The sequence below is a fragment of the Rhodococcus daqingensis genome (assembly GCF_042665615.1).
GTDB lineage: Bacteria > Actinomycetota > Actinomycetes > Mycobacteriales > Mycobacteriaceae > Rhodococcus_G > Rhodococcus_G daqingensis.
On the sequence record NZ_JBHTCS010000002.1, the window covers coordinates 394,076 to 480,378 of the forward strand.

Here is an 86,303-nt window from a genome sequence, read left to right on the forward strand (position 1 = left end):
CGCAAAAGCGGCCTGCCGTCGTGGGCAGCGCTGCCGCTGGCCCTGTTCGTCGCCACCATCCTCACCGCGTTCCTCGGGTTCATCTGGGACGTGAGTCTGCACATCGGGCGCGGGCGCGACGACGGTCCGCTCGCGAACCCCGCGCACTACCTGATCCTGATCGGGCTGTTCATGCTGTTCATCACCGGCATGCTCGCGATGATCCTGCCCCGCGACGAGAAGCCCGGCAGGGCGGCCATCAAGGTCACCCGCACCTGGTACGTCCCCGTGAGCGGCCTGCTCGTCGCGGGTACCGGCCTGTACGCGCTGATCGGGTTCCCCCTCGACGACGCCTGGCACCGCATGTTCGGGCAGGACGTCACGCTGTGGGGCCCGACGCACCTGATGCTCATCGGCGGCGCCGGGTTCTCCCTCGTCGGCATCCTGCTGCTCGAGTTCGAGGGCCGGATGAGCATGCCCCCGGCCGAGCGCCGCGACGGACGCTTCACGTGGTTCCTGCGCTGCGCCACGTTCGGTGGCCTGATCATCGGCATGTCGGTGTTCCAGATCGAGTACGACTTCGGCGTCGAGCAGTTCCGGCTGGTCCTGCAGCCGATGCTGATCTGCGCGGCCGGCGCGTTCGCCCTGGTCGCCGCCCGCATCGTGCTCGGCCCGTTCGCCGCGATCGTCGCGGCACTCTTCGCCGCCGGCGTCCGGCTGATCACCGCGCTGCTGGTCGGGCCCGTTTTCGGCGCGCCGACCAACGTCTTCGCGCTCTACCTCGGAGCCGCGGTGGTCATCGAGTTGCTGGCGCTGACCCCACTGCTGAAGAACCGCGTGCTGTTCGGCGCGGTCGGCGGTCTCCTCGTCGCGACCGTCGGCCTCTGGCTCGAGTCGCTGTGGATCGACGCCGTCTACATCTTCCCGTGGCCCGCCGGAATCTGGGGCGAAGCGCTGGCGATGTCGATCCCGGTGGGCATCACGGTCGGCATCTGCGGCGGCATCTTCGGCCGCGTGCTGCGGGGCGAGGGCCTGCCGCGTCCCGGTGTCGGATCCGTGGCCGTGGCCGCTGCCATCCTCGCGGTCGGGGCCGCGACGGCCAACGGACTCATCGCGACGGTCCCCGAGAACGCCCGGGCGACAATCGTGCTCACCGAGGCCCCGGACGACGGCGGCGCGATGGCACACGCAGCGGTGACGCTCGACCCGAGGGATCTGGCGGGGGAGGACCCCGCCTGGGTCGCCATCCTGTCCTGGCAGGGCGGCGAGGGGCTGGGCAACGGCTTCACCGTCGGCACGATGGAGCGCACCGGCGAGGGCACCTACCGCACCAACGAGCCCATCCCGATCGACGGGACTTGGAAGACGCTGCTGCGCTTGCAATCCGGACGGATGATGACGGCGGTACCGATCTACCTGCCGGCCGACGCCGGTATCGGCGCGGAGGAACTGGCCGCGGAGCCGGCCTCCACCCGTCCGTTCGTCCCGGAGATCACCATCCTGCAGCGGGAACGCACCTTCGACCACCCCGGATGGTTGTTCGGCGCCGCCTCACTGGTCGTGCTGGCCTGCAGCCTCGCGATGATCATCTCGCTCGCCTGGGGTACGGGCCGGATCAGTCGCTACAGCAGCGCAGAGCCCGCGACCCGACGTCGCGACGACGTTCCGGTGACATGAGCGCGACCCCCGATCCGGACGTCACGTAGTCAGCTCACCGCGTCCAGCAGGACGCGGGCGGCATCCCTGGCCTGCCGGGCGGGGAGGGGCGAGCCGACGATCGCGGCGGTCGCCATCGCCCCGTTCGCGAGGATCGCGAGCTGGTCCGCCAGCGGCGCCGGTAGGCCCGCGGCGGAGACCAGCTCGCGCAGGCTCCCGAGCAACGCCGCCTTGTTCGCCTTGGCGATGTCGGCGACAGCCTGGTTCCCGCCACCCAGCTCGCCGAAGGTGTTGATGAACGTGCAGCCCCGGAAGTCCTCCCTCCGAAACCAGGCGTCGAGGTAGTCGAACACCCCGAGGACGCGGTCGCGGGGGTCCTCGATCGGCTCGAGGAACCGCGCGAGTTCCTCCCGCACGGCCAGGTCGCGCCTGCGCAGCACCGCCTCGACCAGCCGGTCCTTGGCCGGATACAGCCGGTAGAGGCGCTTGAGGGAGATCCCGGACCGGGACCGGATCTCGTCCATCCCGACTGCCTGCACGCCGCGCTCGTTGAACAGCGCCTCGGCGGCGTCGAGCAGCTGGGCGTCTGCGGTATCCGGATCCATCTCTCACCTCGACACTTGCGCGGAGAACCATCGTTCTCTACTCTACACGCCAGAAGGGAGAACGCTCGTTCTCCCCTGAGAGTCAGGAGCCACCATGTCCAGCTTCGACACCCGCCACCGCACCGCGACCATCGACGGCCTGGAGGTCTTCTACCGGGAGTCCGGCCACCCGAACAGCCCGACCATCGTTCTGCTGCACGGGTTTCCGAGCAGCTCGCACATGTTCCGGAATCTGGCCGCCGAACTCGCCGACGAGTTCCACGTGATCGCGCCGGATCACATCGGCTTCGGCCACTCCTCGATGCCCGCGGTCGACGAATTCGAGTACAGCTTCGATCACCTCACCGAGATCACCGAGAAGCTCCTCGACCGCCTGGGCGTCGAGCGCTTCGCGCTCTACATCCAGGACTACGGCGCACCGATCGGGCTTCGGATCGCCGCCAAGCACCCGGACCGCATCACCGCGCTGATCACCCAGAGCGGCAATGCCTACCGGGAGGGGTTCACCCCGTTCTGGGACGTGCTGTTCGCGCACGCACAGAACCGTTCGGCGCACGAGCCTGCGGTCCGCGAGCTCCTCGAGCTCGAGGCCACGCGATGGCAGTACACCCACGGCGTGCCCGCCGACCGGCTGGACCGGATCGCTCCCGAGACCTGGCTGGCGGACCAGGCGGGCCTGGATCGGCCGGGCAACAAGGAGATTCAGCTCCAGCTGTTCTGGGACTACCAGTTCAATCTCGACGGGTACCCCGCGTTCCAGGAGTACTTCCGCACCAACCGACCGCCGACGCTGGTCGCGTGGGGCCGTCACGACGAGATCTTCGGTCCCGCGGGCGCCGAGGCGTTCGCGACCGACCTCCCCGACGCCGAGATCCACCTGCTCGACGCCGGCCACTTCGCGCTGGAGACCCACGGGCCGGAGATCACCGACCTGATCCGGGACTTCCTGCGCCGAAACCTCTGATCCCGCAACACATATCAGAAGGAGTCTCATGTCCGTGCTCACCAGCGCCTCCGCAGTGGTTGCCCGCCGGGGCACCGCGGCTTCGGCACTCAGCGCCGCCGCGGCCGCGCTGATCATCATCGCGTCCCTGGTCGCGGCGGAACACCTGCTCGGACTCGCGGTCTTCGCGTTACCGTTCGTGGCGTCGGCCGCCCTCATCGCGCTCGCGCCCTCCGGACCGCCCGCGAGACCGGGAGCCGTCTTGCGTGCCTATCCGGCCGCCGCGGCGACGGCCCTGCCCGTCACCGCGGTCCTCGGACCGGGCGAGGTCGCCGTCGCCGCCTCGGTCGTCGCGACAGTCGCGATGATGGCCGTCCTTCGGGCACCACACGTCCCGGCGGCGTTGTGCGCCGGCGGCATCGGACTCACCGACCCGGGTCTCGGTTATCTCCCGCACACCCTGATACCCGCGGTGGTGATCGTGCTCGTGGCCGCCGCGGCGGCGGGCCGGGTGGTGCCGGGCTTCGAGTACCCGCTCCGCTCGTCCTGACCGATGCGTCACCTGGGTCCGGGCGGCGACATCAGGCCGGCCTCGAGGATCTCGAGCGCGGCAGACCGGCGCAGCCGCAGACCACGGTCGTAGGCTGCACCAAAAGGCCTGCTGCTCAACGCAGTCCGCAATCGCTTTGTCAGCCCCGCGACGTCGGGATGCAGTGCATCCGCCGCGCCCCGAAGGGCGTGCGCTGCCCCGAGCATCTCGGCCGCCATGGGTAGCTCTCCCTGCTCGGCCAACAGCTCGGCGACGGCGGTGCCCACCATCGCGACCAGCACCATGTCCGAGGTGGACACCGCCGCCCGATGAGCCGCTCGCAGCTCTCGTCTTCCGCCGATGCCATCTCCGGCCGCCAGTGCGAGGCGTCCCGAGGCGGTCCGGTACAAGGCCTGAAAGACTGCGTCGCTGTCGCCACCGGCACCCACGGCCCGCCACGCCGAGCTGGACTCCCGGTCGGCGGCGGACACATCGCCCTCTCGGCGCGCCATGTCGGCGAGCTTCAGCCGCGCCAAGGCGAGATGGCGGGCCGCGGGAATGCCCGCCGCCACCTGATGCAGATATGTCCGGGCCGTATCGATGTCGCCGGCATACTCGTGCGCGGTGGCCAGCCACAACCGCTGGTAGTCGTCGCTGCCGAGCTCCCGAGCCGGCAACATCGATCGTTCCAGAGCAGCGATGGCGTGGGACGGGCGGCCGAGCATCGTCTGGGCGATTCCGAGGAAGGTCAACGACGTGACCAGCCCCCACCGCTCGCCGACCTTCTCGAAGAGATCGGCCGCGGCGGCCAGGTCCCGGCTCGCGTCGCCCAGGTCGCCGGCGTTGCTGTTCAGCATGGAACGCACCAGGCACAGCATGGCGCGAGCGAAGGGGCTCGGGTGGGGTCTGCTGGTGTCGATCGCCGTCAACCCGGCGGCTGTGTCACCGGAGACGATCGCGAGCAGCGGCTCGATCACCCCGCTGGACGGGTGGCCGCTCTTCGCGGCTCCGCGGAACCGGTCGATGGTCGCGGCAATCGGTGCGACATCGCCGGCGAGCACCGCATTGAGCAGGTATGCCGCAGTCGCGGGCTCCCGGACGCGTTCGCCCGATTCCACGGCCAGATCCAACGCCATCCGCAACAGCCGGGCTGCCTCGCGGTGGTCTCCGTGGACGGTCAGGTAGAACGACAGCGCGGTCGCCAGCCGGACCGCGGTATCGGCATCCCCAGTGCTGCAACAGAAGTGCCAGGCGCCGAGTAGGTTGCCACGCTCCGCCGTGAGCAACTCGATCCAGCGGAGTTGCTCCGGTCCCCGCATGTGCGGTGCGGCGGCCTCGGCCCGAGCAAGGAAGTACCGCGCATGTGCGCGCCGGATCCGGTCGGCATCGCCGCGCACGGTCAGCGCCTCGAGCGCGTACTCGCGGATCGTCTCGAGCATGTGATAGTGCAGGGTGGGCCCGTCGACCATGCGCAGCAGCGACTTGTCCACCAGCGCCGACACCGCATCCACGACGGGAGCCCGTGTCGCGCAGATATTTTCGACCGCGTCCAGGGTGATCGGGCCGGCGAAGACCGCCAACGATTCCATCAGGAGTCGTTCCTCGTCCTCGAGCAGGTCCCAACTCCAGGCAACCACGGCGCGCAGCGTGCCGTGCCGGGGAATCGCTGTTCGGCCGCCGCCGGTCAGCAGGGTGAACCGGCTGTCGATCCGCTCCAGGAGATGCTCGACCGGCAGCGTTCGTACCCGAGCGGCGGCGAGTTCGATGGCAAGTGGGAGGCCGTCCAGTCGGCGGCAGATGTCGGCGATCACGGCCACGTTGGCGGCAGTGGCCGCGAAATCCGGGCGCGCGGCCCGCGCGCGATCGGCGAACAGGCGCACCGGCGAGCTGTCGAGGAAATGCTCGACGGGGGCGCCGCGGCGGGGCACGACCAGCGGGTCCACCGGGACGAATGCCTCGCCCGCGATCCCGATCGGTTCTCGGCTCGTCGCGAGCAGCGTCAGGGAGGGGCAGCGAGCCAGCAACTCCTCGGCGAGCGCAGCCGTCGCGTCCAGGAGGTGCTCGCAATTGTCGAGCACCAGCAGCGCCGTCCCGGACGAGAGCGCATGCACCAGTCGATCGACGGGATCCCGGCTCGAGTCGACGGCGCCGCCCCGGCCGCCGACCACACCGAGCACCGTCCGGGCGACATCGCCGGGATCGGTCACCGATCCGAGTTCCACCAGCCATACCGCGGCCGTCGCATCGACCAGATCGGCGGCCACCGTCGCCGCCAGTCGCGTCTTGCCGACGCCGCCCGGGCCGACCAGCGTGACGAGTCGGGCCTCGGTCAGCCGCTGCGAAACCAGTGTCCGCTCGGCGCGACGCCCCACAAAGGAAGTCACCTCGGCGCGAAGATTGGTGCGGCGGCTCGCGGTCGGTTGGCCGTCGTCGCGCAACACGGCCAGATGGGCTTGCCGCAGTTCGGGCGACGGATCGGTGCCGTACTTCTCGGCCAGGGTCGCCCGGAATCGCTCATAGCTTTCGAGGGCCTCGGCCGGTCTCCCGTCGGCGTGGAGGGCGCGTATCAGCAACTCCCGCACCCGTTCCCGCGCGGGATGCGCCGACGACAGTGCCTGCAGTTCCCCCACGAGCTGCGGTATCTCCGAACGCCTGTGCAGGTTCGCGCGGGCTCGATCCTCGATCGCCGTCAGCCGCATCTCGTCGAGCCGGGCGATCGTTGCCGCGGCGAATGGCGCGTCCGCCACATCGGCGAGCGCCTCCCCGCGCCACAGCGCCAAGGCTTCCCCCAGCCGGGCCGCCGCGACATCGGGGCGTCCGGCGTCCAGCTCGGCGCGCCCGCTTCGAGCGAGTTGCTCGAAGCGCACGGCATCCACCGCCTCGGGTGCCAGGCCCAATCGGTACCCGCCCTCGACCGACCGCACCGTGGCCCCATCCGGCAGTGCGCCGCGAAGCCGCGAGATCAGTGCATGAAGTGCGTGAAGGCCGTTCCGGGGCACCTCGGCGTCAGACCGGCTGTGCCACACCGCGTCAGACAACGCCTCCACCGACACGGGTCGGTCCGGGGCGAGGGCGAGCCGGATGAGCAGGGTGCGCAGCCGAACGCCACCGAGCGGGATGCTCGCGCCGTCCGCCCGGACTTCCAGCGGCCCGAGGATTCCCACCTGCATGCGCTCCACTCTGCCAGTGCTTCTCGCCGGCGATGCGAGCGCACTGTGAGCGATCTGTGAGCGCCAGGGGCCACCCTGGCCTCATGAATGACAGCACCGAACACACCGCGCCCCTTCCGAACGCTCGCCTGGCCATGCCGGCGGCGTTGCTGGCCACCGGGCTGCTGGCCGGGACCTTCCTCTACGGCTGGGCCAATGTCACACCGACCTTCGACGCCGTCCCGATCGACGTGCACCTCGCGTTCCGCACCGAACTGATGAGGATGAACAGCATCGTCATGCAGTCGTTGATGCTGGCGGCGTTCCTGACCTGCGGCTGGTGTGCATTGGCCCTACGCGGACCTGCTCGTGCCGCTACCGCCGGCGGCGCCGTGCTCGCCGTCGCCACCTTCCTCGTCACGAGATTCGGCAACGTGCCGATCAACCAGGAGATGAAGGTCTGGGCGGCGGGAGCCCTGGCCGTCGACTACCAGGACCGGCTGGCCGCCTGGGATCTCTTCAACGACATTCGCGTCACCACCGCGCTCTGCGCCTTCGCGCTGGTGATCCTCGCCGCCGACCTGGTCCGGCGCACCGCCCGCACAAGCACGCCCGTGCCGACCACACGATAGGGACAACCGGCATGCACACCTTTGCGCCCGACACCGCCGCAGCAGACTTCACCACCTTCATGACGTCGTTCACCGAGGACGTCGCGTTCGGTGCGGAAGACCCCGGAACAGTCATCGACCGGTACTACGTCCCGGATTTCGTGCAGTACAACGACGGGCTCCGTCTCGATCGCGCCAAGCTCGTCGACCATGTTCGCCCCGTCCGCAAGAACGTGCGGGACTATCGCTACGAGGTGCACGAGGCCGTGATGAACGGAAACCACCTCGCCGTCCGTTACACGCTGCACGCGGTCACCCGGAAGAATCGCACCGTCCGAACCCAGGTCTACACGTTCGCCGACCTCAGCGCCGACGGTCGCATCTCGCGCATCGATCAGATCACCCGGATTCTGCCCGAGGAACAGGCCTGATGTGTCCTCCGCGACGTGGGCGGGCGCCGCCCCGGCGTGATACTGGTGGGCAACCAAGCGGCTGGAGGTATCGATGACGATGGTGCGTAGGGTCGTGGACCTCTCACACCCGATCGACAACGGCATGCCGGTCTACCCCGGCGACCCGGTGGCGAGGCTGATCCCGCACTGCACCGTCGCCCGCGACGGCTACAACGTCCTGCGCGTGGAGATGGGATCGCAGACCGGCACCCACGTCGACGCCCCGGTGCACCTGCAGGACGGCGACACCCCGATCGATCGGATGGACCTGTCGCTCTTCGTCGGCCGCGGGGTCGTGTTCGACATGCGCGGACTGGCGCCGCGAGAGCCGATCACCTCGGCGATGCTCGCCGGGACCGTGGACACGGTGCGGCCCGGCGACATCGCGCTGATCCACACAGGCTGGGCCCGGCACTACGGCACCGACGACTACTACGACCACCCGTTCCTCGGCGCCGACGCGTGCGCCCTGCTGCTCGAACGCGGGGTGCGGGCATTCTGCCTCGACGCGCCGAGCATCGACCCGTCCGGCGACGAGGACGCCGGCTACCCGGCACACCACCTGATCGCGACCGCGGGCGGCGTGATCGCCGAGAACCTCTGCAACCTCGAGCTCGTCGACTTCCCGGACCCGCTGATCAGCATCCTGCCGCTGAGGCTGGCGGGCGGCGATGGTGCGCCGGTGCGGGCCGTCGCGATGGAGCTCGACGGGGCCTGACCGGTCTCACCGGCCGACCAGCCCGGCCGCCGCCTCCTCGATCTGCTCCTCGGAGACCAGCACCAGGCGCGCGGCGTCGCCGAGCGGGACGAAGCTGTCCTCGCTCGTGACCCGCGCGATCCGACCGTCGAAGCCGCCGTCGACGAGCGCCGCGATCACCCCCTCCGAGACGCCACCCGAGCGCCGCGTCTCGTCGACCACCAGGACCCGACCGGTGGCGCCTGCCTCGCGGAGCAGGTCCGCCACCGGTAGCGGTGCCAGCCAGCGCAGGTCGAACACCCGGGCGTTCACGTGTCGCGCCCGCAGCCGCTGGGCGACCCGCAGGCTCATCCGAAGCCCGTTGCCGAAGGTCACGATGGTCAGGTCCGCTCCGTCCCCGTGGGTGCGCCCGCTCCCGATCGGGACGTGCGTGGCCCCCCAGGACTCCGGCCCGGTATAGGGCGCCAACCAGCCCTCGTCGCCGGGCTCGTGCAGGTCCCGCTCGTGGTACAGCGCGATCGGCTCGAGGAAAACACACACCGCGCCTTCGGTTTTCGCGGCGGCGACGCAGGTACGCAGCATGGCCGCGGCATCCTCGGGCCGGGCCGGGGAGGCCACCACGAGACCGGGGATGTCGCGCAGCACGGCCACCGCGTCGTCGTTGTGGAAGTGTCCGCCGAAGCCCTTCTGGTACCCGTAGCCGGCGATCCGCACCACCATCGGGTTGCGATACCTCCCGGACGAGAAGTACCCCAATGTCGCTGCCTCGCCGCGTATCTGGTCCTCCGCGTTGTGCAGGTAGGCGAGGTACTGGATCTCCGGGATGGGCAGCAACCCGGAGACGCCCGCGCCGAGCGCGAGCCCGAGCACCGTCTGCTCGTCGAGCGGGGTGTCGAAGACCCGGGACGCGCCGACCCGATTCGCGAGCCCCCGGGTGACGCCGTACACGCCGCCCTTGCGCGCGACGTCCTCGCCGAAGACCATGGCCTCGCGATGGGCCGCCAGGACGTCCAGCAGGGCGCGGTTGATCGCCTGCGCAAGGGTGAGCCGGCCCTGCTCCTCCGGTAACGCATCCCCGAAAACCGCTGCCCGACTGGGCGGATCCGTGGATCCGCCCGCACCGACGGCCACCGTCCCGGGGTTCGGCGCTCGCAGCGGTGCCATCACCGCGGCGGCCGTCGTCAGGCGGGGGAGTTCGGCGACCTCCCGGGCCAACGCGAGCACGTCGTCGCGCTTGCGCTGGTATCGGGTGAGCACCTCCGCCGGCGTCAGGGCGCCCGACTCGATGAGCAGCCGCGCGGTACCCAGCAGCGGGTCGCGGCGCTGCTCGGCGGCGATCACCCCGGTGGGACGGTAGGCCGATTCGACGTCCGAGCCGGCGTGGCCCATCAGGCGGACGGTGTGCAGGTGCAGGAACGCCGGGCGCCGGTGCGTACGAACCCAGTCCGCGGCGCGCGTGGCCGTGGCGAAGGCGTCGGCGAGGTCGCAGCCGTCCGCGGCGAAGTACGCCAGGCCCTCGCGCCCCGAGTACGCGGATTCGATCCAGCCCTCGGGGGTGGGCACGCTGACGCCGATCCCGTTGTCCTCGCAGACCAGCAGCAGCGGCAGCGGCAGTCCCTCGTACGCACCCAGCGCCGCGGCGTTGATCGCCCCGACCGCGGTTGAATGATTCGCGGAGGCGTCGCCGAAGCTGCACACGGTGACCGCATCCGCGGGCCAGGGCGTGTCGACACCCAGTCGGTGGCCACGGGCGATCGAGAACGCGACCCCCACCGCGCGCGGCAGGTGCGAGGCGATGGTGGAGGTCTGCGGGATCACCGCGAGGTCGTGACGACCGAACACCTTGTGCCGCCCGCCCGAGATCGGGTCTTCCGCGGCCGCCACCACCCCGAGCAGCACGTCCCGCAGCGGATCGCCGCCGCCGACCTGGCGCGCGCGTTCGAGGAAGAAGCCCCCGGAGCGGTAGTGCAGCAGCGCCGGGTCGGTGGGGCGCAGGGCGCCGGCGACCGCCGCGTTGCCCTCGTGACCCGACGAGCCGATCGTGTAGAAGCCCGCTCCTGCGGCGCGCAGCAGGCGGGCCGCGAGGTCGAGGTGTCGGCTGCCGAGCTGGGCGTCGAAGAGCTCGAGGCAGCGGGCCACCGTGAGCGCCGAACCGTCACGAACGGGATCCGTCGGGGCGGGCGAGCGCCCGGGGGTCGGGCTCGCCATCGCCCCGACGGTCTCGACGAACTGCTCGTCGATCGTTTCGGCCATGCAGACAACTGTGCGCGTGTTTCACCCCAAGTGGGGTGAAACACGCGCACAGGGCGGCGTAGCCGCTGTCACCCGATGGCTGCGGGATCCATCCACATGACCTCCCAGACGTGCCCGTCCAGGTCGCGGAACGCACGGCCGTACATGAAGCCCTGGTCCTGCGGCTCCATCCAGGCCGAGCCGCCCGCACCGATGGCGGTGTCGACGAGCGAGTCGACCTCCTCCCGACTGTCCGCGGAGATGCAGAGCAGGGCCTCGCGGGCCTTCGAGGTGTCGCAGATGTCGTCGGAGATGAAGTCGCGGAACCGTGCCTCCTCGAGCAACATGACGGTGGTCACCTCGTTGATCACCATCGAGGCACAGTTCTCGTCGCTGAAGGCCTCGTTGAACCCGAAACCGAGTCCGTCGAAGAACTTCCGGGTCGCCTTGATGTCCTTGACGGCCATGTTCACGAAAAGCATGCGGGACATTCTCTGCTCCTGTCGTCGGGGATTGCGTGTCTCTGCGTCCTCGGCTATGAGGTCGTCGAAGAGGTAGACCGTCGCCGATCGCAAAACTCATCGGCCGCTCCACAACCTAATTCACGGACGGGGACAATGGGCTGATGAAGGCCAACCCGATCGGCGGTCCGCGGACGGACGACACCCTGCTGACCGGGCTGCGCGACGTTCTGGTCGGACCGCTTCCCGAGATCGGCCGCCGGTTCTCGCTGTTGCTCGCCGACCTCGTCCCGCACACCGGTCTCGTCATCTTCACCCGCGAGTGCACCGGACGGCCGCGCAAGGTCGCGGGTGATCCGACCATCGTCGATCGGGTCACCGTCGCCGAACTCGATACTCTGCGAGGCGAACTGGGGCGCGGCCACCGCGGACTGATCTACCGGGGCCCGGCGACGATCGGTCGGCGCAGGCGGGAGGTCTGCGCGATCCTGGACCAGACCGAGACGCTGCTGGTGCTGACGCCGCGAGGTCCACTGGACGACTCCGCGCCGCTCGAGACGGTGCGCGGGCTCATCGCCGTGGTCGCCACCGGGATCCAACTGCAGGTGCGGCAGGCCTCCCCGGCCTACCTGGCCGAATCGAGGGCCGCGTCCGCGGAGCGCGCCCGGACCGTCTCCGAACTCACCGAGGCACACGCCGCCACGCTGGAGACCATCCTGGCCACGTTGAGGTCGAAGGACCTCGACGATGCGCACGCCCGATCCACCGCCCGCGAGACCGCGACCTCGGCGCTGGTCGGCCTGCGGTCCGCGGTCGACCAGTACCGCGAGCTCGCCGAGGAGGCAGTGACGACGGCCTTCGCCCGGCTCCGGGGTGAACTGCGCACCCTGGTGCGGCACCGCGAGCTCGAGCTGGAACTGGTGGAACCGCCGGTGGACGGACGGGCGCTCCCCGGCGAGGTGGCGCACGCGGCACGGGCCGTGGTCCGCGGCGCCGTGCTGGCGCTGTCCGCGCAGCCGAACCTCACCCGCATCCGGGTCGCGTGGACCTGCGACCGCACACATCTGGTGCTCGACGTCCGCGACGACGGCGGCGGCGAGGCCGACGTGACGGACATCGAACGTCAGCTCCGCGAACGGGTCGAGACCCTGGGCGGCACCCTCGAGTCGGAATCGACACCGGGGTGGGGTTCGCGGGTCACCGCGACCCTGCCGCTCGATCCGCCCGCCACGACGAATCAGCGCCGGGACGAGCTGGCGGCACTCGGTCCCCGCGAGTTCGAGGTGCTCGAGCACCTGGTGGCGGGCAGGCGCAACCGGGTCATCGCCGAGCGGCTCGGGGTCAGTGAGAGCACCGTGAAGTTCCACGTGGCGCGCCTGCTCAAGAAGCTCGGCGTCGACACCCGCGGGGAGGCCGCCGCCGTCGGCGCGGAGGCGGGGGTCAGGGCGGCACCCTGACGCACGAGCTGTCCTTTCGGACGGTCCGGTCCATCCCTTCGATCAGTCCCGCCCCCGCGGGCGTCGGGATAGCGTCGTGTCGGAGATGCTCGTATCGCAATACGTTCACCCGAGTACGAAGGAGACAAAGCCATGCCGCAGCAGGTTCGGGGTGTCATCGCCCGCTCGAAGGGAGCACCGGTCGAGATCGCGACGATCACCATCCCCGATCCGGGTCCGGGCGAGGTGGTCGTGGCCGTCGCGACCTGCGGTGTGTGCCACACGGACCTGACCTACCGCGAGGGCGGCATCAACGACGAGTACCCGTTCCTGCTCGGGCACGAGGCGGCCGGCATCGTCGAGAGCATCGGCGACGGCGTCGATTCCGTGGCCGTCGGCGACTTCGTGGTGCTGAACTGGCGCGCCGTCTGCGGTCAGTGTCGCGCCTGCAAGCGCGGCCGCCCGCAGTATTGCTTCGACACCCACAACGCGACCCAGAAGATGACCCTCGAGGACGGCACAGAGCTGACGCCTGCCCTCGGGATCGGCGCGTTCGCCGACAAGACGCTGGTGCACGCCGGCCAGTGCACGAAGGTCGACCCCTCCGCGGATCCCGCGGTGGTGGGGCTGCTCGGCTGCGGCGTGATGGCGGGCATGGGCGCGGCGATGAACACCGGCAACGTCGGCCGCGGCGACTCCGTCGCGGTGATCGGCTGCGGCGGCGTCGGCGATGCCGCGATCATGGGGTCCCGGCTGGCGGGGGCCGGTACGATCATCGCGATCGATCGCGACCCCCGCAAGCTCGAGTGGGCTGTCGAGCTGGGCGCGACCCACACGATCAACGCCGCCGAGGTCGACGACGTGGTCGAGGCCGTGCAGGAACTGACCGGCGGCTTCGGTACCGACGTGGTGGTCGACGCGGTCGGGCGGCCCGAGACCTGGAAGCAGGCGTTCTACGCGCGCGACCTGGCCGGCACCGTGGTGCTCGTCGGCGTGCCGACCCCGGACATGACGCTGGAGATGCCGCTGATCGACTTCTTCTCCCGCGGCGGTTCGCTCAAGTCGTCCTGGTACGGCGATTGCCTGCCCGAGCGCGACTTCCCGATGCTCGTCGATCTCTACCAGCAGGGCCGGCTGCCGCTGGAGAAGTTCGTGACCGAGCGGATCACGCTGGACCAGGTGGAGCAGGCGTTCGAGTCGATGCACCGCGGGGACGTGCTGCGTTCGGTGGTGGTCCTGTGACCGTTCGAGTAGACCGGGTCGTCACCTCCGGCACCTTCAGCCTCGACGGCGGCACCTGGGACGTCGACAACAACATCTGGCTGATCGGCGACGACACCGAGGTGGTGATCGTCGACGCCGCGCACACCGCGCAACCGATCGTCGACGCGGTCGCAGGCAGGCGGGTGAAGGCGATCGTTCTCACCCACGGCCACAACGACCACGTGACGGTGGCGCCGGAGCTGTCCGAGCGCCTGGACGCGCCGATCCTGCTGCACCCCGCCGACGATGTGCTGTGGCAGATGACCCACCCCGGGGTCACCTACCAGCCGCTCGAGGACGGCGGGCGAATCGCGGTCGCGGGCACCGAGATCCAGGCGATCCACACGCCTGGTCACTCGCCGGGTTCGACCTGCCTGTACCTGCCGGAGGCGGGCGAGCTGTTCAGCGGCGACACCCTGTTCTCCGGCGGCCCGGGGGCGACGGGCCGCTCGTTCTCCGACTTCCCGACGATCATCGGGTCGATCCGGGATCGGCTGTTCGCGTTGCCCGCGGAGACCCGGGTCCACACCGGGCACGGCGACGGCACCACGATCGGCACCGAGTCGCCGCACCTCGAGGAGTGGATCCGGGCGGGGTCGTAGTCCGGCGAAGTCTGCCACAGTGGTGTGCATGGACTCGGGCGAAGCGCGACCCCATCGACTGCTGCGCGTGCTGGTCGATTCGCTCGCCATCGAGGACGGGCAGACCCCGCCACCGGCGATCGGGGACGTCGGGACGTTTCCGCTGCTGTTCGAGGAGATTCCGGCCGACGACGCCGACCCGACGATCCTCACCGTGACCGCCGACGCCGAACCCCTCGCCGACGGAAAACCGCGCCTGGAACCCGCGGCCAAGACACCCGGTGCGGTACACCGACGCTGGGAGTGGTCGATCTTCCTGCGCGGCGACGGGTGGTCCGCGAGGTGGAACTCGCCCCGGCCCGCCATCGGTCGGGTCGAGGTGACCGGGCGCCTGATCGGCGACCTCGGGTACGCCACCGAGGGCCGGGTGCGTGGCCGCGTCACCAGGGTTCGGTTGGAGACCAGGACGTTCCGCACCGAACCCGGCCCACCGCCGTCATGGACCGAAGTGCCAGGCGCCTCCCGGCTGCACGACCTCGAACGGTCACCGCGGTGGTTCAACGACGGCGGGATGTTCGCCGACGAGTCCGCGTCGACGGCCGAGCGCGAGACCGGTGTGCTGGTCGACCTGGACCTCGACGACGTTCCCCCGCTGCCGCTACGTCCGAGCATCTGCCCCGACGCGGTCTCCGCTCACGGCGACGACCTGTGGGTGGCCGACCGGGAACTGCCGGTGGTCATCCGTGTCCGCAGGCCGAGCGAGCTCACCGAGTACCTGATCCCGGGCAGGGTCTATGCCGCGCCGGGCGCCCGGAGGCTGCGAGCCGACGCGTCAGGCTGCTGGGTCGCGGGCTGGGACGGCATCTTCCGGTGTGGGATCGACGGCGCCGTTCATTCGGTCTCCGATCGGCCCGTGGACCTTTCGGCGGCGAGCGGCGAAACACTGCTGACCTACAGCCGAGTGGACGGCGCGGCGGTCCTGGGCCTGTGGGGCCCGGGCGGCCACCGACTCGATCTCCGGCCGCCCGACGGGGATCCGGTGTCGATGTGCGTGCACGGAAACGGGTTTCTGGTCCTCCTGCGCGACTCGACGGGCCTGCTCGAACGTGACAGCGTGCTGGTCAACGTCAGCGTGGAAGGCGAGATGGCGGTCGGACCCACCCTCGACATGCAGTCCTCCTACGAAGCCTTCCTCACCGCCGAGCCGCCGAGGTTGTTCAACGCGGGGGACGGTCGCGTCTTCGGTGTCACCGCCGACCTCACCCTCAGCGGACCCGAGCCGTTTCCCGGACGACCGTTCGATGGAGGCACCATCGGTGACCGCATCTGGATCGTGCACCACCCCACCGGACGGATCCCGCGGCGCCTGGTGGCCTCTGGCCGGCCCGCACGCCTACAACGACTCTCGCGGGTACTGGTTGATCACGCTGCTCGACCCGCACACCCTCCGGCCCATTTCGAGTACGCCCCTGCACAATTCGCGACCAGACGTCGCGGTCGACGGCACAGGGGCCGTGTGGGTCACCGACGACGGATTGCGCGCGCTCCCCCCGGTGTCGATGACCGCGCCGCAGCTCCTCGACATCGCGGCGATGCTCGACAGGTCGCGAGCGCCCGGAGGCGACTAGGGCAATTGGGCGGCGTCGGCGCGGTGCCCTCACTCATTAGCGGCTCTGGATTCGCGCGACCAGCTATTTTCACGGCAACCTTCACTACAGTCGGGGGATGGCCACCGTCTGGACAGTTCCGATCGACATCACACAACGCTGGCTTGACTCGCCCGAGGTCCAGAATTTCCTCGCATCCAACGACCTGGACGACGCATCGCCGGATCCGCGGGTGCGGCTGGCACAGTTCGCCGCTGTGACCGCGTCCCTCGGGCGACATGTGGGCCGGACGTTCACGTCGGTGCAGGCGGCATCGGCGGCGCTGTTCGATCGCATCGACGGTGACGGCCACGGTGTCCCGGTGGCCTTGCGGCTCGCCGCGCTGCGACTGATCGTCACGACGGTTCATCAGACTCGTCCCGCTCCGAAACCACTACCCGCGCGGGTGGCGGAACAGCTGGGGGTCTACGTGTACGCGCTGCTGGATCCGCGCAACCGGTCGGTCTTCTACGTGGGGAGTGGTCGCGGCAACCGCGTATTCGGCCACGTGTGGACCGCGCTGGAGGAGACCGGGAGTCGTCGGTTGGTCGAGGGCCCGGAGACGGACCGCGCCGAGGTCACGGCCGCGAGCATCAGGCGCATTCGCGACATCTACGACTCCGGCCACGAGGTGGAGCACTACATCGCGGCGCACCAGCTCGCGGCCGCCGACGCCGATCAGACCGCGGACGGCATCGGTAGGGCGCTCGTCGGTGTGCTCGGCCTGATCGAGCCGGAGAACGAAACTCCCGGCCTCACCAACCTCACCGGCGGGGCACTCGAACTCAGGGCTTCGCCGATCGATGACCTGGTGCTGCAGTACGAGGCGGAACCGGTGCCGAACCTGCCCACGCCGTGCTTCCTGGTCGAGGTGCAGGGTGCGGCGAAACGGGGAGCGACGCCGGAGGAGATCTACGCGATGGCACGGCAGTCGTGGGCGGCCGGGACCGCTGTGCGCGAGTCGGCCGGGATTCCGGTGATCGTGTTTGCGGACAACATTGTTCGGGCCGTGTACCGCGCCGAGTCGTGGGCGATGGTGTCGCGCATCGCCGACACCACGTTGTGGCGATTCGCGGGCGCCGCCGATCCGGAACTCGAGGCCCAGTTCGTGAGGAAGAGGATCACGCCCGATCGCGTCGGGCTCAAGAAGTGGCCGGCGAACCGATCGGTGTCCCACCTGACCCACGCGCGTCCGGGACGGTGAGTCGACGAGGGGAACGGGCGAGCGCCGAGGCGTTCCGGGTGCTGGCGCCGGGCGGCCGGTTCGGCGCGGACCACCTCACCCGCGACCCGGTGCCCTACCTGGAGTCGGCGGGTTTCACCGTCGACGAGGTGCACCGGAGCGGGTGAGGCGGGATCCCTTTCGGGAGTTGGCCCACAAACCGGGTTAGCCGGCGCCCTGGCTCAGGTCCCACATCTTCGGCCAGTCCTTGCCGCGGAAGGCGGCGTCCGTGCCACCGTCGACGAAGACGACTGATCCGACGAAGTAGCTGGCCTCGGGGCCGAGGAGGAAGGCGACCAACGCGGCCACCTCCTCGGGCCTGCCGCCGCGACCGGCGGGGATGGTGGCCAGGAACTGTTCCATGCCCGCCCCGACCAGCGGGTCCTTGCGGCCCTCCTGCGTCATCGGGGTGTCGATCAGGCCCGGCGCGATCGCGTTGAGGCGGATGCCCTGCGCGATGTACTCGGCGGACTTGGTGCGCGCGTAGTAGGCCAGCGCCGCCTTGGTGGCCGGGTAGGCCTGGATGGCGGCGAAATCGCCGAAGCCGTCGGCGACCTCGTTCGCGCGCGCCTCGTCACCGGCCAGGCAGGCCTCGGCGAGGTCGGTCGGCCAGTTCGGCTGGCTGGTGGTGGAATTGGAGCTGATCAGCACCACGGACGGGTTCTCGCCGTTGGCCAGCAGCGGACGCAGGCCCTCCAGCAGCTCGATGGCGCCGAAGTAGTTGACCGCGATGAGCAGCCGCGCCGGTCGGCCCGCGGCGGCGGCAAGGCCCGCGAACGGCGCGAAGCCGTCGATCTTGCCGTCGGCGAGCTCGGTGACCCGTGCGATCGCCTCCGCGCGACCCTCCGCCGTGCTGAGGTCGACGTTCACGTCGGTGTTGTGGAGGTCGACGCCGATGACCCGGTGTCCGTCGGCCTCCAGCCGCGCCTTGGTGGCCGCGCCGAGCCCGGAGGCGGCGCCGGTGAGGACGTAGGTGCCCATAGTTGTTCCTTATGTCGATTGGGTGCGATCGATCCGCGACCCACCTGCTAGCGTGTGACAAATATTAGTCACCAGGTGGCTGGTATTTGGCGTTCGGATGGTAGGTGCGGCTGTGACGAAAGACAAGACCCGAGACGAAACCGACCGTGCCGGTTCGCCGCCGACCGACCGGGTGGTGGCGATCATCGAGCTGCTGGCCGGGAGCACGGAACCGGTGTCGACCAAGGCGATCGCCGAGCGACTCGAACTCAGCAGGTCGACGACCACATTGATCCTGACCTCGCTCGATCGGTCGGGCTGGGTGTCGCGGCAGGCCGATCGGCGGTACACGCTCGGCGGAGGACTCATCGGCGTCGCCGAGGCCATGCACCGCGTGTACCCGGCGCTCCACGACGACCGCGCCCTGGAGAGGCTCGCGGCACGGGCCGGCTGCGGCGTCGCGCTCGCGCTGATCGGTGCCCGCGAGGTGACCTACGTGAGCATCGTGCGCGTCGAGGGGGACCTGCCGACCGCCGTGCGGGTCGGAACGCGGCTCCCCCTGGTGGCGCCGATGGGCACGGCCGCGATGGCGCACCGCCCGGCCGCCCAACAACGCGCGTGGCTCGACACCGCGGACGCCGCGGACCGGCCGGCGATCGAGATGTCGCTCGAGCAGGTGCGCGAGTCAGGCGTGGTGGTCTTCGAGCTCGGGCAGATCGACCCGCTCATGCTCGGGCTGCTGGGAGAGGTCGTGAACCTGCTCGCCGAGCACCCCCGGCGCGACTCCCTGTCGACGAGGGCCGTGGAGCTGCTGGGCGCGCTCGGGGGCGCGGCCTATCCGTCGAGCAGGCTCGACGCCGACGATCCGCTGCCAATCAGCTATATGAGCGCCCCGGTGTTCGACCGCAACGGCCGCGCGCAGTACGAGCTCCAGCTCGGCCCCCTGCGGCCGGAGGTGAGCAAGCCGGAACGCGACCGGCTCATCGGTGAGATCGCAAGGACAGCAGAAGAACTCGGCCGGACGTGGACCGGCACCCGCATGCCGTGACCGACCCGGCTACAACCCGGCCGACTCGTCGCAGTCCACCACTTCACGCGCGGCCCGCTCGCCGGAGCGGACGGCCCCGTCCACCCAGCCGCACATCTGCGCCGAGCTCTCCGTGCCCGCCCAGTGGATGCGACCGCAGGGCTCACGGAGCGCGTGGCCGAACTCCGTCAGCACCCCGGTCGGCGCGTGGCTGAGCATGCCACCGCCGGAGTAGCGCTCCACGGACCAGTTCTGCTCGATGTAGTCGACGGGCGAGCCGGCCCTCTCGCCGAAGCGCCCGGCGAGCTCGCCGAGTACGGCCTTGCGGCGTTCGGCCTCCCCCAGGCGTCCGAGCTCGCGTGCGATCGGGCCCTCGACGATGACGCACAACACCCCGGGCGTGGCCGCGTCCGTGCCGGCGTCGATGGTGATGGTGGCGGGGGAGCCCGGCGCGGCCGACTGACCCGACAGCCCGTCTTCCCGCCAGAACGGCTCCTCGTACACGGCCGCGATCTTGAGGATCGCACCGCTCGGCATCCGCTGGTGCAGGAAGGAGCGGTCGACGGGCAACATCGGCTCGTAGTGGATCTGACTCGCGATCGCGAGCGGCACCGCGACGATCGCCCGCCGGGCACGCACCGCCATGCCCTCGGAGCGGACAGTCACACCGTTCCCGTCCTGCGAGATGCCGCGAACCGGCTGGCCGAGATGGAGGTCGTCCCCGATCTCGGCCGCCATCGGCCGGTAGACGGCGCCCATGCCGCCGACCGGCCGCTCGTCCTGGGCCGCGCCCTTGACCCCGAGGACAAAGCCCGGGCCACCGCCCGACGCCATCTGGTAGAGCACGAAGAGGAGCGAGACCTCCGAGGCCGCCGACGTGTAGCAGCCGGCGATCGCCGTCTCGAGGAGCTCGCGGGCCGGCCGCGACATGACGTTGTCACCCAACCACTTGGCCAGGCTGATCCGGTCCCATTCGGCGGCTCGCTTCGCCTCCCACGGGGCGTGGACGGGGATCGTCTTGCACATCGATCCGAGTTCCAGGAAGACCGCGCCCAGGTTCGCCGTCACCCACGGGCTCATCGCCAGCGGGATGGTGCCCTCGTAGCGGTACTGCTTGCCGTCGACGACCATCATCGCCTCGCCGTCGGTGTACTGCTTGTAGCTGGGCACGCCGAACTCGTCCATCAGGGCATAGATCCGGTCCTGGCCCGGACCGACCCAGGCACCGCCACGGTCGATCCACGCCCCGTCCTCGCGCACTTCCGTGAAGGTGCGGCCACCGACCCGGTCCCGAGCCTCGAGCAGCGCAACCGATTGGCCTGCCTGTTTGAGCCGCAACGCCGCCGTCAGACCCGCGAATCCCGCACCCACAACGCAATAGTCGACATCGATGTCAGCCATGAGAGCACCCTGCGTTCGCCGGATCTGCGCGCACACCCCTCGCCGGGTGCACCACTCGGCTGCACTCGCGTAACGGGGGTCGAATACGCCTCGCATCTATGCGTACCCGCAGCGGGCGAACAGGTCAAGGGTGGCGGACGTGCGCTCGAAAGCCGTTGTGGCATTAACAAAGCCACGCGGACAACTACATGCCGGGGATGATCGGATAGACGAAGTGAGCGGGGCCACCGCCCGGCATGGACGACTGGGTGGATCCCGGGAAGTCCAGCGGCAGCGGCACCAGCTTGTGCGGCTGCCCGTTCTGGTCGGCCTGCCAGCAGCCCGTCAGGACGCCGTGAAAGGCGGTGCAGACGATGCGGGTACTGGTCCCGAACGGCGAGGTGAGCCTGTTCTTGCTGACGAACGGGTTCCAATAGTCGGGGTCGGTGGGGGTCAGGAAGTCCTTGGTTTCGAACGGGACGGACGGGCTGGGGTAGGGCGGGATCGGGGGCCATTCGTCGGCGGCCGCGGCGCCCGCCGATCCGAGCACCGCGGCGGCGGCGAGAGTTGTGGTCGCGGCGAGTCGCGCGGCGCGGCGAATGACTGGGCTCATCTCGTCCTCATTCCACTGGCACTTCGGGTCAGGGCGGGTACAGACGACCAGCCTAGGGCCGTCGGGTCACCAGGTGAGGGAAAACGTGCACCAAGGGCCACCGAGGTGAGCCGAGGAGCACTCCCTGCCGTCGGATCCGCAGCACTTGTCGCGCGATGCGTTCGAACTCCGGACGCCCCGCGTCGAACGTCGGTGGTGGCCAGAGCATCCCGACGGCTACCTCGCTTAGCCGCGACACCCGGCTGATCGCGGATGCCTGCGTGACCTGGTTCCGGGACAGCTAGAGCGCTGTAGTCGGCCCTATGTCGGATTCCTGGGCGCGAGCGTGGCGAATGATTGACGGAGGAGTTCCACGGAGTCCATGGTCTCGTCAGGCTCGGCCCAGGTGGTCAGCGCAACGTCGAAGCAGACCAGCGACGCCTGCACCAGTGTCTGCGCTCGCAGCACCGCGAGATCTCCGGCGAGTCGCTCCTGTACGAGCGGGGTGAGCAGACTTGCCCACAGCAGATGCTTTTCGAGGTTGCGAGCGCGTAAGGACGCAGCGCTCGTCAGAACACGCATGGTCCTCTTGCTTCGTTGTTCGTCCCTATTTGGTTGAGCCAGTAGGGCTTCGAAGGACGCGCGCAGGGAATCCCAGACTGGTTCATCGGCCGGCCGTGCGGCGAAGGCGTCGCGGACGAACTCACCCCAGGGAACGAGGTCGCCGATGACGGCGTCTTCCTTGGCCGGGAAGTAGCGGTGGAAGCTGCGGGCCGAAATGCCCACCTCGGCGGCGATCTGCTCGACGGTGACCGCATCGAAACCCTGCTGGGCGAACAGGTCGATCGCGACCTCGGCGATCCGTGTACGCACGGCCTTGCGCGTGATGTCGCGCAGGCCCGGATTCGATGAGCTTTCCACGATGGAAGCGTACAGTGTCGAAAGTGTCATAGGCTGACATAGTTGACGTATCATGACACAAGACGAAGGGCTGACCATGGACACGCGCACTCTCGGCGGGCAGGGCCTGGCCGCTGCCGCTCTCGGCTACGGGGCGATGGGTACCGCCACGGGTTATGGCCCCACCGACGACACCGAGTCGATCGCCGCGATCCGAAAGGCCCATGAGCTCGGCGTGACGATGTTCGACACCGCCGAGATGTACGGCTGGGGCGAAGGCGAGAAGTTGCTTGGTCAGGCGCTGTCGCCGATCCGCGACGACGTGGTCATCGCGACGAAGTTCGGCCTCACTCGCTCCTTCGGATACGACTCGCGCCCGGAGCACATCCGGGAGGTGGTCGAGGCCAGCCTGCGCAACCTCCACGTGGACACGATCGACGTGCTCTACCAGCACCGCCCCGACCCGAACGTCCCGATCGAAGACGTGATCGGCACCATGAAGGAGTTCGTCGAGGCAGGCAAAGTCAAATATCTGGGGCTGTCCGAAGCTGACGAGTCCACCATCCGCGCCGCGCACGCGGTACACCCGATCTCGGTGCTACAGACCGAGTACTCGATCTTCGCGCGCGACGTCGAACCCCTGTTCCCCGCCCTCGAGGAGCTCGGTATCGGATTCGTCGCCTATTCACCGCTGGCGCGGGGCTTCCTCAGCGGCGCGGTAGCCTCCCGCGAGCAATACGCCGCCAACGACTTCCGTCAGTACATCCCGTGGTGGGCGCCGGAGAACTTCGACGCCAACGTCGCCATCGTCGACGAGTTGACCGCACTCGCCGGAAGCAAGGGCGCCACGCTCGCGCAGCTGTCACTGGCGTGGCTGCTGACCCGCAGGGACTACATCGTCCCGATTCCGGGATCCCGCAACCCGCAGCGCGTTGACCAGAACGTCACCGCTGCCGAACTCGACCTGGCTCCCGAGGACCTTGCCGCCATCGAGCGGATCGCCCCCACGGGAGGCATCGGCGGCCGCATGTAGGTAGTCGCATCCCTCGATCGAAGGCGGTCAGGCGCGTAGCTTCGCCAGCGGCGAGGGAAAACGGGGGAGCACCTTGTCCCCCTCGAGCCAGGCCGACAGCTTCCCCGCCTCGTCGTCGAACGCGCGTCGCGCCTCGACGCCGACGTCCTCGAGCAGGTGCACCACCACCTGCCCCGCCTCGTCCTGCCACCAGCCGCCGACGATCCGGCCGTCCCACCACGCCGTCGGACCCGCGTTACCACTGGTGTCGAACAGCAGATCCTTGTGCGGCCCGAGGTACCAGTCCCTGTCCCGCCAGCCCATCGTGGTGGGGTCGAGGGCGGGTAGCAGTGCCGCCCACGGCTCGACGGGGTCATCCTGTTCCTGATCGTCGGCCAGCAGGTAGCCGGTCTGGCCCTCCAGGTCGACCGTGACGATGTCCAACGTGGACAACGCCTTCCGCACGGTGGACACCGTCGACCCGAGCCACCACTTGAGGTCGGCCTCGGTGCCGGGGCCGAACGCGCGCAGCCACGCCTCGATCAGCCAGGCCGCGCCCGCCGCCTCCGTACGGTGATCGATCGGCGCGCCCAGCCAGTATTCGCTTGTCGCCCAGCGGTTCCGCGACGCCCGCCAGGGCCCGTCATTGGTCGCGCGCACGATTCTGCCCTCCGCCGACAGTACGGTCAGCACCCGCGGTCCGACCGACACCTGCCCACCCCAGCTCCGGCCCTCCCCGTAGGCCATCGAGCCCTGCAACAGCGGGATCTGCTCGCGCAGTGCCGTATACGACGTCGGTGCGCTGCCCGCCAGCGCCTCGAGCACCGCGTCCCCGGCCTCCCCGAGCCAGCCTGCCCCATCGTCGAACAGACCAGCCTTCTCCACCTCCCGGATCAGTCGACGCCGCTCCGTGTCGGCGACCCGGTTGCTGGCACCGGCCTGGACGAACGGCAGCGACTCGCTCGGGAAGACGAACAGGGTGCGTCGCATCGCGAGGTGCTTGACCAGTGACCGCTCCTCGTACAGGGCGCGCTCCAGGTCGGCCACCACCATGCCGTCAACCCGTGCCCGGGCGGACAGATAGATCGTCGCCGGGTCCGTGCCATGCAGGCACACCATGCTCTTCGCGGCGTCCGTCACGCTCTCGGCGCGGGCCTCGGGTGCGAGTCGGTGGCGTCGAGCCAGGCGGGCGCGGCGCTGCGCCGGGTCGAACGGCGTTGCGTGATCGGTGGGCACGGGTGCCATTGTGCCCCCTCGCACACGCCGGTCGCGGCTAGCGGAACGCTGCCCGCACCCGCAGGTCGCGTGCCAGGTGGTCGCGCTGCTCGATCACCAACCGGCGCAGCGCACTCGGCGCATCCGTGTTCGTGGTGAGCCAGGCGTCGACCGGGCCGAGCGACTCGGCGGCGGGGAACAACCCGAGCACGATGCGTCTCGCGATCTCGATGCTCCGCCGCGCCCAGACGTCCCCGATCGCGGCGAAGTACTCGCCGTCGTAGCGTGCGGTGAGGTCACGGCGGTCGCCGGCCCGGAAGCCGGCGATGACGGCGTCGAGGTGCTCGTTCGTCAGTGCCGTGTCACCCAGCGCAGAGCCCCAGGCGCGTGCCTTCACGTCCGCGTCGGGCCGCGCCGTCAGCGCCCGCAGGTGGGCGGTACGGCCGGAGGCGGTGTTGTCGGTGCCGAGCTCGGCATCCAGATCCGCCGAGTCGGCGTGACCGGTCGCGGCCAGCGCCGTCCACAGCAACCAGCGCAGGTCGGGGTCCAGTGCCAGCCCGTCGGGCGCAGGGGTCCGGCCGCCGAGGATCGCCCTGATGTCGGCCGCCCTACGATCGTCGACCGTGGCCGCGGTCGCCGCCGCGCGCGCCCACGCCAGCTGTGCACCCGAGCCGGGTGCCGCGGATTCCATTGCCGCCCAGCAGGCGTCCAGCCAGTCGCCGCGCCACCGGCCGCGCTCCGAGTCGGGAAGGTAGTGCCCGATGGCGTACGACGCGTTCGACAGCACCGCGGCCAGCAGTGCCGTGTTGGACTCGGTGAGCGCGAACGCGCGGGCCATCGCGAGGTAGCGGTCGGCGGCCAGCTCACCGTCGCGCGTCGCGTTCCACAGCGCCGACCAGATCAGGCCGCGTGCCAGCGGGTCGGTGATCCGGCCGAGTGAACGCTCCACGGTGGCCAGCGATTCCGCATCCAGCCTCACCTTCGCGTAGGTGAGGTCGCCGTCGTTGAGCAGGCGCAGGGGAGCGGGGGCCAGCACGACCGGGGTTCGTTCGGAGGCGAGGTCCAGCTCCACACGGTCGCGGCGGACCAGGTCGCCCCCCGCGTCGAAGTCGTACAGACCGACGGCCAGCCGGTGCGGACGCGGGTCCGTCTGCACGACCTCGAAGCCCCCATCCGCCTCCTCGAGGGTCAGCGTCGACATCCCGGAGGTCTGCAGCCAGGCGCGCGCCCACTCCGTGAGGTCGCGGCCCGACGCCGCCGACAGCTCCGCCAGCAGGTCGGCGAGGGTGGTGTTCCCGAAGGCGTGCGCCCGGAAGTAGCGGCGCGAACCCTCGAAGAAGGCGTCGCGCCCGACGTACGCGACCAGCTGCTTGAGCACGCTCGCGCCCTTGGCATAGGTGATGCCGTCGAAGTTGAGCTTGGCGGCCTCCAGGTCGACGATGTCCGCGACGATCGGGTGCGTGGTGGGGAGCTGGTCCTGCGAGTACGCCCAGGCCTTGCGCCGATTCGCGAAGGCAACCCACGCGTCGGACCACTGGGTGGCCTCGGCGCTGGCCAGCGCACCCATGTAGTCCGCGAACGACTCCTTGAGCCACAGGTCGTCCCACCACACCATCGTGACGAGGTCGCCGAACCACATGTGCGCCATCTCGTGCAGGATCGTGTTGGCACGACCCTCGTACTGCGCGGCCGTCGCCACGCCCCGGAACACGTAGGCCTCGGTGAACGTCACGCACCCGGGGTTCTCCATGGCGCCGAGGTTGTATTCCGGCACGAACACCTGGTCGTATTTGCCCCACGGATACGGGTACCCGAAGTGCTCGGCGAAGAAGTCGAGCCCCTGTCCGGTCACCTCGAAGATGGTCTCGGCATCCAGATACCGTGCGAGCGAGGCACGGCACAGCAAGCCGAGCGGAACCGTGAGATCGCCTCGGCTCCACGATGACTCGACACGGGTGTACGGCCCCGCCACCACGGCGGTGAGGTAGGTGGAGATGGGCAGGGTGGGGGAGAATTCCACCACCTGCCGGGTGTCGTCGGCCGTGCGCGTGGCAATCGGACGGTTGGACACCAGCTCCCACCCCGCGGGCGCGGTCACGACAAAGGTGAACGGCGCCTTCATGTCCGGCTGTTCGAAGCAGGCGAACACCCGACGCGCATCCGATGGCTCGTACTGGGTGTACAGGTAGGTCTCGCCGTCGGCGGGGTCCAGAAAGCGGTGCAGGCCCTCACCGGAACTGCTGTACGCGCCGGACGCCACGACGACCACCCGGTTCGACGGGCGCAGCTCACGGACCGCGATGCGTGCGCCGTCGTACTCGACGGCGACGGACTCGCCGTTGACGGTCACCGACTCGACCGCCGGCCCGATGAAGTCGATCCACGTCTCGTCGACGGTGGCGTCGAACTCGAGGATCGTGGTCGTCGTGAAGCCCGGACGGGAGTGGTCGCGGGCGGCCAGCAGGTCCAGCTCGACGCGGTAGTCGCGGACGGTGACGGCCGACGACCTGGCGGCGGTTTCGGTGCGGGTCAGGTTCGCGATGCTCACGCGTCGATCCTGCCAGGCGGACCCCACGCGAGGGCGGTGCCGAGCGCTTCTATGCCAAGCGTCATACTGAGCACGATCCGACATCGCCTACGAGGAGTCGCCGTGACCCGGACCATCGCCCCGCCGCATCCCTTCGACGCCGCCGTCGAGCTCACCCCCGTCGGCGACGGCCTGTTCCGCGGGCACACCTCCCCGGCCTACGCCAACATGGTCGGCCCGTTCGGCGGGATCACCGCCGCAACCCTGGTGCGCGCGGTGCAGCAGCACCCGGACCGGCTCGGCGATCCGCTCTCCCTGACCGTGAACTTCGCCGGCCCCGTCACCGAGGGACCGTTCGAGATCTCGGCGCGACCGGTGCGGACCAACCGCAGCACCCAGCACTGGGCCCTCGAGCTGTCCCAGGGCGGCGTCGTCGCGACGACGGCGACCGCGGTGTTCGGCACCCGCCGCGAGACCTGGTCCTCCACCGAGATCGCCGCCCCGGACGTTCCCGCGCTCGATGAGGTCGAGGCAGGCACCTTCCCCGACTTCATCGCGTGGGCGCGCAACTACGAGATGCGATTCGTCGAGGGCGGTATCCCCACGACCGAGGCCGCCGAGCACCCCGACACGGTCTCGACGCTGTGGGTGCGTGACACCCCGGCTCGACCGCTCGACTTCGCGGCCCTGACCGCACTGAGCGACGTGTTCTTCCCCCGGATCTTCCTGCGCCGCGGGCAGTTCATGCCGGCGGGCACCGTCTCGATGACCGTGTACTTCCACGCCGACGCGGAGGTGCTCGCCGAGCAGGCGGAGGATGCCCTGCTCGGCACGGCCCGCGCCCAGCAGATCCGCCGCGGTTATTTCGATCAGTCAGCAGAGCTCTGGGGACGCGACGGCGCGCTGCTCGCGACGACCCACCAGCTGGTCTACTTCAAGGACTGAGGCGGCGCCGCACCTCACGCCAGGGTGCGCTGCTCCGCCTCTGCCAGCTTCTTCAACGTGAGCAACTGCTTTCGCATCATGACCAGGTCGCCGAGCGCCAGCGCCCGCGCCACGATCCACGGTGCACCGCAGTGCATCCGCACCACGAGGCGGGTTCCGCTCCCCTCGGGCCGCACCGCGTAGGTGACGCAGATCTTGCCGGTGACCAGCGTGATGTGCCGACCGGGAACGAAGGACACCAGGTCGAACTGGGACATGAAGCGTTGCCCCACTTCGAGTTCGGTGAGCGCCGGGTCGCGTCGTCGCGGGCTGCGGCGGCCGAAACGGTCGAGCAGGTCGTAGCTGTAGGGCGCGACGCGCAGCTGACACAGCCAGGCGTAGACCACCTGCGGTGAGGCATCGATGCTGATGGCCCGATCCGCCTGCACCCCACCGAATCCCAGCTCGTCGCACGGCATGGGCTGGACGCGCTCGGCCTCGGTGGCGCCCCAGACGAGTCCGGGGATCATGCCGCGGCCGCTATCTGGCGCAGCAGCCGGCGCACGACCACCCGGTGAACGCCGCTGCCGACCACCAGCGCCCGGTAGATCTTGCCGTGCAGACCGGGGAACTCGCCCCAGGACTTCGCCCGAATCCGAGTGTGGCTCGGACCCTCGTCGTCGAGTTCGAAGATCAGCGCGTAGCGCGAGAACCAGTGCCGACCCGACAGCGCCAACCGGGCCGGCGCGTCGATCGAATCGAGCCGGAACCCGCTCGGCGCGGACGGGTCGTTCGGGTCCTTGCACATGACCCTCAGCAACGCCTTCCATGCCCGATCCCGATTCGAGTCGATCGATCTGGCATGCTCGTCAATGTAGGGCAATCGCTCCATATAGAAGGAACGTACTAGTAGATGGCACCACCCCGCAAGCACGACACCGACGCGATCCTCGATGCAGCGCGCACGCTGGTCCTCACCGACGGCCCCCGCGCGGCCGGTGTCGCGGCGATCGCCGCGGCGAGTGGCGCCCCCGTCGGCACGCTGTACCACCGCTTCGGCAGTCGCAACGGCGTCCTCACCGAGGTGTGGTTGCGCGCGCTCGCCCGCTTCCAGGAGCGCGCCATGGGGGGCGCGGACGCCGGGGACCCCGTCGAGGCGGGCGTGGCGATGGCGGTGGCGACCGTGCGGTTCGGCCGCGAACTGCCCGACGACGCAAAGCTCCTGCTCAACCTGCGTCCGAGCGATCTGCTCGACGGCGGTCCCGACGCGGAGTTCCGCGGCCGGCTCGACCGGATGAACGCGCCGTTGTTCGAGCAGCTGCGCCGCCTGGCCCGCGAGCTCCTCGGCGCGGACGGCGACAGGGAGATCGACGCCGTCAGCCGGGCCGTCGTCGATCTCCCCTACGCCGCGCTGCGCCGCCACGCCCATGCACCCGAGCTGCCCGATTGGCTCGACGCCGACCTCGCCGCCGCGGCACGCACGCTGTTGACCTCGTACCGACGCTGACACACCGGGAACGACCGCGCGGCGAACCCACCGGGCGAGCATTCGGCGGGCTACCGATAACGTGTTCTCATGAACGAACAGCAGGTCGGCGACTCGCTACCCGATCAAGAGCATCACGAGGGCGGGTTCCGGCCGATGTCCGAGCTGATCAACGCCCGCGAGGAACAGGGCGCCGACATCACTCGGGGCGGGCCGCACTACGGCGAGTTCGTCGAGCAGGTGCGCGGCCTGATGGATCGTGCGCGGCTGGCCAGCCCCACCGACGAGCTGGCGTTGGATGCGATCGGCATCCTCAAGCAGCTCAACGACAAACTGGACGCGGCCGTCGTGAACGAGTGGTCCACGCCGACCTGGACCCGGTTCGACCTGCCCGCCCGCGGGAACATCACGCTCCCGCCCTTCATGATCGACCACGCCGACTCCAGCGGTGTCGACGCCCGTCTCACCTTCCGCACCTACCACCTCGGCGGCAACAACGCCGCGCACGGCGGCCAGGTGGCCGTCGGATTCGACGATCTGCTCGGCATGGCCGCCGCGATGCACGCCGGTTCGATCACCCGAACCGCCTCCCTGACCGTGGACTACCGGTCCGTCACCCCGCTCAACACCGAGTTGAAGGTCCGAGCCTGGGCCGAACGCCAGGAAGGCCGCAAGGTTTTCGTGCGCGCCACCATGCACGACGGCGACCGCCTCTGCGCCGAGGCGCACGGGCTGTTCATCGTCCTCAAACCCGGACAGGCATGAGCCGATAGTTCCGTCCAGGGTTGGCGCGGCTATCCGCGAGCGACGCGGAATCCGACGTCGTCGATCCGGTAGGTCGGGTGGCTGCGTCGTCGGGCGGACGCGCGGCAGCTCCAGTGCTCGTCGAACCACCCGCCGCCGCGCAGCACCCGATACGTGCCGTACACCTCGGGGTCGTAGAGGTCCCAGCACCATTCCCAGACGTTGCCCAGGGTGTCGTGCAAACCCCACGCGTTCGGCCGCTTCTCACCCACGTCACGGGAACGACCGTCGGAGTTGCGGCGGTACCACGCGATCTCGTCGAGGGGTCCGTGTCGCGGACCGGTCGTCCCGGCCCGGCACGCGCGTTCCCACTCGGCCTCGGTCGGCAGCCTGTACCCGTCCGCCGCGGTGTCCCAGGTGACGTCGTCGCCGACCACGCGGTAGGGGGGCGTGAGGCCGGCCTGCTCGGACATGTTGTTGCAGAACGCGATCGCGTCCCACCACGAGACTCCCTCGACCGGGCGGCGCTCGCCCCGCGCCGCGCCGGGCCATTCGCCGACGATCTCGGCGTACTCGGCCTGGGTCACGGGCGTGGCGGCGATCTCGAATGCACCCACATCGACCCGCCAGCTGCTGCTGGTCCGCCGGTCCGACAGGGTGACCTGTCCCGCGGGGACGGCGATCATCTTCATGGCTCTCGACTCCCGACAAGTTCGTTCATCCACGCTGTCACATTCTCGGCGTGCGCTTCGTCAGCGTGGTGAGTCCATTCGAACCCGATGAGGAGCACCCGATGAACACCGCCTATGTCATCGTCACCATCCTGGCCGCCACCTGGGTCGGCTACTCGGCCGCCGCCGTCTTCCTCCGCGCCGGATGGGTCGTCGAGGCCTTGACCGACTACGGCGTCCCCCAGTCGTGGTGGCCGTGGCTCGGCGCCGCGAAGGCCGCCGGGGCGGCGGGCCTGCTGGTCGGCCTGTTCGTACCGGTGATCGGGGTGCTGGCCACGATCGGCCTGTTCCTGTACTTCGCGGGGGCGGTCATCACGGTGATCAGGGCCCGCTCGTACGCGCACATCCCGTTCCCCCTGCTGTATCTGGCGCCGGTGCTGGCCGCCGCGGCGCTGGGGTACGCCGCCTGAGAACCGCTCACCCGGTCGGTACGACGTGGTCACGACCGCCCGTGCCGACCGGGAAGTCGGAGGATCAGTGCTGTGGAATGGGGTGGCCCTCGGAGGCCTGGACCACCACGAGCCCTGATCCGGTGAGACACAACTGGTAGGCCTCGCCCGAACCGCGGCCGATCGCGGCGGAGATCTTCGCGGTCTTCCGGATGGTCGACTGGAGGCCGGTCGACCACAGCACCGCGCTCTGCATGTCGACGTAGGTGGGTGTGTCCACGTTCAGGACGACGGGAGTGCCGTGCACATTGATCGCGAGGACGCCGCGCCCGGTGAAGGTGGTGTTGAACAGCCCGCCGCTGAGCATCGATGCGCCCTCGACACGGTTGATGTCCCAGCTCAGGGAGCTCTCGAACGCGAGGACGTTCGATCCGTTGACGGTCACCGACTCGTCCTCGAGCTCGAGCAGGAAGATCTCGTCGGCGTCGCGGGCCAGGAAGACGTCGCCGCTGCCGGACACCTTCATCAGCGACATTCCCTCACCGGTGAGGGCCTTCTTGAAGAGCTTGCCGAGGCCACCGCTGCCCTGATAGGCGAAGTCGACGTCGCCCTGGTAGGCGACCATCGATCCCTGGCGGGCGAGGAAGTGTCCGCCGGTCCCGGCCAGGTCCACCTTGAGCATTCGGGAGTTCTGCAGCACGAAAGTGCCCGGCTCGCCGCTACGTTCGGCATTCTGCATCAGGTCGCTGCGCATGACGCGATGCTATCCGAAACCGAGATCACGAGGCCGGCGCGCACGGTCAGGACAGCATGCGTTCCGCTCCTCCGGTGACGAACCTGACCAGGTCCTCGTAGTACTCGACGAGTTCGGCCTCGGTCAGCCTGGTTCCTCCGGCCGCCCAGTCGTCGACTCGACTGATCGACTGCAGGAAGCTCATCACTGCGATCGGCCACAGCCGATCGACTCGTTCGGCGGCGGTTGCGGGCAGTGCCCGGCAGACCTGCTCGCGGAGTCGGATCGAAAGCTCTTCCTGGCCGGTGGAAGTCACCGCGGGCCTGCCCTCTCGAGAAACCTGGACGACGATCTTGACCCAACGGATCCCGCGGGTCCGCTGCTTGAGGAGAAGGTCCAGATACGGATCGGTGAGCGCCCGGACGACTTCGCACACCGTGGGGGGCTCCGTCGCCGCGGCGAGGGAATCGACGTTCGCGCCGATCCGGCGCGACACATCGGCCCCGAGGTCGAGGAGAACGGCCGCCAGGAGCCCCTCCCTGGAACCGAAGTGATAGTGCACCGCCGCGGGACCTTGCCCGGCGGCGGCATTGACCGCACGAACCGACACCGCGTCGACCCCCTGGGCCGCGAACAGGCGCTCGGCCGCCTTGACCAGCCGGTTGCGGGTGGCATCGCCCTGTCTGGTCTGTGTTGTCCCGGCCATGGGGGCGAGCGTAACCGAGCACGGGCGCAGCGGTGAACGCCGTTACCGAGGGCGGCAGTCGGATTCGAGTTCGCTCAAATCAGATCGATCGACTGAATCAAGTGATTCAATCGTGCAATAGATTCACCCCCTCCCGGAAGGATCGACTCCGTGTTGCCAGAACCCCGATTCGTCGACACCGACGGCGCCCGACTCGCCGTGTTCGAAGCGAAGCCCACGCGGCCCGAGCGCGAGGTGTGCGTCGTGCTCTGCCACGGCTTCCCCGAGCTCGCCGCATCGTGGCGTCACCAACTGCAGCCGATCGCCGACGCCGGCTTCCACGTGATGGCCCCCGACATGCGGGGCTACGGCCTGTCCGACGGTCCCGAGGATCCACGCGCGTACAGCATCAGGGAGACCACGGCGGACGTCGCGGCGCTGATCGCCGACGCCGGCTACGAGCGAGCCGTCGTGGTCGGACACGACTTCGGCGGCATGGTCTCCTGGAACATGCCCTACCTGCAGCCCGACTCGGTCGCGGGCGTGATCACCCTCAACACGCCCTTCGGGTACTCGCGGGAGAACCCGATCGAGAAATACCTCGACGCCTACGGCCCACGAAACTATGTCGCGCACTTCCAGACCCGGGAGTGCGAGGAGCAGCTCGACAAGGATCCCGAGCGCACGTTCCGATTCTTCATGCGCGCCGACACCGGCTCCGGCACCAACCTCTCGCGCACCGGACGACACGACCCCGACTCGATGGCGTACATCCACTGGCTGGCGGACGAGGAATCCACCTGGCCGGGTGAGGTGATCATGGGCGAGGCGGAGTTGCGGTACTACGCCGATGCCTACGCTCGCAGAGGATTCCGGGGCGGCCTCAACTGGTACCGCAGCATCGAGCGGAACTGGGAGGTGCACACGGAGATGTTCCCCGACGGGGCAATTCCGCGTGCGGGCGTGCCGGCCCTGCTCATCAGCGCCCGGCGCGATCCGATCTGCCACCCGATGCTGACCGACAATCTCCTGCAGTACTTCGACGACTTCGAGCGTCGCATGATCGACACGGGGCACTGGACCCAGCTCGAGGATCCGACAGGAACCAATGCAATCCTTCTCGAGTGGCTGACCCGCCACTTCTGATCCCTCCCGTCGTCGGGTTCACCCCGGGCGCCCTGGCGCGGCAGGGTGAACCCGACGTCGGTCAGTTCACGACCTCGGCGCGGTCGTGCCGTTGGTTCAGTGGCTTCTGGATCGACGGGACCACCAAGGCGGCGATGCCTCGAACGAACGCCTTCGTCATGTCGAAGAGGTCGAAGTAGTCGCGCCACACGGTGATGCGGCCCGCTCGGACCTCGAATCGGCCGCACACCCAGAACTGTGCGCGCAGCTTGCCGATCCGGAGCTCGTCCACCCGTTCGGTCAGCACGACGGCCCCGTCGGCGGCACTGTTGACGACCTTCACACCGAAACCCATGAAGGGCCTGTCCAACTGCCTCAGGACGAACGCCGTCTGGCGTCGCCCGCGGGCGGTCGGGAACCCGACGTTGGTGTAGACGATGCCGTCGTCGACGAGGCCGAGCGCGCCTCGGGTGTCGCCGGCGGACAGCCGGTCCAGGAACTGGCGAACAACGTCATCGGGTTCCATCACGTCTCCAATTCTCCTGGAAGGTGGGCCGCCGTCAGCCGGCGTCCTGGGTTCCCTGGTTACCCGAGGTGCCGCGCAGCTTGCGCCACTGCGTGGTGATGACGTACTTGACGAGCAGGCCGTAGTTGCGGAGCTTTTCCATCAGGGGTCCTTAGGTGAGTTGAATTCGTGCGTCGATGTCGCGAAGGTTCTCGGTGACTCGGTGGTGGATGCAGACGTCACCCAGTATTGTCACCGATCCCATTGCACGGCAAGCTCGTTGGGGCCGCGAAGCGCGACGCCGACCTGGCTGGTGACCTTCGCGCGCTCCGCGGCGCCGTCCTGGAGTCGCAGCCCGGGCAGCCGCTCGAGCAGCGCGGTGAGTGCGGTTTCCAACTCGGCGAGGGCGAGCCAGTTGCCGGCACAGCTGTGCGGACCCTGACCGAACGAGAGCATCGCCGTCTTGCGGCGAGTGATGTCGAATCGGTGCGGGTCCGGCCATTGGGCGGGGTCGCGGTGGGCGGCGTTGACGGAGAAGATCATCGGCGTCAGGGCGGGGATCTCGATGCCGTTCCAGGTCGTCGCCTCGGGGCAGGCCCGGGGCAGCAGCCCGACCGGGGGTTCCCAGCGCAGCCCCTCCCAGACCGCCCACAGCGCGTGCTCCTCGAGATCGGAACGCAGGATCTCCATCTGATCGGGGTGGGTGAGCAGGGCGGAGAGGGTGTTGCCGAGCGCGAGCATGGTGGTGTCGGCGCCGGCGGGGAACAGCAGCCGCAGGAACGAGAGGACCTCCTCGTCGCTGAGCGTGGCGCCCTCGAGCCCGTCATCGTGCAGGGTCTCGGTGACCAGAGTGGAGATGAGGTCGTCACCGGGGTTGCGGCGGCGCTCCGCGAGGATCGGGGTGAGCAGGTCCGTGAACTCCTGCGAGGCACGCATCGCCGCCTCGGGATCGAACGGGAAATAGAACAGGTCGTGCGCCCACTTGTGCACCTGCGCCTCGTCGGTGACCGGCAGCCCGATCAGGCGGCTGATCAGCAGCACCGGATAGCGGGTGGTGAACTCGGCGACCAGGTCGACGCTGCCGCGGTCGGCGAACCGGTCGATCAGCTCGTGCGCGAGCGGCTCGAGCAGCGGGGTGATGTACTCGGCGATCACCTTGCGGCGGAACGGCGGCGAGATCAGCGACCGGTTCTTGCGGTGCTCGTCCCCCGCCATGCACTGCAGGGTCTTGCCCAGCACCGGTCCGGTGGTCATCGGGTAGATCGCCGACGCGGGGAAGGTGTCCTCGTCCTTGAAGGCGGCGGTGACCAGCTCGTGGGTGAGCAGCAGCACCGCGCGCACACCGGCGAACGGGACGACCGCGTAGGGCTTCTTCGCGCGCAGGTCCTCCAGGACCGTGTGAATGTTCGGGTTGTCCTCGAAGGCGAAGTCCACCCCTTCGATGTCGAAGCTGTCGAGAACGGATGGTGCGGTCACCGGCACTCCTCAGGCTGACACGAATACTCAGTACGAGTATTCGCATAATGTGATACGTTTATTTGTATTGTGCCCGAGAGTAGGAGCTTCGATGGCAGATGACAAGAGCGGCGGCACCAGCCCGTCCCCACCCACGGACCGGGTCGTGTCGATCGTCGAGATGCTCGCCTCGCTCGAGGCGCCCGCGACCTCCGCCGATCTGGCGGACGGGCTCGGCCTGAGCCGGTCGACCGTCGGATCGATCCTCAGCGCACTCCGCGAACGCGGATGGGTGCGCCGGCAGGCGGACCTGCGCTACGCCCTGGGTCCGGCACTGGCCGGCGTCGCGGAGAAGGCCCGGGAGGCGCTCCCCGTCCCGAACGGACTCGCCGCTCGCATCGAAGCCCTCGCCGCCCGCGTGGGCTGCGGCGCGGCCCTGAGCCTCGTCGAGGACGGCAGGCTGGCCTTCGTCGCCATGACCGAGGGCCTCGGCCACATCCCGGCCGGTATCGAGGTCGGCCTGCGGCTGCCCATGCAGGCCCCCGGCGGGGCCGCGGTGGTCGCATTCTCCGATCGCGCGCTCCAGCAGCGGTGGCTCGACACCGTCCCGGTCGAACGCAGGGCGCAACTCGAGAGCTCGCTGGCCCAGATCGCGGACAGCGGTGTCGGGGTCTGGGGCGCCGACGCCGCAGACATCGATCGGATCGACATTCTGGCGCAGGTGGTTTCGCATCTCTCGGCCGATCCCGCGAGCCAAGGCCTGCGCGACCGGGTCCAGTCGATCATCACCGATACCAGCGGTCACCTCTACGACACGGCGACGCTCGCATCCGAGCGCGACCTGCCCATCAGCTATCTGTCGGCGCCCGTCTTCGATTCGGTCGGGACACCCGTGTGGGAGCTACAGATCGGCCCGCTCCGGCCTGCCGTGTCGCACAGCGAGCGTGGGCACTACATTCGTGAAATAACAAACGCAGCAAAAGAACTCAGCGTATGGAAGTCGTGAACTCCTGATCCTTCGGGTCGATCAGGATCTTCGCGTGCTCCTCGGGGTTTCCGAGAGCAGTGAAGGCGTTCTCGACGCCGGCCAGCCCGACGGTGCCGGTGATCAAGGGCGACGGATCGACCTTGCCGTCGGCGATCATGTACAGCGCCTGGCGGAATTCCCTTGGGTCGTATCCCAATACGAACCTCAGGTCGATCTCCTTGTTGATCGCCATCGCGGGGCGGATTCGATCGGCCTCCATACACACCCCGACCACGACGACACGCGAGAGCAGGGGAGCGCCGGCCAGGATCTGGTCGATGACCCCAGGAAGGCCGACACACTCGAAGACGACCGGGCCCGACGGTGTCGCCCCGACCGCATCCGCTAGCCGGAACGCGTGCCACCACGGCAGCTTCGGAACCCTCTGCAGCCTCTCCATCGTGTCGATGCCGAGATCGAGCAGGTCGCGGACCCCGCCGAGCTCGTTCCTCTGAGCGTAGGAGGTCCACGGAGAGTGCGTCGCGGGGTCCACCACGACGTCGGCTCCGCACTGCGCGGCGAGCGCGCGCCGATGCGGAGAGAAGTCGCTGGCCACCACGGTGCGGACGCCCGACGCCTTGAGCATGCTGATGACGGCCAGGCCGATGGGTCCGCAGCCGATCACGATGGCGGTTTGCCGCTTTCCGACCTCGCCCCTGCGCACCGCGTGCCAGGCCACCGCCATCGGCTCGGTGAGGGCGGCCTTCTCGGCCGACAGACCGTTGGGCACCGCAATCGTCATGGCCTCCTGGACGACCACCTGTTCCGCGTAGCCGCCCGGCGCCGCGGCCGAGAGACCGGTCAGGTGGACCCCGGAGCTCTGGCGGAGGACCGGCAGGGCGACCACCCTGGTCCCGACCGGCCAGCGCTCACGGCATCCGGGCCCGTACTCCACGATCTCACCGCAGAATTCATGCCCGAGAACGATGTCCTGGTGCGAGCGCATGAAACCGTCGTAGCCGGTTTCCGCGGCCAGATCGGCCATCTCGTCGCAATGGACGCGCGCGTGCAGATCCGAGCCGCAGATCCCGCAGCGCAACACGTCGATGAGTACCTGGCCCGTTCCCGGCGTCGGCACCGGGACCTCGGACACCCTCAACCGTGCGTCGGTGCACAGCACGGCCTTCATCGTGTGCTCCCGGCGAGAATGGCGTTGAGGGTGCCGCCGATGTAGCTGGGCCCCAGGGTGTTCAGCGCCTCGGGGGTGGTGATCGTGGACAGCGTCTGGGTGCTGCAGGCGCGGTCCGACGAAGGATCGTCGATCTGGGCGCGGAGCCAGGCGAGGGCGGCGGGGGCGCCCAGGGCCCACAGCGCGGTGTGGGCCGAGAGCACGCTGGGGAACGGATCGCGCTGATAGGTGACGGAGGTTCCGGCCCGGCAGTACCGGTCGACGAGTCGGTCCGCCGACTCGATGGTGCTGAGCTCGTCGTTGATTCCGTTGTAGAGGTAGAGGGGAGCGGTCGGGACGCCCTGGCCCAGCGTGCGCTCGGCGAGCAGCTCCCGGGTCAGCGGGTCGGCCAGCACCTGGTTCAACGGCACGGTCAGATGGCTGTCGAAGTCGGTGAAGGGGAAGGACAGCAGATTCTGCGGGGTGCAGTCGGCGGCCGCGGCGGTGGCCATCTGCCGACCGGCGGGCGTCAACATCTTGTCGAGCAGAGCGGCGAACTCGGGGGAGTCCTGCGCGAGTCCGGCCAGTCCGATCGCGACGAGCCCCGCGACCAACGAGCCGTTCCCCTGGCGGACGGCCGTGGCGAAGTCGGGTACCGGCGCGCCGATGGCCATGCCGGCCACCCGCAGCTCGGGTGCGTAGGTGGGCTGGACCTCCGCGGCCCAGCTGGTCGCGATCCCGCCGCCGGAATAACCCCAGAAGAGTGCGGGCGTGCTCCGGTCCACCGCACCGACCTGCTGGAAGTTCTGGACCGCTCGCACACCGTCCAACGCCACGTATCCCGGCTCACGGGGGGTGAGGAACCGATTCTCGATGCCACCGAGGTCCGGCACCGACACCACCCAGTTCTGTTCCAGGCCTGCGGCGATCATCGGAACCTCGCTCGCCGTCGTCGACAGGGCGACGGGTCCGGTGTCGCCGGTGGGGTTGAACCACGGCGCGCCGGTCCGGAGCACGCGTGAGGGCATGCAGTCCGGCGCGATCGCGTCGATCATGCTGTCGTAGGACAGGATCGCAGCGGGTGCGCGATCACCGTTGCGCGCCAGGACCGTCGTGACGGCGGCATAGGGGCGACCGTTCGAGTCGGTGGTCCGATACAACAGCTGCCAGGCACGCACCTGCATCGGGATCAACTGCAATGCCGATGCCTGGATCTCGCGTGACCGCAGCACCGTTCCCGGCTCGGAATCGGCGAATCCCTCCGGTGGAGAGTAGAAGTCGTCAATGCGGTTGGGGGTGGCCGCGGCAGGCGAATGGGCCGCGGCGGGGATAAACGAACCGGCGACGACGAGTGCCGCGGCAAGGGCACGGATTCCGCCCCACCGAACGCCACGCGCGGTGGCCCGGGCGGACAGGTCGAGCCATCGGTGTGCGTTGGACGACATCGGCTGAATGTAGAACATGTTGGCGCCTCACAGTTCGCGATCGATCAGGTCGAGGATCTCCTCGCTGGTCGCCGCGTGAATCCTGTCGACCGCCCCGGCCCGCGCCCTGTCGGTCGCACCGACCTCTGCCACCAGGCTCGCCAATCGCTGCGCGATCTCGGACCGTGCCTCGCTGTCCTCCCCGAGCTCGGCGATGGTCGCGCGGAGCCGGTCGACGTCGGCAAGGGCCACCGACACCGGATCCGGAACGAGTTCCGCGCGCAGGAACTCGGCGACGGCACGCGGGCTCGGATGATCGAACACCATGGTCGGCGGCAACCGCAGCCCCGTGGCAGCCCCGAGATGGTTGCGGAGTGCGACGGCCGCCAGCGAGTCGAAGCCGAGTTCCTTGAATGCCTGGTCGGGCTCGACCGAGTCCGACGCCTCGTACCCGAGCACCACGGCGGCCCCGCTCCGCACCAGCTCGAGCATCAGGTGTCGCTGTTCGGGAATCGACAGGGTGGCCAGGCGCTGCGCCCAATCCGACGGCCCGGACCCGGTCGGTCCGATCGCGGACGGATCCGACCCCGCGGCGCGCGGCCGCGACTCCCGGATCAGGCCGCGCAGGGGGGCGGGAACATAGGGCGCCGCGGCGCCGGAGTGGTCGAACCGAGCGGCGACCACATTCGGGACACCGGCGGTCAACGCGCCGTCGAACAGCGCCAATCCGTCGACGGCGGACATCGGGACCATTCCGCTGCGCCGCGCCCGGGCCAGATCGATCGCACCGAGTTTGTCGGTCATCGCGCTCGGCGGCGCCCACATCCCCCACGCGATCGACAGCGCGGGCTGCCCGAGGGCGTCGCGATGACGGGCCAGGGCGTCGAGAAACATGTTCGCGGCCGCGTAGTTCGCCTGCCCGGGCGCCCCGAGAATGCCTGCGAGCGACGAGAAGATGACAAACGCTCGCAGGTCGGATCCCGCGGTCAGCCGGTGTAGATGCCAGGCCGCGTCGACCTTCGGCCGGAGCACAGCATCCAGTCGCTCGGGGGTGAGCGAAGCCAGGGTCGCGTCGTCGATCACGCCGGCCGCGTGGATCACCGCCGTCAGTGGGTGTTCCGACGGTATCCGGGAGAGCAACCCCGCGACCGCCGACTCGTCGGAGGTATCGCAGGCAACGATGCTCACCTCGGCCCCCATGCCGCTCAGTTCTCGGCGCAGTTCGTCGCAGCCCTCGGCGTCGGGTCCGCGCCGGCTGGCCAACAACAGATGCCGGGCCCCGTGCTCGGTCGTCAGGTGCCGAGCCAGCAGGGATCCGACGGTGCCGGTGCCACCGGTGACCAGGACGGTGCCGTGGGGGTCGAACAGCGAACCGGCATCGGCGGCGGCACGCAGCCGCCGCAACCGGGGCGCGAACACGACGCCGTTCCGGACCGCCACCTGCGGTTCCCCGCTCGCCAATGCCGACGCGATCGCGGCCACGGCGTCCGATGCGTCGTCGAGGTCGATCAGCACGAACCGGTCCGGGTTCTCGTTCTGTGCAGAGCCCACCAGACCCCACACCGCCGCCGCCGCGAGGTCGGCGCGGTCCCCGCCGCCGCGCTCGTCGTCGACGACCATCGCATCGCGGGTCACGATCACGAGCGTGCTGTCGTCGACTCCGTCGTCGTCCAGCCATTCCTGCAGCCGTCGCAGTATCCGCGCGCACAGTTCGTGGGTCGACTCCGGACCGGGCCCACCCTCAGTACCGCACCCGACCAGGACCGTCCACGAACGCCGGTCGCCCTCATCGGTCATCGACTCCATCGCGCTGCGCAACGCCGCCAGGTCGGGGTAGCTCGGGCAGGTCGGACCCAGGTCGTGGCCGCCGATCCCCTCGGCGCCGAGGACTGCGACCCGATCGAGAGTCCGCTCCGACGGGGCGGTCTCGACCCGAACCCAGCCCTCCCGGTGCAGTCGCTGTGCCGAACGACCGGCGCCGGCGACCGTCCTCGGTACCACCCGCAGCGCATCGACGGTCAGCACCGGCGCACCGTCGGGTTGGGCGGCGACGACGCGATGCGACCCGTCCTCACCGGTGCCGAACCACACCGACACCGTCGCCGCACCGACGGTGTGCAGACGGATTCCCGACCAGGTCCGCGGCCAACCGTCCCACCCGAGGAGGGGCTCGAGCGCCGCCTGCAACAGCGCCGGATGGAGGCCGAAACCGCTTGTGTCGGTGCCGTCCTCGACGCGCACCTCGGCGACGGCGTCGCCCGAGCCCTGGTGCGATGCCCGGGCGGTAGGGCCCACGACGTCGTCGATCGTCGCCGATGCGTTCCGAACCCAGGGGTCCGAGCCGTCGGTCTCACCGGGGTTCGACGAGATGGTGACCGTCCGAACGCCGTTGGTGGCGGTCGAGGACACCAGCACCCGAATCGATGCCAGCCCCGACGGCGAGAGCATCAGTGGGTCGTGCAGGGTGAGTTCGTCGATGTGGTCGAATCCGACGTGGTGAGCGACGTGCAAAGCGAGCTCCACCAGCACGGTCGGCAACACCGTCCTCGCGTCCTCGGCCGACGGCGGGTCGCCGTCGTCGACGGGAGCCCTCACCAGCCACGGATCCTGTTGCAGCGAGAGCTGTCCGGTGAACAGCGTCGCATCGTCCTCGAGGGTCACCGCCGCACCCAGCAGTGGATGGTTCGACGGAGCCAACCCGAGCTCGGTCGGATCGCCGAGGTTTCGCGCGGGCGCCGACGGCCAGAAAGAACGTCGCTGGAATGCGTAGGTGGGCACGTCCACCCGGTTCCGACCCGGGAACACCCGCTCCCAGTCGATCGGGATGCCCTGCACGTGAGCGGCGGCGACCGCCTCGATGATCCCGTGCGCCTCGTCCCCGCGTCCGGGCAGCGTGGCGATCGCGTTCGGGACCACCTCCGCGGCCAGTGCGGCCAGCGCCGCCCCCGGACCGACCTCGACGAGGCGGGTGACGCCGAGTTCGTCCAGGGCGCTCAGTCCGTCGTGGAAACGCACCGGTTGGCGGATGTGCTGTGTCCAATAATCGGGGGACATGAGTTCATCGGCGGTGGCGACGCGCCCGGTGACGTTGGAGACGACCGGAATCGCAGGCGGCTGCGCCGTCAGTTTCGATACGACTGCCGTGAACTCGTCGAGGATGGGTTCCATCAGGGTGGAATGGAAGGCCCGCTCGACCCGCAGGCTCGTCGTCTTCATCCCGGCGGCGGACAGCGCGGCCTCCGCCGCGCGTACGTCGCGTTCGCCGCCCGCCAGGACCACCGACTCGGAACCGTTGACCGCCGCGAGATCGACCCCGCCGGCGATCCGTGCCTCGACGTCTTCCGCTCGAGCCCGTACGGCGATCATCAGCCCCGGCTCGGTCGACTGCATCAACCGTCCGCGTTCGGCCACCAGGGCGGCGGCATCGGGCAGGCCGAACACTCCCGCGACGTGCGCGGCGGTGAGCTCGCCGATCGAATGACCGATCAGGTAGTCGGGGGCGATTCCCCAATCCCGCAGTAGCCGATACAGCGCGACCTCGACGGCGAACAACGCCGGCTGGGTGTACTCGGTACGGTCGAGCTTCGCACCACCATCCTCGGTATCACCCCAGAGCACATGCCGCACCGGGGTTTCCACGTGTTCGTCGAGTACGGAGCAGACCTCGTCGAGCGCGCCCGCAAAGACCGGGTAGGCGTCGTAGAGGCCACGGCACATACCGATCCGTTGCGCGCCTTGGCCGGTGAACATGAACGCCGTCTTACCGCGGGCGCTCGTCCCGGCGATGACGTTCCCACCCGTCCGTCCCGCGGCGATGCGGGCCAGGCCCTCGCGCAGGTCGGCCAGGGTCTCCCCGATCACCGCGGCGCGATGGGCGAACCCGGATCGGGTGGTGGCCAGCGAGTATGCGAGATCGGCGGGATCCGGGAGATCTGCCTCGCTCTGATCGAGGAAGTCGGCCAACCGTGCGGCCTGCGCGCGCAGGGCGTCACCGGTCTTTCCGGAGATCACCCAGACCAGCGGCGACTGCGGCGGTGAGGCCTCCGGCACCGCGGCATCGGGCGCCTCCGGCACCGAAGCGTCAGGCGCCTCCGGCACCGCGGCGTCGGGTGGCTGCTCCAGGATCATGTGCGCGTTCGTGCCACTGATCCCGAACGACGAGACACCCACGCGGCGAGGCCGTCCGGTCTCCGGCCACGCAACCGATTCGGCGAGCAGCGAGACCTCACCCGCGGTCCAGTCGACGTGCCGGGTGGGAGCGTCGCCGTGCAGGCTCGGAGGCAGTACCCCGTGACGCATGGCCATCACCATCTTGATCACGCCGGCGACCCCCGCCGCCGCCTGTGCATGGCCGATGTTCGATTTGACCGAACCGAGCCACAGTGGCCGGCCATCGCGATCCTGCCCGTAGGCCGCGAGCAGGGCCTGCGCCTCGATCGGATCGCCGAGTGTGGTTCCGGTGCCGTGCGCCTCGACGGCGTCGATGTCGGCGGAGCCGAGCGCTGCATCGGCCAGCGCCTGGCGGATGGCCCGTTCCTGGGAGGGCCCGTTCGGCGCGGTGATCCCGTTGGAGGCCCCGTCCTGATTGACCGCCGATCCACGGATGATCGCCAGCACCCGATGGCCGTTGCGTTGTGCGTCGCTGAGCCGCTCCAGCACCACCATTCCCGCGCCCTCGCTGAGCCCGGTGCCGTCGGCCCGATCGGAGAACGGCTTGCACCGCCCGTCCGCGGCGAGCCCGCGCTGGCGGCTGAACTCGATCAGGACCCCGGGCGTCGCCATCACCGTCGCCCCGCCCGCGAGCGCCAGCGTGCATTCGCCGTCGCGCAGCGCCCGGGCCGCGAGGTGCATCGCCACCAGCGATGATGAGCAGGCCGTGTCGATGGTGACCGCCGGACCCGTGAAGCCGAGGGAATAGGAGATCCGGCCGGAGGCCACGCTGTTGCTGGTCCCGGTCATCAGATAGCCCTCGGCGTCGACGTTCCGCTGACCCATCAGATGGAAGCCGTAGTCGCCACCCATCATCCCGATGTACACACCGGTGTCGACGAGATCGGGTGAATCCGGCTGCATCCCTGCCCGTTCCAGGGCTTCCCAGGCGCTCTCGAGGAGCAGCCGGTGTTGCGGGTCCATCGCGACCGCCTCGCGCGGGCTGATCCCGAAGAATGCGGCATCGAATTCGTCTGCGTCGTAGAGGAATCCACCCTCGCGCATATACGTCGTTCCGGCGCGGTTCGGGTCGGGATCGTACACCTCACCGAGGTTCCACCCCCGGTTGTCGGGATACGCGCCCACTGCGTTGCGGCCATCGTGGACCAGTCGCCACAGGTCTTCCGGGCAGTACACCTCGCCCGGGTATCGGCAGGCCATCCCGACGATGACGATCGGGTCGTCGTGCCTGCCGATGCGCGCTCGCGGGGGCGGCCCAGTGGCCGTACCGCCACCGAGCACGCGCACCACGAGTTCCCGGGTGAGCGCGTCGGCGGTGGGATGGTCGAACACCACCGTCGCCGAGAGGCTGACGCCGGTGGCCGTGGCCAGCTGATTGCGCAACTGCACGGCGGTGAGCGAGTCGAAACCGAGCTGCTTGAAAGCACGTTCCGGGTCGATCGCCTCCTTACCGTCATGGCCGAGAACGGCGGCCACATGCGTGGTGACGATGTCGAGCATTCTGCCGTGCCGCGCACCGGGGTCCAAGGCCCGCAACTCGTCGGCCAGGCCGGTGGGTGAATCGGCGGCGGCGACGCGGCGGCGACGGAATCCGAGGACTCGACGCAGGATCGGCGGTACCGGCTCACCGTCCGATCGAGAGGTGCGGGCCGAGAGCCGTAGCGGCACGATGAGCGGGCGGTTCACGGCGAGCGCGGAGTCGAACAGGGCCAGCCCCGACTCCGGGCTGATGGTGTCGATTCCGCTGCGCCGCAACCGGTCGAGGTCGGCCGCATTAAGGTGGGACGTCATTCCACTGGGTTTGTCCCACAATCCCCAGGCCATCGAGATCGCCGGCAGTCCGCGGGCGCGGCGATGCTGCGCGAGTGCATCGAGGACGACATTCGCCGCCGCGTAGTTCGCCTGGCCCGCGCCACCGAGCACGCCCGCCGCGGACGAGAACAGCACGAATGCCGACAGGTCTCGCTCGCGCGTGAGCTCGTGCAGATGCCAGGCGCCGTCCACCTTGGGACGGAGCACGGCATGCAACTGCTCCGGGCTCAAGGTGACCGCGGTGGCATCCTCGAGCACCCCCGCGGCATGGACCACGCCGGCCAGATCGGGGATGTCGGCGAGCAGGGCGGCCACCGCCGCGCGGTCGGCCACGTCACAGGCGGCGGCGCTGACCTCGACCCCCGACTCGGTGAACTCGGCCCTCAGCTCGGCATCGCTCTCGGCATCGAGTTCGTGCCTTCCGGTCAGCACCAGCCGGCGCACCCCGTGCTTCGCGACGAGATGGCGAGCGATCAGCCTGCCGATCGTCCCCGTGCCGCCGGTGATCACGACCGTGCCGCTCGGCCCAAACGTCGCGGAGCCGAAGGGAGCCGGTCCGGTGTCCGCGGCGCCCGGCGCCACCGCGAGGACGGGGGCCAGCAACACGCCCTCGCGGATCGCCAGCTGAGGTTCGTTGCAGGACAATGCCGTCGACAGCACCTCGGTATCCGCGAGCTCACCGGCCCGCCCATCCAGATCCACCAGGCTGATGCGGTCCGGATGCTCGTGTTGCACCGCACCGATCAGGCCCCACGCAGCTGCCGCGGCCACATCGTCCACCGGCTCGTCGTCGCGGACCGCCACCCCGTGCCTCGTCGTCACCAGCAGCCGGGTATCGGCCAGGCGATCGTCGCCGAGCCAGGATTGGACCGCACGCAACGTCGACTCCGCGGCGGCGTGCACCCGCGTCGGGATGTCCGGTTCATCGTCCGGTTCACCGGACAACCACAGGACGCGGCCGGTGGGATCACTTCCCGCGAGCGCCTCGGCGAGCGGCATCAGGTCCGCCGTACCCGCGCCGGCGGCACCGATGGGCATCCATTCCACGCGGTAGAGGCTGCCACCGACCCCGGCGACGGGCATGCGGGCGTCCCCGATCGGCCTCAGCGCCAACGAATCCGCGGTCAGCACCGGCTGGCCGGCGGCGTCATACGCGGATATCCGGTATCGCTCGGGCCCGGTCGTGGCGATGTGCACGCGCAGGTCCGTCGCGCCGACCGCGTGCAGCTGTACCGCCCCCCAGGCGAACGGCAGCCGGATCTCGCGTGCACCGGCCTCCGTGGATCCGAACGCGATCAGGTGCAGCGCCGCGTCGAGCACCGCCGGATGGATCCCGTACCCCGCGACCGCAGCGGCCGGGTCCTCACCACTCAGCCGGACCTCGCCGTACAGCTCGTCACCGCTGCGCCATGCTGCCCGCAGACCCCGGAAGGTCGGACCGTACCCGTAGCCGGCCTCGTCGAGCAGTTCGTACAGCCCTCGGACGTCGATCGGCGTGGCATCACTTGGCGGCCACTGCCGTTCCGGGGAAACTGGGGTGTCCACGGAGGCGGCGAGCGTCCCCCCGGCGTGCCGGGTCCAGGGAGTCTCCGGGGAGGCATCGGCCGGCCGGGAGTGCACCGTCACCGTGGCCTTCCCGGCATCACCGACGGCGAGCACGCTCACCTGCACGGCCACCTCGCCGTCGGCGGGGATCATCAACGGTGTCTCGATGGCGAGGTCCTCGAGCCGACCGCAGCCGACGCGGTTGCCCGCGTGCAGGGCGAGCTCCACGAAGGCCGTCCCGGGCAGGAGGACGGCGTCGTCCACGGCGTGATCGCTCAGCCACGGAAGCCGTTGTGGTGAAAGCAAACCCGTGAACACCACGCCCCGACCGTCGCCGAGTTCCACCGATGCGGCGAGCATCGGGTGACCGCCCTGCTCCATGCCCGCCGACGCGACATCACCCTGCGGCTCAGTGGTGTCCAGCCAGTAGCGCCGATGCTGAAAGGCGTACGTGGGCAGGTCGACCCACTGCTGTCCCTCCTCTCGCCGGGCCCAGCGGACCCGGTCCCACGCGACGTGCAATCCGTGTACCCGTGCCTCCGCGAGAGCGGCGGTGAACTGATGGAGGTCTGCGCGGTCGCGACGGAGGGTGCCGATGGCCCGGCCGGCGACACCCGCCGACTCGAGGGTGTCCTGCAGTGGAACGGTCAGGATCGGATGGCTGCACGACTCGATGAACAATCGATACCCGTCCGCGGCCAGCGCCCGCGTCGCCTGCTTGAATCGAACCGGCCGACGCAGATTCTGGTACCAGTAGTCCGCGTCGAGGGTGGTGCCGTCCACCGCGCCACCGGTCACCGTCGAGTAGAACGGAATCCGCGACCGCAAGGGCGTGATCGAGGCAAGGACGTCGAGAATCGGTTCGCGCAGGACCGACACGTCCGCGCAATGCGACGCGTATTCCACGGCGATCCGCCTGGCCTGGACGCCCTCGTGCTGCCACTGTCCGACCAGATCGTCGAGGGCATCGACGGGGCCGGACAGCACCGTGGCGGACGGCCCGTTGATCGCCGCCACCTCGACGGCGCCGGCCCAGGGTTGGATCTTCGCCCGCACCTCGTCGGCCGGCAGGGCCACCGAGGCCATTCCGCCGCCCCGCCGGGCCGATGCGGCGATCACCCTGCTGCGTGCCGCGACGACGAGCGCCGCGTCGGACAGGCTCAGAGCGCCCGCCACATGGGCAGCGGCGATCTCGCCCTGCGAATGCCCGACGACGGCCGCGGGTTCGACGCCGTGTGAGCGCCACAGGTTCGCGAGACCGACCATCACCGCGAACAACGCGGGCTGCACGACGTCGACCCGATCCAACGACGCCGGATCGCGATCGCGAAGCACGTCGAGGAGGGAGAAGCTCGTGTGGGGAGCGAGCGCATCGGCACACTCGCGCACGCTCTCGGCGAACTCCGGCGACGAATCCAACAGGTCCGCGGCCATGCCCACCCACTGCGCACCCTGGCCGGGGAAGACGAACACCGGCCGGTCCCCGGCCTCCACCGCCACACCGGTGACCACGTTGGGGCCGGGCGCGCCCCGGCCGAGCGCGTCGAGCCCGGCCAGCAGACCCTGGGGCTCGGCCCCGATCACGGCGGCGCGGTGCTCGAAGGTCGCACGCGATCGAAGCAGCGCCCCGGCGACCGCGGCCGGCGTCAGTTCCGGATGCTCGGCGGCGTACGCGCGCAACCGGTCCGCCTGGGCACGCAGCGCGGCCTCGGTCTGGCCGGACACGAACCAGGCCACCATTTCGGTTGGGGAAGTGGCGGTTTCGTCAGATCGTGGCGCGACCGTCGGGGCCTGTTCCAGAACGACGTGGGCGTTGGTGCCGCTGATGCCGAACGACGAGACCGCGGCCCGGCGGGGCCGATCGGCCTCCGGCCACTCCCGGTTCTCGGTGAGCAGGGACACCGATCCGGCGGACCAGTCGACGTGCGGGGTCGGCCGGTCGACGTGCAGGGTCTGCGGTAGGACGCCGTGGCGCATCGCCATGATCATCTTGATCACCCCGGCGACGCCCGCGGCCGCCTGGGTGTGCCCGAGGTTCGACTTGACCGAGCCGAGCCACAACGGCCGGTCGGGAGGGCGATCGCGGCCATAACCGGCAAGCAACGCGGACGCCTCGATCGGATCGCCAAGCGTGGTGCCGGTGCCGTGCGCCTCGACGGCGTCGACATCGGCCGGGCCCAGCCCGGCGTTTGTCAGTGCCTGCCGTATCACGCGCTCCTGGGCCTGCCTGTTCGGAGCGGTCAGGCCGTTGCTGGCGCCGTCCTGGTTCACCGCGCTGCCCCGGATGACGGCGAGTATCCGGCGACCGTTGCGCTGCGCGTCGGACAGGCGTTCCAACGCGATCATCCCCGCACCCTCGCCCCACGCCGTACCGTCCGCAGCGGCCGAGAACGCCTTGCACCGCCCGTCGCGGGCCAGACCGCGCTGCCGGCTGAACTCGACGAACACCGCAGGGGTCGCCATGACGGTCGCCCCGCCCGCCAGTGCCAGCTCGCACTCGCCGCTGTGCAGCGCCTGCATGGCGAGGTGGATGGACACCAACGACGAGGAGCACGCCGTGTCGACCGTGATCGCGGGCCCGCACAGGCCGAAGCTGTACGCGACGCGGCCGGAGGCGACGCTCATGGCGTTGCCGGTGATGAAGTAGCCGGCGAGGTCCTCGGGCGGCATGCCGCCGGCCAGCGCTCCGTAGTCGATGCCGGACAGGCCGGTGAACACCCCGACCTGGCCACCGTGCACCGACCGCGGATCGAGGCCGGCGTTCTCGAAGGTCTCCCAGCTGGTCTCGAGCAGCAGCCGCTGCTGGGGATCCATGGCCAGCGCTTCGCGGGGCGAGATGCCGAAGACCTCCGGATCGAATCCCGCCGGGTCGTCGAGGAAGCTGCCCTGCGCCGTGTAGGTCGTACCGGCGTGCTCGGCCTTCGGGTCGTAGAGTCCCGCCAGCCCCCAGCCCCGGTCCTCGGGGAACCCGGCGACCGTGTCCGAACCCGATTCCACCAGGTGCCACAGGTCCTGCGGCGACCGCACCCCGCCGGGATACCTGCACCCCATCCCGATGACGGCGATCGGTTCGCGGCTCACCCCTTCGGCCTCGCGAAGCTTCTCTTTCACCTGGTAGAGCTCTGCGGTGACCCGCTTCAGGTAGTCGAGGAGCTTCGCCTGATCGGCCATGAGATCAGCTCCTTACCCAGAGCCCCCCGTGCCAGCGCGGACATCGATTGTATCCGCCACCCTCGCCCCGGGTCAGCGGTCTGATCAACGGACGGCTTTTTGGGCGACGATCGCGGCCCCCATCCAGCGGCGCAGGTATCGCCGCAGGTCATCATCGCTCCGGGGCGGGTCACCTGGGGAGACGAAGAACGACTGCATCGTTCGCAGGACGTATTCGACGAGCTCGTGGAGTGCCGCGTCGTCGTACCCGTGGCGCCCCCAGTCGACGTCGAAGCGCCGGATCATCGTCATCCCGAAGGCGCGCGCCTCGTGGGAGGTCATGCCGTCGGGGTGGACGTTCGAGTACGAGCTCGAGAGCAGAAGGCCCAGATGCGGCGTTCGGCGAACCTCGGCCAGGGTGTAGACCACACCCTCGGTCATCGCCTCGACGGGATCCTCCAGGCCGCGTACCTGCTCCGTCAGTCGATCGAGGAAGCCGGCGACGGACGCGATGGCCGCGGCCCTCATCAGCGCGTCGGCGCTGGGGTAGTACCGATACACCGTCTGGCGGATGACGCCGAGCGACTCCGCGACGTCGGCGATGCTGATCGCTGATCCGGTTCGACCGATGAGATCGACTGCAGCGGCGACAATTCGGCGGGACGCCTCGTCATCGTCGCCCGGCGGACTCCCGCCCCACCCACGTCTGCGCGCCACCGGCCGGACGGTACCAGGCGCCGGTTCCGGCACCGGGTGAACATCCGATTCGGCAAAGTCATCATACATAGTGGCGATCACTCGTATGATCACGACATCGTGGCCCTGCCCTACCCGGACCGTGGCCCGCCCGTACCGACGGAAACGAGGAATCGCCGCATGACCGACCTGAAACCCCGCAAGATGGACTTCGGATTCGACGACGAGGATGTCCCGTTCCTGTGGAACCCGGCGAACCCGGCGTGGTCGTCGATGTCGAACGCGGTCTCGTTCCTGGCCATCGGCTTCGAGAAGATGATCGTGAAGCTCATCCTGCAGGCCAAGCCGCTGATCACCGACCCCGAGGTGGCCGCGGAGGCGGTGGCGTTCATGCGCCAGGAGGGTCACCACTCGACCGCCCACCGGCAGCACGTGAACGCGCTGATCCGGCGCTATCCCGGACTCCAGAACACCCTCGACGCGGTGATCGGCGAGTTCGACCTGCTCACCGAGGCCACCTCGATCAACTACCGGCTCGCCTACACCGCCGACCTGGAGGCCACCTTCACCCCGGTCTTCAAGCTGATGCTCGACAACGAGGCGACCCTGTTCGCGCCCGGCGACGACCGGGTCGCGTCCCTGTTCCTCTGGCACTTCGTCGAGGAGGTCGAGCACCGCAGTTCGGCGCTGATCATCTACAACTCCGTCGTCGGCAACGAGCTGTACCGGATGCGGATGGCCGCATCGATCTTCGCGCACGTGATGAAGTCGATCCGGATCGCGTGCGCCGGCTTCAACCAGCACGTTCCGCTGTCCGAGCGGAAGGTCGACTCGATGTCGATGTTCGCCCGGCACCGGGCCAAGCAGAAGGTGCTCACCACCTTCGCGCCCTACCTGACCAAGGGGCCGATGCCGCGCGCCTTCGACGGTCTGCCGATCGGTGAGCAGCTCACCGCGCTGTCCGGCGCCATCCGCAGCCAGCTGCCCAAGCACGACCCGACCCACGAGAAGCTACCGGAGCTGGCGGGCCGGTGGTTCGAGCGTTACGACGCCGGCTACGACTGCACCCGCTGGTACACCGCCGAGTCGCGGCCCGCCGCCGAGCCGATCACGCAGGGGGCGAACTGATGTCGGACATGTGTTCGCCCACCTTCTCCGATCTTGCGACGCGCCTGGGGTTCTCGTGCGAGGAGGCCGGCGGGTTCGCCGAGTTACGCAACCCGGCCGCGCTGGAGAACTGGACGCTGCCGGTTCTCGAGTGGACCATCGTGATCGGTTCGGTGCTCGCGTTGGTCTACGCGATCGTGCGGCTCCGCCGGCACGGTGATCCCACCAACCTCGTGCTGTGGTTCGGTGCCACCGCGTTCCTGTTCGTGATCGAGCCGCCGATCTACTTCCCAGCCACGTTCCACACCGAGGAATACCTCGGCACGATGTTCGCGCACAACGTGTTCACCGTGGACTTCCTGTGGGGTCGCCTACCGCTGTACATCATCGCGATCTACCCGCTGATGGCGACGCTGGCGTTCGAGATCGTCCGCATGCTCGGCGTGTTCCGGCGCTACGGGGTGTTCCTCGGCGCGGTGTGCGTCGGCTTCGTCCACCACGCGTTCTACGAGATCTTCGACCAGCTCGGACCGCAGCTGCGCTGGTGGGAGTGGGCGCTCGACAACAAGGTCAACCAGCCCTTCTTCGATTCGGTTCCGCTGCCCAGCGTGGTGGTGTTCGCGGCGCTGTGGCCGATGTCGTTGGCGCTGTGCGTGCAGTTCTTCGTCGGACGGCACGTCGACGCGGGCCGGCGCTTCTCCGGGCTCGAACTGGTGTGGCGCACCGTGGTGATCGGTCTCACCGCCTCGGTCGGGGTGTTCGTGCTCCCGCTCCCGGCGACCGTCTTCGGCATGGGCAGCGATACCGTCCGCGGGTTCCTGTACGCGGCCGAACTGGTCGCGCTTTCGGCCGTCGCCGTGGTGGTCATGGCCCGGCGGTGGTCGCAGCTCCGCCGGGAATCCTCGGATACCGCCCGATACACCAACGACTTCGTCCGGTACTTCAGCGTGGTGTACCTGGCCGTGATGGCGCTGCTGTGGGCCACCGCACTGCCCGACTTCTTCGATGCCGTCGACGGCGTCACCCCGAACGGCGATCCGATCGGTAATCTCTGGTACACGCTGGCGTGCTTTGCTGTCGCGATCGTCTGCGTGATCGCCACATTCACTGTGCCGCAAGCGAAGGCCGGCGATGGCAGCATCCCGTCCGCCGGAGAACCGGCGGCGGCAGGCGCGGCCTAGGCGACCGCGAAGCCGTGCTTCGTGCGTCGAGACGGGAACCGTCGATCTGACGGTTCCCGTCTCGGCACGAGGGCTTGCTACCTGACGAGCGCAATGCCGACGCTCGGGCCACCGTCGGGCAGCCTGACGAGCGGGCTGTGCTGGAACCTCTGGGTCGTCCGATCGAACTCCGTCATCGGCGTGGAGACATTCGCGTGATGAGCCTCGTGCTTGTTCACGCTGATTCTGCCGTCGGCGCTTTCGGGCTGAACGTAGAACGTATCCGGAGCGACCGCGCCCACCGTCACGATTTTCGTTGTGGGCGAACTCAACACGTTGATGTCGTAGACGCGCCGGTACTCGACCATCTGGAACTCGCCCTTCGAGTATCCGTAGGTCTCGACCTGCAACGCCTCGTAGACCGGGAAGCCGGCGTTCCGGGCGGCGATCAGTGCCTGCACCGTCATTCCTTGGGGGGCGGCGATGTCGCCGACTGTCACGCCGGCGGCGGCTGCGGTGATGGGCGCCAACGCATCCGTGGTCGCACTCGCGGGAGCCGCCACCCCGATTCCGATCGCGACCGCGGCCGCTCCGGCAGTGAGTGTTCGCCTCGTGACGCTCTTCATGTGATCCCCCTCTGATTAGCCGCGCGGTGGCGGATGACGGAGGGGTGCTCCGTTGAGCAAACGCGACGCCCCCCGTTTCGCTTGCATCCCGAGTATCGGCGAGGGGCGACCGGTCATTACAGGGAGGACGACAGGGGAGCTGCCACGGCGGTCGATCCGGAATGTGCTGTCATGCCGGCGAGCACCAGCCCCGCGACCGCGGTGGCGGCGATACGCCTGGTGGCGGGCCGGCGCATCACAGCCACCCCGCCGCGCCGAAGCCGATGATCGCTGCGGCGTTGATGCCCAGGATTCCGCCCACGACCAGTGCCTTGGCCCGCACGGTGGGCAGATCATGCACGTAGAAGCACACCGCGAAGAAGGGCACGTAGCCGATGAGCCAGATGAGAAAGGGGAATCCCGGCTGCCACCATGACCATTCCCAGGTGAGCACACCGATCTTGTTGAGCAACACCTCTACGCCCACCGCCGCGGCCGAGTTGACCGCGACGAGAACCGGCCGGTTGGGCAGGCCGAAGATGCGGGTCTCCTTCGGGGGCAGCATTTTCGCCGCCGCGATCCCCATGATCGCGAACATGAAGCAGATCTCGATATTGAGACCGATGAGGATCTGATATGCGGTGGGCCCGATCGCGGCCCAGACGGGCGCACGATCGGTGAAGTGAAAGACCAGGGAGTTCCAGATCTCGTTGAACAGGTCCATCGCCCACAGCGCGAGCCCGGCGAACAGGACATTCCAGTTTCGCCGCTCGACCTCGACGGCATAGATGTAGATGACCATCAGCAACAGCGGAATCACGTACCACTTGAACAAACTCGCGTCACGAAGGATCTCAAGCGCCGCTCGGGCGTTGTCGGTCAACGGCTTTTCCCCCTGCTCCTGGATGGACCGGGCGAGTATGAAACAGGTTGACACTGAGCGTCAATATGTATCGCAAGATTCGTGCGGTCGGCTGGACAACGCGCAGGTGAGCCGCTGTTGACGATGCGGCGGCCCGATCCCCCTATCGTCCGATTCTCCCGAATCGTCTAGGCCCCAGCACAATTCGAACCCGGCTACCCGACGCCTCGCCCGCCTCGACGTCGCGGCCCGGGCCCGACCGCCCCCACGCCTCCACCTGTGACCCACGTCACATACTGCCTACTTGCGTATACCCCCGGGGGGTACTAACTTCGTCATCGGAACGACAACACGACGAGAGGCCTGGACATGAGCACCAACACGCACGGCGACCACGCGGCAACCCACGTCGATCACGCCGCCCACCACCACGGACATGCAGCGGCGGCCGCTCACACCGGCCATGCCGGACATGTCCACGCCACCCACGCGGACCCCGCGCCTGCCGCCCACCAGGCCCACGCCGACCACCACGCCCACGGCGCCGGCACCCCGGGAGGCCTCCAGATCACCCAGGACGGGTACACACTGGACCTCGCCGAGACCATCGTCCGCCCGGGCGAGCTCGACTTCCGGTTCCGCATCCTCGGCCCGGACGGCCGGCCGGTCACCGACTACACCCCGATCCACGACCGCGACCTGCACCTGATCGTGGTGAGGCGCGAGCTCACCGGGTTCTGGCACGTGCACCCCGAGCTCGCGGCCGACGGCACCTGGTCGGTTCGACTGAATCTGCCCGCGGCAGGCGCCTACCGCGTGTTCACCGACATCGCGCCGACGAACCTCGGGCACACGATCACCCTCGGCGCCGATCTCGCCGTCGCGGGCGCCTACGATCCGCAGCCGACGCCGAGCGAGAACCGCACCGCCGTCGTCGACGGCTACGAGGTGACTCTCGACGGGGACCTCGTCACCGGTGCGGGCGATCTGCTGACACTGACCGTGCGCCAGGACGGCCGGCCCGTCACCGACCTGCAGCCCTACCTGGCCGCCTTCGGCCACCTGGTGGTGCTCCGGGCCGGCGACCTGGCCTACGTCCACGTCCACCCGAATGGCGAACCCGGCGATGGGGTCACGGCTCCCGGCCCGGACATCACCTTCCACACCGCGGTGCCCGGCGCCGGAACCTACCGGCTCTTCCTCGATTTCAAGCACGGCGACACCGTCCGCACCGCCGTGTTCACCCTCACCGCCACCGCGCACCAGCACTGACACCAGCCAGACCGAAGGGAATCCCATGTGCGCCTGCCGCTGTCCGCGATCCCGTGGCCCACCCCTACCCATCTCCGCGCATTCGAAGGAATACCCGCCATGTCAAAGCCGACCATCACCTCACTGTTCGCCCACCGTGACTATCTGCGACTGTTCACCGCCCAGGTGTCCGCACTGTTCGGCACCGGATTGACCACCGTCGCACTCGGACTTCTCGCCTACGAGCTCGCCGGTGCCGACGCGGCAGCGGTGCTCGGTACCGCGCTGACGATCAAGATGATCGTCTACGTCACGGTCGCCCCGATCGTTGCCGCCTACGCCGACCGGTTCCCCCGCCGACCTTTCCTGGTCGGGCTCAACGTGATCCGCGCCGCGATGGTGCTGGCACTGCCGTTCATCGACCAGATCTGGCAGATCTACCTACTGATCGCGGTGCTGCAGACCGCCTCGGCCGCGTACACCCCGACCTACCAGGCGATCATCCCCGACATCCTCCCCGACGAGCGCGAGTACACCAGGGCACTGTCGGCCGCGCAGCTCGCCGCGACGATGGAGACCCTGCTGAGCCCGATGCTGGCGGCGGTGGCCCTGACCCTGGTCAGCTTCCACTGGCTGTTCGTCGGCACCGCCATCGGATTCGTGGTCTCGGCCGTCCTGGTGATCGCGACCCGCATTCCCGACGCCGGCGCCACCACCGAAGGCACATTCCGGGATCGGATCGCGGTGGGCATGCGGATCTTCGCCGCCACGCCGCGGCTGCGTGGACTACTCGGCCTGAACCTGGTGGTCGCGGCCGCAGGTTCGGTGATCATGGTCAACACCGTCAACTACGTCCGTGACACGCTCGGCGGAACCCAGTCCGGGGTGGCGCTGCTGTTGGCCGCCAACGGGTTCGGCACCATGCTCGTCGCACTGTCGGTGCCGCGGGTCCTCGACCGGGTCGGGGCCCGGCCGGTGATGCTGGCCGGCGGCGCCGGCCTGATCGCCGGACTCGGGTCGGCGGTCGCCCTGTCCACCGCCGACGGGGGAGACTGGCGCTGGGTCGCCGCGATCGGGGTGTGGGCCATGGTCGGCGCGGGCACCGCAGCGGTGCTCACCCCCACCGGCCAGGTGCTTCGCCGCTCGTCGCAACCCGCCGACCGGCCGGCGCTCTTCGCCGCCCAGTTCTCGCTGTCGCACCTGGCCTGGCTGGTCACCTACCCGATCGCCGGGTGGCTGACCAGTGCAGGACTCACCACCACCTGGGTGACGCTGGCCGTGATCGCCGGCATCGGAATCACTGCGGCGGTGCGGATGTGGCCGCGCAACGACCCGTCGGAGATCACGCACCTGCACGAGGCCGGGACGATCGACCCCGCCCGGCTGGCAGACGCCGACCGCGTGGGAGATCGCCTCTACCGGCACACCCACGTGTTCGTCATCGACGCCGAGCACCGGCGCTGGCCGACACAGGCAGCGCGGCAGCCTGTCCCGGTCGGGTGATCGCCTGGCGAGTCCCCCGCGGGCGCGTTCCCACGGCGCTTCGGTCAAGGTGGTCAACAGGGCGAAGGCCGCCCCTCCCGCAATGGGGAGGGGCGGCCTCCTGCCTGTACTGACCGTGGGCTAGAAGGGCCGGCCCAGCATCGTCGCGATCAGTTGCAGCGGCATCGTGACGAACGACGCCCCGACGAAGAGCGCAGATCGCAGCGGATCACCGGCCAGCCAGCTCGTGCCGGAGCAACACCACCTGACCGCCGTAGACGCGGGACTCAACGAGGCGCAGCGCGCTGCGCTGCTTCACGTCCGTGAACACCGGACGGCCACCGCCCAGCACGACCGGGTGCACGTAGATCCGGTACTCGTCGATCAGCCCGCGGCGGGTCAGCTCGGAGGCGAGTTCGCTACCGCCGAACAGGAGCAGGGTGCGGTGCTGCTTGGACTCCGCCAGCGTGGCTGGATCGGCGACGACGGTCGCGTTCCATTCCGCCGATTCCAGGGTGCGCGACACCACGACCTTCGGCTTGGCCCGCCAGATCGGCGCGAACGCCAGGTCGTGCGCGTGGGTCGACATCTCCTCGGCGCGCGGCCAGTAATTGGACATCATGTCCCACACCACGCGGCCGTAGAGGAAGGCGTCCGCCGCTTCGGCCAGCTCGTTGGTGTCCGCCGAGAGTTCGGAATCCATGACAGGCCAGTCGAATTCGCCATTCGGCCCCTCGATGTAGCCGTCCAGTGACTGGTGCACGATATGCACGATCTTTCCCACGTGGGTTCTCCTTCGAGTCAGTTGTCGCGCCCCACGACACGGGCACGGTCCCCGCTCGGCGCGAGCGGTGGAACCTCTTCAGATTGCCGACGGGAAACAGGCCGAACAAGGCGCGATCGCTGCACGCCATCTGTAGCGGGATTCAACGATCCCGATTCGGCTGAGACCCGGCGGGTCGCTATCGAAAACTCCGAGGCGACCTGGCTAATCTCTACAGTCGACAGAACACGGAGGACACATGCTGGAACGGCTCGAGCTGGAGGCCTTCCTCACTCTGGCCGAGGAATTGCACTTCGGCCGCACCGCCGAACGCCTGCATCTGACCACGAGCCGGATCAGTCAAACCATCCGGCAGCTGGAACGACGCATCGGCGCGCCGCTCTTCGAGCGCAGCAGCCGCAGGGTGACGCTCACCGCACTGGGCAGGCAGTTGCGCGACGACCTCCGCCCAGCCTACGACCAGATCGCAGCGGGGGTTGCCACTGCCAGCCGCGGCAATGTGGTGCCGCGGGTCATCATGGTCGGGTTCTCCGGGCCGTGGTGCGGAAACCTGATGGTGCAGGCCGCCAACCTGTTTCGCGAACGCTATCCCGGCTGCGTGGTGTCGGTGGAGGAGATCCAGCTGGTCGATCCGCTGGGCCGGATGCGTTCGGGGGTGGTGGAGCTGCAGCTCACCGAGTTCCCGATCGCGGAACCCGACATCACCACGGGGCCGATCATCTTCTCCGAACCGCGCTGCCTGATGGTTCCGGCAGATCACCCTTTTGCGCAGCGTGATTCGGTCTCGCTCGAGGATCTGGCCGACACCACGCTGATCACTCTGGCCGACGCGGCCGTGCCCCGGTACTGGATGGACTACTACTTCCCTCGCCACACGCCGTCCGGCCGCCCCATCCCGCAGGGTCCGGCCGCCATGTTCTGGCCCGAGGTGCTCGTGCACGTCAGTCAGGGCACCGGCGTCAGCACCGTCGCGGCCCAAGCCGAACAGTTCCATTCCCGCCCCGGCATGGCATTCGTCCCGTTCCACGATGCCCCGCCCATCGACTACGGCCTGCTGTGGCCGACCTCCAATCGGAACCCGTTGCTGCGTCCGTTCATCGACACCGTCTGCGAGCTGGCCGGAACGCGGCCGCCGAACGGGGACTCCGAATAGCGCCCCTTCGAGCCTTGTCGTCCCGGCTGTCATGCGTTCGACCGTGTCGGTCAGTCCAGCGTTGTGCCGTCCGGCATGGTGACGCCGGTGAGATCGGCCCTGTCCAGGACGGCATCGGCGATGTTCGCGCCGGTCAGGTTGGCCTTGCCCAGGTAGGTGCCGATCAGGGTGGCGCCGGTCAGGTTGACCTCACCGAGGTATGCGCCGGTCATGTATGCGCCGGAAAGGTCCGCTCCCGTGAGGTCCGCGTGCCCAAGGAAGGTTGACGTCAGAAAGGCCATCGTCAGGTCGGTGTCCCGCAGGTCGGCCCGGGTGAGATACGCGCCGGTGAAGTTGGCGTCATGCGCAACCGCGCCGGTGAGATCGGCCCTCGCCAGGTCGGCACCGACGAACTCGGCAGAGGTCAGATTTGCTCCTGCGAGGGTGGCATCGGTGAGGTCCGCTCCCGACAGGTCGGCGCCGGTGAGATCGACTCCCGACAGGTTGGCACCCGCCAGGCTTGCGCCCGCCAGATCGGCATCGGCGAGGCTCTCGCCCGAATCGCGGACAGCCCGTAGGGAATTCCAGGCCGCGACATCCGAGCGGAGTAGGTCGACAGGATTCGCCTGCGATGTCGATGTCATTGAGCCCCCGTGTACCAAGATCATCATCAGGTTGACGGCGTCAACCTAGCACCGGCTTGTTGACAGCGTCAACCTCCTTCTATCCTCTGGAGGTGCAGGAAAGAACCCGGGACACCCGCCGCGCGCTGATCGACGCGGCCAGTGACCTCTTGGCACGGGGGGGATCGGCACACGTCACGCTGCGAGCGGTCGGCGCGGCGGCCGACGTGTCACGGACCGCGCCGTACCGCCACTTCCAGGACAAGGACGACCTTCTCAGCACGGTGGCCGCCGAGAATCTGGCGGTCCTGAAGGCGGAGATGCAGCGCGCCGCCGCGGACACCACGTCGGACACCACGCCACTGTTCCGCGCCTGCCTCGCCTACGTCCGCGTCGCCTGGGAGTACCCGAACCACTACCGGCTCGAGTTCGGAGGCGACTATGTGATCAAACCGAGCCAGGTACTGGTAGATGCCGCCAACGACTTCAACAGGTACTTCAACGACCTCACTATCGAGGCGCAGCGGACCGGTGACCTCGTCGCCGACGACCCCCGCGACGTCGGCCCCATGCTTTGGGTGCTGCTGCACGGACTGGCGATGTCCAACCACCTTGTCTCGGACAAGATGTGTGAGCCCGGGACGGGCTATCAGGTCGAGGACATGCAGCGTGTTCTCGCCCTCGCACTGCGAAACCTCGCCCCACGCTGAGGTTCTCGGCGTTCGGTCACGGCGATGAACGCCACCTTGGGCTCTCCACGCCACGACACAAGGTCAGTCCAGAAATCCGATCTCGCCGATCTCGGTTCGGTAGTTGCCGTCGGTGCCGGCGAGTGCCGGCATCCACACCGTCAGCTCCGAGTGCGGGCGCTCGTCGCGCAACACGATTGGGGTCACGCCCTCGGCCAGAACGGCGTCGCCGAGCACAACCGTGTCTTCCAGAGTCCCTCCCGGCGCGATGGGGGTTCGAATCTCCACTCGCCCACCCGGGGTCGGGGACTGTATCCATACCGCCCGGAGCGCGGAGTCGACCGGAAGCCGCACGGAGAGTCCGACGCCGTTCTTGAATACCGGAAACTGCTGCCAGTAGCTGTCCGTGGACCACACCGACGCCGGGTTCGCGTCGATGGCCAGGCCAGCGGTGGCCGCGTTGTCGGGAAACTGCTGTGGCGAGACCACGGTGGCGTTCACCGGGAGGACCGGGACGAGGGGAGGCGGCGGGCCTGTCTCTGGGGGCGCGCTCGCCGCCGTGGTGACCTCCTCGACCGGGGCATCGGCCGGACGGCCGACCGAGGTGCCGATCGCCCAGCCGATGGCGCCGAGGGCAGCCACGGTGGCGACGGCAGCCGCTGACAGGATGGCGAGTCGTCGGGGCTCGATGCGTCCGTGCTCCTGCGACGGCTGGGGGACCGGTGGCGCCGCCGTGGCCGCAACCGTTGCCGAGTCCACGCTCGCCGCGGCAAGAACGGCGGCGATCTCACCGGCGTTGATCGGTGTGCCCGGGCTCAGCGCCTTGCTGATCACCTCGCGCAGTTCGCTCGGGGTTTCTGGTGGCACCCTCGGCTGGGAACCAGTTCCGTCGATCCGCTGGGTCGGCCATCCGCCGGCAACCAGTGCCCGCAGGAGGCTCCCGAGACCGCGAACATCGCCTGCTGGTGTCGCGGACGGCATCGAGCCCGGGAACGCCAGGTACGCGGTGCCATCCATGGCGATGCGGATGCGGGCTCGGTCATCCAGCGACAGCGCCCTTCCGATGTCGTGGGCATCGCGTGTCACAGCCGCCAACCCGGCCACGGCACGTGCCGCCCCGATGGACGACACCTGGCCCCGCAGTGCCTCGTCCACGGAAACACTGGGGATCCACTCGGCAACCACCGCGGCCAAAGATCCGTCCGCGACCATGTCGAAGATGCGAGCGATGCCCACCGACCGTAGGCGGCACAGGGAGATCGTGTGGGTGAACATCGCGTCTGCGACGGGGTTCTCGTTCCCCGGCAGTGGAGCCGGCGGTATGACGACCGTGAGGGCGACCTCGCGGCTGTACGCGAGGTCCATCGCACGCCAGAGCGTCGAACTCACGGTGACGCCACATTTTTCCAACAGACGATATCGCCCGGCTGCGACGATCTCGCCGGGACTGAGCTTCAGCACAACTGGACGTGGCCGACCGGCAAGAGGAACGGGGTCGCCCACGGAGTTTTCTTGCGCCACATCTGAACTCACGGTGCTCTCACGTAGGTTCTCCGCCAGTTCATGTCCGTGTTGGACCGCAGAATCACGAGTACGCGACCGAGTCATGTGCTGGATCATGGCACGCCCTCATGCTCGCAACTCGCCACCGCGCGACGGCGGCACTTTCAGTGCGCGAAATATCAACTTCGTGTGCGGAATTCGTCGAATTCAGTCTTGATACGCAAGGCTGTCAGACGTCCGCGGGGACGCAGGCGACCCTGTCCGCTGCTCGAAGTGGAGGTCGCGCGGCCGTCACAGCAGGCCGGCGACCCGCTCGGCGGTCGCTTTGGCGGACTGGGGATTCTGGCCGGTCACCAGTCGGCCATCGACGACGACCTTCGAGGTGAACGGCAGCAAGGCCTTCTCGTAGAGCGCCCCGCGCCGCTTCATGTCCTCCTCGACGTTGTACGGCACCTTGCCGGAGACCCTGGCCAGCACTTCCTCCCGCCAGGAAAAGCCGGTGAGCCGACGCCCAGCGACCAGCAGCGTGCCGTCGGACAGCTTCGTGTTCAGCAGGCCGCAATAGCCGTGGCAGACAGACGAGACGATCCCGCCGCGCTCGTAGACGTCGCGCGTGATCCGCTGCAGCCCCGCGTCATCGGGAAAATCCCACATCACCGCGTGCCCGCCGGTGAAATAGATCGCATCGAAGTCCGCCGGATCGACCTCGTCCGGCCGGGCCGTGTTCGACAGCAACGCCTTACGGGCGTCGTCCGCCAGCCACGCCTTCGCCGTCGCATCGACATTCGGCCATTTGAGGGAACGAGGCTCCAACGGCGAGAGCCCACCCTGAGGGCTGACAATGCGCTGCTCGTACCCCTTCGCCGCAAAGATCTCGTGGGCATGGGTGAGCTCCGACAGCCACAGACCGGTCGGCTCGGACGGATCGGCATAGTGTGCGACGTTGGTGACGACGTGAAGTATTCGCTTGGTCACGATCGATCCCCTTCATCGGCCGCGGGCGACTTTCCTCCGCGGATGGAATCAACCGTATCGATCGCCACGCATACGGGATAGCGCGATCACCGGACTGACAACGAGGCTTGACCCTGACACAGTGACAAGGACTCGAATGGTCGACGAAGGAGGTGGTTGTCGTGAACACAACCAACCATGGTGGGCCGAACGCTCACCTCGTCGACGCTCTGGCCGCGGCCGACCCGTCGGGCCGGCTACGGGCGGCGCTCGCCGCAGGCACGCGCCGCGATCCCCGGCTGACGGAGGCTCTCATCGCCCGGTGTGCCGTGGAACCGGACTTCTTCGTCCGCGACATGCTGACCTGGGCGTTGTGCCGCCTGCCCGCCGAGATCACGGTGCCCATGCTGACCGCCGAGCTCGGTTCCGGCACCCCGCAGGCCCGCAGTCAGTCGCTGCACACCCTGTCCAAGATCGGGGATCGGCTCGCCTGGCCTGCGGTGTCGGCGCTGCTGCGCGACCAGCACGACGAGGTCGCGCGCAGCGCGTGGCGGGCGGCCGTGGCACTCGTGCCGCCCGGCGACGAGGCCGAGCTCGCGGCCGATCTGGCGACCGAACTCGGACGGGGGGACCGGCAGATGCAGCTGAGTCTGAGCCGTGCGCTGGTGGGACTCGGGGAATCTGTCCTCCCGGTCCTCGACGCAGCCGCGACGAGTCCCGATCCGCGCATTCGCGCGCATGCGGACGCGACGAAGCAGCTCTGTCACGATCCTGACAGCGGGTTCACCCTCTCGCTCGAGATGGCGAAGCGCGTCGCGGTCGCCGGCCCGGACGCATAGAGGAGGAGGCGAGATGTTGATCGGTGAGGTCTCGCGGCGTTGCGGTGTCAGTACGCGGATGCTGCGCCACTACGACACGTTGGGACTGGTGAAGCCCACGGGCCGCACGTCCGGGGGCTACCGCGAGTACTCCGCCGACGACATCCGTCGACTCTTCCACGTCGAGAGCCTGAGGACCTTGGGGCTCTCGTTGAACGAGGCCAAGCGCGCACTGGACGAGCCGGATTTCGCACCGGCCGATCTGGTGGGTGACCTCATGCGACACACGCGCCAACGGATCGCGGCCGAGGAGGAACTGCTCACGCGGCTCGAACGCGTCGACGCCGCCGCACCAACGGAATGGGACGACGTCCTGCGCATCGTCACGCTGTTGCGCGCGCTCGAATCGGAGTCCGCGGCCCGCCGTCAACAAGCGATTCTGGCTCAGGACGGGACCGCACCGCTGCCCGTCGAAGCGCTGGTCGAGGCCATCCTGTCTGAGGACGACCCCAATGTCGCTGGGGCGCTGCGGTGGTCGTTGGCGAGGGCCGCCGGTCGGGGACTCGCGGGCCTTGCCACGGGTCTCGATTCGGAGGAGATCGAGGTCCGGCGTCGCGCCACCGCCGCAATAGCGGCGGTGCACACCGCCGAGGCGGCGGTTCTGCTGAGACGAGCCCTCGATGATCCGGACGCCACGGTCCGCGCCTCTGCGGCCCTCGCCCTCGGCTCTCGCGGGAGCATCGACTCGACGCCCGCCCTCCTCGAGATGGTGGCCGAGGGGCGGCGCGATGTCGAGGCCGCCGAGGTATTGGGCCTTCTGACGGAGCTGTCGCCCGAAGCCGACGGCATAGTCGAGGCCATGCAGGACAAGCTCGCCAAGACCGACGACGCGCCCACACGGCTGCGAATCACGCAGGCCCTTGCCGAGATTCCCGGCACGGCCGCACGGCAGGCACTCGCCCGACTGACCCACGACGACGATCGGACGATCGCGTCCACGGCGGCGGCGATCGTGCACGCGCAGGACCGCGGACGAAGACGGTAGCGCCGACAATCGAGTCGAGACCCCTGAGAGCGAGGAGGGCGCGTGCGATTCGCGCTGGACGTTTTGGTGGCTGACGTGCCTGAGGAGCAGGTCGATGAAGCTCGGCGCTTCTACGACTCGAGGATCGCCGGACGTGGCCCCAGCAGTCCCGAGGAGTTGAGGGAAGTACGGGGGAGGAGGCCCGATCCTTCTCCCGCCGACCCACCGGCGACCGAAGAGATGGTCCAGGCCGCGGGAGTGTGTGTCCCGGTGCGGATCTTCACTCCCGCCGGAGGCCGAGCGGGGGGCGTCTATCTGGACATACACGGCGGCGGCTTCTTTATGGGCTCCGCAGCGGGAGAAGACGTGCGTAACCGTGCGCTCGCGGACGCTCTCCACCTCGCCGTCGTCAGTGTCGACTACCGGCTGGCCCCCGAACACCCGTGGCCGGCCGCGCCCGACGACTGTGAAGCGGCGGCGCTCTGGCTCGTCGAGCACGCTGGTGCCCGCTTCGGAACATCCCGCCTGGCTATCGGCGGGAGGTCGGCGGGAGCGACACTCGCGCTGGCAACCCTGCTCCGACTGAGGGATCGAGGCGCCGTCGACGGGTTCACCGGCGCGGCACTCCAATTCGGCACCTATGACCTGAGTGCGCAGACGCCGGCCGGACGTCGGATCGCGGACGAGTACTTCATCCAGGCCTACGTCGGCCACGTGGAAGACCGCACGGCGCCGGACATCTCTCCCGTCTACGGCGACCTCAGCGGCCTTCCCCCGGCGCTGCTGGTCGTCGGGCAGGGCGACGTGTTGTTGGAGGACAACCTCGCGATGGCAGGTCGACTGTCCGCCGCCGGCAATGACGTCGAGCTCCGGATCTACCCCGAGTCACCCCACGGGTTCACGGGTCACCCGACGGCAATCGCCAGGACGGCGCTCAGCGGCGTCAATTCATGGCTCCTCGAGCGGGTCGCCCACTCGTAGGAACGGCGACTCACCAAGCCACCGCCCCGGTTGACGATTCCGGCGGCCAGCCGGCCGGCCAGTCAACCGCGTGCGGTGCCGCTGGCCTCCGTCAGTTGACGGCGCCTGCGGCAAGGATGTCGTCGAGGTCGTCGAGGACCGTCATGCCACCGAGCGGGCCGACACCGGTGATCCAGTACGACATGTCGACGACGTGCATGTTCGGGAAGAGCGCCCGGTCGGTCACCACGGCGGGGACCGACGTCGGGTCCTCCGGCTTCGCGCTTGTCACGAGGACCAGGTCGCCCTTCGCCTCGGCGGCCAGTTCGGGGGATACATCCACGGAGATCGAGTTCTGCCAGTCGCGGGGCGGGATCGTGAGGCCGGCACACTCCAGCGTGCTGCCAGCGAACGAGGTCGGCCCGTACAGGGTGAGGGTGTCGTCGCGGGGACGGATCAGCTGCGCCGTCTTGCCCTCGGTGCCGTGCTTGGTCGCGACCTCCTCGCAACGCGCGGTGTAGTCGTCGAGGAGGGTCTGGGCCTCCGAGCCCTTACCGAGGGCGTTGGCGACGAAACGGACATTGTCCTGCCACGGATCGGCCTGAGACGCCATGTAGACCGTCGGGGCGAGCGCGGCCAGCTGGTCGTACAGGTCCTTGTGCCGGGTCTCGGTCCCGATGATCAGGTCAGGGTTCAGCGCGGCGATCTTCTCCAGGTTGGGTGCCGCGACGGTCCCGGCCAGCGCGACCGACTCGGCCCTGTCGCCCAGGTAGGCAGGAACGCCCGTCGCCTCGCTGAGAACCGCTGCACCGACCGGGATCACACCCAGCGCGATCGAGGTGTCGAGGTGGACGGGCTCGAGGACCACGACGCGTTGCGGATTGTCGGGGACCTCGGTCGACCCGTGGGCGTGGGCCACCGTGCGCACCGGCGCGCTCTGATCGGACGCTTCGCCGTCGCCGCCACCGCAGGCGGCCAACGCCATCGTCGCGGCGAGGGCACAGATCAGCACTCGCCCCACTCGCATCGCTCCGTGTCTCATGCACACTCCCGTAAAGCCGAACCCAACCTCCGATAATATTGGTAAGACTAACCTAACAGGATGGGAGTTTCGTGGTGCTTCCTCGCCCCGACAGCGCCTACTCCGCGCCGTGCCCGGATGCCCGTCGATCGGCGGCGGCCGGGGTCGACTCTTGCTGGCGCGCAGGAGGAACGGTGATCGAGAACCCTCAGGCCAGCCGACGCTCGGATGCGTGCACGCGGCGGTCGTCGGCGGCCGGCGAGCCGATGGTCGCGCGCGCCGGACACACGCGCCTATGGGTGCTGATCGAGCACCCCGGCCCATGGCCGAAGTCGGCACCGGCCGGCGTTCTGCCCCAGGGCCTGCTCGACCGGATCGACGAACTCGGTGACCCCGCCCGCCTCGTACTGATCCGCCGACCCCGTCGTCGGGAGGTGACCGAACCACGGTGGATCCTCGCCTGGTCCGACGGGGTGAACCAGTGGATGCGCGAGGGGGTCGTCGACAGCTACGACGACCTCGCCGCCCTGCCGTTCGAGGCGAGCGCGGCCGGCCTGGAACCGGCCGCCGGCACGGCGCGCAGCGCCCCCCTGTTCGTCGTCTGCACACACGGGAAGAAGGATGCCTGCTGCGCCGAACTGGGCCGCCCGATCGTCACCGCTCTGTCCGCGGTCGACGGCGCGGACGTGTGGGAGTGCACCCACATCGGCGGAGACCGCTTCGCCGCGAACATGATTGCGCTGCCGGCTGGGGTGTACTTCAGCCGTCTCGGCGCGGAGTCGGCCCGGGCCGCGGCCCGCGACCATCTCGCCGGACGCATGTCGCTCGCCCAGCTGCGGGGCCGTGCCGCGCTGCCGCAGCCCGCGCAGGTCGCCGAACACGTGATTCGGGAGACGACCGGCATCGTCGCCCTCGACGCGCTCGAAAGTTACCGGGTGACAACGGCAACCGACAACACCGCAGTCGTGGACCTGCGCATCGCCGCGCGGGACTTCCGCGTCGTCGTGCGTTCCGGACCGCCGGAGGAACCGTTTCGGCACGGCTGCATCCCGGATACCGCCGCCACCTGGAACCGGTGGATCGTCGACCGGTTCGACGAACGCGTGGTCGAGTAGGCGACCGGGCCGGCTCGGCGGCACCGTCCGGCGGCGCCATTTCGTCCCCGAGGTGGTGAGCAACTGCACGATGGCTCTGTCCGGGCGACCCGTCCGCGGTCAGCTGGGCAGCGGTGCCCACCGGTTCGGTACCGTTCTGTGTCGACGCGCGACCGCGTGTCGTTCGACCGGATCTGCACATCCGAACTGGGAGGTTCCCGTGGCTGGTGGTCTCGTCGCCCTGTTGGACGACGTCGCGGCGATCGCGAAAGTGGCCGCGGCGTCGATCGACGACATCGGAGCGGCGGCCGGCAAGGCCAGCATCAAGGCGGCGGGTGTGGTGGTCGACGACACCGCCGTCACTCCCCGCTACGTGCACGGCTTCTCTCCGAAACGCGAACTGCCCATCATCCGCAAGATCGCGATCGGGTCGATCCGCAACAAGCTCCTGATCATCCTGCCGGTGGCGATGATCCTGAGCCAGTTCCTGCCACAGGCCCTGCCGTACCTGCTGATCGCCGGCGGCTTGTTCCTGTGCTACGAGGGAGCCGAGAAGGTCTACGAGGCGCTGACCGGGGGTCACCACGAGGACGAGGGCGCGGCCGCGGCGCTGAGCGGGCCCGAACACGAGAAGACGATGATCAGCGGCGCGATCCGCACCGACCTGATCCTGTCCGCCGAGATCATGGTGATCTCGCTGTCGTCGGTCGAGGACGAACCGTTCCTCACCCGGCTGATGGTGCTCATCGTCGTCGCATTCCTCATCACCATCCTCGTGTACGGCGTGGTCGCCCTGATCGTGAAGATGGACGATGTGGGCCTCGCGCTCGCGGGCCGCAAGTCATCGTTCAGCCAGCGGATCGGCCGCGGCCTCGTGGCGGCGATGCCGAAGGTGATGGCGGTGCTCACCGTGGTCGGGATCGCCGCGATGCTGTGGGTCGGCGGCCACATCCTCATCGTCAACGTCGGCGAGGCGGGCTTCCACTGGCCGGCCGATCGCCTGCACGACCTCGAGCACTGGTTCGGCGAGCTCGTGCACGGCGGCTTCGGCGGTGTGCTGTCCTGGACCGCGGGGACCGTGGCATCCGCCCTTGTCGGACTGGTCGTCGGCGCGATCGTCGTCCTGATCATGCACCTGATTCCGAAGCGGAAGAAGCAGGACGTAGCGCACTGACCGGTCCGGTTGCCGGCACCCCAACCACCGCGGAGGAAATCCGGGTCGGCGGAGCCATGCGCTAGGGGACCTGGAAGACGGCGACTCCCGGGCTGACGGGGACGTGATCCCCGGTCCGATAGGAGGATGCGGTCGCGCTGACCACACCACTGCCGGTGACCACCGTCGCGGGGATGTACCGACACCAGTCGTCTGGCGCGATCGGGCCGCTGTAGTCGAGCGGGACGCGTCGGACCTCGACGGTGCCAGTAGCACCGGTCGTCAGGTTTCGCCAGTTCACGGTCACTCCGATGCAGTCGTAGGAGCCGATCACGTACGTCGTTGGACGCGCTAGCTGAAAGGTCACCTCGCCCGGCGCCCCTTGGTCGAACGCCTCCCTCAGACAGCGACGGTAGATGTGCTCGAAGTCGGGTCGCGGTAGACGGCGAGACCGGATGCGGGGCTCGAGTTGGTGACCAACTGCCACATGGTGTCTGCGTCCAACGTCGCGAAGAAGCGCTCCGTTTCGTCAGAGGTTGTGAGCAGGTCAGTCAGGAACCTCTGTGCCAGTGTGGGTTTTCGTCAGTGCGCGTGCGTAGACGGTCTCGAGCGCGGTCACTGCGGCCCGTCGATCCACGTGGTCTGGGTCGAGGCGGTGCTGAATGTTGATACCCAGCGTTCCGCCCAGGAGCGCCACCGCCACTGCGTCCGGATCAGCGACGGGCGCCGAAACGGAACGCAGGTAGTCGCCGTAGTAGCGGCGCAGTGTCCGATACTGCTCGGCGTAGGTGTCGCGCACTGGGGAATCCTTGCTCGTCGCCTCGAGGAGGATCGTCGCGAAGATTCGCGCCTCGGGCTGCGACATTATTGCGAAGTTGGCCTCGATAAGTGCCGCGACGCCCGGTTCGGTTGCGGCCGCGAGGTTGTCTCGCAGCTGGGTCAGCGCCCACCGGAACGATTCCTCGACCACGGCGCGAATCAGTCCGTCCTTCGATCCGAAGTGCCATGCGACTGAGCCGCGGCTGATGCCTGACAGTTCTGCTACGGCTTGGATGGACATGGCTGTGGCCCCGCGTTCGGCCGCGAGTTCGGTGGCGGCCGCGACGAGTCGCCGCCGTGTTTCCTCGGAGATTTCCTGTTTTCGTGTCGATGCCATCGTGTCTTCTGTCTCGTTCTGATCGCTGTGAGCGCGTGGCAGGGCGAGCTTGTGCTCATGGCTGGGAGCCCCACCCTGGATATCTATGTTATCGGTCCAATCATCGGATATCCGTCCCGGCAGCTGCCCTAGGTCGAGGCTTCTGACGGGTTCTCGCAGGTGATCGACCATTTCTTGCTATGCCATCCGGGCAGCCGGAGGCAGATCGAAGCGCTGGTCGGGCAGTGAGGTTCAGCGCGCCTGGGCCGCTGGACCCTTGCCTATGCCATCCGTCCAGTTCTATGCTGACCGTCCAATAACTAGTTGGAAGGTGTGAGCGATGGTGCAATTGATCGACTTGACGCGGACGCTGGACCCGGCGGATCGCGATCTCCTCCCGGAGCAGCTACGGCCGCTGGCTGCCGTTGTCGCGCCGGCAGTGACCTATGCGCATCCATCCGGGAGCGGCCGGGACGAGTTCGCGGCGGCGATGCGGTGCTCGGTCGAGGATCTACCCGAAGGTGAGGGGTGGGGTTCGGAGTTGGTGACGGAATTCAGCTCACACCTCGGTACGCACGTCGACGCGCCGCTGCACTACGGCTCTACGTGCGAAGGCAAGCCGTCCCGCACGATCACCGATATCTCCCTCGATGAGCTGTGGTGCGAGGCAATCGTTCTCGACCTCCGGGGTCGCTGCGCGGCGAACACCGCAATCTCGGTCGACGCGCTCGAAGCAGCCCTGACGGCGAACGGTGCCCCGATCCCGGCCGGCGGAGCGGTCCTGCTACGCACCGGGCAGGAGCAATTCACCCTGACCGACCCGGAGTTCTTCCAATACCCGGGAATGAGCCGCGAGGGCACGTTGTTCCTCGCCGAGCGTGGCGCCAAGGTCCTCGGTACCGACGCCGCCGGATGGGACCTGAGCTTCGCGGTGATGGCGCGCAAGTTCGAGGAGACCGGCGACAACTCGGTGCTGTGGGACGGACACCGAGCCGGTCGCGAGCGCGAGGTCTTCATCGTCCAGCAGATGACGAATCTCGCCGCGCTGCCACCGTCCGGGTTCCGGGTGGCGTTCTTCCCCATCAGGCTCGCCCGCGCCAGCGCGGCACCCGCTCGCGTCGTCGCCTTCGTGTGAGTTCGCCACACGGCGACCCGAACAGATGAAAGGAATTGATCACCAATGAAATTGGCGACCATTGAGTACGAGGCATCCGTGCAGACCGCACTCGTGCTGGAGGACGGCGGCAAGCTCCTTCTGCTTGGCCGCGCGCATGCCCTGATGACGGGGGAACAGGCCCCGGAGCTGTCCACCATGCAGCGCATCATCGAAGGCGGCGCCCCCGTGCGAGCGATGCTCGACCGGATCGCCGTGGCATCCCCGGACGAGGCGGTCGTCGAGGCGCACGAGGTTCGCTGGATGGCACCCTTGCCCCAGCCCATTCAGATCCGAGACTTCGGGTGCTTCATGGACCACTTCCGCAATGCCAGGGCTCGGATTCAGGGCGTCCCTGTCAGCGAGGTCGAGCTCCCCGCAATCCAGCTCGAGCGGCCGCTGTACTACGTCGCCAACCGGTTGTCGGTGACCGGTCACGGCGCCGAGGTGGCGTGGCCGGCCTACTCGACAGTCAGGGACTACGAGTTGGAGTTCGCCTGTGTACTCGGCCGCGGTGGAATGGACATCCCGCGCGAGCAGGCTCACGACCACATCTTCGGCTACACCATCTTCAACGACTTCAGTGCCCGGGACACTCAGCTCGAGGAGATCTCGACTGGACTCGGGCTGAGCAAGAGCAAGGACTTCGCGGATTCCAATGTGCTGGGTCCGTGGATCGTCACTGCGGACGAGATGGACGACCCGTATCGGCTTCAGATGGTCGCCAGGATCAACGGCGAGGAGGTGAGCCGCGGAACCAGTGCAGACATGCATCACACTTTCGCGGACATGATCGCGTTCGCCTCCAGCTCAACTCGGTTGCACGCCGGCGAGGTGTTGTGCTCGGGCACGGTACCGACGGGCTGCGGAATCGAGCACGGTCGTTACCTCGAGCCCGGAGACGTGATCGAGCTAGAGGTCACCGGCCTGGGCGTCCTGCGCAACCGGGTGGTCGAATGAACCGCGATGTGATGGTGCTGGGAGTCGGTGCAACCCCCTTCGGCCGACACACGGACAAGACCGCCTCCGACCTGTTGGGCGCCGCCGCGGCTGACGCGCTGGCCGATGCAGGCCTCCGACGCTCCGATGTGGGTGCGGTCTTCCATGCAACAGTCAGCCAGAAGGCCCTCGACCACCAGCACATGATCCCGGGCCAAGTTGCCTTGCGCCCGCATGGATTCGTCGGGGTGCCGGTGGTGAACGTCGAGAACGCGTGCGCTGGCGGTGCGACTGCGCTCTGGTTGGCGATCGCTCACGTCCGTGCCGGGCTGTCCGAGGTCGCACTGGCCACCGGTGTCGACAAGCTCGTGTGTGCCGACCCCTCACGGGGATTGGCGGTCTTCGACGGTGCGCTCGACGTAGCGAACCGCGACGAAGTTCTCGCGACTCTGGCGGCGCTCGCCGCACCGCTCCCCCCGCAGCTCGACACCGCGCCCGGCGACAGGTCGGTCTTCATGGAGGTCTACGCGGCGCTCGCCCGCGCGCATATGGAACGGTTCGGTACCACCGAGTCGCAACTGGCCGCCGTCGCCGCGAAGAACCATGCCCACTCGGTGTACAACCCTCGTGCTCACTTCCGCAGATCCTTCACTGCCGACGAGGTACTGGCCGCACGGCGCGTCGCCTGGCCGTTGACCGTGCCGATGTGTTCACCCGTCAGCGACGGTGCTGCGGCAGTGGTCGTGGCGAGCGCCGAATTCGCACGGCGGGCCGCCTCGAGTGACCGCGCGGTCGCGGTCCTCGGCAGTGCGCTGGTCTCGGGCACCGACCGAGCCGCAGACGACGCACACAACCACATCGGCCGTCGAGCCGCCCTCGCCGCCTATGAGGAAGCGGGGCTTGGGCCGGGCGACGTCGATGTCGCCGAAGTGCACGACGCGACCGCATTCGGCGAGATCCAACAGGTCGAGAATCTCGGCTTCTGCCCGATCGGACACGGCGGACCGTGGTCGGCCGCAGGCGCCAGCACCCTGGGGGGCGCTCTCCCCGTCAACCCGTCCGGTGGCCTCGAATCTCGCGGGCATCCGGTGTCCGCCACCGGTCTGGCGCAGGTGTTCGAGTTGGTAACCCAGCTTCGCGGCAGCGCAGGCGAACGCCAAGTGCCCGGTGCGCGAATCGCGATCGCCGAGAACGGCGGCGGCGTCTACGGCATCGAAGAGGCAGTAGCCGCCGTCACCATCCTCGGAGGCACACGATGAAATACCCTGCGGAAGAAACGAATCCGAACATCGATCCGGGGTACGCGGAATTGATTCTGACCGCCCTGCGACGGCACCCGGATCGTGTCGCGTTCCGCTTCACCGACGACCACGGTCAACGGCGAGTATGGACCTATCGCGACGCTGCCGAGCGGATCGAGCGCACAGCCACTGTCTTCGGGGAACTCGGCTTGACCCCGGGACGCGGTGTGGCGCTACTGTCCGGCCCTCGACCAGAGGCATTCACCGTCATGGTTGCCGCATGTCTTGCGGGCTTGCGATACGTCGCACTGCACCCGCTGGGAACGGCGGAAGCCGACCGAGTCATCCTCAGGGACAGCGCCGCAGATCTCTTCGTCGTCGACGACTCCCAGTTCCCCACTCGAGCTGACCAGGCGGGCACGAAAGCCATCACGATGGCTGCACTGAACCGCCGCGTCGCCGAGGCACGGCCAGGCCCGCAGGACCCACGAGGGCCGGCCCTGTACCTCTTCTACACGGGCGGGACAACGGGAGAACCGAAGGGCGTGATGCTGCGCGACCGGTCACTCGTCGCCAATGCGTTCGCCTGTTCCACCTGGGAGTGGCCGCAGGACACCAACTTCCTGATCACCACACCAATGTCTCACGCGGCGGGCCTGTTCGTGGCTCCCGGGTTGCTCCGGGGTGCAAGCTTCGACGTGCACGCGTCCTTCGATCCGGACAAGGTCATCGACGCGATCGAACGCGACGGCGTCTCTGCATCGTTCCTCGTTCCGACGATGCTGTACGCACTGCTCGATCACCCACGTGCCGCCCATGCCGACCTGTCAGGGCTCCGCTGGATCCTGTACGGAGCCGCGCCCACCGACCCGACACGTCTCGTCCGAGCGCGTGAGCTGTTCGGGCCGATCCTGAGCCAACACTACGGACAGGCCGAGGCCCCGAACGCGCTGACAGTGCTCGACCCCAGCGAGCACCACGACGATCCGGCCGTCCTCGGTAGCTGTGGGCGCGCGATGCCGGGTGTCGAGATCGCCGTACTCGATTCGAACGGCCGGGAAGTCGCGCCCGGCACACCTGGAGAACTGTGCGCCCGGGGTCCGTTGGTGATGGACGGCTACTGGAACAAGCCCACCGAGACAGCAGCGGCGCTCAAAGGTGGATGGCTCCACACCGGTGATGTCGCACGCCGCGACCACACCGGGCTGATCACGATCGTCGATCGCATGAAAGACACCATCATCACCGGCGGCTTCAACGTCTATCCACGCGAAGTCGAGGACGCCCTCGCTACACACCCCGCAGTCGCGGCGAGCGCGGTCTACGGCCTACCGGATCCACAATGGGGCGAGGCAGTTACAGCCGCGGTTGTCTTCCACGACGGCCACACCGCCAGCCCCCGGGAACTCGCCGAACACGTCCGCGCCACGAAGGGCTCGGTATGGGCGCCCAAGCGCATCGATGTGTACGACGCCCTACCGACGACAGCGTTGGGCAAGATCGACAAGAAGGCTCTCCGACACACACATCCGGCGCAGTAACAACTTTGTCGGCGGCTGAGTCATCATGGGTTCTAGACCAGTCGCGCCGAGCGGGCGGGCCTGTCAGCGCTGTACGAGTCAGCCGCGGACGGACAGTGGGGCTGTGGATCACCGGACGAGCCTTCCGGTCGGCTGATGCGTTTGTGGTACGTCGCATCGTGCCGCCGGAAGGCCCGTCCACTCTGTTCGACCCATACCGGACGGGCCAGCGCCTAGGGTCGATGGCGCTTGTGAGTCCTGCATCGACTGGGAGAACGATTCCGGTAGTCCAGCGCGACTCTGGTCCAGCCAAGTAGCGGACCGCTTCTGCCACATCCCATCCCGTGCCCTCGGTTCGAAGCGGTGCAGCCTCGGCCCGGAGGCGACGCGCATGCTCGTCCAGCCCCTGTGCGTCCATCAGCGGTGTGTGCACCAGACCGGGCGCGACGGCATTGACCCGGATCCCGTCGGGACCTGCATCGCGGCCATGGCTTGGGTGAGGCTAGGTCCGGAAAACCTCATCTGACTCCGGAACCTACAACAGCAACCTACCCCCGCGCCATGTCCACGAAGCGCGAGTAGTGAAGCTGATGGGCAACGGTGATCGTCGCCGTCGGGCCACCGCGGTGCTTGCCCAGGATGATGTCCGCCTCGCCGCCACGCGGGTCGTCCCGCTCGAAGGCGTCGGGCCGGTGCAGCAGCATGACCATGTCGGCGTCCTGCTCGAGCGAGCCGGACTCGCGGAGGTCGGACACCATGGGGCGCTTGTCTGTTCGCTGCTCGGGACCGCGGTTGAGCTGACAGATCGCGACCACCGGGACCTCGAGCTCCTTGGCCAGCAGCTTGAGGCTTCGGGAGAACTCGGAGACCTCCTGCTGACGCGATTCGACCTTCTTGCCGGACGTCATCAGCTGCAGGTAGTCGAGCACGATCAGCTTGATGTCGTGCTTCTGCTTGAGCCGCCGCGCTTTCGCCCGGATCTCCATCATGGTCAGGTTGGGGGAGTCGTCGATGAACAGCGGCGCCTCGCTGATCTCGCTCATCCGCCGCGCCAGCTTGGTCCAGTCGTCGTCGTTCATCTTGCCGGACTTCATGTCGGAGAGCTTGATCTTCGCCTCCGCCGACAGCAGGCGCATGACGATCTCGGTCTTTCCCATCTCGAGGGAAAAGATGACGCTGGCCATGCCGTGCTTGATCGAGCACGACCGCATGAAGTCCATTCCGATCGTGGAGTTGTGTGTCGGCACCATCGCGCGCCCCGCCAGGTACAGGTGTTCGGCGTTGTCGACTTCGACGCACCGGACGGGCACGCTCTCGATCTTGCGCACATCGGTGACGTACCGCGAACCCGAACGCGCGGTGCTGTGGCTGGCCCGACGCTCCTTGTGCAGCAACGCCTTCCGAGTCAGACCGAACACCTCATCGTCAGTCGCGAACGTCAGCGTGAACGCCGTCGACGACGCCTCGGTCCTGCCGGGCACCCGCTTGGTGCTCGTCTGGCACCGGTAGCCGAGGCTGACCACCAGTTCCTCGACGTCCCGAACGAGGCGCTCGCTCGTGACACAGAACTGGACCGAGCCGCCGTGGGTGACCGTGCCGTCGGTGTCGAGCAGCCCGGCGAGTACCGCCCGCCGCTGCGCCTCCGACCCGCGCAGGTATTGGGTCGGAATGTGCTTGTCGCCCAAGACCCCGATGGTCCGCAGGCGAGCCTCGATCGGCTCGGCGGCCGGCGGCAGCTTCAGGCTGTAGCGCAGGTCGGTCGACGGAGACGGCACCGCGACGAGGCCCTCGGCCTCGATGAGCATGATGATCTCGGGATCGGCGGACGTGATCTGGGCCGCAGCAGACGTACCGTCGCCGAGCCAGGCGCCGAGGGTGTACGGCGGCACCAGCAGATCCTGCTTCGGGAGTTGCAGCGGCTTCGCGTTGGCCACCGAATGGTTGACGCGCTGATCGGCCGTCGGGCAGTGCAGCGTCGCTGCGATGTCGGCAGTGGTGCGGACCTCCGCGAACGTGCGCTGGTTCTTGTACCGGTTGTATCCGGTCGCTGCTTGCTGGGCGGACCGCCGCGCTGCCCGCGTCTCCGTGAGCCACTGATGCTGCTCGTCCGCCACCAGCACGGTGCCGTCGGAGAATTCGACCTCGTAGCAGGGCCGTCCCGTCATCACCTCGGTGGCGGCCACCACCGTGGTCGGGTTGCCCTGGGCGTCGATCAACTGGTCGCCGACGCGGACTTCGCCCATGGTGGTCCACCCGGTGGGAGTCGGCAGGGGGGTGTCGAGCGCGAGTGCCTTACCGACACCGGGACGGGCCGCCACGATGATCATCTGCCCGGGGTGCAGGCCGTTGGTGACCTCGTCGAGCTCGGTGAACCCGGTGGGCACGCCGAGCGAGAGGCCGCCGCGACTGGCGATGGAGTCGATCTCGTCCATCGTGGGCTGCAGCAGCTCCTCGAGCGGCACGAAGTCGTCGTTGGTGCGGCGCTCGGTGACGTCGTAGACCTCGGCCTGCGCCCGGTCGACCACCTCGGCCACGTCCTGGCCCTCGGACCCGGCGTAGCCGTACTGCACGATCCGGGTGCCGGCCTCGACCAGGCGGCGCAGGATCGACTTCTCCGCGACGATCTCGGCGTAGTAGCCGGCATTCGCGGCGGTCGGCACCGTCTGGGTGAGCGTCACCAGGTACGGCGCGCCGCCCACCCGGCGCAGGTCGCCGCGGCGCTCCAGCTCGGCCGCCACGGTCACGGGGTCGGCGGGCTCGCCGCGGGCGTACAGGTCCAGGATCGCGTCGTAGACGTTCTGGTGCGCGGGGCGGTAGAAGTCGCCGGGCCGCAGCCGCTCGAGCACGTCCGCGATCGCGTCCTTGCTCAGCAGCATGCCGCCGAGCACCGACTGCTCGGCCGCCATGTCCTGCGGGGGCTGGCGCCCGAAATCCTCGCGGGGCGGCTCAGCCTGCTCCGAGTAGTCCGAGTGACCACGATCGTCGACAACCGCCACGCGATAACCGTCCTCTCCCCGCAAACCTCGACGCCCGGTCGGCCACGCCGTCCGGTGCGTCCACACGCAATACATACGCGTCCGGACCGACAGGCTGGTCCCGACCCCCGGAATCGGGGTCCGGCGCCGCCGTCGCAGGACGCGCGCGCACGACGTTAGGCATCCGGACCGGCTCGTTCAACATGGACTGTGTACACAACTGTGGATGAATTGTGGAAACCGCAGTTGACCAGTGTTAGCGCCCTGGGGACAACCTGAGGATAACTGTGTAGGTTCTTCCCATCTGCGCAGGTCATGATACCTTTTGTTGTTCACAGGCCTGTGGATGAAAATACTTTCGGCGTGTCCCACCCGTTGGGCATTCGGGCGTGTTGCGGAAACGCGCTGACCTCGCAATATGAGTTTCATCACAGTGATTGATCACACGAACTGGACGCTTGTCCTTGGACTCGGTCACAACGAGCGGAGAGTTATCCACAAACGACTCGGGGCCCCGCCGACCATAGGTCTGCGGGGCCCCGAGGGCGAACGTGGGTCGGACTAGCCGGCGACCACGTTCAGGTGGAACTTGGCAACGACGTCGGGGTGCAGGTTCACAACCACGGCGTGCTTGCCGGTCGCCTTGATGTGCGCCTTCGGCAGCTCGAGGCTGCGCTTGTCGACGACCGGGCCACCGGCGGCCTTGATGGCGCCGGCAACGTCGGCGGCGGTGACCGAGCCGAACAGCTTGCCCGAGTCGCCGGCCGTCTTGACGGTCAGCGAGACGCTCTCGAGGCCCTCGATCGCGGCCTTGATCTCCTTGGCGTGGTCGAGTCCGCGCACGGCGCGGGCTTCCTGCGCACGGCGGATGCCTTCGACCTGCTTCTCGGCGCCACGGGTGGCGACGATCGCGAGACCGCGGGGCAGCAGGTAGTTACGGCCGTAACCGTCCTTGACCTCAACGGTGTCGCCGGGCGCACCGAGGTTGTCCACGTCTGCAGTGAGGATCAGCTTCATGTCTTCCCTTTCCTTAGCGAGCCGTCGAGACGTAAGGAAGCAGAGCGACCTCACGCGAGTTCTTCACGGCAACGGCCACGTCCCGCTGGTGCTGGACGCAGTTGCCGGTGACACGGCGCGCGCGGATCTTGCCGCGGTCGCTGACGTACTTACGCAGCAGCGTCGTGTCCTTGTAGTTGATCTGCGTGTTCTTCTCTTTACAGAAGGAGCAGACCTTCTTCTTCATCACCTTGTCGCGCAACGGCGGCTTCGGCATTGTCTTTCTCCGTACTTTCAATGTTCGTTCGCATCAGATCCCGGCGCTGTCGCCAGTGCGGGGATCAGAACGGGGGTTCGTCGTTTCCACCACCGGAGCCACCGAACGAGCCGGCGGCCTGCGGGGCGCTGCCCCACGGGTCGTCGCCGCCGGTGTTGGCAGCCGGGCGTCCGCCGCCCGAACCACCCGAGGAACCGAACCCTCCACCGCCACCGCCGCCACCGCGGCTGGCCTTGTTGACCTTGGCCGTGGCGTACTTGAGCGAGGGGCCGATCTCGTCGACCTCGAGTTCCATGACAGTGCGCTTCTCGCCCTCGCGGGTCTCGTAGGACCGCTGCTTGAGCCGGCCGCTCACGATCACCCGAGAACCGCGAGTCAGGGACTCGGCAACGTTCTCCGCAGCCTCGCGCCAGATGTTGCAGCGCATGAAGAGCGCCTCGCCGTCTTTCCATTCATTGGTCTGACGGTCGAAGGTGCGGGGCGTCGATGCGACCGTGAAGTTCGCAACCGCGGCCCCCGCGGGGGTGAATCGAAGCTCGGGATCGGCCGTCAAGTTTCCGATGACGGTGATCACGGTGTCGCCTGCCATGTGGGTTCCTCCTGCAGTGTGTGGAATCCTGTTGCGCCGAGCCTAGGGCCACGCGCAGACAGAAATCACTTGTTGTGGCGCAGAACCTTGGTGCGGAGCACCGACTCGTTCAGGCCGAGCTGACGATCCAGCTCGTTCACGGTGGCAGGGGTCGCGTTGATGTCGATCACCGCGTAAATGCCTTCGCTGTGCTTGGCGATCTCGTAGGCGAGACGACGCTTACCCCAAACATCGACCTTGTCGACACTGCCGCCGTCCTGGCGAACAACATTGAGGAACGTATCCAGCGACGGAGCGACGGTGCGCTCGTCCAGGCTGGGGTCAAGGATGACCATCAATTCGTAATGACGCATAAGACCTCATCACCTCCTATGGACTAGTGAAACGGCCACGGACTATCCGTGACAGGAGGGTCGTTGCGTCAGCAACCCATGCAGGTTACACGAGGAGCCCCTGACCTGCGAAATCGCACCCGCCCCGGGGACGGCCACGAGAGCGGAAGGATCCCTCCGCCGGCCGGGAGCACCTAGGCTGACAACCATGCGGACGCGCGCCCGAGCAGGGTCACCGGCGGTGGCGGTCACCGTGGTCCTGCTCTGTGCCCTCACCCTCGCCCTCGGTTACCTGAACAAGGCAAGGTGCGCGGGCGCGCCCTTCGCGGAGAACGGTCGCAGCCTCGTCTTCGACCGACTCAAGGACCGCAACTTCTGCTACTCCGACATCCAGTTCCTCTGGCTCGGCCGCGACATCGACAACCACGTCTTCCCGTATCTCACGGGCGGCATCACCCCCGACGGCGTGCTCACCGGCGGCACCGTCGAGTACCCCGTCCTCAGCGGGCTGTTGATGTGGCTCGGGGGGATCGGCGCACACAACGACGCCGAGTTCCTGCTGAACTCGGCGCTGATCCTGGTGCCGTTCGGGCTCGCCACCGCCTGGATGCTCGGCCGGCTGGCGGGCTGGCCCGCGCTGCTGTGGGCGGCGGCACCACCACTGGTGCTGTACGCCTTCCACAACTGGGAGCTCCCGGTCGTCGCGGCCGCCACCGCGGCGACCTTCGTGGTGGTCTACTACCGGCGGATCCCGCTGCGCACCAGAGCCGTCGGCGCGGCGGTCCTGCTCGCGATCGGCCTGTGCCTGAAGATCTACCCGGGCGCCTTCGTGCTGCCGCTGATGGCCTTCGTGTTCACCGGCGGCACCGATGGCGCCGAGCTGCCCGCCTCGGCGCGGGGACGGTTCGACCCGAGGGGCGCGCTGATGGTGGCCGCGGCGGCGGCGGGCACGGTGATCGCGATCAACCTGCCGTTCGCGGTCGCCGGCTATCCCGGCTGGCTCGCCTCGTTCACCTTCCAGTCCGCCCGCCAGGCCGACATCACCACCAACTCGGTCTGGTACTGGGGGGTGCGGCGCCTGTTCGGCGGCGTCGAGGGCCGCGGCAGCGCGTTCGCGACCTTCGTCGACGTGGCCTCGCCGCTGCTCATCGCGGCGTCGTTCGCGCTGGCGCTCTGGCTCGGCTTGCGCCGGTACCTGCGCGAGGGCAGCTACCCGTGGATCGCGGTGAGTGCGGCGATGCTGTGCGGCTTCCTGTTGCTGCACAAGGTGCACTCGCCGCAGTACACGCTGTGGCTGATCCCGTTCCTGGTGCTGCTGCGGGTGCCCTGGGCGCTGATCGGGGGATACCTGCTCGCCGACCTCGCGATGGGGATCGGGGTGTTCCGCTACTTCTACGAGCTCTCCACCGGATCGGACGCGCCCGCGATGGAGTTCGTCGTGCAGTTCGGCGTGTGGGGCCGCGCCGCCCTGCTGGTGGTGCTGTTCTTCGTCTTCCTGCGCTCGCGGCCACGCTGGGAGACGGCACCCCCCGACGACGATCTCCGACCCGCCGCCGGACGACCGGATCCGGCCCTCACCGCGGCGGCGTCATGACCGGGCCCTGGTTCGAACAGCCCACCCTCACGGGTAAATACGTCCGTCTCGAACCGCTGACGCTCGCGCACGCCGCGGACCTGCACCGGGCCGCCGACGACCCGACGCTGTTCCACTGGACCTGGCGTCCGATCGAAACTGTCGCGGACGCAACCGAATACATCCGGCACGCCCTCGACGATCCGCAGCGGCTGGCGTATGCCCAGATCGCCACCGAGTCCGGTGCGGCGGTCGGCACCACCTCGTACTACCAGCTGGACCCGCTGCACCAGTCGCTCGCGATCGGCTACACCTGGCTCTCCCGCGCGGCCCAGGGCGGCCGGATCAACCCGGAGGCGAAGCTGCTGTTGCTGCGCCGGGCCTTCGAGGATCTCGGCGCGGTCCGGGTCGAATGGCACACCGACGAGCTCAACGCGCATTCGCGGGGCGCCATCGCCAAGCTCGGCGCCGAATTCGAGGGGCTGCTCCGCAAGCACCGCCGCCGCGCCGACGGAAGCTGGCGCAACACAGCCCTCTTCTCGATGATCGACGACGACTGGCCGCTCGCCCGCGCCCAACTCGAGGCCCGGATCAGCGAATAGCCGGCGCCTCGGACCACGCCCGTGCTCCGTGCCCCTCGCGGGGGCGCAGCCACGAGGGCAGCCACCCCGGCTGCCGGTCCGGGGCCCCGTCGAGCACGCCGCCGACCGGGTCGTCCACCCCGCCGCCGCGCACCAGGTCCAGTTCCGGGCGGCGGATCTGGCGGATCACCAACGCGCACAGCACCAGGACCGCGAGGTCGCGGACGACCACCGTCGCCGTGAACCACTGCTCGGGCAGGCCCTTGTTCTGCACCCCCAGGTAGTAGTACATCCGGGGTACCCAGACGAGCGCGTCGATCGTCATCCACGCCAACAGGATTCGACGGTGCGGCAGGGCGAGCACCGCCAGCGGGACCAGCCACAGCGAGTACTGCGGGCTCCACACCTTGTTGGTGAGCAGGAAGGCGGCGATCACCAGGAAGCACAGTTGCGCGACCCTCGGCCTGCGGGCGGCGGTCAGCGCCAGGTACCCGATGCCCAGGCAGGCGGCGGCGAACAGCACGAGCGACACCGCGTTCAGATTCGTCGGGCTCTCACCCGCGCCCAGCGGACCGTCGAAACCGCGCCAGCCGGTGAACGAGGTGATCACGTTGTAGATCGAGTCCGGATCGGCGCCCCGCTCGGAGTTGAGCCTGAAGAACTCCCGCCAGCCGTCCGGGAACAGCAGCGCGATGGGCAGATTCACCACCACCCAGGCTGCGGTCGCGCCCGCGACGGCCTGCCACCACGACCGTATCCGGCCCGCCCGCAGGCACAGCACCAGCAACGGGCCGAGCAGCATCAGCGGATACATCTTGGTGGCACCGCCGAGGCCGAGCAGCACCCCCGCCAGCACCGGCCGCCTGCGTGCCCACCCGAGCAGCCCTCCGGCCGCGAAAGCCGTTGCCAGCGGGTCGAAGTTGGTGAACGCGTGCACGACGACCAGCGGCGACACCGCGACCAGCGCGGCGTCCCAGACCCGCCTCCCGGCCAGGAGCACCGTCGCCCAGACCGTCACCAGCCATGCCAGCGACAGCCCCAGCGCGACCACGTTGAAGTACAGGACCACCTGCAGCGCCCCGGGCAGCCAGGAGATCGCGTCCCAGGCCTTGGCCACCTTCATCGAGCCGTACTGGTAGAGCCCCGCGAGCACCGGATACTCCATGTACCGCTGCTGCACCGACCCGTCGCCGGCCGTCTCCTGCCACGACTTCTTGTACGGGAAGGCGCCCTCGTCGAGCCGCTCCGCCCCGTACAGCGGCACCGTGTCCGAGTAACACAACGCCGTGTACTGGCGGCTGCCGCTCCAGTCCAGGCCGAGTGCGCCGTCCGGCCCGTTGGGGGCCTGCTGGAGGCACGCCGCCTTGGTGGACCAGCCGAGGGCGAGGAACACCACCGCCAACAGCAGGATCACCCGCAGCGGGGTGAGGAACCGGGTCCGGCCGATCAGCGCGTGCCGCCCGACCGGGCCACCGATGACGCCGGTGAGCTCGGCGACCGTCGGATCGGTGCGCCCGGGCAGATCCCGGTCCGGCAAGGACCGGAGATCGTCCGCGAGCGGGCCCGGAGAGGCGATGACCGCGGCACCCGCGAACTCCTGCCGTGGAGCCTGCGGGACCACCGTCACGGTGCTGTCGTCGGGTTGCTCGGCCACCCGGGTGACGTTACCGACCGGCTATCGGTTCGGCCGGATCGGCGCTCCCTGCGGGCTGCCCTGCGCGTTGCCTGCCGGGCCGAGCTCCTCCTCGGCGTCGAGCTCCTCCTGCGTCGGCTGCCCCGGTGACGGACCCGGGTCCACCGTCGCGGGCGGCGTGGTCGGCTTCGGCGCGAGACCCGGCAGCGGGATCGTCACGCCGGGCAGCACCTCCACCTGTCGGGGGGTGATGATGACCGGCGGCAGCGTCAGCCCCGGCGCGGGCGTCGGCGACGGGGTGGCGGCCGTGGTCTTCGGCGGCACGTACGGCGCGGTGTACGCCGGCACGCCCGCCTGGCCCGCGATAGCCTCCGGCTTCGGGAAGGACTCGACCTCGGTGCCCTCCAGGGCACCGTCCATGGCGTCCTTCCAGATGTCGGACGGGAGCCCCGAGCCGTACATCAGCCCGCCGTAGCTGTTCTGCAGCGGCAGGCCCTGCTCGGTGCCCACCCACACGGCGGTGGACAGCGACGGCGTGTAGCCGACCATCCAGGCGTCCTTGTTCTCGCCGGTGTCGCCGAGCTGCGCGGTTCCGGTCTTCGCGGCGGACGGGCGCCCACCGGCCAGGCCGTGGTTGCGGGAGTAGGCCGCGATCGGTTGGAGGGCGGAGGTGACGTTGTCGGCGACCGCCGGCTTCAGCCGGGCCTCACCCGCCGTCGCGGGCCCGCGATCGAGCAGCACGGTGCCGTCGCCGGTGACGACCTTCTGTACGAAGTGGGGCGCGCGGTAGACCCCGGAGGCCGCCAGCGTGGCGTACGAGGACGCCATGTCGATCACCCGGGACTGGTACTGACCCAACACGATTCCGTACTCGGAGGATCCGCTCGGCTCCTGCAGGCTGATGCCCGGGATGCCGGGGATCTCCTCGGGGATGCCGGCCTTGTGCGCGATGTCCGCGATCTTCTCCGGGCCGTTCTCGATGGACATCATCTGCCGGTAGAAGCTGGTGTTCAGCGAGCGCTTGGTCGCCTCCGCGATGGTGCAGGTGCCGCAGGACTGGCCCTCGGCGTTGTTGATGGTGACGCCGCCGAGCTTGAGGGGGCTGCTGTCGTACATCTTCGACAGCGGGATGCCCTCGTTCAGCGCAGACGCGAGGCCGAACACCTTGAACGACGAACCGGTCTGCAGCCCGGACTGTGCGAAGTCGAAGCCGGCGCCGTCGGCGCCGCCGTAGTAGGCCTTCACCCCGCCGGTCTTCGGGTCCACCGACACCACGGCGGTGCGCAGGTTCTTGTCCTCGCCCTCCATGTTGCTGGTGACCGCGTCGACGACGGCCTGCTGCGCCTGCTGGTCGATGGTGGTGGTGATCTGCAGTCCCTCGGTGTTGAGGACCTGCTCGTTGATGCCGTTCTCGGCGAGCTCCTTGATCACCTGGCTGCGGACCAGCCCCTCGGGCCCCTTGGCCGAGCTGCCGTTGTCGACCTCGGACTGCGGGATCGTATGCGGGTACTTGAAGCCCGCCCGCTCGCTCGCGTCGAGGGTGTTCGCGGTGACCATGCCGTCGAGGACATAGTTCCACCGGCTCTCGGCGCCGGTCGGGTTGGTCTCGGGGTCGAGCAGCGACGGCAGCTGGATGGTCGCCGCGAGCACGGCGCCCTCCTCGATCGTCAGCTCCTCGACCGGCTTGTTGAAGTAGGCCTTCGACGCGGCCGCGATGCCGTACGCACCGCGACCGAAGTAGATGGTGTTCAGGTAGGCGGCGAGGATGTCGTCCTTGGACCACTGCCGGGCCATCTTCGAGGAGATGACCAGCTCGCGCATCTTGCGGCTGAGCGCGCGCTCGTTACCGACCAGCGCGTTCTTCACGTACTGCTGGGTGATCGTCGAGCCGCCGCCCGCGTCCTCCTTGCCGAGCAGGTTGTTGCGCGCCGCCCGGGCGAAGCCGGAGATCGAGAATCCGGGGTTGGTGTAGAAGTCGCGGTCCTCGGCCGAGAGCACGGCGTTGCGCACGTGCGGCGGGATCTGATCGATGGTGACGTCGGTGCGGTTGCCCTCCGGCGGGACGATCGTGCTGAGCACGGAGGTGCCGTCACTGGCGTAGATCGTCGCGACCTGGTTGGTCTTGATGTCGCCCGGCTTGGGCACGTCCGCGGCCGTGTAGGCGACCATGAACGTCAGCAGCGGCACCACCAGCCCGAGGGCGACGAGGCTGATCGCCGTGCGCCGGACGATCTTCCAGCGGTTCGACTTGCCCTTCTTCGGCGGCTTCGGCGGCTGCCCGCCGGACGAGCCGCCCCGCGCCTTGGGCGGCGGACCGGCCGGGGGGCGCCCGCCGGGCCCGTTGCCGCCGCCC

74 protein-coding genes and 1 pseudogene (1 of these 75 cut by a window edge) are annotated in these 86,303 nt (G+C 68.9%); 37 read left to right on the plus strand and 38 right to left on the minus strand.

Annotated elements, in window-relative coordinates:
* Nucleotides 1-1,656: the 3' portion of a hypothetical protein gene (locus tag ACFQS9_RS03145; RefSeq protein WP_378401448.1), read on the plus strand. The gene continues 189 nt to the left of window position 1, outside the view; 1,656 of the gene's 1,845 nt are visible here — the last part of the coding sequence; its start codon lies off the left edge, out of view; the stop codon is at nucleotides 1,654-1,656.
* 29 nt (nucleotides 1,657-1,685) lie between these two features.
* Here the strand turns inward: ACFQS9_RS03145 and ACFQS9_RS03150 are convergent, their stop codons facing one another.
* Nucleotides 1,686-2,240 (minus strand): TetR/AcrR family transcriptional regulator, encoded by a 555-nt coding sequence (locus tag ACFQS9_RS03150; protein ID WP_378401450.1) that lies wholly within the window; start codon nucleotides 2,238-2,240, stop codon nucleotides 1,686-1,688.
* Nucleotides 2,241-2,334: 94 nt separating this feature from the next.
* Here ACFQS9_RS03150 and ACFQS9_RS03155 point away from each other — a divergent pair, with 94 nt between their 5' ends.
* A complete protein-coding gene (locus ACFQS9_RS03155) occupies nucleotides 2,335-3,204 on the plus strand; it encodes an alpha/beta fold hydrolase (RefSeq protein WP_378401452.1) in 870 nt (289 codons plus the stop codon).
* 28 nt (nucleotides 3,205-3,232) lie between these two features.
* A complete protein-coding gene (locus ACFQS9_RS03160; RefSeq protein WP_378401454.1) occupies nucleotides 3,233-3,733 on the plus strand; it encodes an HPP family protein in 501 nt (166 codons plus the stop codon).
* A gap of 8 nt (nucleotides 3,734-3,741) precedes the next feature.
* On the opposite strand, the gene ACFQS9_RS03165 is transcribed toward ACFQS9_RS03160, so the two are convergent.
* Entirely contained in the window at nucleotides 3,742-6,882 is a 3,141-nt protein-coding gene (locus tag ACFQS9_RS03165) for a BTAD domain-containing putative transcriptional regulator (RefSeq protein WP_378401456.1), read from the minus strand.
* 83 nt (nucleotides 6,883-6,965) lie between these two features.
* Here ACFQS9_RS03165 and ACFQS9_RS03170 point away from each other — a divergent pair, with 83 nt between their 5' ends.
* From ACFQS9_RS03170 to ACFQS9_RS03180, 3 genes are all read left to right on the plus strand, one after another.
* Nucleotides 6,966-7,493 carry an anthrone oxygenase family protein gene (locus tag ACFQS9_RS03170; RefSeq protein ID WP_378401458.1) on the plus strand — a complete coding sequence of 176 codons (528 nt, stop codon included), beginning with the start codon at nucleotides 6,966-6,968 and terminating at the stop codon, nucleotides 7,491-7,493.
* Nucleotides 7,494-7,504: 11 nt separating this feature from the next.
* Complete coding sequence (locus ACFQS9_RS03175) at nucleotides 7,505-7,903, plus strand: nuclear transport factor 2 family protein (protein WP_378401460.1); 399 nt, start codon at nucleotides 7,505-7,507, stop codon at nucleotides 7,901-7,903.
* A 73-nt stretch (nucleotides 7,904-7,976) separates the two neighbouring features.
* Nucleotides 7,977-8,642: a cyclase family protein gene (locus ACFQS9_RS03180; protein WP_378401462.1), complete on the plus strand. Its 666-nt coding sequence runs from the start codon at nucleotides 7,977-7,979 to the stop codon at nucleotides 8,640-8,642.
* A gap of 6 nt (nucleotides 8,643-8,648) precedes the next feature.
* Here ACFQS9_RS03180 and ACFQS9_RS03185 read toward each other — a convergent pair whose 3' ends face one another.
* Both ACFQS9_RS03185 and ACFQS9_RS03190 read right to left on the minus strand, forming a co-directional pair.
* Complete coding sequence (locus ACFQS9_RS03185) at nucleotides 8,649-10,874, minus strand: thiamine pyrophosphate-dependent enzyme (protein WP_378401465.1); 2,226 nt, start codon at nucleotides 10,872-10,874, stop codon at nucleotides 8,649-8,651.
* A gap of 68 nt (nucleotides 10,875-10,942) precedes the next feature.
* Nucleotides 10,943-11,344 carry a VOC family protein gene (locus ACFQS9_RS03190; protein WP_378401467.1) on the minus strand — a complete coding sequence of 134 codons (402 nt, stop codon included), beginning with the start codon at nucleotides 11,342-11,344 and terminating at the stop codon, nucleotides 10,943-10,945.
* 134 nt (nucleotides 11,345-11,478) lie between these two features.
* Between ACFQS9_RS03190 and ACFQS9_RS03195 the strand changes: the two genes are divergently transcribed.
* The 6 genes from ACFQS9_RS03195 to ACFQS9_RS03220 all read left to right on the plus strand — a co-directional run bounded on the left by ACFQS9_RS03195 (nucleotide 11,479) and on the right by ACFQS9_RS03220 (nucleotide 17,590).
* Nucleotides 11,479-12,771 carry a LuxR C-terminal-related transcriptional regulator gene (locus tag ACFQS9_RS03195; protein WP_378401469.1) on the plus strand — a complete coding sequence of 431 codons (1,293 nt, stop codon included), beginning with the start codon at nucleotides 11,479-11,481 and terminating at the stop codon, nucleotides 12,769-12,771.
* 132 nt (nucleotides 12,772-12,903) lie between these two features.
* On the plus strand, nucleotides 12,904-13,992 hold the full coding sequence (locus ACFQS9_RS03200; protein ID WP_378401471.1) for an S-(hydroxymethyl)mycothiol dehydrogenase: 1,089 nt from the start codon (nucleotides 12,904-12,906) through the stop codon (nucleotides 13,990-13,992).
* Nucleotides 13,989-14,615, plus strand: coding sequence for an MBL fold metallo-hydrolase (locus ACFQS9_RS03205; protein WP_378401473.1), 627 nt, complete (start codon nucleotides 13,989-13,991; stop codon nucleotides 14,613-14,615). The genes ACFQS9_RS03200 and ACFQS9_RS03205 overlap by 4 nt, the downstream gene beginning before the upstream one ends.
* Before the next feature lie 28 nt (nucleotides 14,616-14,643).
* Complete coding sequence (locus ACFQS9_RS03210) at nucleotides 14,644-16,461, plus strand: hypothetical protein (RefSeq protein ID WP_378401475.1); 1,818 nt, start codon at nucleotides 14,644-14,646, stop codon at nucleotides 16,459-16,461.
* Nucleotides 16,458-17,444 carry an LEM-3-like GIY-YIG domain-containing protein gene (locus ACFQS9_RS03215; protein ID WP_378401477.1) on the plus strand — a complete coding sequence of 329 codons (987 nt, stop codon included), beginning with the start codon at nucleotides 16,458-16,460 and terminating at the stop codon, nucleotides 17,442-17,444. Before ACFQS9_RS03210 ends, ACFQS9_RS03215 begins: the two co-directional genes overlap by 4 nt.
* Entirely contained in the window at nucleotides 17,441-17,590 is a 150-nt protein-coding gene (locus ACFQS9_RS03220) for a hypothetical protein (RefSeq protein ID WP_378401479.1), read from the plus strand. The genes ACFQS9_RS03215 and ACFQS9_RS03220 overlap by 4 nt, the downstream gene beginning before the upstream one ends.
* 37 nt (nucleotides 17,591-17,627) lie before the next feature.
* On the opposite strand, the gene ACFQS9_RS03225 is transcribed toward ACFQS9_RS03220, so the two are convergent.
* Nucleotides 17,628-18,443, minus strand: coding sequence for an SDR family oxidoreductase (locus ACFQS9_RS03225; protein WP_378401480.1), 816 nt, complete (start codon nucleotides 18,441-18,443; stop codon nucleotides 17,628-17,630).
* Nucleotides 18,444-18,555: 112 nt separating this feature from the next.
* On the opposite strand from ACFQS9_RS03225, the gene ACFQS9_RS03230 reads away from it, so the two are divergent.
* Nucleotides 18,556-19,470 carry a helix-turn-helix domain-containing protein gene (locus tag ACFQS9_RS03230; RefSeq protein ID WP_378401482.1) on the plus strand — a complete coding sequence of 305 codons (915 nt, stop codon included), beginning with the start codon at nucleotides 18,556-18,558 and terminating at the stop codon, nucleotides 19,468-19,470.
* 9 nt (nucleotides 19,471-19,479) lie between these two features.
* Here the strand turns inward: ACFQS9_RS03230 and ACFQS9_RS03235 are convergent, their stop codons facing one another.
* The 3 genes from ACFQS9_RS03235 to ACFQS9_RS03245 form a co-directional block, all read right to left on the minus strand.
* Nucleotides 19,480-20,850: a flavin monoamine oxidase family protein gene (locus ACFQS9_RS03235; RefSeq protein ID WP_378401483.1), complete on the minus strand. Its 1,371-nt coding sequence runs from the start codon at nucleotides 20,848-20,850 to the stop codon at nucleotides 19,480-19,482.
* A gap of 184 nt (nucleotides 20,851-21,034) precedes the next feature.
* Nucleotides 21,035-21,442 carry a hypothetical protein gene (locus ACFQS9_RS03240; protein WP_378401484.1) on the minus strand — a complete coding sequence of 136 codons (408 nt, stop codon included), beginning with the start codon at nucleotides 21,440-21,442 and terminating at the stop codon, nucleotides 21,035-21,037.
* Nucleotides 21,443-21,742: 300 nt separating this feature from the next.
* On the minus strand, nucleotides 21,743-22,342 hold the full coding sequence (locus ACFQS9_RS03245) for a TetR family transcriptional regulator (protein ID WP_378401486.1): 600 nt from the start codon (nucleotides 22,340-22,342) through the stop codon (nucleotides 21,743-21,745).
* Between the two features lie 76 nt (nucleotides 22,343-22,418).
* Here ACFQS9_RS03245 and ACFQS9_RS03250 point away from each other — a divergent pair, with 76 nt between their 5' ends.
* Nucleotides 22,419-23,354, plus strand: a complete 936-nt coding sequence (locus tag ACFQS9_RS03250) for an aldo/keto reductase (protein WP_378401622.1) — start codon at nucleotides 22,419-22,421, stop codon at nucleotides 23,352-23,354.
* A 27-nt stretch (nucleotides 23,355-23,381) separates the two neighbouring features.
* Here the strand turns inward: ACFQS9_RS03250 and ACFQS9_RS03255 are convergent, their stop codons facing one another.
* Both ACFQS9_RS03255 and pepN read right to left on the minus strand, forming a co-directional pair.
* Nucleotides 23,382-24,569, minus strand: coding sequence for a winged helix DNA-binding domain-containing protein (locus ACFQS9_RS03255; protein WP_378401488.1), 1,188 nt, complete (start codon nucleotides 24,567-24,569; stop codon nucleotides 23,382-23,384).
* Between the two features lie 37 nt (nucleotides 24,570-24,606).
* Nucleotides 24,607-27,096: an aminopeptidase N gene (gene pepN, locus ACFQS9_RS03260; protein ID WP_378401490.1), complete on the minus strand. Its 2,490-nt coding sequence runs from the start codon at nucleotides 27,094-27,096 to the stop codon at nucleotides 24,607-24,609.
* A 102-nt stretch (nucleotides 27,097-27,198) separates the two neighbouring features.
* Here pepN and ACFQS9_RS03265 point away from each other — a divergent pair, with 102 nt between their 5' ends.
* Nucleotides 27,199-28,020: an acyl-CoA thioesterase gene (locus ACFQS9_RS03265; protein WP_378401492.1), complete on the plus strand. Its 822-nt coding sequence runs from the start codon at nucleotides 27,199-27,201 to the stop codon at nucleotides 28,018-28,020.
* 14 nt (nucleotides 28,021-28,034) lie between these two features.
* On the opposite strand, the gene ACFQS9_RS03270 is transcribed toward ACFQS9_RS03265, so the two are convergent.
* Both ACFQS9_RS03270 and ACFQS9_RS03275 read right to left on the minus strand, forming a co-directional pair.
* Complete coding sequence (locus ACFQS9_RS03270) at nucleotides 28,035-28,529, minus strand: hypothetical protein (protein ID WP_378401493.1); 495 nt, start codon at nucleotides 28,527-28,529, stop codon at nucleotides 28,035-28,037.
* Nucleotides 28,526-28,891 carry a hypothetical protein gene (locus ACFQS9_RS03275; protein WP_378401495.1) on the minus strand — a complete coding sequence of 122 codons (366 nt, stop codon included), beginning with the start codon at nucleotides 28,889-28,891 and terminating at the stop codon, nucleotides 28,526-28,528. The genes ACFQS9_RS03270 and ACFQS9_RS03275 overlap by 4 nt, the downstream gene beginning before the upstream one ends.
* 21 nt (nucleotides 28,892-28,912) lie before the next feature.
* On the opposite strand from ACFQS9_RS03275, the gene ACFQS9_RS03280 reads away from it, so the two are divergent.
* On the plus strand, nucleotides 28,913-29,506 hold the full coding sequence (locus ACFQS9_RS03280) for a TetR/AcrR family transcriptional regulator (RefSeq protein WP_378401497.1): 594 nt from the start codon (nucleotides 28,913-28,915) through the stop codon (nucleotides 29,504-29,506).
* A 69-nt stretch (nucleotides 29,507-29,575) separates the two neighbouring features.
* Nucleotides 29,576-30,250, plus strand: coding sequence for a PaaI family thioesterase (locus ACFQS9_RS03285; RefSeq protein WP_378401499.1), 675 nt, complete (start codon nucleotides 29,576-29,578; stop codon nucleotides 30,248-30,250).
* Nucleotides 30,251-30,279: 29 nt separating this feature from the next.
* Here the strand turns inward: ACFQS9_RS03285 and ACFQS9_RS03290 are convergent, their stop codons facing one another.
* Nucleotides 30,280-30,915 (minus strand): formylglycine-generating enzyme family protein, encoded by a 636-nt coding sequence (locus ACFQS9_RS03290; protein WP_378401624.1) that lies wholly within the window; start codon nucleotides 30,913-30,915, stop codon nucleotides 30,280-30,282.
* 107 nt (nucleotides 30,916-31,022) lie between these two features.
* On the opposite strand from ACFQS9_RS03290, the gene ACFQS9_RS03295 reads away from it, so the two are divergent.
* The gene (locus ACFQS9_RS03295) at nucleotides 31,023-31,370 is read left to right on the plus strand and encodes a DoxX family protein (RefSeq protein ID WP_378401501.1); all 348 of its coding nucleotides are present in this window, start codon (nucleotides 31,023-31,025) and stop codon (nucleotides 31,368-31,370) included.
* 64 nt (nucleotides 31,371-31,434) lie between these two features.
* On the opposite strand, the gene ACFQS9_RS03300 is transcribed toward ACFQS9_RS03295, so the two are convergent.
* Both ACFQS9_RS03300 and ACFQS9_RS03305 read right to left on the minus strand, forming a co-directional pair.
* Entirely contained in the window at nucleotides 31,435-32,103 is a 669-nt protein-coding gene (locus ACFQS9_RS03300) for an AIM24 family protein (RefSeq protein ID WP_378401503.1), read from the minus strand.
* A 46-nt stretch (nucleotides 32,104-32,149) separates the two neighbouring features.
* Nucleotides 32,150-32,788 carry a TetR/AcrR family transcriptional regulator gene (locus ACFQS9_RS03305; protein WP_378401505.1) on the minus strand — a complete coding sequence of 213 codons (639 nt, stop codon included), beginning with the start codon at nucleotides 32,786-32,788 and terminating at the stop codon, nucleotides 32,150-32,152.
* A 150-nt stretch (nucleotides 32,789-32,938) separates the two neighbouring features.
* On the opposite strand from ACFQS9_RS03305, the gene ACFQS9_RS03310 reads away from it, so the two are divergent.
* On the plus strand, nucleotides 32,939-33,913 hold the full coding sequence (locus ACFQS9_RS03310) for an alpha/beta fold hydrolase (RefSeq protein WP_378401507.1): 975 nt from the start codon (nucleotides 32,939-32,941) through the stop codon (nucleotides 33,911-33,913).
* A 61-nt stretch (nucleotides 33,914-33,974) separates the two neighbouring features.
* On the opposite strand, the gene ACFQS9_RS03315 is transcribed toward ACFQS9_RS03310, so the two are convergent.
* Both ACFQS9_RS03315 and ACFQS9_RS03320 read right to left on the minus strand, forming a co-directional pair.
* The gene (locus tag ACFQS9_RS03315; RefSeq protein ID WP_378401626.1) at nucleotides 33,975-34,418 is read right to left on the minus strand and encodes a limonene-1,2-epoxide hydrolase family protein; all 444 of its coding nucleotides are present in this window, start codon (nucleotides 34,416-34,418) and stop codon (nucleotides 33,975-33,977) included.
* A gap of 231 nt (nucleotides 34,419-34,649) precedes the next feature.
* On the minus strand, nucleotides 34,650-35,873 hold the full coding sequence (locus ACFQS9_RS03320) for a cytochrome P450 (protein ID WP_378401508.1): 1,224 nt from the start codon (nucleotides 35,871-35,873) through the stop codon (nucleotides 34,650-34,652).
* 91 nt (nucleotides 35,874-35,964) lie between these two features.
* Between ACFQS9_RS03320 and ACFQS9_RS03325 the strand changes: the two genes are divergently transcribed.
* Nucleotides 35,965-36,858: a helix-turn-helix domain-containing protein gene (locus ACFQS9_RS03325; protein ID WP_378401510.1), complete on the plus strand. Its 894-nt coding sequence runs from the start codon at nucleotides 35,965-35,967 to the stop codon at nucleotides 36,856-36,858.
* Here ACFQS9_RS03325 and ACFQS9_RS03330 read toward each other — a convergent pair.
* From ACFQS9_RS03330 to ACFQS9_RS03345, 4 genes are all read right to left on the minus strand, one after another.
* A complete protein-coding gene (locus tag ACFQS9_RS03330; RefSeq protein WP_378401514.1) occupies nucleotides 36,839-38,008 on the minus strand; it encodes a zinc-binding dehydrogenase in 1,170 nt (389 codons plus the stop codon). The two genes, ACFQS9_RS03325 and ACFQS9_RS03330, sit on opposite strands and share 20 nt — an antisense overlap.
* Nucleotides 38,005-39,432: a lipase family protein gene (locus ACFQS9_RS03335; protein WP_378401516.1), complete on the minus strand. Its 1,428-nt coding sequence runs from the start codon at nucleotides 39,430-39,432 to the stop codon at nucleotides 38,005-38,007. Before ACFQS9_RS03335 ends, ACFQS9_RS03330 begins: the two co-directional genes overlap by 4 nt.
* A 27-nt stretch (nucleotides 39,433-39,459) precedes the next feature.
* A complete protein-coding gene (locus ACFQS9_RS03340) occupies nucleotides 39,460-50,109 on the minus strand; it encodes an SDR family NAD(P)-dependent oxidoreductase (protein WP_378401518.1) in 10,650 nt (3,549 codons plus the stop codon).
* 84 nt (nucleotides 50,110-50,193) lie between these two features.
* The gene (locus ACFQS9_RS03345; RefSeq protein ID WP_378401520.1) at nucleotides 50,194-50,805 is read right to left on the minus strand and encodes a TetR/AcrR family transcriptional regulator; all 612 of its coding nucleotides are present in this window, start codon (nucleotides 50,803-50,805) and stop codon (nucleotides 50,194-50,196) included.
* Nucleotides 50,806-50,964: 159 nt separating this feature from the next.
* Between ACFQS9_RS03345 and ACFQS9_RS03350 the strand changes: the two genes are divergently transcribed.
* Both ACFQS9_RS03350 and ACFQS9_RS03355 read left to right on the plus strand, forming a co-directional pair.
* A complete protein-coding gene (locus tag ACFQS9_RS03350; protein ID WP_378401522.1) occupies nucleotides 50,965-51,912 on the plus strand; it encodes a metal-dependent hydrolase in 948 nt (315 codons plus the stop codon).
* Nucleotides 51,912-53,072: a hypothetical protein gene (locus ACFQS9_RS03355; protein ID WP_378401524.1), complete on the plus strand. Its 1,161-nt coding sequence runs from the start codon at nucleotides 51,912-51,914 to the stop codon at nucleotides 53,070-53,072. The genes ACFQS9_RS03350 and ACFQS9_RS03355 overlap by 1 nt, the downstream gene beginning before the upstream one ends.
* A 77-nt stretch (nucleotides 53,073-53,149) precedes the next feature.
* Here ACFQS9_RS03355 and ACFQS9_RS03360 read toward each other — a convergent pair whose 3' ends face one another.
* A complete protein-coding gene (locus ACFQS9_RS03360; protein WP_378401526.1) occupies nucleotides 53,150-53,581 on the minus strand; it encodes a hypothetical protein in 432 nt (143 codons plus the stop codon).
* A gap of 331 nt (nucleotides 53,582-53,912) precedes the next feature.
* On the minus strand, nucleotides 53,913-54,539 hold the full coding sequence (locus tag ACFQS9_RS03365; protein WP_378401528.1) for a hypothetical protein: 627 nt from the start codon (nucleotides 54,537-54,539) through the stop codon (nucleotides 53,913-53,915).
* Nucleotides 54,540-54,887: 348 nt separating this feature from the next.
* Between ACFQS9_RS03365 and ACFQS9_RS03370 the strand changes: the two genes are divergently transcribed.
* Complete coding sequence (locus ACFQS9_RS03370) at nucleotides 54,888-55,790, plus strand: hypothetical protein (RefSeq protein ID WP_378401530.1); 903 nt, start codon at nucleotides 54,888-54,890, stop codon at nucleotides 55,788-55,790.
* A 99-nt stretch (nucleotides 55,791-55,889) separates the two neighbouring features.
* Complete coding sequence (locus ACFQS9_RS03375) at nucleotides 55,890-57,272, plus strand: MFS transporter (RefSeq protein WP_378401532.1); 1,383 nt, start codon at nucleotides 55,890-55,892, stop codon at nucleotides 57,270-57,272.
* Between the two features lie 208 nt (nucleotides 57,273-57,480).
* Here the strand turns inward: ACFQS9_RS03375 and ACFQS9_RS03380 are convergent, their stop codons facing one another.
* On the minus strand, nucleotides 57,481-58,035 hold the full coding sequence (locus ACFQS9_RS03380) for a dihydrofolate reductase family protein (protein WP_378401534.1): 555 nt from the start codon (nucleotides 58,033-58,035) through the stop codon (nucleotides 57,481-57,483).
* 238 nt (nucleotides 58,036-58,273) lie between these two features.
* Between ACFQS9_RS03380 and ACFQS9_RS03385 the strand changes: the two genes are divergently transcribed.
* Nucleotides 58,274-59,188 (plus strand): LysR family transcriptional regulator, encoded by a 915-nt coding sequence (locus ACFQS9_RS03385; RefSeq protein ID WP_378401536.1) that lies wholly within the window; start codon nucleotides 58,274-58,276, stop codon nucleotides 59,186-59,188.
* A 50-nt stretch (nucleotides 59,189-59,238) separates the two neighbouring features.
* On the opposite strand, the gene ACFQS9_RS03390 is transcribed toward ACFQS9_RS03385, so the two are convergent.
* Nucleotides 59,239-59,811 (minus strand): pentapeptide repeat-containing protein, encoded by a 573-nt coding sequence (locus ACFQS9_RS03390; protein WP_378401538.1) that lies wholly within the window; start codon nucleotides 59,809-59,811, stop codon nucleotides 59,239-59,241.
* A gap of 92 nt (nucleotides 59,812-59,903) precedes the next feature.
* On the opposite strand from ACFQS9_RS03390, the gene ACFQS9_RS03395 reads away from it, so the two are divergent.
* On the plus strand, nucleotides 59,904-60,500 hold the full coding sequence (locus tag ACFQS9_RS03395; protein ID WP_378401540.1) for a TetR/AcrR family transcriptional regulator: 597 nt from the start codon (nucleotides 59,904-59,906) through the stop codon (nucleotides 60,498-60,500).
* Between the two features lie 63 nt (nucleotides 60,501-60,563).
* Here ACFQS9_RS03395 and ACFQS9_RS03400 read toward each other — a convergent pair whose 3' ends face one another.
* Both ACFQS9_RS03400 and ACFQS9_RS03405 read right to left on the minus strand, forming a co-directional pair.
* Nucleotides 60,564-61,868: a hypothetical protein gene (locus tag ACFQS9_RS03400; RefSeq protein ID WP_378401542.1), complete on the minus strand. Its 1,305-nt coding sequence runs from the start codon at nucleotides 61,866-61,868 to the stop codon at nucleotides 60,564-60,566.
* 405 nt (nucleotides 61,869-62,273) lie between these two features.
* Nucleotides 62,274-62,957 (minus strand): type 1 glutamine amidotransferase domain-containing protein, encoded by a 684-nt coding sequence (locus ACFQS9_RS03405; protein WP_378401544.1) that lies wholly within the window; start codon nucleotides 62,955-62,957, stop codon nucleotides 62,274-62,276.
* Between the two features lie 152 nt (nucleotides 62,958-63,109).
* Here ACFQS9_RS03405 and ACFQS9_RS03410 point away from each other — a divergent pair, with 152 nt between their 5' ends.
* The 3 genes from ACFQS9_RS03410 to ACFQS9_RS03420 are packed head-to-tail and all read left to right on the plus strand — an operon-like array spanning nucleotide 63,110 to nucleotide 65,759.
* Complete coding sequence (locus ACFQS9_RS03410; protein WP_378401546.1) at nucleotides 63,110-63,775, plus strand: HEAT repeat domain-containing protein; 666 nt, start codon at nucleotides 63,110-63,112, stop codon at nucleotides 63,773-63,775.
* 13 nt (nucleotides 63,776-63,788) lie between these two features.
* The gene (locus ACFQS9_RS03415; RefSeq protein ID WP_378401548.1) at nucleotides 63,789-64,799 is read left to right on the plus strand and encodes a MerR family transcriptional regulator; all 1,011 of its coding nucleotides are present in this window, start codon (nucleotides 63,789-63,791) and stop codon (nucleotides 64,797-64,799) included.
* A 42-nt stretch (nucleotides 64,800-64,841) separates the two neighbouring features.
* On the plus strand, nucleotides 64,842-65,759 hold the full coding sequence (locus ACFQS9_RS03420; protein ID WP_378401550.1) for an alpha/beta hydrolase: 918 nt from the start codon (nucleotides 64,842-64,844) through the stop codon (nucleotides 65,757-65,759).
* A gap of 91 nt (nucleotides 65,760-65,850) precedes the next feature.
* On the opposite strand, the gene ACFQS9_RS03425 is transcribed toward ACFQS9_RS03420, so the two are convergent.
* Entirely contained in the window at nucleotides 65,851-66,765 is a 915-nt protein-coding gene (locus ACFQS9_RS03425) for an ABC transporter substrate-binding protein (protein ID WP_378401628.1), read from the minus strand.
* A gap of 188 nt (nucleotides 66,766-66,953) precedes the next feature.
* Between ACFQS9_RS03425 and ACFQS9_RS03430 the strand changes: the two genes are divergently transcribed.
* Both ACFQS9_RS03430 and ACFQS9_RS03435 read left to right on the plus strand, forming a co-directional pair.
* Complete coding sequence (locus ACFQS9_RS03430; RefSeq protein WP_378401552.1) at nucleotides 66,954-67,874, plus strand: sucrase ferredoxin; 921 nt, start codon at nucleotides 66,954-66,956, stop codon at nucleotides 67,872-67,874.
* A gap of 199 nt (nucleotides 67,875-68,073) precedes the next feature.
* The gene (locus ACFQS9_RS03435) at nucleotides 68,074-69,027 is read left to right on the plus strand and encodes a DUF808 domain-containing protein (RefSeq protein WP_378401554.1); all 954 of its coding nucleotides are present in this window, start codon (nucleotides 68,074-68,076) and stop codon (nucleotides 69,025-69,027) included.
* A 61-nt stretch (nucleotides 69,028-69,088) separates the two neighbouring features.
* Here the strand turns inward: ACFQS9_RS03435 and ACFQS9_RS03440 are convergent, their stop codons facing one another.
* Together ACFQS9_RS03440 and ACFQS9_RS03445 are read right to left on the minus strand one after the other, a co-directional pair.
* On the minus strand, nucleotides 69,089-69,373 hold the full coding sequence (locus ACFQS9_RS03440; protein WP_378401556.1) for a hypothetical protein: 285 nt from the start codon (nucleotides 69,371-69,373) through the stop codon (nucleotides 69,089-69,091).
* Between the two features lie 180 nt (nucleotides 69,374-69,553).
* Nucleotides 69,554-70,162, minus strand: a complete 609-nt coding sequence (locus ACFQS9_RS03445; protein ID WP_378401558.1) for a TetR/AcrR family transcriptional regulator — start codon at nucleotides 70,160-70,162, stop codon at nucleotides 69,554-69,556.
* Between the two features lie 319 nt (nucleotides 70,163-70,481).
* On the opposite strand from ACFQS9_RS03445, the gene ACFQS9_RS03450 reads away from it, so the two are divergent.
* Genes ACFQS9_RS03450 through ACFQS9_RS03465 form a run of 4 tightly spaced genes read left to right on the plus strand, consistent with a single transcriptional unit; the run spans nucleotide 70,482 to nucleotide 75,015 of the window.
* On the plus strand, nucleotides 70,482-71,276 hold the full coding sequence (locus tag ACFQS9_RS03450) for a cyclase family protein (protein ID WP_378401560.1): 795 nt from the start codon (nucleotides 70,482-70,484) through the stop codon (nucleotides 71,274-71,276).
* Between the two features lie 45 nt (nucleotides 71,277-71,321).
* Complete coding sequence (locus ACFQS9_RS03455) at nucleotides 71,322-72,254, plus strand: fumarylacetoacetate hydrolase family protein (RefSeq protein ID WP_378401562.1); 933 nt, start codon at nucleotides 71,322-71,324, stop codon at nucleotides 72,252-72,254.
* The gene (locus ACFQS9_RS03460) at nucleotides 72,251-73,492 is read left to right on the plus strand and encodes a thiolase family protein (protein ID WP_378401564.1); all 1,242 of its coding nucleotides are present in this window, start codon (nucleotides 72,251-72,253) and stop codon (nucleotides 73,490-73,492) included. The genes ACFQS9_RS03455 and ACFQS9_RS03460 overlap by 4 nt, the downstream gene beginning before the upstream one ends.
* Entirely contained in the window at nucleotides 73,489-75,015 is a 1,527-nt protein-coding gene (locus ACFQS9_RS03465; protein ID WP_378401566.1) for an AMP-binding protein, read from the plus strand. Before ACFQS9_RS03460 ends, ACFQS9_RS03465 begins: the two co-directional genes overlap by 4 nt.
* 289 nt (nucleotides 75,016-75,304) lie before the next feature.
* Here the strand turns inward: ACFQS9_RS03465 and ACFQS9_RS03470 are convergent.
* The 6 genes and pseudogenes from ACFQS9_RS03470 to rpsF all read right to left on the minus strand — a co-directional run.
* Nucleotides 75,305-75,427, minus strand: a pseudogene (locus tag ACFQS9_RS03470) (SDR family NAD(P)-dependent oxidoreductase); the annotation flags it as partial.
* A gap of 115 nt (nucleotides 75,428-75,542) precedes the next feature.
* A complete protein-coding gene (gene dnaB / locus ACFQS9_RS03475) occupies nucleotides 75,543-77,990 on the minus strand; it encodes a replicative DNA helicase (protein WP_378401568.1) in 2,448 nt (815 codons plus the stop codon).
* A 540-nt stretch (nucleotides 77,991-78,530) separates the two neighbouring features.
* Nucleotides 78,531-78,986, minus strand: a complete 456-nt coding sequence (gene rplI / locus ACFQS9_RS03480; protein WP_077040008.1) for a 50S ribosomal protein L9 — start codon at nucleotides 78,984-78,986, stop codon at nucleotides 78,531-78,533.
* A 13-nt stretch (nucleotides 78,987-78,999) separates the two neighbouring features.
* A complete protein-coding gene (gene rpsR, locus ACFQS9_RS03485; protein WP_027502095.1) occupies nucleotides 79,000-79,242 on the minus strand; it encodes a 30S ribosomal protein S18 in 243 nt (80 codons plus the stop codon).
* Between the two features lie 64 nt (nucleotides 79,243-79,306).
* A complete protein-coding gene (locus ACFQS9_RS03490) occupies nucleotides 79,307-79,831 on the minus strand; it encodes a single-stranded DNA-binding protein (RefSeq protein ID WP_378401571.1) in 525 nt (174 codons plus the stop codon).
* Nucleotides 79,832-79,896: 65 nt separating this feature from the next.
* Nucleotides 79,897-80,184, minus strand: a complete 288-nt coding sequence (gene rpsF / locus ACFQS9_RS03495; RefSeq protein WP_027502097.1) for a 30S ribosomal protein S6 — start codon at nucleotides 80,182-80,184, stop codon at nucleotides 79,897-79,899.
* 187 nt (nucleotides 80,185-80,371) lie between these two features.
* Between rpsF and ACFQS9_RS03500 the strand changes: the two genes are divergently transcribed.
* Nucleotides 80,372-81,757, plus strand: coding sequence for a hypothetical protein (locus ACFQS9_RS03500; protein WP_378401573.1), 1,386 nt, complete (start codon nucleotides 80,372-80,374; stop codon nucleotides 81,755-81,757).
* Nucleotides 81,754-82,338: a GNAT family N-acetyltransferase gene (locus ACFQS9_RS03505; protein ID WP_378401575.1), complete on the plus strand. Its 585-nt coding sequence runs from the start codon at nucleotides 81,754-81,756 to the stop codon at nucleotides 82,336-82,338. Before ACFQS9_RS03500 ends, ACFQS9_RS03505 begins: the two co-directional genes overlap by 4 nt.
* On the opposite strand, the gene ACFQS9_RS03510 is transcribed toward ACFQS9_RS03505, so the two are convergent.
* Both ACFQS9_RS03510 and ACFQS9_RS03515 read right to left on the minus strand, forming a co-directional pair.
* The gene (locus ACFQS9_RS03510) at nucleotides 82,328-83,938 is read right to left on the minus strand and encodes a glycosyltransferase family 87 protein (RefSeq protein WP_378401630.1); all 1,611 of its coding nucleotides are present in this window, start codon (nucleotides 83,936-83,938) and stop codon (nucleotides 82,328-82,330) included. The two genes, ACFQS9_RS03505 and ACFQS9_RS03510, sit on opposite strands and share 11 nt — an antisense overlap.
* A 54-nt stretch (nucleotides 83,939-83,992) precedes the next feature.
* The coding region (locus ACFQS9_RS03515; protein WP_378401577.1) for a transglycosylase domain-containing protein at nucleotides 83,993-86,303 on the minus strand (2,311 nt) is incomplete at its 5' end.

Excerpts from the sequence above, each read along its gene's own strand:
- ACFQS9_RS03425 (WP_378401628.1), bottom strand. The coding sequence starts at position 66,765 with ATGCGAGTGGGGCGAGTGCTGATCTGTGCCCTCGCCGCGACGATGGCG.
- ACFQS9_RS03390 (WP_378401538.1), bottom strand. The coding sequence starts at position 59,811 with ATGACATCGACATCGCAGGCGAATCCTGTCGACCTACTCCGCTCGGAT.
- ACFQS9_RS03505 (WP_378401575.1), top strand. The coding sequence starts at position 81,754 with ATGACCGGGCCCTGGTTCGAACAGCCCACCCTCACGGGTAAATACGTC.
- rpsF (WP_027502097.1), bottom strand. The coding sequence starts at position 80,184 with ATGCGTCATTACGAATTGATGGTCATCCTTGACCCCAGCCTGGACGAG.
- ACFQS9_RS03250 (WP_378401622.1), top strand. The coding sequence starts at position 22,419 with ATGGACACGCGCACTCTCGGCGGGCAGGGCCTGGCCGCTGCCGCTCTC.
- ACFQS9_RS03185 (WP_378401465.1), bottom strand. The coding sequence starts at position 10,874 with ATGGCCGAAACGATCGACGAGCAGTTCGTCGAGACCGTCGGGGCGATG.
- ACFQS9_RS03200 (WP_378401471.1), top strand. The coding sequence starts at position 12,904 with ATGCCGCAGCAGGTTCGGGGTGTCATCGCCCGCTCGAAGGGAGCACCG.
- ACFQS9_RS03170 (WP_378401458.1), top strand. The coding sequence starts at position 6,966 with ATGAATGACAGCACCGAACACACCGCGCCCCTTCCGAACGCTCGCCTG.
- ACFQS9_RS03295 (WP_378401501.1), top strand. The coding sequence starts at position 31,023 with ATGAACACCGCCTATGTCATCGTCACCATCCTGGCCGCCACCTGGGTC.
- ACFQS9_RS03285 (WP_378401499.1), top strand. The coding sequence starts at position 29,576 with ATGAACGAACAGCAGGTCGGCGACTCGCTACCCGATCAAGAGCATCAC.
- ACFQS9_RS03175 (WP_378401460.1), top strand. The coding sequence starts at position 7,505 with ATGCACACCTTTGCGCCCGACACCGCCGCAGCAGACTTCACCACCTTC.
- ACFQS9_RS03180 (WP_378401462.1), top strand. The coding sequence starts at position 7,977 with ATGACGATGGTGCGTAGGGTCGTGGACCTCTCACACCCGATCGACAAC.
- ACFQS9_RS03445 (WP_378401558.1), bottom strand. The coding sequence starts at position 70,162 with ATGGCATCGACACGAAAACAGGAAATCTCCGAGGAAACACGGCGGCGA.
- ACFQS9_RS03160 (WP_378401454.1), top strand. The coding sequence starts at position 3,233 with ATGTCCGTGCTCACCAGCGCCTCCGCAGTGGTTGCCCGCCGGGGCACC.
- rpsR (WP_027502095.1), bottom strand. The coding sequence starts at position 79,242 with ATGCCGAAGCCGCCGTTGCGCGACAAGGTGATGAAGAAGAAGGTCTGC.
- ACFQS9_RS03155 (WP_378401452.1), top strand. The coding sequence starts at position 2,335 with ATGTCCAGCTTCGACACCCGCCACCGCACCGCGACCATCGACGGCCTG.
- ACFQS9_RS03290 (WP_378401624.1), bottom strand. The coding sequence starts at position 30,915 with ATGATCGCCGTCCCCGCGGGACAGGTCACCCTGTCGGACCGGCGGACC.
- ACFQS9_RS03450 (WP_378401560.1), top strand. The coding sequence starts at position 70,482 with ATGGTGCAATTGATCGACTTGACGCGGACGCTGGACCCGGCGGATCGC.
- ACFQS9_RS03500 (WP_378401573.1), top strand. The coding sequence starts at position 80,372 with ATGCGGACGCGCGCCCGAGCAGGGTCACCGGCGGTGGCGGTCACCGTG.
- ACFQS9_RS03355 (WP_378401524.1), top strand. The coding sequence starts at position 51,912 with ATGTCGGACATGTGTTCGCCCACCTTCTCCGATCTTGCGACGCGCCTG.
- ACFQS9_RS03335 (WP_378401516.1), bottom strand. The coding sequence starts at position 39,432 with ATGTCGTCCAACGCACACCGATGGCTCGACCTGTCCGCCCGGGCCACC.
- ACFQS9_RS03275 (WP_378401495.1), bottom strand. The coding sequence starts at position 28,891 with ATGGAGCGATTGCCCTACATTGACGAGCATGCCAGATCGATCGACTCG.
- ACFQS9_RS03225 (WP_378401480.1), bottom strand. The coding sequence starts at position 18,443 with ATGGGCACCTACGTCCTCACCGGCGCCGCCTCCGGGCTCGGCGCGGCC.
- ACFQS9_RS03210 (WP_378401475.1), top strand. The coding sequence starts at position 14,644 with ATGGACTCGGGCGAAGCGCGACCCCATCGACTGCTGCGCGTGCTGGTC.
- ACFQS9_RS03195 (WP_378401469.1), top strand. The coding sequence starts at position 11,479 with ATGAAGGCCAACCCGATCGGCGGTCCGCGGACGGACGACACCCTGCTG.
- ACFQS9_RS03385 (WP_378401536.1), top strand. The coding sequence starts at position 58,274 with ATGCTGGAACGGCTCGAGCTGGAGGCCTTCCTCACTCTGGCCGAGGAA.
- ACFQS9_RS03350 (WP_378401522.1), top strand. The coding sequence starts at position 50,965 with ATGACCGACCTGAAACCCCGCAAGATGGACTTCGGATTCGACGACGAG.
- ACFQS9_RS03370 (WP_378401530.1), top strand. The coding sequence starts at position 54,888 with ATGAGCACCAACACGCACGGCGACCACGCGGCAACCCACGTCGATCAC.
- ACFQS9_RS03330 (WP_378401514.1), bottom strand. The coding sequence starts at position 38,008 with ATGAAGGCCGTGCTGTGCACCGACGCACGGTTGAGGGTGTCCGAGGTC.
- ACFQS9_RS03270 (WP_378401493.1), bottom strand. The coding sequence starts at position 28,529 with ATGATCCCCGGACTCGTCTGGGGCGCCACCGAGGCCGAGCGCGTCCAG.
- ACFQS9_RS03315 (WP_378401626.1), bottom strand. The coding sequence starts at position 34,418 with ATGGAACCCGATGACGTTGTTCGCCAGTTCCTGGACCGGCTGTCCGCC.
- ACFQS9_RS03455 (WP_378401562.1), top strand. The coding sequence starts at position 71,322 with ATGAAATTGGCGACCATTGAGTACGAGGCATCCGTGCAGACCGCACTC.
- ACFQS9_RS03325 (WP_378401510.1), top strand. The coding sequence starts at position 35,965 with ATGGCAGATGACAAGAGCGGCGGCACCAGCCCGTCCCCACCCACGGAC.
- ACFQS9_RS03305 (WP_378401505.1), bottom strand. The coding sequence starts at position 32,788 with ATGGCCGGGACAACACAGACCAGACAGGGCGATGCCACCCGCAACCGG.
- ACFQS9_RS03165 (WP_378401456.1), bottom strand. The coding sequence starts at position 6,882 with ATGCAGGTGGGAATCCTCGGGCCGCTGGAAGTCCGGGCGGACGGCGCG.
- ACFQS9_RS03150 (WP_378401450.1), bottom strand. The coding sequence starts at position 2,240 with ATGGATCCGGATACCGCAGACGCCCAGCTGCTCGACGCCGCCGAGGCG.
- ACFQS9_RS03490 (WP_378401571.1), bottom strand. The coding sequence starts at position 79,831 with ATGGCAGGCGACACCGTGATCACCGTCATCGGAAACTTGACGGCCGAT.
- ACFQS9_RS03460 (WP_378401564.1), top strand. The coding sequence starts at position 72,251 with ATGAACCGCGATGTGATGGTGCTGGGAGTCGGTGCAACCCCCTTCGGC.
- ACFQS9_RS03300 (WP_378401503.1), bottom strand. The coding sequence starts at position 32,103 with ATGCGCAGCGACCTGATGCAGAATGCCGAACGTAGCGGCGAGCCGGGC.
- ACFQS9_RS03280 (WP_378401497.1), top strand. The coding sequence starts at position 28,913 with ATGGCACCACCCCGCAAGCACGACACCGACGCGATCCTCGATGCAGCG.
- ACFQS9_RS03340 (WP_378401518.1), bottom strand. The coding sequence starts at position 50,109 with ATGGCCGATCAGGCGAAGCTCCTCGACTACCTGAAGCGGGTCACCGCA.
- ACFQS9_RS03465 (WP_378401566.1), top strand. The coding sequence starts at position 73,489 with ATGAAATACCCTGCGGAAGAAACGAATCCGAACATCGATCCGGGGTAC.
- ACFQS9_RS03240 (WP_378401484.1), bottom strand. The coding sequence starts at position 21,442 with ATGAGCCCAGTCATTCGCCGCGCCGCGCGACTCGCCGCGACCACAACT.
- ACFQS9_RS03415 (WP_378401548.1), top strand. The coding sequence starts at position 63,789 with ATGTTGATCGGTGAGGTCTCGCGGCGTTGCGGTGTCAGTACGCGGATG.
- ACFQS9_RS03235 (WP_378401483.1), bottom strand. The coding sequence starts at position 20,850 with ATGGCTGACATCGATGTCGACTATTGCGTTGTGGGTGCGGGATTCGCG.
- rplI (WP_077040008.1), bottom strand. The coding sequence starts at position 78,986 with ATGAAGCTGATCCTCACTGCAGACGTGGACAACCTCGGTGCGCCCGGC.
- ACFQS9_RS03190 (WP_378401467.1), bottom strand. The coding sequence starts at position 11,344 with ATGTCCCGCATGCTTTTCGTGAACATGGCCGTCAAGGACATCAAGGCG.
- ACFQS9_RS03375 (WP_378401532.1), top strand. The coding sequence starts at position 55,890 with ATGTCAAAGCCGACCATCACCTCACTGTTCGCCCACCGTGACTATCTG.